A 115,343-nucleotide genomic window follows, 5' to 3' on the forward strand; every position below is an offset into this window, starting at 1 on the left:
CGGTTCCGGTGGTGAGCAATGTAACGGCCAGCACGGTGTGCAGCAATGGGGTAGCCACGATTCAGCTGACGGCCTCCGGGGGTGGCAGCTACGGGTGGACGGGTCCCAATGGCTACAGCAGCAGCAGTCAGAATCCGATCATTGCCAATGCGACTTCGGCCAACAACGGTAGTTATACGGTGGTGGTGAGCACGGCTTCCGGCTGCAGTGCGGTGCAGGCCACGAGTGTGGTGGTGGGCACCTGTGCCCCGAGCTGTAACCTGAACGCCAGTGTGGTGTCATCGCAGACGGCCGTGTGTGCGGGGGGTAGTGTGGTGTTGACCGCCAGTGCGACGGGTAACGTCGGCAGTGTGAGCTATCAATGGAGTGGACCTAACCTGTCGGGCACGAATGGCCCGAGTGTAACGGCTTCTAACCTAAGCAGTACGAGTACCTATACGGTGGTGGTCAGTGATGGGGGAGTCAGTGGCTGTAGTGTGACGAAGGTTCTTACGGTGGTGGTCAACCCGGTTCCGGTGGTTACCGTGGTGACTACTGTAAATCCAAGCTTGTGTACAGACAGTAATGACGGAAGTATTACTTTAGGCGGATTTGACGCTAATCAAAGCTATTCAATCAGCTACAGCCGAAATGGCGATGAAGTAGTAACACAATTATTAAATACCGGAGGCAGCGGACAAATTTCATTGAGTACGCTATCGGCTGGTTCATACAGTATTACAGCTACAAAAGGATCGTGCAGCAGCAATCCGGTAACTGCAACATTAGTGGCACCAAATGTTCCGTCAAAACCGCAAATATCGGTTTCGCCATCCGTAACCAGCTGTTTGGGTGAGACAGTCACTTTAACGGCAGCAGGTGCTTCAGGGGCTTCATTCCAATGGACAGGCTCAGGTTTATCCGCATTATCCGGTGCTGTTGTAACCGTTACTCCGACCGTCGCGGGTAGCCAGATCTATTCCGTCAAACAAACCGTTAATGGTTGCACAAGTTCCGAATCAGCTACTATCACGATTACCGGGGTTCAATGCACCACCTGTGCGACTGAGCCTCCCGTTATTACCTGTACGGTGACCGATATTTGTCCGGGCGATGCCGTTGAACTCCAAGCTTCAGGATGTACCGGAAATGTAATTTGGTCGACGGGCGAAAGAGGAGAAAGTATTGTTGTTTCACCGATTACGTCAACAACGTATACCGCTCAGTGCCAACAAACGGGCTGTACAAGTGTTCCGTCGAAACCGATTGTAATCAAAGTTTCTGACCCGAAACCGCCTACCATCAATGCTAATGCCAAGGAAGTATGTATCGGCGGCACGGTGAGCCTGACAGCCACTGGATGCGAAGGCAAAGTGATCTGGTCAACGGGTGTTACCGGTTCTGTTATTTCCGTCATGCCGGAAGGCAATACCACCTATTACGCCAACTGTCGTATACATAATTGCATCAGCGGTCCGTCGGCGGGTATTACGATTCGTACCGGCCCGATACCAACTCCTCAAATCAGTAGCAATACGAATACCGTATGTCCTGGCGAGAACGCCACACTATCTGTAGCCAATTGTGCTGGAGTACCGATGTGGTCGACCGGTGAAACGACGGCAAGCATTGTTGTTTCACCGAATGAAACAACTTCCTACACGGTTATATGTAAACAAGGTTCCTGCATTAGCCAGGCATCTAATCCATATGCAATTTCGGTCGTAAAACCGCAGTCACCGCAGGTTGATCTCAATGCCGATATAATATGTCTGGGCGGTTCTGTTCAATTGACTGCTATGGGTTGTGCGGGAACCGTCATCTGGTCAAACGGTGCCACCGGAGTGAACATCACTGCAAGTCCCACCAGCAACATGACATACAGGGCTTCCTGCAAGGTAGGAAACTGTACAAGCGACCCATCTCAGCCACTTTCCGTAACGGTTGTTAACCCTGCGGCACCAATTATCAAATCGAACAAAACATTGATTTGCGCCGGTGAGCAGGTAATTCTGACTGCAGAAGGTTGTTCGGGTGGACAGATCATCTGGTCGAATGGAGCGACGGGTAATAGCCTGACCGTGATGCCGGGCTCAACCACCAGCTATACCGCACAATGTAAAGAACACGCTTGTACGAGCGGACCTTCCAATGCCATCACCATTAATGTCACCAACGGTACGGCACCAACTCCAACGGTCACCGCATCGTCTACGGTGATTTGTAAAGGCCAACCGGTAACATTGACGGCTACGGGTTGCGGGACTGGCACGGTGGTTTGGTCGACAGGAGCCACAGGTGGCAGCCTGGAGGTGAATCCAAACCAAACAACGGAATATTACGCAGCCTGTAAAACCACTGAGTTATGTAATGGTAGCCCGGCCAAAGTGACGGTTCAGGTCAATACGCCACTAACGCCAACGATCAGGGTGTGTAAGTGCACCGATGGCCACATCTGTTTGGGCGACGAGATCCGACTGACGGTTGAAGGGTGTTCGGGCACGCCATTGTGGTCGAACGGTGCTAACTCGACAAGCATTTTAGTTTCGCCCACGCAGACAACGGCTTACACGGTGGTTTGTCAAAACAGCACCTGTACCAGTTTGCCTTCGGAAGCTTATACTGTCGTTGTGAGCACACCGACTCCGCCGGTGGTCTGGGCATCGAAAACCGAAATAGAACCGGGAGAAACCGTGGTGCTATCAGCGACCGGTTGTGCGGGCGGACAGATTATCTGGTCGAATGGAGCTACGGGAAGCAGTATCGAAGTTAGCCCGACTACCACAACGAGTTACTACGCAAATTGTAAAATCAAAGGCTGTCTGAGCGACCCAACGCCGATCACCATTAGAATCAAAGGTGATTGCGACGCACCGGTGCCGCAGGTCTCGGCTTCCACGATGGTGGTGTGTTTTGGCGGAACGGCTACTTTGCAGGCGACCGGCTGTACAAGTGGAACGGTGGTTTGGTCAAATGGCGATACCGGAAATAGCCTGGTACTTACTAACATAACCGCAAATCATCCTTACACAGCCATTTGCAAAGTCGGCGAAGCGTGCGAAAGCGCGGCATCCGCACCAATTAGTGTGTCAGTTATTATGCTGAATCCTCCGACTGTTGCTGCGGATAAGCCGGTTCTATGTCCGGGTGAAAGCGCAAAACTGACCGCCGTTGGTTGTCCGGGTCTGGTAACCTGGTCAACGGGAGTAACCGGAAACAGTATTGATATTCAACCGACACAAACCACCGATTATTGGGCGACTTGCTCGCTTGGCAATTGCGTAAGTGAAAAATCACCATTGAGCACGGTGAAAATTGGTACTCCGGTTTCACCAACAATTTCGGCCAGCATGACAACCGTCTGTTTCGGAGGAGCCGTAACACTGAAAGCCGCTGGCTGTCAGGATGGTAATGTAATCTGGTCAAATAATCAGGTAGGCTCTGAAATTATTATTAACCCGGCGCTGACGGCTACGTATTCTGCGGTTTGTTGTACGTCCAGTGCTTGCAAGAGCGGTAAATCGAACGATCTCGTAATAACCGTATATCCAAAAGTTAGAAAGCCAACGGTCGTCAACCTCAACAATGAATGCCCGTTTGCAACCGCAGACCTGACCAAAGCCGTCAGCAGTTCTGTATCCATGGCAGGTAGCGTATTTGAGTTCTATACCAGCTCAATACCCAATCCAGCTAATAAAGTAGCCAATCCAAAATCGGTTGAGGCCGGAACGTTCTACGTGGTAGAGAAAACCGCTGCGGGTTGTTATAGTCTGTCCAGCCAGATTTTAGTTACGATTATTAACTGCAACGACGTCGCTCTGTGTACGACCAACCCGGCAGTGGCGACGGCTGGACCTGATGCTACAATCTGCGCGGCAAAAGATTACAAGCTGAACGGAACGATGGGCGGGGCCGCCACCAGTGCGCTCTGGACTAGCAGTGGTACTGGTACGTTCGATAACGCATCTTTGCTGGACGCAACCTATAAACCGTCTTTAGCCGACGTTCAGGCGGGTTTTGTGATCCTGACATTTACAACGAATGACCCGGACGGCAACGGCCCCTGTGTGGCGGCCAAGTCGAGTTTGAAATTGACGATCGAAGGGCTTAAAGTGCAGCCGACCATCGCCCAGGTTAACCCGGTGTTGTGCCACGGCGATTCGGTAACGCTGAGTGCGTTGCCCGACGGATACAAATACCGCTGGAATACGATGGCTACGACCCAAAGTATTCTCGTCAAAACCAGTGGTACCTATTCGGTGCAACTGGTGGATGCAAAAGGTTGTACGTCAGTCGCTTCCGAAAGCGTGACGATAACCGTTAAAAATCCGATCGAGTCGCCTATCTCGTCGATGATGGCGCGGAATACCTGCCCGGAACATACGGTTAATCTGGTCAAACTCATTGAAAACAAACCGTTCACACCGAATGGAACCTTTGAATTCCACATTGGGGAAAATCCGGGTTCTCCAATCGTAATGCGCCCGGATTCGGTGGGCCACGGTATGTTCTACGCATTTGAACGGAGCACTTCCGGCTGTTACAGTCCGGCAACCATGATTGAAGTGTCGATCTTCGATTGTAATACGGATACGTGCCGGACGGATTTATACATCAAATACTCGGTTGATAAACCGCATCCGAAAGTAGGCGAAGTTGTGACGTTCAATGTGAAAATGGGGAACAAAGGCGATTGTCCGGCTACGCACAGCGACATCCGGATTATTCTCCCGTCGGGTTTTGAATTGGTGTCGCCGGGCAATATGATTGTCGATGCCCATGGGCACCTTGGGGTCTGGATTCCGGTTCTTTCAAAAGGTGATGAGCTTTCCTATTACTACAGCGCGCGGGTTCTGACCAAAGGCTCAATTGTCAATCTGGCAGAAATTACTTACCTCGATCAGGTCGATCCAAATCCGGCCAATAATAAAGCTACGATTACGATCGAGGATAGTACCATGACCCGATCGATGATGGTGGGTGTGGCAAAAGCGCTGAAGGGTGTTCAACACAAGGAAGAAACGCTGTTTGAATTTACCTATGACATTGCGTTGACGAATTACAGCGATCAGGACGCCACCCAGGTTCAGGTCTCGGACGACGTACAATCGGTATTTGATCCCCACGTCATTGAGTCGGTTTCCGCTACACTCGATAAAGCATCGACGCTAAAACTTAATCTGGGCTATTCGGGTTGGGTCGGCAATACACAGTTGTTGAACAGCCAAAGCGTTCTGAAAGCGGGTGATACCCAGCATATTCTGTTGAAGGTAAATGTTCGCTTGCATCCGGACGGTAGCCTCAGTAAGACGTTCCTGAATCAGGCGTATTTACTGGCCAAGCTGAATGGATTGACGGTCGACGACGCTTCCACCAACGGCAGCAAAGCGGACCCGGACAACGACGGAAATCCGAATAACAACAGCGAACCGACACCGGCTAAGTTTGACTCGGCACCTCCCTCTCAGATTGGAGTTGCGCTGGCAGTTACTAAAGTAGACCTGCAGCCCGACAGCAGCTACAATGTCACGTATAAAGTGACGGTTAAAAACTACGGTACTGCCGATCTGAAGCAGGTACAATTGTCAGATAGCCTGATTTCCGGTTTTGACACACCGGTTTCGTATCGTATCGTTTCCCCACCGGTAGTTGGTGTTGGCAGTACATTGACTCCAAATACTAATTTCACCGGAAGCGGTTTGTCCTCACTGTTGATCGGCGATAAAAGTACGCTGGCCGTAGGTGTGGCCGATACAGTGCTCGTTACGGTCAATATTAAACCCAACAACGCATTAGGACCCTTCTACACGCAGGTCGTCGGCACGGGTATGCACGCGGATTCGATTGTCGTCGATCTTTCGAACAACGGTTTTAATCCGGCACCTTTGGGAGCCGTGCCAACCGGCGTACGATTTGATCTGCCGCCATCATTACTCGGAGTCGCCAAGTCGGTCAGTAAACTGGAGGATCTGGGATCGGGCGTTTACAATGTCACCTACTCGATTAAGGTGAGCAATCTGGGGTCGGACGACTTGAAAAAGGTTCAGGTGATTGATAATCTGACCGAAACGTTTGGCAACGATGTGCTGATTGGACCGAATAAGCCTGTTCTAAAGGCTGATGCCGGTTTAACAGTCGATACGACCTACACCGGACAGGGTATGCTGACGAATCTGTTGATTGATTCGCTGAGCACATTACCCAAGGGAACCGCCCGGACCATTGAACTGACCGTACGCGTCGATGTGCGCAACAGCCACAAGAATGTCTACTACAATAGTGCGTTTGCCAGTGCGAGTTTACTGGATGGCAGTGCGATGTTGACGGATACTTCGACGGCGGGTCCCAATGTCGATCCGGATAATGACCTGGATCCGCGGAATAATAACACGCCCACCGCCTTAACCCTGATGGGTTTACCGGTAACGCCGAACATTGGCGTGGCAATGGCCGTCAAAGATACGGTTCGCCAGAACGATGGCAGTTACAACGTAACCTACCAGGTCATTGTCAAAAACTACGGATCGACCGATTTCACGGATGTTCAGTTGACCGACAAACTGGCCGATGTATTCAACACAACCACGGGAGCCAGCTATAGTGTGATTGCCGCACCGGTTCTTTCGGCAGGCAGTCATCTATTGAGCAACACGAGCTATGATGGCGATTCGACCATTGAATTGCTGGCAGCCGGTAGCAAGCTGGCGGCTGGTCAGAGCGATACGCTGCTGCTCTTACTGAATGTGAAAACGGATGGGCGCACGATGCCGTACCTGAATACTGTCTATGCAAAAGCCATCGCTGGTTCCGATACTGTCAGGGATGTTTCGACCGACGGTTTTGAGCCGGACCTGAACGGAAATAATGATCCGACCGAAACCGAAGAAAGTGTGGCTACACCTTTGACGCTCAATGCGAACGGCGATGAAGTGATCATACCGGAAGGCTTCTCACCAAACGGCGATAACATCAATGATTTGTTTGTCATTCGAAATACGGGCGGTGCGACTGTGATTCTGGAGGTGTTCAACCGCTGGGGAAACACGGTTTATCGAAACCATGATTACAAAAATGATTGGGATGGCACCACAAATACCGGTGTGCGAATTGGCTCGAGCTCGAAAGGGCTGCCGGATGGCACGTACTTCTACATCGTTCAATTAAGCGATGGCCGCAAGTTTATTCGATATATGACGATTAATCGCTAAAAAAATGATACGCACATTTACCAGAAAGTTTGGAAAAATAGCGCTATTACTGGCCGGAATAGCCGGTAGTAGCCAGGTTCACGCCCAGCAGGACCACATGTTTTCGCAGTATATGTTTAACATGATGGCCATGAACCCGGCCTACGCGGGTAGTCGTGATGTGCTGAGTATGACGGCCTTATACCGGAATCAGTGGGGTGGGGTGGAAGGCGCACCGCAGACAACAACCTTTACGATCGACATGCCGGTCAACCGGGAGCGCATCGGTCTCGGTTTGCAATTATTCAACGACCGGATTGGGGAGTACAACACGACGGGTGCGTATGCCTCTTACGCATTTCGGATCAAGGTGGGCAGCCGGTCTACGCTGGGATTGGGGCTTCAGGCGGGCGCAAGCAGTTTTCAGGCGGATTTAACGAAGGTTAGAACCGATCAGGGCAACGATCCGGCTTTTTCGCAGAACATCTCCAAAATTCTGCCCAACTTCGGAACTGGCATCTACCTGAGCAACGACAAATCCTACATCGGCATTTCGGTGCCGCAGTTGATCAAGAATAAACTTACCGACTACGATTCCGGGGTCCAACGAGCTACCCAACGGCGACATGCCTACGCGATGGCGGGTTTTGTCGTTCGGCTGAGTCCGGTTTTAAAACTGAAACCGTCGACGCTCGTGAAATACGTAGAAGGGGCTCCACTGGGCATTGATGGGAATCTTAACCTGTGGATTGCCGACCGGGTTGCCGTTGGCGTTTCCTATCGCCGAAACCAGTTTAACAGTTACGAAAGTGCCCTGCTAAACGGCAAAGTGTACAACCAGGACGCTATTGTCGGAATCGTTGAAGTCCAGTTGTCTGATCAGCTACGGCTGGGATATGCGTATGATAGAATGTTAAATAATCTTCAAAACTTCGGGGCGCTGTCGCACGAAATCATGCTCCGGTATGAACTGGGCTTCGGGAAAAACAAAATTCTGACTCCCCGGTATTTCTGATCCTGATCACCCTCAAGCCCAGTGGGACATTCTTTCCGAAGCGGTTTCGGTAGGCTGTATTTCTTTTGGCTCCTGAAAATCAAAAAGCCATTAAATATGCGCTGCTTTTATTTGTTGTGCTGTCTGGTTGTCTTTTTGACCGGATCAGCAATGGCGCAAACGTTGTTAAAGCAAGCGGATCGCCAGTTTGACGTTTTGGCATTCGGCAACGCCATCGGGCTGTATGAACAGGCGCTCAACCACGTCAACTTATCCGAGGAGGAGCGGTTGGCGACACTGTCGAAACTGGGATATAGTTACCGACAGATTCGGGATACGCAAAATGCCGAACGGGTTTACCGAACCCTGCTCGGTTCTCTGAAACAGCCCAAAAACGACTACATCCCCTGTTATCTCTATTTTGCTCAGGCGTTGGCCAGCAACGGCAAGTACAAAGAATCGCAGGAAGTTTACGGTATCTACAGCAAATACCAGAGCGACGATCCACGGGGTAAGCAGTTTTCCAAACTCTACAATGACGTCAGTATCCTGTCGCGCAATGCCGGAAACTATAAGATAGAATTTCTGGAAATTAATACGAAGAAGGCCGAATTCAGTCCGATGTATTACAAGGAAGGACTGGTTTTTGTCGCCAATAAGAGACCGGGAAAGGCCTTGAAAAGGGTCTTCAGCTGGGATAATTCGACTTTTCTGGATTTATACTACATGCCCGATGCGACCGTAATGGGCGAAACCGTGGCCAGTTTGGGCGGGGCGCCGGAAAACCGGAAGAAAAAGCGGACCAGACACCTGCGAACCCTGGGCGAGGATGAATACACCGAACCGACGGCCAATGATTCCCGAACCCTGGGATTTAATAACGGAACTACCGGCCAGAACCAGCGTAATTTGGAGGAAGGGGCATCCCTTAACACCCGAAGCTTCGGGCAGACCCTAAACACCAAATACCACGAAGGACCGGTCGCGTTTACGAAAGATGGCGCAAAGGTTTTCTTCACCCGAAATAATTACAACAACGGAAAATACCGCCAAAGCTCAGATGGGATCAATAAATTAAAGCTGTATGTGGCTGAGGGCCAGAAAGGTGTCTGGGGAGATGCGAAGGAACTGCCCTTCAACAGCGATGAGTATTCGACCGGGCACCCGGCGCTGAGCCCGAATGATAAACTTCTGTTTTTTGCCTCAGACCGGCCGGGCGGTTTTGGCGGAACCGACCTGTACGTGTCCGGTTTTGCGGATGGGAAATGGTCGGAACCGGTTAATTTGGGGAAAGATATCAATACCAGAGGAAACGAACTGTTTCCGTTTGTCGACGACCGGGGCAATCTCTATTTCTCGTCGGACGGCCACCCCGGTTTGGGCGATCTGGATATTTTTTACGCCCAGCTAATGGACGGAACGCGGGTGAAATCGGTGCAGAATATTGGTGAACCGCTCAATTCCTCCAAAGACGATTTTGGGATTGTTACCGACGGAGCGCGGATGCTGGGGTTTATCAGCAGCAACCGACTGAACGGTGGGACCGATGATGACATTTACCGGTTTCGGCGGGAAGGGGCGTTGTATGCCTGTCGCGAACTGACCATCAATGTGTTCGACTCGCAGACGAAACAACCCATCGGAAATGCGCTGCTTGATATTGATCAGAAAGATTTTCTGGATGGCAAGCGGCAGACCCAAACCGATGGGGAAGGTAACATCCGGATTTGTTTGGACCCGGAAAGTGATTTTCGGATTTCGGCTTCCATGAATGGTTACCAAACCAACCGGCTGGGTTTTTCGACCAAAGGCCTGTCGGACGATCAGCCGCTTCGGCTCGAAATACCGCTCAATGGGGTTGAATTGCTCACGACGAAACCGCTGAAATCAAAAATTCGGGGACGTGTTTTGACCCACTCGGAGCGGCAACCCATTGATGGCGTGGAAGTTGTTCTGCGCAATCTGTGTGATAGCACGGTTTTGGAAATGATAACCGGTCCGGATGGTAGCTACGAGTTTTCGGTCGATCCAGGTTGTGAATACATTGTCGAAGCCTTGAAAGATTGCATGGGAACGACCGGCGCGCGCGTTTCGCCTGCCGCCGATGCTTCCACCGAACTGACCATGTTTCGCGAAGGCGACATAATTGAAATTGACAACATTTACTACGACCTCGATAAATGGAATATTCGCCCCGATGCGGCCATTGAAATGGATAAACTGGTGGTTTTGATGAAAAAATACCCGACAATGCGGATTGAAATGCGATCGCATACCGATAGTCGGGGATCGGCGCTTTATAACAAAATCCTATCGACGAAAAGGGCCGAAGCCGCCGTGGCTTACCTCAGAAAAAATGGTATTTCGGCCCGGCGAATGAAAGCGGGCGGTTATGGCGAAAGCATTCTGCTGAACGCGTGCCGGGATGGCGTGAGGTGTACCGAAGCCGAACACCAACGCAATCGCCGGACGGAAATTAAGATACTTCAGATTGAATAACTTTAATTTGTACCTTCGTACACCCAATTCTGCATGTGAATGATTCGACGACTTGTCTGGAAAACCGCCCTTGGTATTGTCTTGCTGTTTGCCGGAAGCCAAACCGTATGGGCGCAACGTGAGGTACTCTATTCACAATATTTAATTAATCCCCTGACGATCAACCCCGCCTATACCGGTGCGCGCGAAAGCCTGACCATGACCGCCATTTTTCGCCGAAAATGGTTTGGACTTCAGGGAGCGGGTTTTCCAATTACACAAAGTTTTGGCGCCGACGGGGCGCTTGCCGGTGGAAAAGTGGGTATTGGACTTCAGGCCCTGAACGACCGGATGGGGCTGTATTCGGCAACCGGTTTTTACGGCAGTCTGGCCTATCTGATTACGCTGCCGTCGATGGCAAAGCTATCTTTTGGAGGTTCGGGCGGTATCAACGTATTACCGATTTACGATCCCACGAGTTCAACGAGTATCAATCGGGCCATTCCCAGTGTTGGCGTGGGCGTTTATTACGAAGCCGACCGATTCTGGGCCGGTATTTCCATGCCCGAACTGGTAACCCGTCCGATTTCGCTGGCGGCCGGGCAGGCGGCTCCACTTCGTTACCAGCGTCCGCTGTATATTAATTTCGGTGGACGTTTCTCAGCGGGTGAAAGCATTGATTTTATGCCCTCCATTTTACTGACCCACCAGACCGGTTTACCGCTCGGCATTGACCTGAATGCCAAACTTTGGATCGAACAAAAACTGGGTCTGACGCTTTCCTACCGGGCCAACAATGCCACGCTCATCAGTACACAGAACTATTTCGTTGCCATGGCGGAATACGAGCTGTCGAAGAGCATTCGGGTGGGTTATTCGCTCAGCAGTCGGCAGGTCGAGAATCCGTTTTATCCCCAGAAAAGCGTTCACGAGATCATATTCCGATTCACGCCCAATCCCATTAAATTTCGCTATCAGTAACGGGTTTATGATTTCTGGTTAGCAATTCCGCACGATTGAGACCCACTGCCAGGCTTGCTCAGGCTTTAAACCAGAAACTTTAAACGGTCCAGCTACTTATGAAAGTTTCCGGTTTTAGCTTCATCCGAAATGCCGTCAAATACGATTATCCGATCATTGAAGCCATCCAATCGGTCCTGCCGCTTTGTGATGAGTTTGTAATCGCAGTCGGGAATTCGGAAGACGATACGCTGAAACTCATTCAATCGATCGGGTCGGACAAAATCCGGATTATTGAAACCGTCTGGGATGATTCGTTGCGGGAAGGGGGGCGGGTGCTGGCAATTGAAACCGATAAGGCGCTGGCGGCTGTGGCTCCGGATTCTGACTGGGCCTTTTACATTCAGGGTGACGAGGTTTTGCATGAAAAATACCTGCCCGCAATCCGCGAGGCCATGCTCAGGTATAAGGACGATCCGGCGGTCGAGGGATTATTGCTCAACTACCTGCATTTTTACGGGTCCTATCGGTACGTCGGAGATTCCCGGCGCTGGTACCGCCGGGAAATCCGGATTATCCGCAACAATGGCAACATCCTGGCGTACCGGGATGCGCAGGGCTTCCGGACTCGTGACAATCAGAAGCTTGGCGTGAAGCTCATCAACGCAACCATGTACCATTATGGCTGGGTAAAACCGCCTGAAAAACAGGTCGATAAACTCAGTAATTTCGGGCGATACTGGCACGATGACGCGCACATGGCCAGATCACGCGAAGAACTGAAAGAGTTCGATTACCGGGAAGTAGATTCGCTGGCGTTCTTCGAGGGGACGCATCCGGCGGTTATGCAACCCCGCATCGATCGCATGAACTGGCAGTTCGACTTCGATATTCGGCAGAAGAAATTGTCCTTCAAAAACCGGTTTCTGAAAGCCATCGAAAACCTGACGGGCTGGCGAGTGGGCGAATACCGGAATTATAAATTACTCTGAATCAGCTTATTTGTTTTTTTTGTGGTTCTTGCCTTTTCCCTGCGCTTCCATTTTTTCGGCATGAAGTTCTTCCGCTTCTTCCACCGAATGCGATTCGGTTACTCTGTTTTCCTTTTTCGCTTTTTCAACCAGCACACCGTAAAACCGGTGCAGGGTGATCAGTTCTTCTTCCGACAAGTCTTCAATATTGAGCAGCCGGTTGCTGGCTTTGCTGTGGGAGGCAATCAACTCATTTAATTTGAGCTGAATGGCCATTGAATCCTTGTTCTGCGATTTCTGAATCAGAAAAACCATCAGAAAAGTGATGATGGTCGTTCCGGTGTTGATAATCAATTGCCAGGTATCGGAATAGTGAAAAATCGGGCCGGTAATGAGCCAGACGATAATTGTCAATAAGGCAAGCAGAAAAGCAGTTGAACTGCCGGTGGCTTTCGTAACCACACCGGCAAAATGTTCGAAAATGGCAACAAATCCCTTCTTTTCCATTACTTGGGGCTATTTTTAAGGTGGTTTTTGAGTGAATTCTGGACCGCTTACCAGAAAGTGGCAAGATACGAACTCAGTACGTTGCCAGAACCAATTTCGTTCTGACAACGTATGGTTTATATGGCAAAAACTCCAGTCCCAGACTTTCCGGGTCGCGTGATCGCAAGTGCGGAAGACAAGTCCGAATTATCCTGGAAAGACCGGTTTGCGGCTCTTCGAAACATACCGGCATTTTTCCGGATGATCTGGCAGGCATCGCCCGGTTTATTCCTGGGCAATGCGGCCGTGCGGCTTATTCGGGCGGCCATGCCTGCCTTAACGCTGTACATTGGGAAGCTCATCATTGATGAGGTCATTCTGTTGTCGAAACAAGCCGGGAGCAATACAGATTGGCTCTGGACATTGGTAGCGGCTGAGTTCGGGCTGGCGGTTTTGTCAACTGCACTCGGGCGGCTCACCAGTCTGATCGACGGTTTGCTGGGCGATCTGGTCACCAACCGTACGTCGGTCCGGCTGATGGAACACGCGGCTACGCTGGATCTCGAGCAGTTTGAAGATGCCACGTTCTATGACAAACTCGAGCGCGCCCGGCGGCAGACCACGGGCCGGTCTTTTCTGCTTTCCGGCGTTTTTGGCCAGCTTCAGGAACTCATCTCGGTAGGTTTTCTGGCCGCTGGTCTGGCCGTTTACAATCCCTGGCTGCTGCTTTTACTGCTTCTGGCCGTCATTCCGGCCTTTATTGGCGACAATTATTTTAACCAGAAAAGCTATTCCCTATCGCGGAGCTGGACGCCCGAACGGCGCGAGCTCGATTACCTGCGGTTTGTGGGCGCGAGCGATGAAACCGCTAAAGAAGTCAAGATCTTCGGTTTATCGAACTTCCTGATCGACCGGTTTCGGGATTTGTCGGGGCAATATTACCTGAAAAACCGGAATCTGTCCATCCGGCGGGCAGGCTGGGGAACTGCCCTGACCATCATCGGAACCGTGGGGTATTACAGTGCCTACATCTGGATCGTGGCGCGGGCGGTCAATGGCAGCATTTCCATCGGTGACCTGACGTTTCTGGCGGGATCGTTTCGGCAACTGCGCGGGTCGATGGAAGGTATTCTGCTGCAATTCAGTAGTTTAACGCAGGAAGCGGTTTATCTACAGGATTTATTCGATTTTTTTGAAATAAAACCGCTGATTCACTCGTCGGAAAAACCGCTGCCGTTTCCCGGAAAAATCCAGCAGGGGTTTGTGTTTGAGAATGTTGGGTTTAAATACACCAACTCCGACCGATGGGCCCTTCGCAACCTGAGTTTCCAGCTCACACCCGGCGAAAAACTGGCGCTGGTGGGCGAAAACGGGGCAGGAAAAACGACCCTGGTCAAGCTGCTGGCTCGCTTGTATGACCCGACGGAGGGCCGGATTCTGCTCGACGGACATGACCTCCGCGACTACGATTTGCTCGATCTGCGTCGGAACATCAGCGTAATTTTTCAGGATTACGTCCGTTTCAAAATGTCGGCCGGCGTCAATATTGCCGTCGGCGACATTGACGCCCGAACGAACCAGCCGCGTATCGAAAACTCCGCGCAACGCAGCCTGGCTGATACCGTCATAGCGAAATTGCCCGGCGGTTATGAACAGCAATTGGGCCGCAGCTTCGGCAAAGGCGTTGAATTATCGGGCGGAGAATGGCAGAAAGTGGCGCTGGGCCGGGCCTACATGCGGGATGCGGAAGTCCTGATTCTCGACGAACCGACAGCCGCGCTGGATGCCCGCGCCGAATACGAAGTTTTCCAGCGGTTTTCCCGACTGACCGAAGGCAAAACCGCGGTTATTATCTCCCACCGGTTTTCGACCGTCCGCATGGCCGACCGGATTCTGGTCTTGGAAAGTGGGAAATTGCTGGAAATCGGCAGTCATAACGAGTTACTGGAAAAGAACGGCCGGTATGCGGAACTGTTTCAGTTGCAGGCTCGGGGATATCTGTAAACTGAATAGTTTGTTCGGTTTTATGTAGTTAACTATTTAAAAATCAGCGCACTGCTTTTTGATCTTCAGGAAGGGCGACGGGTTGCATATAAGCATGTTTGATGGCCGGAAATTTCTGCTGAATCGATTGGTGGATGCGCACAATGGCCTGATTGATGGCGTCCGTCGTTAAATCAGCCTGAAAAACCACTCCCTGCACCAGTGTAATTTCTTCCGGTCCCAGGTAAATAGTGGCAATTTTGAGGGCTTTCAGCACCGCCGGATCGGATTCCGTCAGCGCCATCAGTTGCTGACTCGTCTCGTGATCGACGCCTTCGCCCATCAGTAAACTCTTGCTTTCGCGGGCCAGTACCACCGAAACCGATACCAGCAACAGGCCAATCAGAATAGACGCCAGCCCATCGAAATACGGATTATTCAGTTCATGTCCGAGAATAACGCCTAAAAAGGCGATAATCAGTCCCAGCACGTCAGAAGCATCTTCAAACAAAACCGTAAACGTGGCCGAATCCTTACTGTCTTTGATGGCCGCCCAGAAAGACTGGTTTCCGCGCTGAACGTTAAAAGCCCGCCAGGCAGTGATCAATGAATAACCGTCGAGCACAAAAGCTACGCCCAAAACAATGTAATTCCAGAACGGATCCTTGATCAATTCCGGGTGCTGGATGTGCGTCACGCCCTCGTAAAACGACACGCCCCCGCCAATGGCAAAAATCAACAGGGCCACCACGTACGACCAGAAATACTGCTCCCGACCGTAACCGAAAGGCCGTTTTTCGTCGGGCGGTCGCTGGCTTCGGCTCACGCCCAGCAGCAGAAGCAACTCGTTCAGGGTGTCGACCAGCGAGTGAATTCCCTCGGAAATCATGGCCGAGCTGCCTGTCACGCTGGCCGCTACAAACTTGGTGGCGGCAATGCCCAGATTGGCCGCCAATGCCGTATAAAGCGGAGTTTTCGATGATGCCATACCACTGAAACGGTTCTGCAGTTGCAGATGTTTCGAGGTAATTTTCCGCAATCGGCGTGCTGGTGGATCATGATAATCGGTTGAGAATTAATTGCATTATATTTCCCTGTTCCGGCGCTTTTGGGTATGAACTACTTTCCGGATTCCCGTTCGTAGTTCGGTGAATGTAAAACCGTTATTTAAAATCCCGGAGTGAGCTGGCTCGCCCGAATAGATTATGGAACGAAGAGATTTCATTAAAGCGGCCAGCCTGATGGGTGGGGCATATGCGCTTTCCGGACCTGCCGCGCTGGCGAAACCGGTTGACGCGATGGAACTGGCGCCGGACGCAACCCTGTGGCTCGACGGTCCGATGCGGTGGGCGCAACTGGCGTTTGTCGAACGCGATCCCGGCCATTACGATCCCGATTTCTGGCTCAGTTATTTCAGGCGAATCCACGCCGATGGGGCGCTGCTCAGTGCCGGTGGGGTTGTAGCTTTTTATCCGACTCAGATTCCGCTCCAACACCGCAGCGATTTTCTGGGTAATTCCGACACGCTGGGCTATCTGGTGGAAGGCTGCAGGAAACAGGGGATGAAGATTATGCTGCGAACGGACCCGCATGCCGCCCGGCAAAATGTGTACGACGCTCATCCTGACTGGATTGCGGTTTTGGCTGATGGGCAGAAACGTCGGCACTGGGCCAACCCCGATCTGTGGGTTACCTGCGCCCTGGGACCGTATAATTTCGAATTTATGACGCAGGTAACCGGCGAAATCATGCAGCGGTTTCAACCGGAGGGGATTTTCTCGAACCGCTGGGCGGGCCACGATATTTGTTACTGTGAACATTGCCAGCGTAACTTTAAAGCGGCCGCCGGTCTGGCGTTGCCCGCTAAAATTGACAAACTCGATCTGACGTACCGGAAATGGACGGAATGGCGGATGAAGCGACTGCGGGAATTGTGGTCGGTCTGGGACGCTGAGATTCGCAAACACCGGGCAGCGTCCCGTTTTATTCCCAACGGTTTTCCGGATAAGGTAGTAACCGGGAAAGAAGCCGATCTTTTCTTCGCGGATCAGCAGGCCCGGCGGGGGCTAACGGCTCCCTGGTCGAATGGCAAAGGCGCGAAAGAACTCCGGTCAACGCTGGGTTTAAAACCGCTGATTGGCATATTCAGCGTGGGAATCGAAGAGGAATTCCGCTGGAAAGATTCGGTTCAGAGCGACGCCGAAATCCGGATTTGGGTGGCCGAGGGAACCGCCAACGGCATGCGGCCGTGTTTTGTGAAATTCGGGGGCGACATCTACGACAAGCGGTGGATGGAAGCGGTGGCGAAGGTTTATGAAGGCTATCACAAAAACGAAAAATACCTGCGAAATACCGCTCCAATGGCAAGGGTAGGCGTGGTTTATTCTGAGCAAACCGATCGAAATTACGGCGGAAAACCGTGGCAGCAAAAAAGCGGAGATCACCTCGACGGGATGTACCATGCGCTCGTGGAAAGCCGTATTCCATTCGATATGGTCAACGACCGTTTACTGACTCCTGACGACCTGAAGCGCTTTAAACTGCTGATATTGCCCAATGTTGCGGCCCTTTCTACCGCGCAATGCCAGCAGATTCAGGCCTTTGTCGATTCCGGCGGAAGCGTCGTGGCTACGTTTGAAACCTCGCTCTACGACGAAGAAGGCCAGCAGCGGCCGGATTTCGGACTGGCCGGTTTGTTCGGCGTTTCTTACGATCAGAAAGTGGAAGGTCCGCTGCGGAATAGCTACCTGCACTTGCGCAACAATATTAAAAATAGCCAGACACAATTGATTCTGAAAGGGTTGGACGATACGCCCCGCATCATCAACGCGATTTACAAGGTCAATGTAAAACCCACCACTTCGTTTCCCAGTCCGATTACGCTCATTCCCACGTATCCGGATCTGCCAATGGAGGATGTTTACCCGCGCGTAGCCGAAACCGACACGCGGGAGTTGTATCTGCGCCAGGTCGGCAAAGGGCGGGTTGCCTACATTCCCGGCGACCTGGACCGGTCGTTCTGGCAACTATTGAACACGGATCACGGACAATTACTGAGCAACGTCATTCACTGGGCGCTCGATGAAGAACCCGTTGCGGCCGTTACGGGGCCGGGGGTGATCGATGTGTCGGTTTGGCGGCAGGAAAAATCCATGACCGTCCATTTGGTGAACCTGACGAATCCGATGATGATGAAAGGACCCTTTCGGGAGTTGATTCCCGTCGAAGCCCAGGTGCGGATTCAGGTTCCGGCCGGTGCAAAAGTGACGGGTGTCAAATTGTTGATGAGCGATCAGAAGCCGAAATACGAATCGAAAGACGGCAGGGTAACGATGAACGTTCCCCGGATTCTTGACCACGAAATTGTTGCATTGGATTTTGCGTGAGCTAACGGCAGCCACTATTAAAAATCCTTCCGTTCTGAGTTAAAAACCGCCTGACGGTTTGTGACAGAATGGAAGGATTTTTGCATTAAAAACCGTGTTCCGGTGATTCTGGATTGGCTGAAAGGTATACTGGTGAACGAAGTTTATCACTAATTTTTGAATCGGTATTTGCCGGTTATCTAAAAAAAATACAAATTTGGGAACAATCGAAGATTGATGCGCGTCTTTATGAAAGAACCTCCACCACAGTTTATGACTCGGCGCCAGCATTTTATCGTCATCCTGATTTTGGGAATATTGACGACGATCAGTCCATTTTCCATCGACATGTATTTGCCGGGTTTTCCGGCCATTGCAAAAAGCCTGCACACCACCATCGATCAGGTTCAGCTTTCCTTAACCGCTTACCTGATCGGAATTTCCTTTGGTCAACTCCTGTACGGTCCTTTGCTGGATCGTTACGGCCGCAAGGTGCCCCTTTACGCGGGCCTGGTGCTGTATCTGTTTGCTTCGCTGGGTTGCGCCGTGACTTCGTCGATTGAAACCCTGATCGTGATGCGGCTTTTGCAGGCGCTTGGCGGATGCGTTGGTTTGGTGGCGGCTCAGGCGCTGGTGCGGGATTTGTTTCCGGTTACGCAAACGGCGCAGGTCCTGTCGCTGCTGGTGCTGGTCATGGCGGTTTCGCCCATGATTGCCCCGACGGTGGGCGGTTACACCACAGTGGCCCTGGGCTGGCATTCCATTTTCCTGATTCTAGCCGGTATCACGGCGGTCATATTACTCGGTATTTATTTCGCCTTACCCGACGGTAAAAAGCCCGATCCGTCGCTTTCATTACGTCCCAAAGCCGTTCTGGGAAGTTTTCTGACGGTTTTAAAGCAGCCCCAGTTCCTGACTTACGCACTGGTGGGCGGTATTGCCACCTCAGCGCCCTTCGCCTATATTGCTGGATCGCCCGACGTTTTTATGAATCTGTACCACGTCAGTGAGCAGGAATACGGCTGGATTTTTGCCTTTTTAGCCATTGCCATCATTGCCCCAACGCAACTGAACCACATTCTGTTGAAGCGGTTTCGGAGCGAACAGATCATTCAGGTCACGTTGACCTATCAGTCGATAATCGGCCTGCTGATGTTGTGGGGAACCTGGGCGGGTTGGTTCGGCCCCTACGGTTTGATTGCGATGTTATTTTTATTCCTGGCTGGACAGGGATTGACAGGCCCCAACGCGTCGGCCCTTTCGCTGGCGCCCTTTTCCCGGCACGCGGGCAGCGCTGCGGCATTGATGGGCAGTTTCCGGATGGGCGTTGGCGCGCTGGTTTCCGCTGCGGTCAGCGTCTTTCATAACCACACCGCCATTCCGATGGTCGGAACCATGACGGTTTGCGTAGTCAGCGGTTTGGCTATTTTCCTGACCGGAAACCGGGTTATTCAATACCGCAACAAGAAATTTGGTCTGGAAGAATCGCTGTCAGAGGTGGCATTATAAGCGTTTCTTCTGCACGAAAAAAGCCGTAGTGGAAATCCGCTACGGCTTTTGTTATTACTGGAATAAATCAAATGCTCGTTTAGTTACTGACTTCCGCCGTCGGCTGCGGCTGATTAATGGCTGTGGGGTCCATCCACATGACTTCCCACAAGTGGCCATCCAGGTCCTCAAAGCCGTGTCCGTACATAAAACCCTGATCCTGTTTTTCGTTGGGCGTTTTACCTCCGGCGGCCAGGGCTTTGCTGACCAGTTCATCGACGGCTTCGCGGCTGTCGGCCGAGAGGCAAATGATCGATTCCGTGGTTTTGGTAGCGTCGGCAATGTCCTTTTTGGTAAACGATTTGAAAAACGGTTCCACCAGCAGCATGACGAAAATGTCCTCGCTGATGATCATGCAGGTAGCATTTTCGTCCGTAAACTGCGGATTGAATGTGTAACCGAGGCTGGTGAAAAACGCGACGGATTTGCCCAAGTCTTTAACGGGGAGGTTTACAAAAATTTTAGTTGCCATTGTATTTGAGGTTTAAAGTTTACCTGACAAAGGTACGCCCGTTCCCCAAAAACCGGGGTGTATGAATGCGACAAGAAGCGGGTCAATTGCGACTTTTTGACGCCATTTTCGGCTTTCCAATTGCAAAAAGTCAGCATCAGATTAGGGCCGAAAAGGACCGGATTTCTTCATCCCACCCCTCACTTTGAAGTTCCATTTGATGTGTTAATGTTACCAAGTTTTAAACTATTGGTAATTATATATATCTATAAGTCATCAATCAATTAACAACGAAGGCTATGAAAACGACACATAATAAGATAATCCTGATTGCGCTGGTGGTCTTGCTGGCGGGTCATTCGATGCAGGCTCAGATTCTGAAAAGCTGGAGCCCGCAGGCCAAAGGGACGGCCATTGGGGTTGGTACCGGAGCCGCTGCCGGGGCAATTATCAACAAGCGAAACCGGGTGGTTGGTGGCGTTATCGGGGGTGTCCTGGGCGGAGCTGCCGGTTATGCCATTGGTAAACACATCGACAACAAACGGAAAAAAGCAGACTGGGAAATGGCCGGCCGCCGGGCCGCTGAACGACCCCTTGCCGCCAGCACCCAGAAAGCACCATCCATTACGAAATCGGCTTCCGTGTATGCGAAGCCTGCCAAATCAGCGATAAAACCAGCCTTCAGCGCTGTTGAAACGCCGGAAACGGAAAGCAACCCGGCCTTGTATATTCTTAACCAAGGCTATCTGCCAAACCCATTTTACGGCAACCATTCGACACCCTACGGGATGACTGAATTTCGGCAGAAGAGCTGGTAAGTTCCCGGTGTTCAATCCATCAACCTTTAAATCACAAACAATATGAAAGCATTAGCCTATAGTTTGGTGTTGGGCCTGCTGAGTGTAGCCTGCACCACCTCAACCACTTCAACAGAACCGGTCAATGTTCAGGAAATGAATCAGCAGTTCATTCGTGCCTGGAATAGTAAAGAGTCCGATAAAATCATTGCGTACCTGGCCGATGATGTGCAGTTTGTGCAGGGCAGCAGCCACTGGCAGGGAAAATCAGAGGTATCCAATAAATGGGTACGGGAAACCTTGCCTACGCTGGACGATTTAAAAACCTACGCCGTGAGTTCAGGAACGGATGAGAAAACCGCTTACGAAGCCGGGACTTTTTCCGTGGATGTTTTGCCCGCCAATCAGGGCGAACCGCACGGAACCGGTGAAGGAAATTACATGCTTCTCTGGAAGAAAGGAACCGACAATAACTGGAAACTCAGTTACGCCCAACTGGAAGATTTGCCGGTTCACGTAAAGTAAGTACAGAACCGTATTAGTAAGTTGTAAACAGCAGCCGCCTGTCCAATCATCCTTCGGGAAAAGGGGCAGGCGGTTTTTGCTATTCATCCACCTGATCAGCCATTCATCCCGGAATTTTTACCGCCAAAGTACTATGTATAGCAAGGTACCTTATGTTTTGAATACCTTTGAGTCATCAAAACGGCCCAATGAAGTAACCGGGTCGAAAAACAGTAAACAACAAAAACTGAAACACACACTAACAACAGATACTATGAAAACGCTAGTTGCTTCCGCCCTGATTACACTGACTTTCGCCCTGTCGTCGGCAACTTTTGCCGCTGACAACAAGGAAAACGCTGAAGTGAAATCCACCTTCCAGTCGGCGGTTTATCCGGTGATTAACACCATGAAACTGAGTGTGAACGTCAGCAAGGCGAAAGACAGCAAAGTCAACATCCGGTTGATCAACGAAGCCGGTCAGACGCTGACGGTTTTGCGATTAGGCAAAGACAACGAGTCGTCGAACATCCGGTTTGACCTGAACGACCTGGAAGATGGCGTCTACACGGTGGAAGTTTCGGACGGGGTTAAAACCGAAACCAAAACGGTAAAAGTGCAAACCAGTGCGCCCGTTGCCGAAACTCACCGGGAAGTTAGCTTGAAGTGATCGCCCGGAATCCTTCACGATTTGATAACCTGGTAACACCTGAATTCGTGGTACATTTGTACTCTTTCGTATTCTCATGTTCATTGGGTATTCAAACAGTCTGATGGCTTCCGGCAGGTCTGTTTAACGATTTTGATCAGAACGAACAAATCCCGACACCTTGCCGGGATTTGTTTTTTTTATACGGTTTTTGGTTGAAAATGAGTTGATTAGTTTCCGGAAACCCGGTAGTGAAGATGTCGGATTTGCGACTGGAACCCGGCGATGTGTTGGGAGAGCAGCCGAACGGACGTTTTCCGAAGCAGCATTTTTTTGAACACCAGACACTGATCGGGTAAAATCGGTTGGTTGCCGGACGGTTTTACTGAACGCATTCCCGGGCGGGACGACGACAGCAGCGACACTTCCTGCGCCTGTTGCCGGATCTGTTCGTTCAGGTTCAGCAATACGGTCTCGGATTCCCCGTTCAGCATAGCCATCCTTAGGACAGTAACGGACGAGTCGAGGGAGGAAATGGACTGGAGGTGAATCTGTTGAAATGCCTGATCGGCGGAATGGCCCGGGGCGGTTGCCGCGGAAGCCGGTGCGGTCAGGTTGGCAAAACGCCAGGCTCCCCAACCTGCCAGCATCATGAGCAAACCCAGCCAGAAGGCCTGATTGAGTCGTCGGAGGAGAAGTTCACGCAGGGAGTGAGTCACGCAAAGGCTTGGATGTTTGCGTAAAGTTCCACTTCGGAAATGACCTCAGCGTGAAGGCAATGTGAACGGTTTGCGAAGTTTTCGAAAAAACAACGGCTCCGAAGTTTTGTCTTCGGAGCCGTTGCGTTCCTTATTGAATCGCTGCTTCAGGCTTCTTTTTCGTTTCTTTTTTGGCCTGTTTCTGCTTTTCTTTTTCTTCCTTTTTGGTCACCTTGATCAACTTTGCCGCCAGTTTTTTGGCCGATTGCTTGATCACTTTCTTGATCTTCTTGGACTGTACACCCATTCCGGCCAATTTTGATTCGACAGAATTTGAAATATCGGTAGCCAGGGCCTTCTTTTGGGCTTTCATACTGTTTGTTGGTTTGTTGCTTTAGCTGGTAGACAAAAAAACTACAAACAAATACAAAAAAAAGAGCACAAACAAAAGCCCAATGTTAAGTTTCTGTTAAGCTTTTATCCAAAAATTCTGGAAATCAGGCTCGTTTTAGCCACTATTTTTAGAAAATCAACGACGGCGGCACCACCCGCAAAACCGCGTTGCCGGTAAACGTCCCGCCGTACGATTCCCTGGCGCGAAACTCAACCCTGTGATCAACAACGGGAAGATTGCCGCTTAGTCCGGCCTTCCGGTTTCTGGAGTTCTGACGGAACGAATCAGGACTGGCTTCCGGCTGTGGACAGGGCACCGGGCCGCTGTCTGGACTTTGATGTTTTGGACTGAACCGCGCGGTTCAGGGCTGCCAGGAACAGGTAATACCCTCGCCCATACCACGCCCTGAATTGTTCGCTGGTTTCGGTCGTATACTGAGGCATAAACGTCAGCAAGGGATTCAGGTCGAAGGTGTTAGCTGAAACCCCCACCCCGGCGCGTTGACCATCCAGGGCGTTACAGGCCTGTTCGAAATGGTTCGGCTGCGGAATCATCAGCACGGGTTTGCCCAGGTAAAAAGCTTCGCAGACCGACTCAAAACCCGCCGTTGTGACCACCGCCCGGCACTGCTGCATGGCATCCAGAAACCGCTGTCCGTTGATCGCGTGATAGGTCAACGTTTCGTCGATCCGCTCTTCCGCAAGCTGCGCGCCCGAATGAAAAATCCGCATCGGAATTTCCGGATGTTGCTGATGCGTTTTGATTAGTTCCGTGACCAGACCCGGCTGCGTGGTGTACGCCAGAAAGAAGTCGCCCGTCGTTGGGTTTAGCTCCGCAACTTCGCGACGCAGGAGTGGGGGCACTACCCGCAGACGGCGGCCCGGAACGTCCGGCTGCTGGTCGAACGACAGAGCCAGCATTTCTTCGGCTCCCCAGGCCGTGAGTCGCGAAGTGAGTTTGAAAAGTGCCCGGTCGATGAGCTGACCCGCCGGAAAGGGAAACCGGGGATGAAAAGCCAGGTATTGATGGGCGATGCAGATCATGGGCACCGACGGCCGGTAAAAACCGTAAGTTAAACCGCCCAGAAGTTCGTAAAAATTAATGACCACATCCGGTTTCCGGGATTCAATGACGTCCCGAATCTGCCGGATGCTGCGTCGGTACGCTCGGGCGTTCAGCAGGGCTTTCCAGGCGGTTTTGGAAGGCTGAAGCGCATTGGTCTGGGTGTGATAAACCAGACCGGGGCTGGGTAGGGGCGTGAGCGGAGCCGGGAACTGTTCGCTGAAAAAAGCAGGCGTCGGGCGGTCTTGGGTGACGCCGACCAGAGCGCCAATTACCTCATGACCAGCCGATTCGGCCAACTGAGCAAATGAAAGGGCCTGCGTCAAATGACCGCGACCTTCTCCCTGGACCAGAAACAATATGCGCATGAACGGTTGATATACAGTTTTCTGATTCGAAGCTACTGAGGGAGAATTACATAAATTTTACGGCCAGATTATCAATTGACGGGCAATTGGCCGCTTTTGGATTTTTTCTTAACACTTTCTTAATAAACCGGGCGGTCCGTTGCCGGGCGAAACCCGCTACCTTTCCGCGTTTAATCTTGTTTTTGGATCACGCTTGTCTACTTCATCACTTTCATTTTCCCGTCACGATTTTGGAACCGACTTTGTCTGGGGGGCGGCTACGGCGGCTTACCAGATTGAGGGAGCGCACCAGACCGACGGACGCGGGGCTTCCATTTGGGACACCTTTACGCACAGCAAACGCTGGGGGCAATTTCGTGATCATGGCGACGTAGCCTGTGATTTTTACCACCGCTACGAAGAAGATCTGGCGTTACTGAAGAGCATGGGTTTCCGGGCTTTCCGGTTTTCACTTTCATGGTCCAGGATCTTGCCCGACGGAACCGGCCGGGTCAATGAACAGGGGCTGGCGTTTTACGACCGGCTGATCGACACCTGTCTGGCAATGGGCATCGAACCCTGGGTGACGCTCTACCACTGGGATCTGCCGCAGGCGCTCGAAGCCAAAGGCGGCTGGACCAACCGGGCGGTTATTCGCTGGTTTTCAGAATACGTCGAGTGCTGCACCAAAGCGTTTGGGCATAAAGTGAAAAACTGGATGGTACTGAACGAACCGCTGGTTTTTACGGCAGGCGGTTATTTTGCCGGTATTCACGCGCCCGGTCGGCGGGGGTTATGGAATTTTCTGCCTGCCGTCCACCATGCGGTTATTTGTCAGGGCGAAGGCGGTCGGATTATTCGCCGGAATGTGCCCAACGCCCGGATCGGTACCACGCTTTTTTGTGCACCCGTTGCACCGCATACGCATTCCGTTCGGGATTTTCAGGCCGTGGCCCGGATCGATGCGCTGGGCAACCGGCTTTTTATCGAACCCAGCCTGGGATTGGGCTACCCGGTTCGGGAAGCGCCCCTGTTGAAGCAACTGCTGGCGAAATACACCAGTCTGGGCGATTTGCAGCGGGCGGTTTTTGATTTCGATTTTATCGGGTTGCAGAATTATTTCCGGCTGGTGGTTCGGCATGACTGGTTTACGCCCTACGTCTGGGCGCGGGAAGTGAAGCCCAAACAGCGGAACGTGGCGGAAACCACGGCGATGGACTGGGAGGTGTTTCCGGAAGGAATCTATCAGGTAATTCGTCAGTTTTCGGCTTACGAAAAAGTGAAAGAAATCATTATTACGGAAAACGGAGCGGCTTTTCCGGATCACCTTCACAACGGCCAAGTCAATGATCCCCAGCGGGTTGCATTTTACCAGAATTACCTCCGTCAGGTCTTGCGGGCCAAGCAGGAAGGCTTTCGGGTGGGCGGTTATTTTGCCTGGTCGCTGATGGATAACTTTGAGTGGGCAGAGGGCTATCGGCCCCGTTTCGGACTGATTTATATCGACTATCCAACGCAGCAACGGATTGTGAAAGAGTCGGGTAACTGGTTTCGGGAGTTCCTGACCCGCTAATCTAAAGGCATCCATTCGGGATCAGAAACCGGTTTCTTTATATTATTTCCCGGTTTCTGAAAAATAGTTTGGAAATAATGGTGATAATGGCCCGTTGTGCTACTCTATAATGTTGAAAGACACGTGTTTTTCATCATAGGTTGGTAGAGCACAGGCTCCGGCGGTTTGTCGGAGTTTTGTGTTTTGGTACAAGTCATTGTCTTCCTGTTGTTTAAGTAAGAAAGCTTTGGACCGTTTGTGTAAATTAATCCGTTCGGATGTTGCAAATAGAAAATTGGGTGGTAAATTTCCATGTTGTAAAAGTTCAAAAACAGTTTGGTCTGGCAGTATGCCCTTCATTCAAACCCTGATTTTAATCTAATTAATGACTAATTAAGGACGTTCGCTGGTGTTCCGGATAAACCCCGCCTGAGTGATTTCGTTTCGTTATCATCTTCTTTGGTCCCGGGAATTTGCTACCCGATCCGAAGAGAATTTCAGGAAACCGGTCGGCACGTCAACTGATTTTTTTGATGCAAACACCCGTAAAATTTAGCAATACCAGTCGGTCGCAATTTTTCGCCACCGCCCGCAAACGAGTTGATGCCTATTTCAAGGAAAACGGTATTTCGCCCAACGCCAACTTCGCCATGTGGTTTAAAACCATTTTCTTTCTGGGTGGCTACGGGCTTCTCTATGGCCTGATCATTTCCGACCTGTTCAATACCTGGACAATGCTGGGATTGGCCGTTTTGCTGGGCATATTTGCGGCTTTTATTGGCTTCAACGTATCGCACGATGCCATTCACGGCGCGTTTTCGTCCCGAAGCTGGCTCAATAAACTGCTCGGGAGTAGCTTCTACTTCATTGGGGCCAACCCGTACGTCTGGAAAATTTCGCACAATATCGTCCATCACACCTACACGAATATTTTCGGGCACGACGAGGATATCGACGTAGCACCGGGGCTGATCCGGCTGGAGGATGGCGAAGATTACCGGCCCTGGCAGCGCTATCAGCACCTGTACGCCCTGCCGCTGTATTCGCTGACCTCGCTCTCCTGGGTTTTTCGGAAAGATTTTGTGAAATTTTTCCAGAAAAAAATCGGTCAGCACGCCAACCCGCGCCATCCCCGGCACGAATACGTTACCTTATTTGCAACTAAAGCAGCATACTATTTCTGCTTTCTGGTGCTGCCGTACCTGGTGCTGAATCTGGCCTGGTGGCAGGTTTTGCTGGGTTTTGTGGTCATGCATCTGGTGGAAGGGGCGCTCATCGCCATCGTTTTTCAACTGGCACACCTGGTGGAAGGGACCTCATTTCCGGTTCCGGTCAACGGCATGAGTATTCAGGAAGCCTGGGCGGTTCATCAACTGCGCACCACCGCTAATTTTGCTCCCCGCAGTAAAACGGCAGCTTTTTTCTGTGGTGGCTTAAACCGCCAGATCGAACACCACCTGTTTCCGAAGGTTTGCCACATTCATTATCCGGCGATCACGGCCATTGTGCGGCAAACCGCTCAGGAATTTGAATTGCCGTACCTGGAAAACCGGTCGTTTCTTTCCGCCCTGCATTCGCATTACCGTATCCTGAAACGGCAGGGCCGCGCTGAACTGGCTGAAGCAGCTTGAACATGTAGACACGTACCCACAGACTAAAGTCTGTGGGTACGTGTAATAAAAACCGGGTTTATTCGTCTTTGCAGGTAGATAACCTAATCGCCCTGCCAATGAAATCCTGTCAGCTGCTTCCGATTTTTTTTCTCCTGTTTTTCCCGGCAATCTGTTTTGCGCAGCAGCCCGGTGGTTACCGCGTCATGGGCCACATTCAGGGCCTGCCCGATCAAACCAAGCTGTACCTGATCGACGGAGGAAAACGGAAAATCATTGACTCGGCGGTGGTTCGGCAGGAGCGGTTTGTCATGAACGGGCACATGGCCGAAACGGCGCATACCTACCTGTATGCCGGGAAGGGTAGCCTCAGCATGAAACTGGCGGATATTTTGCTGGACAACCGCTCCGTCAAGGTCGAAGGAACCAGACCGGTTTACGATAGCGTAACCATTCATGGCTCGGACATCGACCGGATTTGGAAGGAGTGGTGGAAAGAGGATCAACAGATTGGCTATCAGCGGTTTCGGATTAAGCAGGTCTTCGAGGCCCTGACGACAAAGAACGACACGGCCAACGCGAATCCCTTGAAAAAAATAATGGATGAAATGACTGCCGAACGGATCGATTTACTAAAATCCTACGTTCAGCAAAACCGCACTACCGCCGTTGGCGCTGCTCTGCCAACGCTTTGTACCTTAGGTAATTACCTGACAAAGGCGGATTATCTCGAAATGTATCAGACCTTAGCGCCAGCCTGGCAAAACTCCGGTTTCGGCCGGGAAATTCTGGATCAGGCCGGGAAGAAAGGAAACCCGCTTCCATCAGCTAAATAGCAACGTCAGCGCAATCATTACGAAGGTGAAAACCACCAGCCAGTCGGGACGGTCGGGCTGCGGTTTTTTTTGCGACGGTTTTCCGAACTGGTTGTAATAACTGGCAAACCGGTTCGGCCTCGTCTGAATGTGGTTTTGGAATGGCAAAATCATGGTAATTTCAGGTTGTTTAACGACCCAAAATTGCCCGCCGATTCTTAAATCGGCCTGAATATCTGCTTAGAATTTACTTAGAGGGTCAATATTCGTACGTTACCGTTTGCTGGAGGACAGGACCGCCATCCGGTTTAAACGAAACCAGCATAAGCCCTTTTTTGCTGGTTTTCTGGTAGTCCTGCTGTTGAGTCGAGGTCTTGTACGGAATGGGAGTTGTTTCAAAACCCAGCATCTTTTTTTTCAGCGAGCCTTGTCCAAACGTAAGCGGACGGAAACTGGCTTCTGTCAATGCCGTATCCAGTTCGGAAACCGTAAAAACTGAGTCCTTACTGGATATACCCTGAATTTCAATCAGTAGCAGCCCCGTAGCGCTGGTCGGTTTGTCGTCCTCATCCACCAGCGCAACTGAAACCACCAGGCCATCGACTCCTTCTTTTCGTACTTCGACTTCCTTCAATAATTTGGGCGGATGGTCATTTTTGCAGCCCGCCATGAGCAGCACGGCCAATACAAAACCAAGGGTTTTCATAGATCGGTAGGAAATAGTCCAATCTCATAACCCGCCGGACTGAAAATGGTTATTGGTTTACGATTTATCGTTTTCGGTTTACGGTGGTTGATGCATTCCTATTTCGTTATTCGATATTTTAAGAATGAACGCGTCCGCCAACCGTAAACCAAAAACCGTAAACCTATTTCCCCCAAGCGCTCAGCGGTTTCACTTTTTCCCTGGCGGTTTTGGCGGCTTTTTCGGGGATGAGCAAAACCGTCAGGGCGGTTTTGGAATTGGCGGGGACTTTTATTTCGAAGCCCACCCGAATCGTGCCGGGGTTGGGCGCATCGTAAGTATGGGGGGGGGCGGTGGACCAGGTTTTTAGCTCAACGTTGGCCGGTTCCCGTACTTCCAGAATCAACTTTTTACCGTCTTTGGTCAGTTCCGCCCGGTTCTTGCCTACCAGTTTGACGTCGGCCGGAGTCAGCATCGTCCAGCGAACGGCGGTTTCGGCGGGGGCGGTTTCCAGCTCATCCCGAACCACGACGTAGGCTTTGTTGACCAGCGCCACACCCCGCACGGCTTTCAATACCGATTGATTGTAAATGGACGTCAGATCTGTAACGGCATTCATGAACGCGGGATTTTTCGATGAAGAGATAATCAGGGCATCTCCGGCGACTTGCTGCATTTTGTCGTTGATTGTCAATGTATTGTGGGTGTAATTGTTGTAGCGAAACACCTGCCACCGTTGCGAATCCTGCTTCTTGTTCCACAAATCGACGCCCTTGGATTCCAGCGATTCGTAGTCCTGCATCCCAAAATCCATCGCCCACCGAACGCCATCCGCATCCATCACGAACGATCCGGCGTCCATGTGGGCGTGGTTCATCGAGGGACTTCCGCCCTTGACGCCCAGAAAAATAGCCGCCGGATCGGTCCAGGAAGAGCGCATCAGGGCCACCGGCGTTTTTCCGGCCCCCACCCACATCAATTCCTTCGGTTCTTTCATGGACGAGATACCAACGCCGGCACTCCACAGCATCACCGATGGCAGCAGCCGGTCTTTGACAAACCGGTTGGCACCGTCGTTCAGCAAATGGTTGCGTTCAACCCACAGCAACGACGGATCTTTCAGTTTGTTGGAAAACCAGAACATGGCCGATTCCAATCCTCCAGCCAGACCTGAATCCGAATAATTGAACGCATTGCCCGTTGGACCGGTCATGTTTTCCAGATACGCTGCGGTTTTCAGAAAACCGGATTGAGCCGCCAAGCCGTAATCGCTGCCGAATGCTTTTTCCAACGCACTGATCAGCATCACGTTGAAGCTCGTGCCGTAGCCCCAGTAGCTGTAGCCTTCGGGATAAGCACCGTCCGGTTTGTAATCGTTCATCGGTAAAACGACCGAGCTGATGGCCCGATTAATGATATTTCTGGCCAGTTGGGGTTGATCTTCGAAAATGGCGAGCGCCCCGTAGGCCATCCCGGCGTTACAAACCTGATTCCAGTTATTGCTGACATTCAGCCAGTTATTGTACTTGGAATCAAGGGATGGTTCAATGCCATTTTTGAGAATAGCGGTTTTAATGATTTGCCGCGATTGCTCGGATAAACCGTAATACAGCCAGTCGTAACCGATCGCTACGGCCATGGTCATTTCGCCGACGTCCAGAAAGTGCGACGGATTCCAGTCGCTGAAACCGGAAATGGCAATCAGTTCCTTTTCGGCCCGGCGGAGGTAATTTTCCTGCTGGGTCATCCGCCAGGCGTAGGACAGAAAGAAAATCCGGCGCAACCCTTCCCGGGATTTACCGAGCAATCGTCGCCCGATCTGAATCCGCTCGATGGGCGGCTCACCCAGCAGTGCGTCGCATTCGGCCAGGATGATTCCGTGCATTTTCTCCCACGTTTTATCCGACTCAACGGTCCGTTTGATGGCGGCTTCTTCGCCTTTGAGCAGCAGAATGCGCGGGTGATTGGGCAGGGAAACCTGGGTGCCGAGGTGATCCGTCTGCGCCGTTGCCGAAGCAGAAGTGAGCAACAGGACGGCCAGTAACTTCAGGACGGATTTCATAATAAGTAGAATTGGGAGGGAGTTTCGTTTTTAGTAGCATAAACCGGTTTCAGCGGCTGGTCTACCCGTTTCGCCGGACCGGTTTTTAAAAGAAATTTTTGCGAAGTTGGTAGTTTTTTAACGTTTATACCTTTATGTAAAAGGTACATAATAACAAATCTAAAACCCCGGCGTCTACCGTCCGAAACCTTCAATTAAATGGATCTTCTTAACATCAATCGACGTCGATTTCTGCAAGGCGCCACGGCGTCGCTCGCTCTTTCCACGCTGGGAGCTTACGGAATGGATATGCCCTACCAGGGAAAAACCTGGCGGGTGGCGCTGATCGGTACCGGCTGGTACGGAAAAAGCGATTTATTCCGTCTGATTCAGGTAGCTCCCGTCGAAGTGATAGCCCTCTGCGACGTGGATAAAAACCAGCTGGACGCGGCCGCCAAGCTCGTTAGTCAGCGGCAAAAATCCGGCAAAACGCCCAAGCTTTACGGCGATTACCGGAAGTTGCTGGCTGAAAATCAGTTAGATATCGTGCTGATCGGGACGCCCGACCACTGGCACGCACTTCAGGCGATTGACGCCGTTAAAGCGGGAGCGAACGTTTATGTGCAGAAACCGATCAGCGTCGATGTCATGGAAGGCGAAGCCATGGTGGCTGCAGCCCGGAAATACAATAAAGTGGTGCAGGTCGGGACGCAGCGCAAAAGTACGCCCCACCTGATCGAAGCCAAGAAAAACATTGTGGACGCCGGTTTGCTGGGGAAAGTGTCGCACGTCGAAATGTGCTGCTACATTCACATGCGGGCCAATGGTAATCCGCCGACGCAGCCCGTTCCGGCTTTTCTGGATTATGAAATGTGGACCGGACCGGCACCGCTGCGACCGTACGATGGCTTGCCCCACATCCGCTGGTGGCGGACCTTTAAAGAATATGGCAACGGGATTATGGGCGACATGTGTATCCACATGTTCGACACCGTTCGCTGGATGCTGAAGCTCGGCTGGCCGACCAAAATCAGCTCGGAAGGCGGTATTTACGTCCAGAAGGAAGGCAAATCCAATATTTCCGATACGCAATCGGCGGTTTTTGAATACCCTGAACTGAACTGCGTGTGGCAGCATCGCACCTGGGGCTCGCCCAACAACCCGGCTTATCCGTGGTCATTTACGCTGTACGGAGACAAAGGAACGCTGTGGGCCAGCACCATGCAATACGACTTTATTCCGCAGGCCAAAGACGGCGAGAAAATCCATAAGGATGTCGTTTACGAAAAAGAAAAATACCCGGAAGACAACACCGAGGAACGTATTGAGCTGAATGCGGCCCCGGCAACCCGGCTGCACATGCTCGACTTCCTGGCCGCCATCGAGAAGAAGAGCCGCCCGGTGGCCGATATTGAGGAAGGTCATATTTCAACCGCGAGTTGCTTGCTGGCTAACCTTTCGATGGACCTCAAGCGCCCCATGGTTTATGATCCGCAGAAACGGGAGGTCGTTGGCGACAAGGAAGCAACTGCCATGCTGGCCCGGAAATACCGGAGTCCCTGGGTTCACCCTGATCCGAAGAAAGTATAGATGGATCGACGTACATTTGTCCGCTTCGGAACGGTCTCGCTATGCAGTTTACCCACGTTGACAACGGCATCGCTCGCCCGTTCCTTTGCGATTGCACCCCCAGTCAAACCCGCCTGGCTGCTTGAAATTATCAAAGTCAACGATCAGCATATCGATCAAATCAGGGCTTACCGCATCAAAGAAGCCGCCAGCCCGGCTTTCGGGGGCGTGAAAGACGGAGAGGACATTCCGAATGCCCAGTCGACCGCCGATTATGTCCGGCGGTGCTGTTGCGCTATTTCCTGCCCGGAATCAACGTTTTACCGCTCAAAGGAATTGCTGGCCGAAACCGGTCAGGCGATTCAATACCTGCTGAAAATTCAGCATTCGGACGGTACGATCGATTTGCCCTCTACCAATTTTCATTCAACGCCCGATACCGGTTTCATTGTCAAGCGATTAACGACCGGTTATTCGTTGCTGAACCGTTCCGGTGCACCCGGTATGGAGACGGTTTTGCCGTCTTTGAAGACGTTTCTGCAACGAGCGGGCGAAGCCCTGACGGTTGGCGGAATCCACACTCCGAACCACCGCTGGGTGGTGTCGGCGGCCCTGACCAAGCTGAACGTGCTCTGGCCCGACGATCGCTATGTCAAACGGATCGAACAGTGGCTGGGCGAACACATCGACATGGATGAGGACGGCCAGTACAACGAGCGCAGCACGCTGATTTACTCGCCCCTGACCGACCGCCTGCTGATCACGATTGCGAAGGGGATGAACAAGCCGGAGTTGTTCGACTATGTGCGGAGAAATCTGGCGATGACGCTCTACTACATTCATCCGAACGGCGAGGTGGTTTCGGACGCTTCGGGACGGCAGGACAAAGCGCTGGTCGGCACGCTGGAAGGCTATTACTACCCGGCCCGGTTTATGGCTTTGCGGGATAAAAACGGCGAACTGGCCGCGTTAGCCCGTCAAATCGAGAAAACCGTGCTGATGAAAGGCGTTCATTTTCTGGACTATTTTCTGGATGATCCGGCGTTCTGGAGCGAATTGCCCCCGGACAAACCACTACCGACTCATTACGTAAAACCGTTCCCGTTTTCGGGGCTGGTCCGGATTCGGCGGGGAAATTGGGACAGCACGATATTGAAAACCAATCCGGTTTTTCTCACGTTTTCGAAAGGCGAAGCGGTTTTACAAGGAGTGCGGGTGTCGGCTTCCTTTTTCGGGAAAGGCCAGTTTCAGACTGAAAATATTGAAAAACAGGGGGATAGCTGGGTGCTGACCCAATCCCTGAAAGGGCCTTATTACCAGCCCGTTGCCAAAAACGAGATTGATCCGGCGGGCAACTGGGAGAAAATGCCCCACGCCAAACGGAAACAAACGAACGTGCAGGATTACGAAGCGAAAGTGACGATCCGCGAAACCAGCAATGGGATGGAGGCTCAGATTCAGATTACCGGTACCGAAAATGTTCCGGTTTCCGTGGAACTGATTTTTCGGCAGGGCGGTACGCTGGCGGGCGTTACCAAACATCCGACCCGTGCCAATGCCCATTTGTTGAGTGGCCAATCCGGGACGTATACAGTTGGAAAAGACACTATTACGTTTGGGCCGGGCAAGGCTCTGCACAAAGGTGTCGTGTTGCGGGGAGCTTTGCCGCCGATGGATGCGCTAACCGTTTACCTGACCGGTTTTACCCCTTTTGAACACACGATCCGGCTTTCGTAGTAGCTGACACTCTATTGTCAGTGATCCTGCGCGCGGCAAGTTGAAACCTATAAACCTTGACGAATAAACCTGTAAGGTCATTTGAAAACCTTACAGGTTTATTTATTTGAAAGGAGTTTTGGTAGAATCCTGCCTGACAATATTACGGCAATTCCTCCAGCGTAATGTCTTTGTAGTGAACTTCCGCCTTTCCACCGCCGTGGATCTGCAATCCAATCAGCCCTTCCTGCGGGATCGTTTGATCCGGTTCCGTATAATCCACGGTTTGTTTTCCGTTCAGATAAAGGCGGATGCGCCGGTTTTCGGCCCGGATTTCGTAGTCATTCCAGTCGTTTGGTTTAAGTATTTTCTTGACCAGAGCCGAGTCCGGCGCGATCAGGGTTTTGTTCCGGCGCGATTCGTCGTACAGGCTGGCCCAATATCCTTTGCCCAGATCAGCCTGATAACCAGTCATTTCGTAAGCCGGATTGGTAAGTCGTTTGCTGCGAAACTGAACACCCGTGTTAATGAAACCTTCGGTGCCCAGCAGTTTGAATTTCACGCGCATGATGAAGTTGGCGTAGGAGCGGGTGGTACACAGAAAGTCATTGTGCGGCACGGTTTCGGTCAGCGAACCACCCACCAGCGCCCCATCGCGGATTCGCCAGGTTTTGATCGTGTCGCCCTCCCAGCCCCGGAACGTTTTTCCGTCGAAAAGCCGGGCGGTTTTTTGGGGCGAATGGGTGATAAAACCCGCCAGAATGGCTCCGCCTATAAGTGTGGAAAGAAGTGAAAATTTCATGGGATCTGGGATGGTTTGTAAAATAGCGTTTAGGATCTGCTCAGTGCGGGCATTGGTTCTCGCCCATTTCCTCTTTGGATGGGGTTGACGATGGAACACCACCGGCGGGAATATCGGCCCTGGCAACCCAGGCGATGGCATTCAGGACCAGTTTTCGCAAATTGTCGTCGGCCCAGACCCGGTGGAAGTGGCCACCGGTAATACCGAAACCGCGCCCTCCGTCGGCTCGTTCGCGGCACCAGGCGGTGTGCTGCGGTTTTCCCGCTGCCAATTCAGCCCGAACATCCTTGTTACCCTCGTGTGGACCGTCGGCCCGATCCAGCGTCGATGCGGGCGGAACCGTGGTCAGCAGGGGCGTCACCCCGTCCATATGGTTTCGAAACCGCATGTGGTAATACCACTCATCGTTGATCGTAAACGGTTTTACCCCGGTGGTAATGGCGTGATCCGGCAGCGTTTTATACTCCGCCGTCCAAACCGGATTCACCGACCAGAACGTTTCGAAGTAACCGCCCAGCCAATTCAGAAAATAGTTGCCCGCCGGGCCTTTCGGAACTTCGACGGCGTAATGAATACAGACCAGGCCCACGCCTTTTTTCATGAGTGCATCGACCGGTTTCAGGTGCTGGTTGATCAGGTGTCCTTCGCCACCATCGCCGTAGATGACGACGGCATCGGCCTTGTCAAAAGCGGCCGGACTAGCGGGCCAGCCGTCGGTAAACACCTCCGTTTCGATGGATGGAATGCTTTCGTGCAACCGTTTCGCCAGTAAAATACAACCGGCTTTGTGCTCGTGCTGTCCGGCGCCATGACTGCAACTTCCGGCAATAAAAACCACCCGTTTGGGGGCATTAACCAGGGAGTTTTTCTGAGTAACGGGACGTTTCGGTGCCGACAATGGTTCGTCATCCGGACGAAAAGCCGGTAAAAAACTGCTCAGACTTAGCAGCAAACCAACCAGGGACAGGGAAAGCAGGGTGCGCATCGCAAATTTCTTTTCGGGTCAGTGGGAAAAGTATTTTGCGGGGTATAACTACTGAAAGGTCGTCCGGATTGGCACAGATTTAGTGGGATAGCGGGTATGCGTTAAAATACCGAATACAAACTTTCTGCGGAACTGGTCTGGTATTTGCACCGTGATCGGTACTCTGTCTACTACCGATATTCTTCTGATAATATACATCTCTACCAATTTTGCATTTCACGAATGAAAAAGTCGGTATTGGTTGTTGAAGATCATTCTTCACAACGTAAAATGATGGTTGACGCTTTGCAGCGTGCGGGCTACATCATTTATCAGGCCGCTGATGTTCAACAAGCAATTAGCCTGCTCAACCAACACAAACCGGATGTGGTGGTAGCCGACATGCATTTGCCCAGTGGAGATGGTACGGAAGTAATCCGGGAAGCGCGGAAAGTGGCCGGTGCACCGATTGCCATTGTCGCCGTTTCAATCGATCTGGCGATCCTGAATCAGAATACGATTTCAGTTAACCAGGCCGATGCGTATTTGTCTAAACCTTTCCACCCCCGCGAGCTTTTAAAGCTGGTTGAGGAACTGGTGGGAGTGTCGCTGTGATTTTCGTAAAACCCATATGAATCAGCTGGTTACCTACTTCGGGAGCGACCACCCAGTACTTAAGATCGTCGTTGGTAACAATCCACAATTTGTCTTCTTCAAAACCATTCAGCAGAATCCAGGCTTCGGCCTGAACCGGGTTATCGAAAATAACCAGCGGAATATCAATAGCAGTTGGTAAGGCTTGCAATACTGCAAACCAGGTATGTTCGTTCATAAAGGGCGGGACAGAAATGACGATTCAATAAGGGATGCGAATGCACCTTAATCAGTGCATTGGCACACTTTTAATAAGACCTCCCAGGGATGCCCATCCCAGCAAAAAAGCAACAACTACAACAACCAGCGCAGTGACCAGTCGACGTATTTTGTGAAGCGGTTTTTGCGAATTCTGGAAAGCAGAATAGACATAATAGCCTGCGATCAATCCATAAAGGAATATTGAAACCCCGATAAAGTAGACTGCATGCATGTGACTTTCGATCCTGTTGAGTGAGCTTTTTAAGTTAATTAATTAGTATAGGCGGTGATTTACCATGTATGCATCAAAATACATGCCATTTTGGCCAATTTGACCGAAATTAGTTAAAGTATGCGTAATTTTACTTAGCGAAAAATTCTCTGTTTGTCTACTTAATACCACTTAAATTTTTACCATTTTTGGAATTAAAAACCCTGAATCCATGAATGTTCGTCGCCTTTTTGTTCTGCTTGCTTTCAGTGCACAGACGGTTTTTGCTCAGTGGCAGCCAGGACCGTGGCCGACCCTGAAGCACTATGATAAAAACCACCTGTACCACATCGCTCTGCCGCTGGGCGGCATCGGCACCGGGACGGTTTCGCTGGGCGGTCGGGGTGAGTTGCGCGACTGGGAAATCATGAACAAACCGGCCAAAGGTTTCAGCACGGTGACGGTCGGCAACAACGCCCCGTTCTTTGCCATCCACGTTCAGCCCGCCAGCGGCAAGTCTCAGACCAAAGCCCTGATCGGTCCGCTCGATCCCGCCGAATATCTGCATTACGAAGGTCGGCCCGTGAATCAGCACGGTTTTCCGCGCTTTTCGGAAGCGTCTTTCGATGCGGCTTATCCCTTTGGTCAGGTGAATTTGTCGGACAATAAAATGCCGGTCAGTGTAAAGATTAAAGGCTTCAATCCGTTCCTTCCGGGCAACGCCGACGCGAGCGGTATCCCGATTGCCGTACTGGCCTATGAAGTGACCAATACGGGAAAAGAGCCTCTGACGGTTTCAGTTTGTGGTTCGATGCGCAATTTTATTGGCAAAGACGGTAGTCAGTACCGAAAAGACTGGAAAGGTGACATTGTTCCAACCGGCGCTAAAAAGAATACGAATGTGTACAAAACCGCTGCTGGCGTTCAGGGAATTTACATGTTTTCAGACAGTGTAAACCGGCGGGACCCCGCCTGGGGAACCATCGCACTGACGACCAACAGCCCGTCGGGCGTCAGTTACCGCACTTCGTCGCGATCGAACGACTGGGAAAATGCGATGCTCGATTTCTGGGACGATTTCAGCGAAGACGGCAGCCTGACGGAAAAAGCGAAACTGGTGGACGATGACCCGCTGGCGTCGCTGGCCGTTCAGAAAGCCATCGCACCGGGACAAACCCAGACGTATACCTTTTTTATTACCTGGAACTTCCCAAACCGGCTGGCCTGGTCGTCGTTCTCGGCCCAACCGGAACAGAACACGATCGGCAATTATTATTCGACTCAGTACGCCGACGCCTGGGACGTTATTACGAAAACCTTACCGCAACTGCCGGTTCTGGAGCAGAAAACCGCGCAGTTTGTGAATGCGTTCGTGACCAGCTCGTACCCGGAAGTGATCAGGGAAGCAGCTCTTTTTAATCTGGCAACTCTGCGTTCGCAAACGGTTTTTCGGATTCCGAGTGGGCAAATGATGGGCTGGGAAGGCGTTTTCGATGAGTTTGGTTCGTGCTTTGGATCGTGTACGCACGTCTGGAATTACGAGCAGGCGACGGCCTTTCTATTCTCGGATCTGTCGCAGTCGATGCGGGACATCGAATTTAATTACGCCACCAATGACATTGGAAAAATGAGTTTCCGGGTGATGTTACCGTTGTCGAAAGCGCAGGACTGGAAAAATGCGGCTGCCGACGGGCAAATGGGTACGGTTTTGAAATTTTACCGCGACTGGCAGCTGTCCGGTAATTCGGAGTTTTTACGGAAAAACTGGGAGCAGGTGAAGAAAGTGATGAGTTACGCCTGGATTCAGGGCGGCTGGGACGGCAATCAGGACGGCGTAATGGAAGGTCGTCAGCACAATACGATGGACGTCGATTATTTTGGTCCGAATCCGCAAATGGGGTTCTGGTATCTGGGCGCACTGAAAGCCACCGCCGAAATGGCCACAGCGATGAAAGACAAAGTACTGGCTAAAAAATGCGACGATTTATTCCGGAAAGGCAGGGCCTGGATGGATCAGAATCTGTTCAACGGCGAATATTACGAACACAAAATTACCGACCCGAAAACGTTTGCCTTTCTGGATTGGGAAGGAAAACCGGAGGTGAACATTCCGGATTACCAGTTGGGAAAAGGCTGTCTGGTGGACCAACTGGTTGGGCAGATGATGGCCCATATGGTCGGATTGGGTTATCTGGCAAAACCGGAGAATATTCAAACGGCGCTGCAAAGTGTGATGAAATACAATTACTTAGAAAATTTTTCCGATCATTTTACCAACATGCGGTCGTATGTCATGGGTGACGAATCCGGTCTGCTGATGGCGAGCTGGCCCAAAGGCCGGTTGAAAGTACCGTTTCCGTATTTCGCCGAATCCATGACCGGTTTTGAATACACGGCTGCCGTGGGCATGATCTACGAAGGACAAACGGAAAACGCATTGAAATGCATGAAAAGCATCCGCGACCGTTTTGATGGGCGGAAGCGCAACCCGTTTAATGAGCCGGAATGCGGCCATCATTACGCCCGTTCGATGACGAGCTGGAATGCGGTTTTGGCCTGGAGCGGTTTTCAGTATTCCGGCGTCACCGAGTCGATGACCATGACGGCGAGGCCCGGTACGTATTTCTGGTCGAACGGGTCGGCCTGGGGAACCTGTACGATATCGGCGGACGGAGCGGCAAACCGGGTGTCCTTACAAGTGCTGGATGGAAAAATTCGTGTCCGGCAATTCCAACTGGCGAACGCCGGAAAACATTCGTTTAAGCAAAGTCAGGAATTGACGGCGGGCAAAACGCTCGACTTTCTGGTGAAACGGTTGTGATTTTATTCAAAACTGGCTTCGATTGGCCGCTGTCAGGGTCGCTGACCGCTGACAGGACCTCCGAAACCGCTGTCAGCGGTCAACGACCCTGACAGCGGTTTGCGAGATTCCCAACCGCAATCGTTTATTTTTCATTGTTCATTATTCATTTAACCCCTAACTTGCCGCCCAACGTTACCGTAATTCGAAGAACTCTTGATTATTGAAACTCGCGCCTATGCCCGCGCCGGGCTTTTAGGCAATCCATCTGACGGTTTTTTTGGTAAAACGATCTCCATTTCGGTTCGGAACTTCGGCGCTACCGTGTCGTTGTATGAGTCGCCGGAGCTGAACATCGAACCTCAGGAACAGGACACCAACTCATTTCGGAGCATTTACCACCTGCGTGATGCCGTGGCTTCGCTGGGCTACCACGGCGGGGTGCCGCTCATTAAAGCGGCTCTCAAGCGGTTTTGTGAATATTGCGACCAGCGGGATATCCGGCTTCCGAACAAGAATTTCACTATTCGGTACAGCACCTCCATCCCGCGTCAGGTGGGGTTGTCCGGTTCCAGCGCCATCATTGTGGCCACTTTTCGGGCGCTGATGCGATTCTATCAGGTCGAAATTCCGCTGCCTGAGCTGCCAACGCTGGTTTTGAAAACCGAATCGGAGGAACTGGGCATCACGGCCGGCCTTCAGGATCGGGTGATTCAATGCTACGAAGGTTGCGTTTACATGAATTTCGATCGGGAATTTCTGGAAAAAAACGGTCACGGACAGTACAAACCCATCGAGCCGCATCTGCTGCCCAAATTGTATATCGCCTACAAAACTTCGCTCGGGAAACAGTCGGGCCGAATTCACAACGACGTTCGCTCGCGTTGGGACAAAGGCGAGGAACTGGTTGTCAAGACCTTGCAGGACATTGCCGACGTAGCCCGCCGGGGTCACGAAGCGATTTTGAACAGCGACACCGAGCAGCTTCACGAGCTAGTCAACGAAAATTTCGACCTGCGCCGACGCATTTACAACATCAGTGAAAGTAACCTGGAAATGATTTCGGCGGCCCGTCGCATCGGCGCGTCGGCTTCGTTCGCCGGTTCGGGCGGGGCCATCGTCGGAATTTACAAAGACGACGACATGCTCAACCGCCTGTTCGTCCAGATGAAACACCTGAATGCCCGAGTTATCAAGCCATACGTAGTTTAAATTTATTGCGTGAATGAGTGATTGTGCGATTGAGTGAAAACCGGTTCCTGGTCAATAACTTCGTTCGTCGTTTCGCTCAATCACTCAATCGCAACTCACTCAATATGATTAAGAAAGCTGTTATTCCTGCTGCCGGTTTGGGAACCCGGTTTTTACCGGCGACCAAAGCGCAACCGAAAGAAATGCTGCCCATTATCGATACGCCCACGATTCAGTATGTGGTGCAGGAAGCTGTCGATTCGGGCATTGAAGATATTCTGATCATTACCGGGAAGGGCAAACGCTCCATCGAGGACCATTTCGACCGGAATTACGAACTGGAAACCCGGCTGGAAGAAAAAGAAGACGAAGCACTGCTGCTCGAAATGCGTCGGTTGTCGGACATGGCCGACATTCATTTTGTTCGCCAGAAGGAACTGAACGGCTTGGGGGATGCGATTTATTACGCCCGTCACCACGTTGGAAACGAGCCGTTTGCGGTTTTGCTGGGCGATACGATCATGGATTCGGTAATTCCGGTCACGCAGCAATTGATCGATACCTACGACCAGTACCGCGGAACGGTCATTGCCGTGGAGGAAGTACCCGCCGACAAAGTGAACCGCTACGGCATTGTGGGTGGTACGCCCCTGAGCGACAGCATTATGGAGTTGAACACCCTGATCGAAAAACCATCCATCAAAGCTGCCCCGTCGAATCTGGCCATTGCCGGTCGCTACGTTCTGACGCCCGATATTTTTGCCGCCATTGAGCAGACGCCGAAAGGGAAAAACAACGAAATTCAGCTCACGGACGCGATGCTGCTGCTACTCAAGCGGGAAAATTTGTATTCGCACCGCATCGAAGGAAAGCGTCACGATATCGGCAATAAGCTGGATTTTTTGAAAACGACGGTTGAGTTTGCCTTGAAACGCAAGGAGTTTTCAGCTCCTTTTCTGGCGTTTTTGAAAGAAATCGTAGCCGCTCATTCCTAACCGTTGGTACCTTAATTAAAGACCAGCGCGAGTTGCTTTTCGAGTTCGGCACCGTGGAGTCCTTTGCGGATGATAAAGCCTTCTTTGTCGATCAGCAGATTCATCGGAATCGAGTTGTTCCCGTATTGGGTGCCGACCACATTCTTGCTGCCCACCCGATCGGAAAGTTGGGTCCAGGGCAAATTGGCTTTCTGAAGCGCTTTCTTCCAGGCCTTGCGATCTTCGTCAACCGACACACTGATGATCGTGAGGCCTTTGTCTTTGTATCGTTTGTAGAGCGATTTAAGCTGGGTATGCTCCCGCACGCAATGATCGCACCAACTGGCCCAGAAATCGATGAGGACCACGCTGCCTTTTTTGGCGAGCAAATCGACCGGTTTTGCCTGTCTGTCGGTTAAAACCAGATTGGGAGCGTATTGGCGCAGTGAAGCCATCTGGTCAAAAACCTGTTCGCGGATATGTTTGCCGACCGAGTGGTTCTGAAGCGAATAGTCAAGTCGGTTGTAGAGACTTTTGGCCCGTTCCTTCGGAATGTCAGGGAGGATTTCCAGTAGCGTAAAAAGACTGACGAGTGATTTGGGGTTGAAACTGATAAAGGTTGATTTAATATCCAGGATGCCGTTGTGCAAATCCTGGTACTTCTTGTGCAGAACGAACGACTTGTCTTTATCTCCATATTGCACCGCATGCATCATCAAAGGTTCGAGATTTTTCTGCGATTTCAGGTACATTTCAATGGATTTATGCAGAACCAGTTCATCGCGAAAGGAAGAACTGCCCAGAATGGAGGCCCGCTCCAGCGAGTCGGCGTCACCAACGATGCTGACGGGCGTATCGTCGAGAATAAAGAATTTAAACTGAGTACGGGTTTGCCCTTTGATGCCGATGGCGAAATAATTCGGTTCCCCGATGATCCCTTCCATCGCGAAGCGACCCTCCCGGGCTACGCAGGAGTCGATTCGTCTTACCTGTAAATTCGGCGAATTCAGCTCCGAGTGAGGGATCAGATAAACCGTCTGGTTGTTCAGATTTTTTAGGTAACCCGTGATCGAATAGCGGGCTACCGGTTTCTGACTCAATACCTTACCGGCCAGCAGAAGCGCGAAAACGAGCACGATCCGGTTCATAGCTTTTCCGTTTAAAACCAGTTGATAATTTCAACAAAATCTTCCGAAAGTACAAACTATTTTCCTAGTTAATTTTCTGAATCGGTATTTTCCGGTTTCAGCTAGTTTCGGATAATGAGCGCTTGATACGACTGATCCACTCAGGAATCGCGAACTACCGATTGAACGGGTATTCGTTGATCCAATGAAAGCCCCGGTTGACCAGCAGAAACCGCTCGGGATTTTGCCTTTTCAGCCGGGCATAAATCGAATCTTTCCGAAACAATCCCTTCATAATGAGGGTATTCGTGTCGGGCCGTTGGTACGCCAGGCGGTATTTGTGTGCCGTATCGAACCGGGCGTACACTACGGCGTTCAATTTTACCGTGTCCGGTTCGAAGACGTAACGACGCAGCGAATCGGTCATCAGGCGGACTGTTAAGCTGGGGTAATTCCGATACCCCGCAACAATCACCTGCCGCCAGCGGGTCGTGTCGGTGAGGATGGGCGCCAGCGTATCGCCGTTAAGGGCAAAGGATTCGACTTCATAAAGTCCATACAGGGGCGGTTTTGGGGCCAGATCGCCATATTGTTTCATTGTTGAAAATCCATCGAAAATATGGGAATACAGCGCCAGTCCAATAATAACGGTTTTGATAGCCAGTCGACCAATCCGCCAGCGACGTGTAGTCCGGAAAGGAGTGAGGTCAAGGGCGGGTGCCGGGCGATTTAGCAAAAGGACGTTGATCAGTCGTTTGCCTTCGGCGGTCAGGACGAAAAGGGTCATTAACAGCAGATTCGACGAATAAAGTTTCACCGGTACATCAAAACAGAAGTTGATGGCAACGATGTTTCCAATGGTGGCAATCAGAATGATGGCTCCCAAAGCCGTTGTCCGGCGGAACAGCAGGAGTCCACCGCCGATGATTTCGCCCAAACCGGTGAACCAGTTGTACGCTGTTGAGTAGCCCATAAAGGTCCAGGCCAGTCCCATTGGCGACGATTGGCCGTACGGCTGCATGAGTCGGGTCAGATTGGGAAACGGGAATTGGGTCTTGAAGATTTTCGCAAAACCGTAGGTAAACATGGTGAAAGCCAGGTAATACCGCAGGAACACAACCAGCCAGTAAAGCAGCGTATTGTAATTCGCCCGATTGCGATCCAGCACCGACCAGATGACCGACGCCACCAATGCCAATACGACGAAGCAAAGCAACTGAACGTAATTGAAAGTGGTATCGCCACTGCCATTCGGAAAAACCGTTATTTCGTAAGGTAACTGCAAAACCGCCCGACCTACCCACGGTACCAGCGTGTTCCAGGCATCGGAATAATATTCAAAAAGAGTGTTTGAGCCCGGAAGATGCCCAAATGGGAAGGGGAAAACATAAAGGATAAAATAAACAAAGAAAAACCGGAAGCCTGCTTTTTGCGCAGCGTTCCACTGAAGGGGATAGATAAGCGGTTGGTTCATAACGTGATGTAACGGTGGTAAGGCGGTTACAAAATACGACCAACGACTCAGGAAGCAAACCGGTTGCCGATAATTATGACGTAAACCGTTCCGAACCGCTGATTACCTGACCAACCCGCCAGACTTCCTCGAAGGTGTTGTATAAGGGCGTGGGGGCCAGCCGGATGCAGTCTGGCTCGCGCCAGTCGCCGATGATGCCTTTTTCGGTTAAATCAGAGAACACGGTTTTTCCGTTTCGTTCGATCAGAATGGACAACTGACATCCCCGCTCCGCCGGATTCGCGGGCGTGATGATCGTGAGTGGAAGACCCGATTGCTGCAGTGTCCATTCCAGAAAACCGGTCAGCAATTCACTTTTCCGGCGCAGCGCATCCATTCCGGCTTCTGCCGTAATGGCTAAAGCCGCTTCGTGAACCGCCATCGCCAAAACCGACGGGGTGCTCAATTGCCAGCCGTCGGCACCCGGCATGGGCACAAAGCCTTTGGTCATTTCAAATCGCCGGGCTTCGTCGTAGCCCCACCAGCCCGCCAACCGGGGACGGTTTTCGGCGTGGTGTTTTTCATGAATGAACAGCCCGGAAACGCCACCCGGACCAGAATTAAGGTATTTGTAGGAACACCAGAACGCAAAATCGACCTCCCAGTCGTGGAGTTTCAGCGGAATATTACCAACCGCGTGCGCCAGATCAAAGCCAACGGGAATGCCCACTTCGCGGGCTTTACGGGCAATGGCGGCCATATCGAAAACCTGACCGGTGTAATAATGCAAACCACTCATCAGCACCAGCGCCAGCGAATCACGGTGCTGCTCGATGGCGGCCAGAATATCGTCCGTGCGCCAGGTAGGCTCATGGGGCCGGGGAAAAACTTCCAGCAGGGTTTCGTCGGGGTTCAGGCCCCGGGTGCGGATGTGACTTTCGAGCGCGTATTGATCCGACGGAAAATCCCCGCCGATGGTCAGAATCCGGCTGCGGTTTTGAGTGGGCTGATAAAAGGAAGTAAGCAACAGGTGCAGATTGACCGTCAGATTGTTCATCGGGCACACTTCCGACGGATGGGCGCCCACAATTTGCGCGAGCGGTTTTTTGCAGCGTTGGTGAATCGAAAGCCAGGGCTTTTCGCCTTCAAACCAACCTTCTACACCTTGTTGCTGCCAGACCTCCAGTTCCTGATCCAGCGCCTGACGCGCGGTTTTGGGCTGCAAACCAAGCGAGTTTCCACAGAAATAAATGAGCGGTTTTCCGCCACGTTCAGGAATATAAAACCGCTCGCGAAAGGAGCGAAGCGGGTCCGCGCGGTCAAGCTGTTGGGCAAATTCCAGCGAATTTTCCATGAACGAGTTAAGAGTTATGAGTTAAGAATTGACTTCTGCCTGTCACCTTCTTCACAATGGTGTTCTTGTTTGAACTCATAACTCATAATTCATAACTCATTTATGCCCCAGTCCGCTTTTTTTGCAACAGGAGGGGAGCTTGGCGTACCCTTTCTCGTCAGCCATAACTTCGTCGGCGTCGTAACCGGTTTTTGAAATATTGGCTTTGATTTTGTTAACGTCGGTTTTTTTAGGATTGTAGCGGACCGTAATGACTTTGTCTTTCAGATCCAGATTCGATTCCTTGATGCCTTTCTCAAAAGCCAGGTTGCGCTCAATGCGCTCCTTGCACATTTCGCAGATGGCCGAGGTTTTGATTTTTACCTCTTTTTCTTTGTCATCACCGGCTTTTGCGGTTGCGCCCCAGGCCAGAAACAACAAAGTGATCAGTCCAAACAGGTGCTTTTTCATGGATATAATGAGTTTGGTCGAAAGAATGGTCAGGTTAATGGTGATTCATGGGCTTCTGCGGCATCATCATCGGGATCAGCGAAGGCGTAATCCGCAGGTAAATCTGCCCTGATAACGGTATTTTTCCGTAAATCGGTTCCAATGCCCTGTCGGGAAAAGAACCGGTCAACTGCGCACCCAGCACCAAATCCGTACGGGCCAGTTGCAGAAGTCGGTAATTCATGCCCAGTGTCAGGCTGTTAATCGTAACCAGTTTCGTTTCTTTGGTCGGATAATCAAAAAAGTATTCCCGCAACCCCAATTCGTCAACTGATTTGGTGATATTCTCATAACGCCCGTACAAGGCCGTTCGTGCCAATTGCAGACTGCTTTCGGCCAGATACGCATTTTCGTTGACGCCCTCGTGCGAATTCATTCCCCAGACCAGAGCCGACGAAACGTATCGATCAGGGCGGCCCAGCGGTTTGCTGTGCAGGAGCGACGCCGTTGTGCGGGTTACATTATGCTCCGGTTCGGCCGCTTCCGGGCTTTTGATAAATCCCTGCGAAAACTGCAACGCCAGGGCTGGCGAGGGATTCACCGAAAACCGGTACGAATAACTGTCAAACCGTGGCCGGTCGAACCCATAGCGGTTTTCGTTCGGTTCGCGTCCCGTAAAACTGGACACTTCCAATTTAGCAATTTTATACCGAAAACCCGCCGTCGCCACTCCAAATGTAATGTGCGTCGCGTCGGTCCAGTGATGACCCAGGGGCGAATCGGGGTTGTTAAACGACGAAAGCCGGTGCATAAAAGCCGGAGGGCCCAGCGCCGGTTCGCCCGGATAGCCGACGTACCCAAACACGTCCGAATTGGGAGAAAGAGCGTACGAATAACCAACCGACAATTCCGAAAATAAATCATGCTGGTGCTGGCGGTCGATGAGCCGCTGGCCTTTGTAGGTTTCGCCCGACTGAAAAAGCAACGGATAACCGTTGTTACCGACCGTCAGCGGATCGAGCGACAACATGGCTTTAAAGGCCAGCAAACCCCGTTGCCCGACCTGCCGCTGCGCCATTCCCATGACGTAATTAGGCGCGTCGAATTGCGTATTGCTACCTCGTTTGCCGGAATTGTTGAAATTCTGATTGGTATGCCGGATAAAAATACTGTAGTGCAGCATCGTCATCCACTTGTTACCACTCCCGTTGGGGTGGAACATGTACATATACATCGGCGACTGGTCGGGGTGCCAGGCCGTTCCGGAGGCATTCCGATTCATCGGCAGGTTGCGCGAATACAGGTGCGACATCATCGACATGCCCTGTTGCATCTGCATCATATTGTGCATAGCGTGACCCATCGCGGCATGATCCATGCTGTCCTGCCGCATCATCCGCCGGGCTGGCGGCATTCGGGCTTTCCGGCTGGTGTCAACCGGAAAACCTTCGGCCCAGGCCGAGCCCTCGGTAATGCATAACAGAACAATTAAAATTTTTACGGTTGTATTCATTTCTTTACGGTTCAAACCGGTCTTACGCGCTTGCCGAAAGGTGGCGACAATCGTCGGCACAACGGCGGCAGGCTTCGGCGCAGGCCCGGCAATGTTCATGATCGTGTTTACTGCATTCGTTTGCACAGGCATCGCATACATCGGCGCAAAGCACCATAAATTGACGCATAAATTCAGAATCGCGGGCGGTGAGGCTACCGCACATTTTACAGAAATCGGCGCAATCGCGGCAAAGCCGGATGCAATCGCGCATCATCATCACGTGGTCTTCCCGTAGACAGGCCGTAGCGCAGTGTTCACAGGCCGCAGCGCAATCAAAACAAATTTGTACATGCTGCTGGTGGTTTTGCATCGTTTCCATACCGTATCGACTTAAAAGGTGAAAAATTGATTTACATTCGCTTGCGTTACGGTGGATAGTGCAAAAGTACGCGCTATGAATAGAACGGGCCGTACAGAACTATGGTGTGGTTGTATATCATTTTGAGCCGCCCACTTTGTCGATTTCGGTTCGATAAACGAGCCCCGTTCGTTTAAAATCACCCGGCGTCAGACCTACAACCTGTTTAAACTGGTTCGACAAATGCTGGGCACTGCTGTACCCCAGCCGCCAGGCAATCTCACTCAGGGTTAACTCGCCATACAGCAAATACTCTTTTACTTTCTCGATTTTTTGAGCAATGACGAATTTCTCGATCGTGAGTCCTTCAATCGCCGAAAATAAATGGCTCAGGTAGGAGTAGTCGTAACCCATTTTCTGCGTTAAAAAATCCGACAGGTTCTGGTGGTCGGGTCGTTCGCGCCGGTCGTGGTGGATTTCGTTGACGATCAGGGTCTTGATCTGCTCGATCAGCACCGCTTTGCGGTCTTCCAGCAGTTCGAAATCGTTTTCAGCCAGCAATTGCCGGATGGTTTCGATGGATACGGTTTCGGGCCAGTCGCCGGTTTCAACTTCCCCCAACTCTACCTTCTGGACTTCAATCCCCAATTCCTCCAGAATATCCCGAACGACGCGCTTGCACCGACCGCAGACCATATGTTTGATGTATAGTTTCATGGACTATGATGTCTATGATTTTCTTTGATGACTTTGATTGCAGTGATTTAGGTAGAGGTTATGATTTGATGATGCATTCATTTAAATCATAGGTATCACAGAAAATCACCGTAATCATAGCTTAGATTTTAAGTTTATATCGAAAACCGCCGTAAATCATTCGGCCAGTGATGGGCCCCCAGACGCGGGCGGCAGCGTCGAAGTCTCGTCCGAAGGGGTCACTGGCGCCAACAATTGGATTCGTTTGCCGGAAATTGCCGAGGTTCTCGCCCCCCAGGTACACATCCCAGGTCCGGAACGACTTGGTAATCTGGGCGTTGATGTTGTAAAAACCGGGGGCATTTTCGCGGGGCATATTCTGGTAACTGGTGTGCTCGTAGCCTTCGCGCAGGTACGGAATCCGTTTCGGGCCGTTCCATTGCACCGTCAAATCGAACTTCCATTTGTCGAACGGCAGCGCGTAGCCCGCATTGAACAGCACCCGGTCGCGACTCACCATCATACGGGGCAGCAGGAGACTTTCGCCAAAGGTCATCCCCATCGACTGCCGGACGTCGAAAAGCCGGTAGGCCAGCTTAACCTCCATCCGGCGGATCGGCTGGTAATTCAACTCGGCCTGGAAGCTGTTGGAAAACGAACGCGCTTTCAAACCGGGTGCCGACCGACTCGACAGGTAGTAAAAATGGAGTTCACGCGGGTGTTCCAGATCAGCAATCAACTGGTTCTGGAAATTCGTGCGGTAATAATCCAGCACCAGCGACGCTTTTTGGCCGAACAGGTTAAACTCCTGCGTCAGGCTCGTTCCGTAATTCCAGGAGATCTCCGGTTGCAGTCTGGCGTCGAAATAAACCGCTCGCGAACTGACCAGATACCCATAATTTTCGGCCAGCGCATTGGGTGTCCGGAAACCGCGCCCTGCCGAGGCCCGCAACGTCAGGTTGTCATTCAGGTCATATTTCGCGTGGAATCGGGGCGTGAACTGCGTCCCGAACAGGTTGTGAAAATCCAGCCGGGCACCGGCCACCAGCGTTACTTTCTCCAGATACTTGTATGTATATTCCCCAAAAATGCCCGGCACGGACTCGGTGCGCGTCATCAGTGTATCGCGGTATTTTTCGCGGTAATCGTCGAGCAGGTAACTGACACCCGCCTTGAACGAATGATTCGTATTGTCGATGATGGACTGGTAAATCAGGTTTCCGTAGAGCGTTTGCTGCCGACCGTTGTACGGAATGAAACCAAAAAACGAGTTCTGTTCGTGGTTGACGGCATTCAGAATCAGCCCGAGACCTTTGTACGGTTTTTCGGGATAAAGCCTGGCGGTTTTGGAAAAAAGCTCGACGCGTTTGGTCGTGTTCGTAAAGCGGTAGGTTGGGCTACCGTTGGGGTTGCTGCTCACCTGTCCGCCGGTACGGTCGTCGTACAGCGCTTTTGCCCCAAACTGTGTCATAAACCGCTCGGATGCGTATTTGGCCCGAACAATACCGTTATACTGGCTGAATAACGGCAAGTCAAGAATCCGGTCGCCGTTCTGGTCCAGGCGGTTTTGCAAGGTGCTGGCGTGGCCCAGAAAACCAACGCTCCATTTTTCGGTGAGCGGTTTTGAAAGATTCAGGTTGCCTTCTACCCGTCCGAAACTGTTGACGTAGGCATTGGCGTAAACCCGTTCCCGGGCATCCGGTTTTTGCAATTCGACGTTCATGGCACCCGACATGCCCTCGTATCCATTCACAACCGAGCCGGAACCTTTGCCAATGTCGATGGATGAAATCCAGGTACCCGGTATGAAATTGAGCCCGAAAGTCGTAGCGAGTCCGCGGATGGTCGGGATATTCTCGACGTTCGTCTGGACGTAATTGCCGCTCAAACCCAGCATCTGGATCTGCTTGGCGCCGGTAATGGCATCGGTGTACGACACATTGACCGATGCGTTAGTTTCAAACGATTCGGAAAGGTTGCAGCAGGCAGCTTTGGCCAACGTTCGGGTGGTCAGTATTTCGTTTTGGATAGGCGAAAACCGGTCGATCTGGGTCGAATTCCCCTGTACAGTTACTTCCTGCAAGGTATTCTGATTAACCAGATTGACGTCCAGGCTGGTTTGAGTCGTAATCAAAACCGTATCGGATCTGAAGCCTACAAAACTAAATACGAGCTGGTGGCTACTTTCAGACCGGGTGATTTCGAACTGGCCGGTGCTGGTTGACGTGGTCGAAACGGAAGTTCCGGCCCAATATACGGTAACACCTGCCAGGGGAATAGCTTTGGCATTGACGCGTTCCGAAACCGTACCGGTGATGGTTTGCGCGTGGGAATAATAGAAACTGAGAATCGACAGCCAAACGACTACGAACCCTTTTCGATGGATTGATTGTGGACACATTGGAGTGTGGAAATGTGATGAAAATACAAACAGTAGCCCATGCGTTTACCCGCACGGCTTCATTCAGCACATTTGAACTCCTATAGCAGGAAACTTTGGACGAACGATAGCAGACTACGCCCGTAGGGAAGGGGAGGAGAATCGATCACGGCCGCCGACGACTCACGATCGGCCGGGAGCAGATCATACAGCAGCCAGGTAATGAGGGTTGCCATGCCCGCCAAAGCCGTATCGGCAACGGACTTGATAAACTTGGCTACCAACTGCGTAATGGACGAAGAAAAATCAACATTTTCGTAGCGTTGTTCTTCCTTGCAGCAGTTCGTTTTTTTGATGGTCGTACCCGGATAACCCTGGTGGGAAACCGAGAACGTTTTCTTGCTGTGAACCGCGCAAGCCGGTTTTTTATCGTCATGGTTAATGGCCATCGATACTCGCTTCCCGCGCATCAGGCAGGTGTGCTCGATCAGGCCGAAACCGGTACTGCTCAGCAGCACGAGGCAGGCCATCAGGAGGTTGAAGTATTTAAAGGCAGCGCGTTTCATGACGGGTCAAAAGTAGACCAGGATAACTATAAATGCAAGTGCATCATTTTCGGATAATGTACAGGATTTTGCGGTTTCGGCTCAAAACTGGTAAAAAAGTAGGTAAATCCGGATAAAACAAGAGAGGTGGAACGTCGTCCCACCTCTCCGGATAATTTGAATCAAAATCGGCTATTGAATTAATAACCGGGGTTTTGTTTCAGCAAGGTCGTTCCCTGCAAGTCGATTTCGCGTTGTGGCAGCGGCATAATTTCATTTTTGCCTGCGGTGAATTTAGCGCCACCCAATGCGTTTGCCAGTTTGGCACCTTCGTAAGTTAAGTAAGCGTTCAGGACGGTAGAAGCGGTTCCCCAGCGAACAAGGTCAAAGAAGCGATGGCCTTCGCCCGACAATTCCAGTTTCCGTTCGAATTGGACGGCCGTACGAGCTGCGGCTTTATCGGTCCAGGGCGAATCGTAGGTTCCAATGACGTAGTTAGCCGCTGGAGCCGTTCCGTTCATGACAAAACCGGCCGGATTGGCAGCGCGTTTCCGAATCTGGTTGACATAGTCGCGGGCTTTTTCCAGGCTTCCTACTTCAATTTCGCACTCAGCAGCCATCAACAGCACATCAGCGTAACGAATCAGGATCACGTTGATACCGGTCCAGCCTTTGGTCCAGTTCGAAACGTCAGCAATCCGGGCTTCCTGTGCTTTGGTATAAATGTATTTCTTGGGCGCATACGGTCCACCGAAAGCCTGGTCACGAATCCAGTCCTGACCGGGGAATACCTGCCAGTCCAGATACTGAATACCACGACGACCTACTGAGTGGTCAAGGCGGGGATCTACCGGGCCAGCGTCAGGCGTAAAGGCTGCTGAAGAGGCAATACCCTGATCGGTTTTCAGTGCGTTCGCGGCTGAGTTGTACGAGCCATCCAGCAGCGGCAATCCTTTGGCATCCGTCCGGAACGAGTTCGCTAACTCGAAGCTGGGCTGGAAGAAACCGCAGCAACCCACCGGACCCGCAGGACCCGTGTTGTAAGGCCAGTTCAGGTTAAGGTCACCCGAAGCAGCATCCGAGCTTCCCGCGTTGGCGACGTTTTGCGTGGCGAATACGATTTCGTCGTTTTTCTCATTGTCGGCGCTGAACACCATCCAGTACGATGGAAACAGAGCGTATTTGTTACCCGAAGAGGTTTTACCGCTGGCAATAACCGCATCGAACAGGGTTTTTGCTTCCGCGTATTTCTTCTGATACAGATATACTTTTCCCAGATAGGCACCGGCCGCCCATTTGTTGGCTCTTCCGGCTGCGGTCTGTACTTCGGGCAGTGCATCGTAAGCGGCTTTCAAGTCAGCTTCGATTTTTGGCCAAAGGTCAGCATTGTTACCGATTTCAGTAATCCCGGCAGCGTAGTCGACGCTTTCGTCAATGTAAGGCGTATTGTTGAAGGTACGCTTCAATTCGAAGTAGTAGTGGGCGCGCAGGAATTTGGCTTCTGCCCCGATCCGGGCCAGATCTGCCGCACTGACACCAGCATCCGGCGTTTTCAGCTGGCGCAGCACGGAATTGGCGCGGCTTATCCCTTCGTACATACACTGCCAGCGGGCCGTCAGCTCGCCACTGGAAGCCAGCATTTCGTAGCGTTGGAAGGGGGTGATGGAGTTAAAGTCACCAGCGTTAGAGCCTTTATTGGCTTCTCCACCCATGATACTCCCGTACATCCAGTTCGTTGAGCTGGCAGTCTGGCTGAAACCCCGACCGTTCAACTCCGTATACGCACTGATCAACAAACCCTCCAATCCATTTTTGGTACTTAACTGGGAACTGGTCAGCGTACCGGTTGGTGCGACCACCAGGAAGCTATCCTTACAGGCCAGCGTGCCAAACGTTAAAGCCAGCGCCAGCAGGGTTCCTTTTGTGACTATATCTTTCATCATCTAAAATTTTTCGACTAGGTTGATTCAAATTAGAATGTTACGCCAAGGCCAAAGTTGAAGCTCCGGGTCAATGGGTAGTTACCGACATCAATACCGAAGTTGGAGTCAGCCGCTCCACCAACGCCGGGGTCTAAGCCCTGGTATTTCGTGATGGTGAAGATGTTGTTAACCGATGCCGAAACCCGTACGCGGGTCAGTTTCACTTTGTTCAGCAGGGCTGAAGGCAGGGTATAACCGACCGTGAGGTTTTGCATCCGCAGGTAAGAACCATCCTCAACGTAGAATGAGTTAGGCTGGGTATTGGTGCTGAAGTTTGAAACGTCTTCGAAAATGGGTTGGGTACCACCCGTATTCGAAGCCGTCCAGGAGTCTTTAACCCGCGCGCTAACAGCAGCACCAGGAAACGAAGGATAGAAATCGGTGTACCATTTCGACAGGTTGAAAATTTTGTTGCCGAGAGAAGTATACAGGTACGTTGCGAGGTCAAATCCTCGGTAGTTCAACTGGATGTTCAAACCACCCGTAAATTTCGGTACTGGGCTACCGATGAACGTCCGGTCGTTGTTGTCGATAACGCCGTTGCCATCGATATCAGCAAAGCGGAAACGACCTACACCCGCGCCGGTTTGGGTGGGAGCGGCTTTAACTTCTTCCTGGCTCTTGAACAAACCAACAACCTGGAAGCCGTAGAAAGAAGCAATTCCCTGACCCGGCTGGTTCCGTGTTGCCGGCAAACTCAGACGGTTGGAGGCAGGTGACACGTCGAAATAAGGTACGCCTGGTGCCAGAGACTGAATGCGGTTTTGGAGAACGCTTCCCGTCAGGCTCACTTCGTAACCGATATCATTGGCCAGTTTGCCGCGAGTCGTAAGCATCAGGTCAATCCCTTTGTTGGTCATCGAAGCTACGTTAACCGACGGAGCCGTTGCCCGAATTCCGATTACCCCCGGAATGGGTACCTGATACAGCAGGTCTTTGGTGTCTTTCTTCCAGATGTCGAAAACCAAATCCAGTTTGCCGTTGAAGAACGTTGCGTCGATACCTAAGTTAGAGGTCGTACTGGTTTCCCATTTCGCATTCGGGTTACCGATCCGGCTCCGGAAGAACCCGGGGTTAACCGTGCTGTTGGTGGCGGCAATGTCGTAGGAGTTGGCTACGTTGGTGGCAAACAAGCTGTACTGGTTGTTGGGGTCAACGTTGTTGGAGTTACCCATTTGTCCCCAGCCACCGCGGATTTTCAGGTCGGTGATGAACGAAACGCTCTTCATGAAGTTCTCACCCGTCAGACGCCAGGCCGCCGAGAATGCCGGGAATACCCCGTACCGGTTGGTAGAACCGAACCGCGACGAACCATCGCGACGAATAACCCCCGTTACAATGTATTTATCGTTGAAGATGTAGTTAACCCGACCAAAAGTAGAGTAGAAGTTCACCCCGCTCTGGATGTTACTGTTCACAACCCGGCCAACCGAGGAAGTCGTGCTCAGGGTTACGTAATTGACATCGGTAGTGAACGGGTTTGAGCCGGTTCCGCTGATGTTCCGTCCGCGACCGTCGTTCAGGGCTTCAACACCGGCGAGAACGTCGATGTTATGCAGACCGAATTTTTTCCGGTATTGAGCGGTGTTCGTGAACGTCCAGGCCAGGAAATAACCGCCCCCTTCGCTAATTGACAAACCGCGACCGTTACCTTCGGCATTCCAGTAAGTGTTTTGCGAGGTCGTTTTGTTGTAGAAGTTGAAGAACTGACCCCCAATACTGCTCCGCAGGGTCAGGTCCGCAATCGGATCAAATTCCAGATAGGCATTTCCAAAAACACCCACACCAAAGTTCTGGTTGTTTTTGGATCCGTCGCGGCTGGCAACCGGGTTCGCCGGGTTGTTAAACCCTTTAGCCGCCGTACCGGCCCATCCGCCAAATTCATCATAAATCGGAATGATCGGAGCCATCCGGAAGGCGCTCAGGATTTCGCTTTCTTCCTGCGACAGGTTCTGACCGGTGTTACCGCCCACCTGACCGGAGGTATTTGCGTAAGTCAACTGAATGTTCTCACCAAACCGCAATCCTTTAACAATGTCGAATTCCGTGTTGGCCCGGAGATCGTAGCGCTGGAATTTGTTGAAATTCAGAATACCATTCTGGTTCTGCTGACCCAGGCTGAAGAAATAACGACTGCTTTCGGTGCCGCCCGAGAAGCCGAGCGTCTGGCGCAGAATCGGGGCTCTCCGCGTAATGGCGTCATACCAGTCGGTTCCGGCTTTGTTGGCTTTTACCACCTGATAAACCGCACCCGCATCCGTATTAATATTGTATTTTGCTTTTTCGGCAGCTAAATCAACGCTTCCAATTACCCCAACCCGGGTTCCAACCTGCAGGTAATCCGGCAGGACCGGTTTTGAGCCCGTTCCGTACTGACCGTTGGCAATCCCCGAAAAATCATCGGGTAAACCGAGCGATGCCTGACGGTTGTGAACGGCAGCCCAGGTCCAGTCGGCCTGCTCCTGCGGATTCAGAATCGCCTGTGATTTGCCGGGGTCCGTAAAACCGTACATTCCATCGTACGTTACGGTTAATTTTTGAGCTCTCCGGGCACCTTTCTTGGTCGTATAAACGATAACCCCGTTGGCAGCCCGTGCACCGTAAATAGAAGCTGCAGCCGCATCTTTCAGGACGGTAGTGGTTTCAATATCATCCGGATTCAGGAAGTTGGAGGTCCCAATGGGCACCCCATCGACAACGATCAGCGGCTGGTTACCACCGAAGGCCCCAAAGCCCCGCACCCGAACGGTGTTGTTGGCACCCGGCTGGCCGCTGGTGATTACCGTAACCCCGGCAACCCGTCCCTGCAACTGCGTTTCGATGTTGGCCGAAGGTGTAACTTTCAGGTCGCGGGATTTGACGGTTGAAATAGCCGCTGCGTTGTCGCGTTTGCTATCCGTGGTATACCCCGTTACAACGACTTCATTCAGCGAAGTAACGTCATCTTCCACGGTGACGTCAACGGACGTGCGGTTTCCAACCGCAACTTCAGTGGATTTAAAACCGATTGCCGAAACGACAAGGACCGGATTAGCACCCCGAACATTCAAAGCATAATTACCCTCGGCATCTGTAGACGTACCGGTGGTTGTTCCTTTTAATACAATGTTTGCTCCCGGAACCGGTCCATCTTTGCCTGTCACCTTTCCCGTGATCCGACGATCCTGAGCCATCACGTTCATGCTCAAGAGCGACAAAAACGCACACAGGAATGCAGACTGAAACAATCTGTAGAATTGTGCTTTCATAATAGGTTTTGTAATAATTGGTTTTATTTTCGTACTAAATTAAGATTACTTTAAACATACTTCAAAATTTTCTAAAGAATATTATAAACTTTTGGATGAAAACCCTTTATTATAAGTTGATGAGATTTAAGGGTATAATATTGATTATTAATCATTTAACATTACGGTAACAATACCCTCATTTGGGTGATTTTTTTTCATTAAGATTTGATTAATAATTATATAGCGGTTTTATATAGGCGATTTTACTTATTTTGTCCGGCAATGCGGACGTGATTTCAAACCCCGCTAGCGCGGCAATTAACGGCATTTCAACACCAGCGCAAATTCGGTTGCAGCGAAGTGGATTTTTGTACTTTATTAATTTTGAATATTGTATTTGATTATGTTTCGACAATCGATACCTTCTTTTTTACTACTGCTTCTGATCGGTTTACTCAGTGCCTGCCAGTCTGCTAATAAACCTCTTTTCAGTCTGTTACCCGCCGAAGAAACCGGGATCACATTTGCCAACCAGATGGATGAAAAGGATACGCTGAGTATTCTGGATATCGATTATTTCTACAACGGAGGTGGGGTGGCAATCGGCGATTTTAATAACGACAGCCTGCAGGATGTCTTCTTCACTGGAAACCTGGTGGCGAATAAACTGTACCTCAACAAGGGCAATCTGAAATTTGCCGATGTCTCCGGGCAGGCGGGTGTCGGCGGAGGTGGAAAATGGTGTTCGGGAGTGGCCCTGATCGACATCAATAACGACGGACTCCTGGATATATACGTTACCGCGACCATCAGAAAATCGGCCCGCGACCGGCAAAATATGCTGTTTGTGAATCAGGGCTGGAAGGGGCAGAAAGACAGCGTTCCGGTTTTTAAGGAAATGGCCAGCGAATACGGCATCGCCGATGACAGCTTCACCACGAATGCGGCTTTCTTCGATTACGACAACGACGGCGACCTGGACCTCTTTCTCCTGACCAACATGGCGGAGAAATATCCCAACTCGTACCACCCGAAACTGGTCGACGGATCATCGCCCACCACCGACCGGCTGTACCGCAACGACTTTGACCCAAAACTCGGGCATCCGGTTTTTACGGATGTCTCCAAAGAGGCCGGTATACAACTGGAAGGCTACGGTCTGGGCCTGAACATCTGCGACATCAACCGCGATGGCTGGAAGGATATTTACATCACCAACGACTTCCTGAGCGAAGACCATTTCTTCATCAACAACCAGGCAGGCGGTTTTCAAAAACCGGCGTTCACGGACCGCGCCGGGCAGTTTTTCAAGCATACCAGCCAAACGGCAATGGGCAACGACGTCACCGATCTGAACAATGACGGGCTGATGGACATCGTGGTGCTGGACATGCTGCCGAACGACAATTTCCGCAAGAAAATGTTCATTCCGCCGAACAACTACCAGACCTACCTGAACAACGAGGAATATAAGTTCACCTATCAATACATGCGGAATACCCTGCAACTGAATCAGGGTTTCCGGCCCGGCACGCGTGAACCGGTTTTCAGCGAAATCAGCCTGATGTCGGGCATCGCAGCTACCGACTGGAGCTGGACGCCATTGGCCGTCGATTTCGACCACGACGGTTTTCGGGATATTGTGGTGACGAACGGTTTTCCAAAGGACGTTACGGACCGCGACTTCATGCAGTATTACGCCGATAACTCGTCGGTGGCCACCAATCAATTCATGCTGGGCCAGATTCCGGTCATCAAAATCAACAATTACGCGTTCAAAAATAACGGCGGCAACCTGACTTTTTCGGACGTTTCCAAAGAATGGGGCCTGATGACTCCGGCATTTTCGGGCGGAGCTGCCTACGGCGATCTGGACAACGACGGCGATCTGGACATGGTGATCAACAACATCAACGATCCGGCTTTTGTCTACCGCAACAACCTGGTCGAGCAAAAATCGCAGCAGGCCAATTACCTCCGGATTCAGTTTAAAGGCAGCGAACAAAACCGCTCGGGACTGGGCGCTTTTGTAGAACTGGCATATGGGAAAGGTCAGAAACAGATTTACGAACATACGATTTACCGGGGGTATCTGTCGACGGTTGAAAATGCCGCCCATTTTGGTCTGGGAGAAACCACCACCGTTAACGAGGTGCGGATCACCTGGCCCGCGCAAAATGGAAAACCGGGCAAAACCCAGACGCTGCGGAATGTGAAAGCCAATCAGACGCTGACGGTTGACGTCAATAACGCGACCGAAACCGCCACGATCCCACCAACTGCCCCCGCCGGAACGCTTTTCCGGGACGTGACCGATTCGCTGAACGTCAAATTTGTGCATCAGGAACCGGAATACATCGACTTCAATCAGCAGAAACTGTTGCCGCATAAACTGTCGCAATACGGCCCGGCGGTGTCCGTAGGCGACATCAACGGCGACGGTCTGGACGATTTGTTCATTGGCGGTTCGCGCACCCAGAAAGGCTCTTTTCTGATTCAGACGGCGGCCGGAAAGCTGGTTCAGCAGGATTTGCTGCCAGGAGCGGCCGGTGAGGGAAAACCGGAGGAAGATATGGGTACGCTGCTTTTCGATGCCGATGGCGACGGCGATCTGGATCTGTACGTGGCCAGCGGTGGCGACGAAGGCGACGCCAACACGGCGGCTTACCAGGATCGTTTTTATGTCAACGACGGCAAGGGGCGGTTTACATTTTCGACCCAAACCCTGCCGCCGAACCAGATCAGCAAGTCCTGCGTCAAAGCCGCGGATTACGACCGCGATGGCGACCTGGATTTGTTCGTGGGCGGGCGGGTTGTACCCAATCAGTATCCGCGACCAGTTTCGAGTTTTATTCTCCGGAACGATTCCAAACCTGGTTTGCCGAAATTTACCGACGTGACGAAAACCGTTGCGCCCGAACTGCAAAACATTGGTCTGGTGTGCGACGGTCTCTGGACCGACACCGATAACGACGGCTGGCCTGACCTGATGCTGGCGGGCGAATGGATGCCGTTGACCATTCTGAAAAACGAGCGGGGGAAAAAGCTTAACGCCATGTCTGGCACTCAACCGCTCAATCACTCCATCGCTCAATGGAAAGGCTGGTGGAATTCCCTCGTTGCGGCCGATTTCGATCACGATGGCGACATGGACTACATCGCCGGTAATCTGGGATTGAACACGCTGGCGCACTCCAGTGAGCAGGAACCGTTGCGGGTTTATGCCAAGGATTTCGACAACAACGGTTTCTACGACGCCATTCCAACGGTGTTTTTTCCGGATGCCAAAGGGGAGCGCCACGAGTTTCCGTTCAATGGCCGGGAAGACCTGATCAAGCAGATTATTTCGATGCGGGCGCGGTTTCCGCTGCACAAGGATTTTGCGGTGGCAACGATCGATAAACTTTTCAAGGAAGAGGAACTTAAAGATGCGATTGTGCTGGAAGCCAATTACATGAAGTCAGCGTACGTGGAAAACAAAGGCGACGGCACCTTTGAACTGCACGACCTGCCGATTCAGGCGCAAACCGCCCCGGTTTTCGGGATGATTGCCGACGATTTCGATCAGGACGGCAACCCGGATGTGCTGCTGGTCGGTAATGATTTCAGCAACGAACTGCTGGTCGGACGGTTGGATGCCCTGAATGGGCTGTTGTTGAAAGGCGACGGGAAAGGCGGTTTTACGGCCCTGAATCCGGCTGCCAGCGGTTTTTACGTTCCCGGAAATGCCAAAGGAATGGTGCGCTTGTCGGGCGCTGGAAGTAATGGAAAACCGGGCCAGTCGCTGATTGTGGCGACCCAAAACCGGGGAGCGTTGAAAGTATTCCGCAGTTCAAGACCAACGCAAACTGTTCGGCTGAACCCGACGGATGTTGCGGCCAATCTGGTGTTCACCAACGGCAAGAAACAGAAGCTGGAGTTTTTCTACGGCCAGTCGTTTCTCTCCCAATCCGCCCGCGAAATTGCCATAGGTAACAATGTTAAATCCTTGGAAATCACCGACTCGAAAGGAGCGAAGCGGGTAATGGCGATGAAGTAAATTACCGGTTTTCAGTTTACGGTTTTGAGTGGGCTGACGCATTCATTGTTCGATATTCGCTATTCATTATTCGCTATTTAAGAACGAACGCGTCAGCCAACCCTAAACTGAAAACCGTAAACCGATAAACCGTTACTCTTCCTGGCCGATCACTTCGCTCAGGGGTTTGAGGTTTCCGGGAATGCGTTCTTCTTCCACGTACGGATAAATATCCAGGATTTTGGTGGTGTTGACGTCCGTCGTCTCGAACGGAATCAGCATGGTTCGCAGACTCAGTTCGATGCGCTCATACGCCTGTTTGACGTTCTCGGCATTTACAAGCATCTGATTGACAATGCGTTTCTCCCGACCTTTGTCGTCTTCCGTAATGTAAACCACCTTGCATTTGAACCAGGTTTCTCCGCCTTCCTCGAAATGAAACAGATCGGCCAGCCGCATGCGGGAGATAGCGGTCACCGTGAAGTCGGGCGTGTTGGCGGCAACTTCCTTGTACAGCCGGGCTTCGGCGTCGGTATACGAAACGGCGTCGATCAGGTAAGCTTCGTTGATGGTTTTGAATTTCCCGGTTGGGTCCTGTTGTTGGTAGCGAATTTTTCCCTGGTACCAGCTTGGCATAACTCGTTGATCTAAAAAGTAATAGAGTTTTTTAAGAGTTATTTCGCGGAGTTGAGCGGAGGAGAGCGAAGTTCAGAGGAGAGATAATTAGAAAAACCTTCACTGAACTTCGCTTTCCTCCGCTCAACTCCGCGAAATAATCACACGTTCAAAAGTACAGAAAAAGCCTATCTTTCGGTAGGTTCGACGGCTCATCCGATTTTTTGGTGAGTTCGTCGGTGGGAAATTGCGGGTGCGTAGTTGCAACACCATCTTTGTCAAAGAAATAAGCACCGTTGAAAATGAATGACTTAACGAACTTCCTGTTGATTGCCGATGCGTTGCCCGTTGAACCGGTAAAAAATTATTTACACCTCACTTTATTATCGGTCGGCCTGCTGGCGCTGGTGACGACCATCTGGTGGCAAACCGACAAGGAGTCGTACGAAGAAGTGACTGAAGACCTGCCGATTACGGCGTTCGAAAAACTGGAAATCTGGGGAATGCTCAACGTACTCGTAACCGACGGCCCGACGTATTCGCTGACGGCCCGGGGGTCGCGTCGCGCGATTTCCAACGTGAAAGTGCGGCTGCGGGGAAAATGGCTGAAAATCGGGTCGAGCTTTTTCTTCTGGCACCGCCAGTACGATTTGTTTCTGACCATTACCACGCCAAACCTGAGTAAGCTGGACGTATCGGGCGCCTGTACGGTTCAGTTGACCGGTTTTAAGGAATTATCAGGTCTGGATATCGATATCACCGGCGCTTCCAATGTCTCACTGGAGGGAGAAGTGCAGACGCTCAATATCGACATTACCGGCGCATCCCGCCTGACGCTGGTCGGCCACGGAAACCAACTGACGGCCGACATCACCGGCGCGTCGGCCCTGCACGCTCTGAAGTATCCGGTCGATGTCGCCACGGTGGAGGTAACGGGTGCCTGTACGGCACAGGTCCACGCCATCCGAACTCTGCGGGCCGAAGCAACCGGGGCCAGCAAGGTCGAATACCACGGCGATCCGAGCGTGGATTTTGAAAGCGCCGGAGCCAGTTACATAAAAAAAGTATAAAACCGTACTGTACAGATCATTAGCGATTGCACCAATGAGAAATAAAATCAGGCTTTGTATTTTACTGACGCTGCTGGCCCTGTTGATTTATGGCCTGATGGACACCGAATCCGCCATTCCCATTGAAATCAAATTAACCATTATTAGTATCGTTATCGGTAGCGGACTCTTTATTTACATGGCACTTTCCTGGTTTATTCCGTACTTATTGAACCGTTCGGCGGAGCAGTTGTCCCCCCAGAAGCTGGTGTCGCTGACGGTAACTTCCAGCGGGATTCTGGCGGCCATGACCGGTTTTCTGGCTACCTGGGGCATCAGCTTTTCGTGGCACATCGCTTTCCGGCCGGTCGATTATTGTTCGATCTGCGGTTTGTTCGCCATCATTACGGCGGGGATCACGGCGGTTTATTCCCTGAAATCGTTCGTGCAGCGCTGGAAAGCCCTGTTGCTGATGGAAGAAGGACTGAAACAGGCGGTTTTGAAGGCCGAGTTCGAATCGTTGAAAAACCAGGTCAATCCGCACTTTCTGTTCAACTCACTCAACATTCTGAGTGCCCTGATTCCGGAAGATACCGGCAAGTCGGTTCAGTTTGTCGAACGGCTTTCGAAGGTCTTCCGCTACAGTTTGCAGCATTCCGAGCAGAACACGATTGAACTGGCGACCGAACTCAAAATTGCGGAATCGTACCTGTTCATCAATCAAATGCGGTTTGGCGAAAGTTTTAGGTACAACGTCGACCTGTCGGAAGACGACCGGAGCCGCCAGATTGTCACGCAGGGCCTGCTGACCATGCTTGAAAATGTGGTGAAACACAACGAATGTTCGCTGGAAAAACCGCTGTGCATCCGGATTTATTCCGAGAAAGACTGCCTCGTCGTTGCCAATGGATTTCAGCCAAAAAGCCGGTTGCGGACCGATTCGACGGGGATTGGACTGAAGAATTTGAAAAACCGGTACGTTCAGCTTGCCGCCGACCGCCCGGTCGTGATCGAACAGACTGACAAGGAGTTTATTGTTAAATTACCATTATTGTAAGTCGTTTGTTGGTTTAAAGTTTAGAGTTTATCGTATACTATTGGGCAAATATTCAAATGATAAGGTCACAACAAGTAACTATAAACTTTAAACCATAAACCCACAAACTGTTTTTCTAAAGGTTGGAAATCGAATACGGGAATGAAAATACTGATTGTGGAAGACGAGCCACTGGCCGTTAAACGAATGGAAGGCTTGATTCGGGAAGTGGCCCCCGATGCAGAAATAATGGGAAAAATCGACACCGTGCGGGCATTTATTCGCTGGTGGCAGACAAATTCGGCACCGGATTTGATTTTGATGGACATTCAACTGGCCGATGGATTGAGCTTTGAGATTTTCCAGCAGGTGGAGGTGAAAACCCCGGTTATTTTTACGACGGCTTACGATGAATACGCCCTGCGGGCCTTCAAAGTCAACAGTGTCGATTACCTGCTGAAACCCATCGAGCAGGAGGAGCTGGCGAAAGCCATTCAGAAATTCCGGCACCAGCGCCAAACCGCCGAGACGCAGCCCCCGGCTTCGGAGAATCTGGCGAAAATGCTGGAAGAATTTGGTATTAAGCCGGTCGCGTATAAAAACCGGTTCCTGATCAAACAGGGTGGTCGGTTCGATGTCGTCGAAACCACCGACATTATGTACCTCTACGCCGACGACAAGGTGGTCTTTCTGATCACGAACCAAAACCGCAAATACATCGTCGACGAGACGCTGGACGAACTGGAAGCGAAACTCGATCCGAAGTTATTTTTTCGGATTAACCGGAAATACATCACCCATTTGTCAGCCATCGAGCGCATCGAGCCCTACTTCAACGGACGGCTTCGCATCTGGCTGCGGCATCGGCCGACGGAGGAAGAGGTTTCGGTGAGCCGGGAACGGGCCGAGTCGTTCAAAACCTGGTTAAATACCTGAGATACAGTCCGATAAGCTAAAGAAGGGTGTCATGACGAAAAGTTGTGACACTTTTTTTTTGATCGTCTGTGATTTTCTCGTCCTTTCTGCGAATAATGAGGTAGAAGGTAGACGGGAGACAAGGGACGAAAGACAAACTCCTAAACGCAAGTCTCTTGTCTCACTTCTCAGCTCTTTAATCTAAAAAAGATGAAATTACAACCGGAAAAAGATCAGTTTCTGGCGCTGATTGAAGACCATAAAAAGATCATTTTTAAGGTCTGTAATGCCTATTGTAAAGATTCGGAAGACCGGAAAGATCTGGTGCAGGAGGTAATTATTCAGCTTTGGCAATCGTTTGGACGCTACAATGATCAGTATAAGTTATCGACCTGGATATACCGCATTGCCCTGAACGTTGCGATCTCTTTTTATCGCACGGAACGGACCCGGAAAAACCGTACTCAATCCATCCATGATGCCATCATTGAAATTGGCGATGAAACGCAGGATACGGAATCGAATAGCGGTTTACTCCACCGGTTTATCAATCAATTGGACGAGCTCAATCGGGCACTGATGATTCTGTATCTGGATGAAAAAAGTTATCGGGAGATTTCTGAAATTCTCGGGATTTCGGAGACCAACGTAGCTACCAAGATCAATCGAATCAAGCAGAAATTAAAACTACAATTTTCCAAATTTTAACAGTAAACGTCATGGAACTGCACGAACTTCAGACAATGTGGAACGAGTACGATAAAAAGCTGGATGACAGCCTGAAACTAAACCGGCAGTTATTCCGGGAGTTGAAGCTGGATAAAGCCAAATCGAAACTTCGAACCTTGATGAACGTAAAAATTGCGGAGTTGATTGTTCAATTCATCATGGGTGGTTTTCTGATCTGGTACATGGTAAAAAGCGCCGGGAAATTACCTTTTATCGCAACCGCGCTGGTTCTGCTTGGATTCGTTTTGGTCGGAATGGTACTTAGTTTGAAACAGGTTTTTATTATCAAACAGATTAAAAGGGGTTATTCCGGCGCGATTGCACCTTTACAAAAGAAGCTGGAGAAACTTAAAATTCTGCTCGTTCAATACGTAAAATGGTCTTATCTTCCCATCCCGTTATCGCCTTTGTTTACGGTTTTAGGGGCAGAGATTTGGTTTAAATACGATTTTTTTGCCAATAAAAGTGGTGACTTCTGGTGGTGGTGTTTCGGGATTGGGGTGCTGCTTTTCGCTTTTGTTGCCTGGCTGAATCACCAGTTAAATCAGGAAACTATTAAGCCGTTCTGGGTGAGAAACTTTCTGAATGGGTCCGGCTGGAGTCAGATTAATGCCGCCAACGCTTTTTTGAAGGAAATCGAAAATTTTGAAAAGGAAGATTAGGCGGTTTTACGGGTAATGAATTTTGATAAATTTCGTATCATATCATTTTAACTGAAGAAAAAATCGTTGCTGCATTGTGTTTAATTGCCCTGGGTACAACACCTATTCCGGTACCCGATTCGGTAACGCTTGCCGCCGGAAAACAGGTTTACATGTCGACCTGCCACGTTTGCCATCGGGAAGACGCCAATCTGAAAGCACCCAGCCAGATTGCGCTCAGTCTGATGACGCCCCGGGCCATTGTGGCCGCGCTCGAAACCGGGAAGATGCGGACGCAGGGGAGCAGTCTGACCGGCGAACAGCGTAAGGCAGTAGCGGAATTTCTGACCGGTAAAGTGCTGAAAGAGAGCTTGATTTCGAAAAATGCGTTCACGACTTTTTCGTTACCGGCAACTCAGAAAGACCTTATCAAACACTCCGGTTGGGGTGGTGATCTGGCAGGAACCGGTTTTCGTTCGACACAACAGGCGGGTATTACGTCAGCCAATGTCGGTTCGCTGAAACTCAAATGGGCTTTTGCGTTTCCGGAAGCCACGCAGGTGCGCAGCAAACCGGCGATTGTTGGCGATTGGCTGGTGATTGGCAGCCAGTTCGGTGACGTATTCACGCTTCACCGAAGTTCGGGGAAAATCGGCTGGCAATTTCACGCCGATGCCCCGATTCGGGGCGCCATCAGTGTCGTTCAGGATCGGCAGGGAATTAAAGCGTTTTTTGCCGACAACAGCACCAACGTGTACGCCGTGGACGTAAAAACCGGGAAACTGCTTTGGAAGGAGCGGGCGGGCGAGCATCCGCAGGCAGCCAACACGGGCTCGGTGGCGGTTTTCCAAAACCGGGTTTTTGTGCCAATCACCTCCATCGAAGTGGCGCTGGCCCTGGATCCGAATTACAAATGCTGCACTTCTTCAGGTGAATTGGTTGCGCTGGATGCCGGTTCCGGCAAAATGCTCTGGCGGCATCGCGTCATTTCGGAGCAGCCCAAAGAAGCCGGGACCAAGAAAAACGGCCAACCGTTTTACGGGCCATCGGGCGCTCCGGTCTGGTGCAGCCCGACCGTCGACGTGAAAAGAGGCCTGGTCTATATCGGAACCGGTGAAAATTACACGGCGCCATCGTCCAATTCCAGCGACGCAATTCAGGCGGTGGATATGAAAACCGGCAAGCTGGTCTGGTCGTTTCAGGCAACTACCTCCGATACCTGGAATCTGGCGTGTCCCGGAAATCCGAATTGCCCCGAAAAAGTAGGTCCCGATTTTGATTTTGGCATGGCTCCGCTACTGGTGAAAGACGCCAGCGGAACGGAGCGTCTCGTGGTCGGTCAGAAATCCGGCGAAGTGCACGCGTTAAACCCGGATAACGGAAAAGTTCTCTGGCAAAACCGCATCGGGAAAGGTGGCATGCTGGGCGGAATTCACTGGGGAATGGCAACAGACGGTCATTTCGTCTATGCCGCCAACGCGGACAACATCTGGGCCATCGATCCACGGGATTCGACGCGAAAAGCGACTCCCGGCCTGTATGCACTTCAATTGAGCGCCGGAAAAGTGGCCTGGCACACCCCGACGCCCTCGTGCGGAGAAAACAAAAATTGCGTTGCGGCTAATTCAGCGGCTCCGACGGTCATTCCCGGTTTGGTTTTTGGCGGCACGCTCGACGGCCACATTCGGGCCTACGATGCCGCAATCGGCAAAATTGTCTGGGATTTTAATACCGTCCGCGATTACCAAACCGTCAATGAAGTTCCCGGAAAAGGCGGCTCCATCGATGGGCCATCGCCGGTAGTTTCGGACGGAATGCTGTTTGTCAACTCCGGCTACGGCCAGTTCGGTGAACTCCCCGGCAATGTGTTGCTGGCGTTTGAAATAGACCATTGACCGCTGACGATTGACAATTGACCATCGACCATTGACCATTGTTGGAATGCTATGGACAATCGTCGGTAGTCAATCGTCAGCGGTCAATCGTCACGCTTTATAAAACACCCACTTCGCCAATTCTTTATAGGACGGTTTTTTGCCGTACATCAGGATACCGACGCGGTAGATGCGGGCGGCCAGCCAGGCAGTTCCGAGAAAACCGCCGATCAGCAGGGTGAGGGAAAGGATAATTTCCCAGGCCGGAACGCCGAATGGAATGCGAACCATCATGATGATGGGCGACGTAAGCGGAATCATCGACATCCAGAACGCCACCGCTCCGTCGGGTTCACGGATGACGAATTGCGCCATGATGAACGACAAAACGAGCGGAATGGTGATGGGGAACATGAACTGCTGAACGTCGGTGTCGCTGTCGACAGCCGACCCAACGGCGGCAAATAACGCGCTGTAGATCAGGTAACCGCCGATAAAATAAAGCAGAAAACAGCCAATGATCAGGGGAATGTTCAGGGTGCTGATGGCTTTGAAAACGCTCGCCATCGGGCTGTTTTTCTGTTCGGTTTTGGCTTTTTCGGTTGGCGGGGTTTTGGCCGCGCCGGGCTGATTCGCCATCATTTCGATGCGGTTTTGTGGTCCGACACTTTGGCCCAGAATACTTGATGCCGCGGTTGAAATCCCGAACGTCAGCAGAATCCAGAGCAGGAACTGCGTTAAACCGACCAGGGCGACACCCAGAATTTTGCCCGCCATGAGCTGGAACGGTTTTACCGACGAAATGATCACTTCGACGATGCGGTTCGTCTTTTCTTCCATCACGCCCCGCATCACCTGCACGCCGTACAGAAAAATGGCGAAATAAATGATGAACGCGCAGAAATACCCGATGCCGGTTGCGGCCCCGGAACTGCTGTCTTTTTCCCCTTCTTCGCTCAGACTGAAGGTGTCCGAAGAAACGTCAACTTTCGTGCTTTCCAGCACTTTTCGATCGATTCCGGCCTCGACCAGCCGAATGTTTTCGATTTCCTGTTCAACAGCTTTTTCAATCCCTCTTTTTACTTCCAGACTGACATTTTTTTCGGAGTAGATCTTTAGATCCTTCGGATTTTCGAGAATGTCTTTCGGGATGTGCACCAGCACGTCGTAGCCGCTTTTGCCAAACTCTTTTTTGGCCGACTCGACGGGCATATTGACCGGTTTGAAAACCAGCTCTTTGGTGTCTTTGAATGTGTTACCAAACTTGCCGTTTTCGTCGATTACTTCGACCTTCTTCTGGTCGATGCCGCGCATGGCGAAAAAAACCGGGACCAGCCAGATGCAGGAAACCAGTAGTGGCGTCACGAAAGTCATTACCAGGAATGATTTTTTCTTGACCCGGACCAGGTATTCGCGTTTGAGGATAAGAAAGATGGTTTTCATGTTCAAGGAGTGATTGAGTCATTGAGTGAAGGAGCGAAAGCGTGATCTTTGATCTAACCACTCCATTGCTCAATCACTCAATCGCAATTATTAATTGGGAACTTCGCCGACGGCTTTGATGAAGATGTCGTTCATGGATGGGATATTTTCGCCGAATGCCCGGACGCTCACGTGGTCGATAAGGTTGCGGACCAGTTCGTTCACTTCCGCATCGCGGGGAATCCGGATATTGGCGCGCAGAAAACCGTCTTCCAGCGGTTTTTTGTCCAAAACCGTATAAGCCGGATTGAGATCATTCAAAACCCCTTGGTATTCAACGTGGTAGGTGTGGGTTTTGAACTGCTCCTTGATCGCTTTCTTAGGACCGTCCAGTACTTTTTTCGACCGGTGAATCAGGGCAATGTGATCGCAGAGTTCCTCGACGGATTCCATCCGGTGGGTCGAGAAAATAATCGTGCTGCCTTTCTGGCGCAGTTCGAGAATTTCGTCTTTGATGAGGTTGGCATTGATCGGGTCGAAACCGGAAAAAGGCTCATCGAGAATAATCAGATCAGGTTCGTGCAGAACGGTGGCCACAAACTGAATCTTCTGCTGCATCCCCTTCGACAGATCTTCGACGTTTTTGGTCCACCACGTTTTGATGTCGAATTTAATGAACCATTCTTTCAGTTTTTCCATCGCCTGCCGTTCGGTAAGTCCCTTGAGTTGAGCCAGATACAGCAGTTGTTCGCCCACTTTCATCTTTTTGTACAGACCGCGTTCTTCGGGCAGGTAGCCGATGCGGCCGATGTGTTCCTGGCTGAGCGGTTTGCCATCGAAAAAGACTTCGCCTTCGTCGGGGCCGGTAATCTGATTGATGATGCGGATGAGGGAGGTTTTACCAGCGCCGTTGGGTCCGAGAAGACCGAAAATCTGACCGCGCGGAATGTCGATGCTGACGTCGTCTAATGCCCGGTGCTGGGCGTATTGTTTAACAATGTGACGCGTTTCCAGGATATTCATAGATAGGTTATAAAAAGCAGGGGGCTAGATCAACTGTGGTGTGAAGATAAGGCGATCCCGGTGGCTACCTGCCAGTTTTTGGACAAATGGCTGCGAAACCGGTTTGTCGGAGTAAATTAATGAACAATTACGATAGAAGGGAATGAACAATGAATAATTAACATAGAGGGGAATGAACAATTAATAATTAACAATGAATACCCAATCAGACTTCATTGTTAATTATTCATTGTTCATTAAAAAAGCCCGGGCTTTCGGTTATCCAACCCCAGCCCGGGCTTTTCGCAAATCTATTTTCTACAATCAGGCTTTTACAACGATCGTTTTGGCCCATTTATCACCAAACCGCTTGCGTTCGTCACCCAACACCATCAGGGCGTCGATCAATCCAAAAACCGGGATCATCAGCGACACCTGCCGGACAATGGCGGTGCCGTAGTCGCCCAGAATTCCCTGGCCGGTATCTTCTTTAATGACCTTAATCTTCATCAACTTTTTACCGATGCTCTGGCCGCCCAAAAAACCGCCAACTTCCGGCAGGGCATCTTTGGTAAGCTGGTAACCCAGCGCAATCAGGTAAGCCAGAACCACCAGGCGGTAGTTAATACTTGCAAACAGAAAGATAGGTACATAAATAACAATTCCGTCGATGAGGGCGGCCAGGAAGCGGGTTCCCGGATCGGCTTTAACGTAGGTAGACGGCGGGTTGTACAGGGGCTGCATAAAAAAGTGGTGATAAGGGTTAAGAAAAAGGAAAACAGTCCTAACCTACACAATGTCAGGCAACAAATCCAATGATCGGGCTAAAATATTGTGCAGCAGCATATTTGGTGAATTAATGAAAGAAAGTGGTAACGTTTGTTTTGATATTAAACAGGATGTAAGATACTTGCAGCAAATTAGTTTTTACCGCATCAACCGGCTATGCAGAACAATCGATCTCTACTATTAATAACCTTGATTCCCTTTACCCTGGCGGCCATATTGACCGTTCTGGCCGACCTGAACTGGATTGCATTGCCCGCAACTTTGCTGCTGGTGGTGCGCTGGCTGGCCATCATCGGGCTGGTTTATTACGCCATTCGGAAAAAATCACTGACCACCTGGATTCTGATTTCGATGGTAGTTGGGGCCGAAATCGGCAATGATTTTCCGGAAGCAGCCGTCAATCTGCGGGTGTTGAGCCAGATTTTCCTTCGGTTGATCAAAACGATCATTGCGCCCCTGCTCTTCGGTACGCTGGTGGTCGGCATTGCGGGTCATTCCGATCTGAAGCAGGTGGGCCGGATGGGCTGGAAATCGTTGCTTTATTTTGAAGTCGTTACCACCATTGCCCTCTTCATCGGGCTGGCTGCCATCAACATCAGCCAGGCGGGCGTGGGCATTACGCTGCCGGAAGCGAGTCATGAAAAACTGCCGGATGTTGCCAAACAATCGATTTCGGACGTTATTCTGCATATTTTTCCCGAAAACATCGCCAAATCCATCGCCGATGGGCAGGTGCTCCAGATCGTCGTTTTCAGTGTGTTGTTTGCCATTGCGCTGGCCATTACGAAAGAACAGTACCGCAAACCGGTTTTGCGGTTTGCCGAGAGTCTGTCAGAAGTGATGTTTAAATTTACGTCCATCATCATGTATTTTGCTCCGGTTGGGGTCGGGGCCGCCATTGCCTATACGGTCGGGCACATGGGCCTTGGCATTCTGGTCAACCTGTTTCAGTTGCTGGCGACCTTGTATCTGGCGCTGCTGGCGTTTCTGCTGCTGGTGTTGTTTCCGGTGGCGTTGATTGCGAAAGTGCCCGTCAAAAAGTTTATTCAGGCGCTGATCGAACCGGTTTCGATTGCTTTTGCCACCACCAGTTCGGAAGCGGCTTTGCCGAAAGCGATGGAAGCCATGACCCGGCTGGGCGTTCCCCGAAAAATTGTGGCCTTTGTCATGCCGACGGGTTACAGCTTTAACCTCGATGGCTCCACGCTTTACCTATCGCTGGCATCGGTTTTTGTGGCTCAGGCGGCCGGGGTTGAAATGACGTTCGGGCAACAGTTGCTCATGGTTTTCACCTTGATGCTGACCAGCAAAGGTGTAGCCGGAGTTCCGCGCGCCACGCTGGTGATTTTATTGGGAACACTGGCTTCTTTCGGTCTGCCGGTCGAGCCGGTTTTTATTATTCTGGGAATCGACGAATTAATGGACATGGCGCGTACATCCGTAAACGTTATTGGCAATTGCCTGGCAACGGTTGTCATTGCACGCTGGGAGGGAGAATTCAACGAAAACGGCAATTCCATCGAAGCGGAAGACGAGGCACTGCAAGTGGAAGGCAAAGTATAGGGTCTGAAAATGACCAAATTAACCGGTTTTGGAATCCAACCGGGCTATACGATAAAATGTTGCTATAATTAATGAATTGGTAACGTTGGATATTGGCATGGCGGATAGATTTGTGCTAAACAAATCCTGTGTTATGCACCATCCAACTTTACCTCACTTCATCAAAGGTTTATTCCTGCTGGGGCTTCTGGTAGGCGCCCTGGTAACCAGAGTTCTGGCCCAGGTTTCCTTCACGGCTGGCAACCTGACCCGCACCGAAAATCTGGACGCTCTTCCCGCCAGCGGTTCACCGGTTTTTGTTCAGAACAGCACCATTCCGGGCCTTTACGCGGAGCGCACCGGAACCGGCAACACTATTGTGGCGGGTACCGGAAGCTCAAACGCCGGGGCATTGAACAGTTTCGGAATCGGCAGCGACCGGGCACTGGGCTCAGTCGGCTCAGGAAATGCCGCAGCCGGTAACTTCACGTATGGGTACCGGTTGAAAAACGAAACGGGTTCCGTCATTACCTCATTAGCTATAAGTTACAACGGTGAGCAGTGGCGAAACAGTGCCGTCGCTGAACCCCAGGTCGTTCCGTTTTCGTACCTGATTTCGACTTCGGCTATTGAAACCACCAACCCCGCCGGTGGGGCCGTGCCTACGGGCTATGTGGCGGTTTCAGCACTGGATTTTTCGAATACAGTTTCGGGCGGAACCACCGGAGCCATCGACGGAAATGCAAACCGGCAAGCCAAAAGTTTTACCATTGCCGGTTTGTCGATTGTGCCGGGAAGTGAGATCATGCTCCGGTGGTACGACCCCGACCATACCGGTGCGGACCACGGTCTGGCCATCGATGATCTGAGCATCACGGCAACCATTGAAGGAGGAATGCCCAATCCGGTTTTATCCGTCAATCCAACCGTTTTAAACGGTTTTACTACTTCGGAAGGGACGCCTTCCGTGCCAAAGTCCTACACCATCTCGGGTTCAAATTTGTCCGCCGACGTCCTCATCACCGCAGCGAGTGGTTTTGAAATCGGTACCGGAAATACGTATACCACCTCGTTGACCTTACCATTGTCGAACAGCAGCCTTGCCGCAACTTCCATCAATGTGCGTTTAATCGGCGCTCCGCAGGGAACGCCCAGCGGAGTGATTACGAATGCGAGCGGTTCGACTTCGGCGGATGTTACCGTCAGCGGAACGGTTTTCGATCCGAATACCATTGCCTCCATTGCCGTGGCCCGGAGTCAGCCGGTCAATACGCAGATTGCTTCACTGCCGGGTGGCAAAATTGCGGGGCGCGTGACGGTCAGCAACCAGTTTAACGATGTAGCCTATATTCAGGACGCAACGGGCGGAATTGCGGTTTTCAGTTCGGCTTTTCGAAGCAGCGTTCAAATTGGCGACTCCGTTCAAATCACCGGCGGAACACTGGGTGTTTTTAACAACAACAAACAGGTTACCGGAACCGTAACATTTACGAACTTTGGTAACAAGGGCCCTCTGGCTCCAAAGGTGGTTACAACGACTCAACTGCCGGATTATGAAGGCCAACTCGTAACGGTCAATTCTGCCGTTATCCGCCCGAATACGGTGGTTGCGTCGCCGAACCCGGTTTTTGTGTTAACACCGGATGCTAACTTTTTGCTGAACGACGGAAGTGGCACGCAGGAAATCCGGGTCAATCGCGGTACGAACATTCCCGGAAACACAAATCCAGCTGGTCCGGCGGGCATCACCGGGGTGGTGGCCCGTTTCAATACGATCACGCAATTGCTGCCGCGCTTCACGCAGGATATTCCAGGGTCCAGCCCATACGCTCCGGCCGGTGGGAACATCGACCGGAATAAAACGCTCGACGTGGCTGCCTGGAATATCGAATGGCTGGGAAGCACCAGCAACGGCCCGACCAACGAGGCCCTGCAGGTTACGAATGCTATTTCGGTGCTGAACAGTCTGCAATCGGACATCATCGTTCTGGAAGAAATCTCATCGGACAATGCGCTGCCGAGTTTGTTGGCGGGTATGCCGGGTTATCAGGGCAACTGTTCGCCGTTTGTGTCCAACAATCCGGGCCACGAAATTCCGGCCAATCCCGCTACGCCCGGCCCCACCTTGCCGGCCAATACGCAACGGGTCTGTATTCTGTATAAATCGGACGTGGCTACGCTGGTTTCCCAAAAACCGCTGATGGAACGAGTGGAAAATCTGGCGGGTTATCCGACGGCCACCGATAATTTCTGGGCGTCAGGGCGTTATCCGTATTTGTGGAAGTTCAATGTAACGGTTGCCGGGGTCACCAAACCGATCAATGTCATCGGTTTGCACACCAAAGCCAACGAAGGCGCGCCGAATTCACAACTGGCGTACAACCGCCGGAAGTACGATGTTCAGGTCTTGTACGACACATTGAAGGCACAGTATCCCAACGATTTATTACTGCTGGCGGGTGATTTTAACGACGACCTCGACCGCACCGTGGCCGATGTGGCAACGACTGAAACCACCTACAAACCGTTCACGGACGATGCCGCCAGCTTTACGGGCATTACCAAAACGCTCAGCGACAACGGTTTCCGGACGTACCTGACGGAAGACAACGTGATTGACCATATTATGGTATCCAACGAACTCGCACCAGCTTACATCAATGGTTCGGCGGGAGTCGGAACGCCGTACTTAACCATCAATGATTACGGCAACACGACCTCCGACCACGTTCCGGTGCTGGCCCGTTTTGACCTGTCCCAATTGGCGTTGCTGAAAGTTCAATACCAGAATGGCGATAACGGGCAGCCCACCAACAACCAGATTAAACCGTATCTGAAACTTGTCAACGAAGGAACCATGGCGGTGCCGTACAGCGAATTGACGGTTCGGTACTGGTTTACGGCGGAGAATTATGCCGGTATCAACACGTTTATCGATTATGCACAGTTGGGTAACAATAAAGTTAAGATGAACTATGTACGTCAGGACTCGCCCGCTCTGGTGGGTGCCAACGGTTATGTTGAATACGGTTTTGATGCTTCGGCGGGAAATCTGGCGGCTGGCGGCAATTCCGGCCCGATTCAAACGCGGTTTGCCAATAAAGACTGGGCGGATTTGAGCGAAACCAATGACCATTCGTACCAGGCAAATGGAAATTTTGCGCTCACGGACCGGATCACGATTTACCGGAATGGCAAGCTGATCTGGGGTGTAGAACCGCAAACAACGGCTTCGGTTGTGAAGCTGAAAGTGTTTTCGGAAAACAAGAACGGCAATCCCAATTCAAACTCGATCAGCACGTATCTGAAAGTCAATAACGAAGGAAATGTGCCGCTGGCATACGGCGATCTGGCTGTCCGTTACTGGTTTACGCCCGAAGGAACGGCATCGCTCAATTACTGGATCGATTACGCCAAACTCGGGAATTCCAATCTGACGGGGCAATTCGTCCCGGTGAATCCCGTCCGTACGGGAGCGGAAACTTATCTGGAACTGAAGGTAAAACCGGCTGCCGGAACCTTGTATCCGCTGAGTAACACGGGAAATGTTCAATACCGGATTGCGAAATCCAACTGGTCGAACTTCAATGAAACCAATGATTATTCCTACAAAGGAGCTGCACAATTCTCTGAAAATGAGCATATTACGGTTTATTACCAGGGCAATCTGATTTACGGAACAGAACCAACGGTTGCATCCGGTGCCCGACTGTCGACGGCGGAAAATGGCGAAAACTTCCGGATTCAGGTGTTACCGAATCCGGTTTCGGATGTATTCGAAGTTGAATTTCTAGCTCCGGCTGGCGAAGCCGTTCACCTGCAACTAACGGACCTCCACGGGCGGGCGGTTTTGCAACACAGCATTCCGGCAACCGGCCAGCTTCAGCGCCAGTCGATGAACATCCGGACGCAGGCTGCGGGCGTCTATTTCCTCCGAGCGGCTGCCGGACCGGAAACACGTTTGATTAAAGTCCTCAAACCCTGACAGCGGCTGAAAGCCCTGTCAGCGGTTATATCAGATTGAATGATTGAAAATGGATAAGGGTTGCGTTTTTCAAACCGCTGACAGGGCCTTCCGGCCGCTGTCAGGGTTTGAAAAACCGTTTATAGATGGGTTTTCGATAGGCAAAGAGGCCGTACATAATGGGGTAGATCAGGAAATCCGTCAGCAGGGTTGGCGTCCGAAAGTTGATTTCATCGGCAATACAGGTATAGTTGCCTTGTTTGATAATCCGGTGTTTGTGGTGCCAGTAGGAAAGAAAAAAGGGCAGTTGAATGCCCTCATCAATGAAGTAAATTTCCTGCTCGGTTTCCTGCTGGTCGATGATGCAACTGATCCAATCCTGCCGAAATAATAGAAAGTTCAGGCGCAAATGGACTATATCACCTTTCCGGCAACCATCGAACCGAACTACTTTGACGGGCGGAAACGGCGGACTCAGTTGGTCAAATAACTCCTGCGTGAATCCCGCCCACACTCGTCGGTAATCTTGCTTAACCGTCGTCTCAATCGAAATTTTCATCCGGATCAATTTCGCTGATTACCAAACCTGTACGATCTGAATGACCCCGTCTTTTAGATCGTACAGGTTTGTAGGTTTTATTGGCAGCTTACTAAAGTTGCTCGAGAATCCGTTCAATAGAAACTTCCTGACCGATGCGACTTTTGAGGTCGCTGATGGGCACACGAACCTGCTCGGTCGTATCGCGGTAGCGGATCGTGACGGTGTTGTCTTCCAGTGTCTGATAATCCACGGCGATGCAGAACGGCGTACCAATCAAATCCTGGCGGGTATAGCGTTTACCGATGGCATCGCGTTCTTCGTAAATCACGCGGAATTCGCTGCGCAGTTGTTTCACGACTTCCTGAGCTTTTTCCGGCAAACCGTCTTTCCGAACGAGCGGGAAAATTGCGGCTTTCACCGGGGCCAGCGCCGGGTGCAGTTTCAGGTACGTCCGGGTTTTCTGGTTTTCGCCTTCACCAACCACTTCTTCCGTGTAGGCATTGCAGAAAACCGCCAGAAACAATCGGTCGGCACCCACCGACGTTTCGACCACGTACGGAATGTAATTCCCGACCGGTTTTCCGTTTTCGTCGAGGTCGTTGTCAAAATATTGCTGCTTCTTCCGGCTCAGTTCCTGGTGGCTTTTCAGGTCAAAATCGGTGCGGGAGTGAATGCCCTCGATCTCGCGGAAACCAAACGGAAACTGGAATTCGATGTCAACGGCGGCATTGGCGTAATGGGCCAGCTTTTCGTGAATGTGGTATTTCAGCTTTTCGGCGGGCAGACCGACGGCTTTGTGAAAATTCAGCCGGGTTTCTTTCCATTTTTCGTACCACTCCATTTCGGTGCCGGGCCGGACGAAAAACTGCATTTCCATCTGCTCGAATTCCCGCATCCGGAACGTAAACTGCCGGGCCACGATTTCGTTCCGGAACGCCTTGCCAATCTGGGCAATTCCGAAGGGAATCTTCATCCGACCGGTTTTCTGGACGTTCAGGAAGTTAACGAAAATGCCCTGGGCGGTTTCGGGGCGGAGGTAAATCAGGCTGGCATCCTCGGCGACGGAACCCACCTGCGTCGAAAACATCAGATTAAATTGCCGCACTTCGGTCCAGTTGGCGGTTTTGGAAATCGGATCGACGATGCCTTCGCTGATGATTAACTCCCGAACCCCGTTCAAGTCGTTTTCTCCCAGCAGGCGACCCATTTCGAGCAGCAATTCATGGCCTTTTTCGGGTTGGCCGTTGGCCGCATATTCTTCGGCTTTCAGCTCGAGCAACTGATCGGCGCGGTACCGTTTTTTGGAATCTTTGTTGTCGATCATCGGATCGTTGAACGAGTCGACGTGGCCCGATGCTTTCCAGGTCAGGGGGTGCATGAAAATGGCCGCGTCGATGCCCACAACGTTTTCGTGGAGCTGCGTCATGGCTTTCCACCAGACCTGTTTAAGGTTATTTTTGAGTTCCACGCCGTTCTGACCGTAGTCGTAAACCGCCTGTAATCCGTCGTAAATTTCACTGGACGGGAACACGAAGCCGTATTCTTTAGCGTGGGAGATAATGTCTTGCAGAGAGGTGGCCGGGGCCTGTTTCGGTTTTGCGTCTTCCATGATGCCGCAAAAATACGGATTTAGACCAGTCGCCTAACAAAAATTTCATACTTATTGGCGAGGAGGCTCAATCTCTGGCGATTACGCCTGAACATCATACACACTCAGCTTTGTTTTCAGCCCCCGAATCTCTTCCTGCATGGTTTCGATTTTCCGGAGCAAATGGCTGATCGCATCGATTCCGTCAACGTTGATATTCAGCTCATAATACAGGTTGCTGAATTTCTCGATGGCCGGTAGCTGTTGGACTGGAATGCATTTCTGTTCTTCCACGACGGTCAGCTCAATCAGTCCGTATTCTTCCAGGGAGAATAGAAACGTATGCTCAATTTCGTACTTCAGGCAGTAGTCCTCGACTCGAATGATATCTTCCGGCAACATAACGCAATCGTTTATAATTCAGCTAATTTCTTGAATAACTCCTTCTGTTCCTCCGTCAAACCGGTCGGGATTTTGACCGAATAGGTAACGTATAAATCCCCAAACTTTCCGTCCTGTTTGTACACCGGAAACCCTTTTCCTTTCAGCCGGACTTTGGTTCCGTTCTGCGTTTCGGGGCTTACTTTCAGTTTGACTTTTCCGCTCAGGGTTTCGATGGTAACATCGCCACCCAAAACCGCCGTGTACAAATCCACTTCGACGGTTTTGTAAAGATCGTCGTTAAGGCGTTTAAAATCAGCGTCTTCGGCAATCACAAACGTAATGTAGATATCGCCCGCCGGGCCGCCGTTTGCTCCCGGCCCGCCTTGCCCGGTCACTTTGATCACCTGCCCGTTGGCAATACCGGCGGGCACCGTAATTCGGATATTTTTGCCGTTAACGGTCAGCGTGTGCTGGTGCGTCTGGTAGGCTTCCCGGAGGCTGATGTGCAGTTCGGCGCTGTAATCCTGACCCCGAAACTGGGCCTGCCGACCACTGCCGCCCCGCGGTTTTTCACCGAAGAACGATTCAAAAAAATCGGAGAAATCACTGCCGGAAAACGCATCGCCCGAAAACCGCTGCTCACCCCGACCGGCATTTTGCTGCGATTGCCGGGCCTGCTCAAATTGCTCGGCGTGTTTCCAGTCTTCGCCATACTGGTCGTATTTTTTGCGCTTTTCGGGGTCGCTCAGCACCTCGTTGGCTTCGTTGATCTGCTGAAATCGGGTGTTGGCTTCTTTGTCGTTGGGGTTCAAATCCGGATGGTATTTCCGGGCCAGTTTTCGGTAAGCCTTTTTTATATCGTCGGTGGAGGCATCTTTCTTGATGCCGAGCGTATTGTAATAATCGATAAATGCCATAGCGGTGTAAAACGTAAAATTCAGAAGTAAGGCGGCATTTGCTTCAACCTACAGAAACCGCCTTTCAGTTGATTTGTTCAATCGCGCGGGCGGCTTTTCAGTCGGCTGCCAATTTACGAATTGTGGGAATAATTCAAGTACAAACATCTTTCTGAAAACGGACGTGTGACTTTCCCCCCGCGCTTCCGTCTAATAAAAGGGTTCCGGAAAACCGCCGTGACACCAACCTATTTTTTGAATTCCGGCACCATGTATGAAGAAGGCAGTGGCTTTGCTCCGGGATTATTTCGGGGTTTCACAACAGGAGGCAAGGGGGCTGTTGGCATTGCTGACGCTTACCGGCTTTCTGTTGCTGCTGCCAGCCGCTTATCGACTATTTGTCCCCGACCAGGTTCCGGATACTTCCATAGCCGACAAACGGCAGCTCGACAGTTTGGTTGCTCTGCTCGAAACGGGTAAAGCCGTTGAGGATGAGCGCGCTGAAAACAGGTCGGATCGCTACGAACCCGTTGTTGAATCCAAAAAAATTGAACGGTTTGCGTTTGATCCCAACTCCATCGACGCCGAGGGTTGGCAACGGCTGGGAGCACCCCGCTGGCTGGCCGAGCGTATCGTTCGGTACCGATCCAAAGGCGGGCAATTTCGCAGAAAAGAAGATTTGCTGAGAATCTACGATTTCTCACCGGAACTGTACGCCGAACTGGAACCGTACATTCGATTGCGTGAGGAAAAAGTCGCTGGAAAGTCGCCGGATTCGTACCGCGACCGCTATTATAAAAATGAAACGAATGGTGATAAACCGTTGACTGCCAGTAAGTATACTTCTCCAATGGAGCGATTTAGCAAACCGGTATTGCAACCGTTCGACATTAATACGGCGGACACGACGGCTCTGATCAAGTTGCGGGGAATTGGATCGAAACTGGCGGGTCGGATTGTGAAATTTCGGGATGCGCTGGGCGGTTTTTCGTCAACCAATCAATACGCTGAAATTTTCGGACTGGATTCGCTGGCACTCGCCGAATTGACGAAATACGGGCAGTTTCAAACACCGGTTAAAAAGGTTCTTATAAATTCTGCCACCGCCGAGGAACTGGACCGCCACGTTTATCTTTCCAAACGGCAGGCCGAAATCGTCGTCAATTACCGCACCCAGCACGGGCCGTTTTCATCGCCCGAATCCCTCCGGGCTATTCGCGTTCTGGACGCCAGAACGATTGAAAAACTGACGCCTTATCTGGAGTTTTAATTTTTCAGCCAGACCTGTCAGGTTTTCAAAACCTGACAGGTCTAGCGGAAAAATGTTTTAACCGTTGATTTACCTCCTAAAAATTCGGTTTCAACAAATATTTGCTATAGAAATCATCGATGGCTTTGACGGCTTCGTCCGGCGTATCCACCAGCGAAATCAGCTTCATATCGCCGGGATTGATGTTATTTTCTTTCCCCAGCATGGTCTGCTCAATCCAGTCGACCAGACCCTGCCAGAAAACCTTGCCGACCAGAACAATCGGGAAGCGCGCAATTTTCTTTGTCTGAATTAGCGTCAACGATTCGAATAATTCGTCCAGCGTACCAAAACCGCCCGGCAACGCAATGAAGCCCTGAGCATATTTGACGAACATCACTTTCCGAACGAAGAAGAAATCAAAATTAATGTTCTTGTCGGGGTCGATATAAATGTTGCTTTCCTGCTCAAACGGGAGTTCAATATTCAACCCAACCGATTTTCCGCCCTGTTCAAAAGCGCCTTTGTTACCGGCTTCCATGATACCGGGTCCACCGCCGGTAATAACGCCGTAGCCGTGTTTGACGAGCTTGGCCGCAATTTCTTCGGCCATCTGGTAGTAGGGATTGTCCGGTTTGGTGCGGGCCGAACCAAAGATCGACACGCAGGGTCCAATTTTGGCGAGCTTGTCGAATCCTTCGACGAATTCGGCCATTACTTTGAAAATAACCCAGGAGTCGGCAATTTTTATTTCACTCCAATTTCGGTCCTGAAAAGCCTCTTTGATGCGTTGCTCATCAGGGGTGAGCAGTAATTCGTCGCGTTTGGGAAGGTCTTTTTTGATCTGGGAAACGTTCTGAGTTTCAGACCGATGTACTGTTTTTTCTGATTCCATCTGCATTTCTAGGAGTTAGGAGCCGGAAGGGTGGAGAATTCGGGCGTTCGTGATTAGACGGTTTAACCCCAAAGGATATTCACTTTCTGACTCGCGGTTGGTGGGTATCTTTTCAGATAACGGTTCGGCAAAACCGGGGCGGTTTTCGGCCGTGTCTGTAAAGTTTCCGATATGAATTGTGTTGATGATGCTTATTTGATCGCTTACTTTGTGAAAAATATGGACAGGCAGCGGTAAAAATGCTGCTCATTTTGTCAGTCCGGCTACTACTCAGGGCAGAACCGGAACATAATAACGTAATATCGAAGTTTTAGTTTCAATAGTTAATTAAAATCCCATGAAACCCTCAATTGCCGTTGGTGCCGATCATGCCGGTTTTGCGTATAAGCAGGAAATTGTAGCCTGGCTGGAAAAGGAAGGCTATCCGACCAAAGACTTTGGAACGTACACAGAAGCCTCCGCCGATTACCCGGATTTTGCGCACCCTGTGGCGTCTGCCGTCGAAGCCAGCCAGTTTGACTGGGGAATCCTGGTTTGCGGCAGCGGCAATGGCGTCGCCATTACAGCCAATAAACACCAGGGCATTCGGGCGGCCTTGTGCTGGCTTCCGGAGCTGGCTGCGCTGGCCCGCCAGCACAACAACGCCAATATTCTCTGTTTGCCGGAACGGTATATTTCGGCCGAAGACGCCCTGGAATGCGTAAAGGTGTTTCTGGCAACAGAGTTTGAGGGTGGCCGCCATCAGACGCGCGTCGGCAAGATCAGTTGTTAGCGGTTTCCGGTTTTCGGCGATACACTCCTTCCAGTTCGGTTTTTTCGTAGAGGTCGGCCAAAGAAGGCGCGCGCTGAAAGAGTTTTTTGACAACGCTCTCTTTGTCAATGATGTAGCTGGGGGGGTCTTTCCGGAAATGGTCGTAAACGCTGATGACACTTTCGTAATTGTCCAGATTTCGAAGGTCGTATTTGGCTAAGTCCCAGTTCAGGTACGGAGTGGCCGACTGGTTATTCTGGTAGGCACTGAGATCCTCGCCGATCACCAGAATTCGCTGCTGTTGGATGTAATTGTTGATCGGAGATTTTTTGACCTGCAAAACACTGAGCCGCCCGAGTTCCCAATTCGGCACCAGCGCCAGCGCGCCTTGGTACAGAATGAGTAACGTAAAGCCAAATACGCCCAGAAAAATCAGTTCAGCCACCCATTCCCGCCGAATGCCCTGAAAGTAATAGGACGCAAAGAAAGCCAGAGCCGGAACAAAGCTGATGAACAGCATCGGGGCCAGGAACGGCATCAGCGCTACCGAAATGACCGCCGTCAGCGCCCAGATCATCATGATTTGCTGGCAGCGTTGCTGAAAGTTGACGTACCGGGTTGTCTGCCGGAAAAGACTCAGCAAACCGAGCGTCCCCATCGCAAAAGGCAGGAACATCGAAGCAAGCAGGGTTTGAAAATCGGTCAGGTCGTATTGCCGAACCCGAAAAACCGACGACAGCAAATTGCGGTTTAAGTCAGCCAGACTGTCGGCCAGGTAGTAGTACAGGAGCGTTAAAACGATCGGAAACGCAAAACCGAAGATCAGGAGGGAATGTTGCCGGAAACTCGCGCCGGTAAACAACAACAACGCCATCAGCGCCCAGAGAATGAACAGCGCCGACGGTAAATAAAACAGGGCCGCCAGACTGATATAAAAACCGACTTCAAAAACCTCGTCGGTGGCTCCGCGCCGATCCATTTGCTTGACCAGCGTACCAAACGCCAGCAGCAGGAAAGTGGTCGACAGCAAAACCGGCGACAACGTGCTGCAATCGAACGACATATTCAGAAACAGCGCGTAGATCAGGCCGGGAATCCAGTTGCGGTCGGGGTAAATATCCCGAACGTTCATCACCCAGTTGAAATACAGCACCTGAAAAGCCGCAACGGCAGTGCCGGCTACGTGATAGGCCAGATGCGATCGTCCGAATGTAATGTCGAGTAGCCAGTAGACCAGCGCCGACAGCGGGCTGATGCTGTCCCAGATGTCGCGGTACAGCAGATTTCCGTTGTTCATCTGTTCACCGACCAGCATCCAGTTCAGTTCCGGAACGAGGAGAGGGGGGGGGGACAGCAGAAACGGCAGTCGGATCAGGAGCAACAAAAGCATCAGACCGACAATCTGCAGAGTGGCATTTACCCGAAAAAAACTTAACAAGGGATTGGTTGGTTTACCGTATATTCCATTGAATGGAACGACGAAATTACAGCTTTAAGGTGAAAGAAGTCGAATAAAAGCCGGATATTTGCACGCGTTTAAATGAACAATTAACAATGAATAATGAATTTCTGCCTGAGGTTTACCATCTATTTTATGTTCATTGTTCATTATTCATTGTTAATTTTTAGAATAAAATGGAATCGAAACGACAACAGAAAGTATCGCGGTTGTTGCAGAAAGATTTGAGTGAAATCTTTCAACGCGACAGCCGACACCTGTTCAATGGTGCCTTTATCACCGTTACGAACGTGCGGGTGTCGCCCGATCTGAGCATTGCGCGGGTCTATCTGAGCTTTCTGGTAACTCCGAATAAGGAATTGCTGCTGGAATCGATCAAGGAGAAAGGCAAAGCCATTCGGCAGCAACTCGCCGAACGCGTGCGTCACCAGCTCCGGATCATGCCGGAACTGCATTTTTACCTGGACGATACGGCCGAATATGCCGCCAAAATGGACGCCATATTCGCTAATCTCGATATTCCCCCCGCGCCGGACGAAGACGATGAGGAATAAACTATGAACCTGCCCCTTTGGATCGCCCGACGGTATTTTTTCTCGAAACGCAAACGAAGTTTCATCAATCTGATCTCGCTGGTGTCGATGCTGGGCGTGGGTGTCGGAACGATGGCGCTGGTGGTTGTCCTGTCGGTTTTTAACGGCATGGAGGAACTGAACCGGATGATTTTCAAGACATTCGAAGCCGACCTCACCGTGGCGCCAGCCCAGGGCAAACGCCTGACGGTTTCGCCGGGTTTGCTGCAAACGATTCGGAAAACCGGTGAGGTGAGCCTGATTACGCAGGTGATTGAAGACAATGCGCTGGCCCGATACCGCGATGGGCAGACGGTGGTCAAACTGAAAGGGATCGACAATTCGTACCTGCAACGCCGACAACTGGACACAGCTCTGGTGGAAGGCAGGCTGCGGTTGCAGGAAGATGGTGTAAACTACGCGCTGGTGGCCGAAGGCGTCCGGAATTCACTGCTGATTTCGCCGGAAGACATGCTGACGCCCCTGGAACTCTGGTACCCGCAAAACCGCAAGACCTACACCGTTTTGTCGGCCGACGCCTTTAATCAGGCTAATTTTTTGGTTTCGGGCGTTTTTTTTATTGAAGATAATTTCAACGATTTCGTGTTGGCTCCGCTGAGTGTTGTACGCGAGTTGGTTGGCTATCAACAAAATCAGTTATCTTCGTTGGAATTGCAGGTGAAACCGGAAGTCAATATCGCGAAACTGAAGAAATCCCTGCAGCAGCAATTGGGTGGCAAAGTGGTGATCAAAGACCGCGATGATCTGAATCCGGATCTGTTTCGGGCCATCCGAATTGAAAAACTGTTCGTGACCGTAACCCTGGCCTTTCTGGTGTTGATTGCGTCGATCAACATTTTTTTCTCGCTTTCGATGCTGGCCATCGAAAAGAAAGATGATGTAGCGATCCTGTACGCGATGGGTGCGTCGCCGTCGCTCGTTCGGCGGATTTTTCTGTTTGAAGGCAGTATCGTCGCTTTTATCGGCGGAATTGTCGGACTGGTGCTGGGGATTGTTCTGTGTTTGTTGCAGCAGCGATTCGGATTCGTGTCAATGGGAATTGAAAGCTCCCTAATTGACGCCTATCCGGTGAAATTACAGGCCAGAGACCTGATTATCACCACGCTGATTGTCATTATTGTGACCTCTGTGGTATCCTGGTTTCCGGCTAAAAAAGCAGCTGCTGTGTCCAAAGCCGTGGATAGTGTGCAGTAGACGAATTGAAATAACTTACTAAAAAACGTTTTTTTGCGTTTTGAAGAAGGCTAAGTGAAACACGCCATATGTGTAAGATTTTCCGAAATTTCGGTATACTCCTGCTGTTAGTTGTCAGTAGCCACTGGGTGCTGGGACAGGGCTCCCGTGCTGCGGATACCGATAAAAAATCAACTTCTGTTCCGGTGTCCGCCAACGGACCTTATAATCCATCCCGGACGCTTCAACACGATCTCCTTCACACCCGGCTTGACCTGAGTTTCGACTGGGTGCGGCAGTGGGTACACGGCATGGCCCGGTTGCGGTTTAAACCGCATTTTTACCCGCAGAATACGCTGGATGTCGACGCCAAAGGGTTTGAAATCAAAGGCGTGTTTCTGCTCGATACCCTGAAAACCGGAGAGTCGGTTTTCGACACGCTGAATTACACCTACAACGACCGGCAGAAAATTCACATTCTGCTGCCCCGGACGTATACCCGCGCTGATACCTTTGATATTCAGGTGGTTTACACGGCCAAGCCGAACGAACGGCCGATGGGCGGAAGTGCGGCCATTACGCAGGACAAAGGGCTGTACTTCATCAACCACGACGGCGCCGAACCCAATAAACCGCGTCAGATCTGGACGCAGGGCGAAACCGAAGCCAATTCGTGCTGGTTTCCGACCATCGACGCACCGAACCAGAAAATGACGCAGGAAATCTACCTGACTGTCGATAACAAATACCGGACGCTTTCCAATGGAAAACTGATTTCATCCACTGTAAATCAGGAAGGAACCCGTACGGATTACTGGCGGCAGACGCAGCCTCACGCGCCTTACCTGGCGATGATTGCCGTGGGCGAATTTGCGTATGTGAAGGATTCGCTGGCCGCTACGCCCGAGCGTGGTCCCCTGGAAATCAGTTATTTCGTGGAACCGGCCTACGAAAAATCAGCGCGCGCGATCTTTGGTCGGACGCCCGCAATGGTGGAATTTTTCGAAAAGAAATTCGGTGTGCCGTACGTCTGGGACAAGTACAGCCAGATTGCCGTGCGCGATTTCGTGACTGGGGCGATGGAAAACACCACGGCAACCGTTCACGGCGAAACCGTGCAGATGGACGAGCGGCAACTGGTCGATGGCAACTCCGACGATGTGATTTCGCACGAACTGTCGCACCATTGGTTCGGTAATCTGACCACCGCCGAATCCTGGGCTAATTTGCCCCTCAACGAAGCCTTTGCTACTTACGCCGAATACCTCTGGCGGGAACACCGCGAGGGCGTTTACTCCGCCGACATGCACGGTTTGGACGACTTGAACCAGTACATCGCCGAATCGGAAACGAAGCAGGAACCGCTGATCCGGTACCGGTATACCGACCGCGAGCAGATGTTCGACAGCCATTCGTACGCTAAAGGGGGGCGCGTGTTGCACCTGCTCCGCCGGACGGTGGGTGACGAAGCCTTCTTCGAATCACTGACGCTGTACCTGAAACGCCACCGCTTCAAAACCGCCGAGCTGAGTGATTTGCGCGAAGCCTTCGAGGAGGTAACGGGCGAGGACCTGAACTGGTTTTTCAATCAGTGGTTTCTGAAACCGGGTCATGCCGTGATCAAGATTGAGAAAGAATTCAAACCGGGGACGGTTCAACTGACGGTTATTCAGCAGCAGGATTCCACTCACGCGCCGATTTATCGGCTACCGGTAAAAGTCGATATCTGGGTGAAAGGACAGAAAAAGACCTACGATGTGGTGGTTGACAAGGCCAAACAGACGCTGAGCTTTCCGATCGAACAACGCCCGGAACTGATTGTATTTGACTCCGACCATCGGATTGTGGGAACCGTTGAGCAGGAAAAAAACAAACCGGAACTTGTTTTTCAGTTCTACCACGCGGATAACTACCAGGACAAATACGAATCAATTACCCGGCTGGAAGACAAAAGCAACCTGATCGATTCGACGGTGCGGCACATGATGATGGACGCCATGAAGGATAAATTCTGGAAAATCCGTCAGGTAGCCGTGGGGAATTTTGCCGAATACGACGGGCAGGAATTTGCCGAGGTCGAACGGATTGTGCAGAGCAAGGCGCGCAACGATGAAAAGTCGCTAGTTCGTCAGGAAGGCATCAACACGCTGGCTTCGTACGGCGATAACGTCAACGATCCGCTGTTTCGGGAAGCGCTGAACGATACGTCGTACGCGGTAGTGTCGTCGGCGCTGGATTCGTACCTGCTGTCAAAACCGGGGGATGCTTCCGAAGTGGCCGCGCGGTTTGAGAACGTGCCCAACGGCGATATCGTGACGGCGGTGGCCAATTTCTACGCCAATTCGACCGATACCAGCCGCTACACCTGGTTCATCAACAAGATGAACACCATGAAATCTCAGGATTTATACAACTTTTTGCAGGTCTTCGGAAAATACCTGATCCGGTCCGGTTCGGACACCCAGCGGCAGGCCATTCCGATGCTGGAAGTAATGGCGCGAACGAGTCCGGCGTATTTTGTGCGGTTTGGAGCCTATCAGGTGCTCGGTTTGCTACAGGATATTGAAGGCGTTAAATCCATGCGAAAAGACATCCGGTTAAGCGAACGCGACCCGAAACTGAAGGAGATGTACGAACAGTTTAAAGATTTTTAAAACCGCTTACCTCGAAACAACCCCAACAAAACCCCTATGAAGAAATACCTCTTAAGTACGGTTATTTTTGCCTTTTTGGGCCTTGCCACGGCCCTGGCTGCTGGTCCGATTGACGGAAAGTGGGTCGGAAAAATTGGCGATGACTACGCGCTCACTCTGGAATTGAAAACAGACGGCGACAAGCTGACCGGTACCATCGGAAACACGGAAGGCTCCCTGCCCATTACGGATGGACAGGTTTCGGGAAACAATTTTTCATTTAAAACGGAACGCCAGGGAACAGTTATTCCGATCAAAGGAACCGTTGAGGGCGATAAAATGATCATTTCCGTGAATTACAACGGCAACGAAATTCCCGGAACGCTGACTCGTCAGGGCGGTTCGGCCAGCACGGCAACGGCCAGCGCGCCCCGGATGAAACCCGAAGAAACGGAAGTCTGGAACCCGGTTCCGAAGGTGATTACGCCCGGAAAAACCCCGCTCGACGCACCCTCCGACGCCATTGTGCTATTCGACGGCAAGAATCTGGATCAGTGGGTTTCTGTGAAAGACAAATCACCGGCCAACTGGACGGTTGAAAAGGGTGTTCTGACGGTTAACAAAGCCGCCGGTAACATTGAAACCAAGCAGTCTTTCAAGAATTACCAGCTGCACATCGAGTGGAAAATCCCGGAAAAAATCTCGCTGACGGGCCAAAGCCGGGGCAATAGCGGCATTTTCCTGGCCTCAACCGGCCCGGGCGATGCCGGGTATGAGCTGCAGGTGCTGGATTCCTACGAGAATAAAACCTACTCGAACGGTCAGGCAGGAAGCATTTACAAGCAAGCGATTCCGTTGGCCAATGCCAGCAAAAAACCGGGTGAGTGGCAGGTGTATGACGTGATCTGGACGGCCCCAACCTTCACGGCGGACGGCGCGGTGCAGACTCCCGCGCACGTGACGGTCATTCACAATGGCGCGGTGGTTCAAAACAACTACGAACTGAAAGGCGAAACGGTTTACATCGGCCAGCCGAAATACAAGAAATACGAGTCGGCACCGATCAAGTTGCAGGCTCACGGCGACAAAAGCGAACCGATCAGTTTCCGCAACATCTGGGTTCGGGAATTGTAAAGGGTATCGAATTGAAATCAAAAAGGGCAGCCAACGGCTGCCCTTTTTGATTTCTGGAATATCCGGTTTACCGTCAGTTTATTCGGAACGCAAACTTTTAACCGGATTGATCAAAGCCGCTTTGATACTTTGAAAACTAACCGTGAGCAAGGTAATCAATAACGCTCCCGCGCCCGACGCGGCAAAGATCCACCACGAGATTTCGGTGCGGTACGTATACTTTTCCAGCCATCCCGTTAGGAAGTATCGGGATGTCGGGATCGCAATCCCCAGCGCAATAATAACCAGCAGCACGAAATCTTTCGAGAGTAAGCCCCAGAGATTCAGGACGGAAGCGCCCAGCACTTTGCGAACACCAATCTCTTTGGTCCGTTGCTCGGCAACGAACGAAGCCAACCCGAACAGGCCCAGACAACTGATGAAAATGGCCAGTGTGGCAAAAAAGGAGGCCAACTTGCTGATCCGGTCTTCGTCACTGAATTTTTTGGCGTATTCTTCATCCACAAATTTGTAATTGAAGGCTGCCGACGGGACAATTTTCTTGAAAACCGCTTCAATTTCCGGCAGGGCTGCGTTCGCGCTGACGGTTGGTTTGATTTTTATATCGATTTGGCTGGCGGACTTATAATTTGCATCCAGAAAGAAAAAGGCGCGTTTTTCGGGCTCATAGGGCGAGGTCATGACCAGATCCTTGACCACGCCAATAATCTGCCGGGTTTGTTTCCCGTCGTAAAAGGTGACAAACTCTCCGACGGGATTCTTTAACCCAAGGTATTTGGCGGCCGTTTCATTGATAATCATTTTTGTGCTGTCCGTGGCAAAAGCTCTGGAAAAATCCCGACCTGCAATCAACTGCCAATTCACCAGTTGACCGAATCCGTAGGAAACTTCGGTAATGGAAAAATCGCTGGCGAGTTCGGGATTTTTGCCTTTCCACTTAAAACCGCCCACATTGTTCCAAACGGCCGTCAGCGGACTCGACGACAGCTCCACACCCGCCACCACGCCGGTATTTAGCAACTCGCTGCGCAGCACATCCAGTTTGCCGACGTAATTGGGATCATTTTTCGGAACCGAAATCAATCCTTCCCGATTGTAACCCACGGGCCGATCCTGTGCATATTTAATTTGTTTATACACGACGATGGTGCCGACGATTAAAATAATTGAAACGGTAAACTGGACAACCACCAGAATTTTTCGCGGCAAAGCCGCAAACCGCCCCAACCGGATCGTACCTTTCAGCACTTTCACCGGCTGAAAAGCCGACAGGTAAAAGGCCGGGTAAGCGCCCGCCAAAAAGGTCGTGATGGCAATAAACGCCAGACTGATTGCCCAGAAAAGCAAACTTTCAACGGGTAACGATAACGCTTTGTCGGCCACCTGATTAAACCAGGGAAGAGCAATAGAAATCAGTAGCAGTGACAACGCAAATGACAGGATCACCACCAGAAACGATTCGCTCAAAAACTGCTGAACCAACTGATTTTTTAGCGAGCCAATCGCTTTCCGAATCCCGATTTCCTTGGCTCGTTTTTCACTTCGGGCCGTACTCAGATTCATGAAATTAATGCACGCCAGAACCAGCACAAAAAAGCCGACGAGACCAAAAATCCAGACAAACGTGATCCGCCCGCCGGATGGCCGGCCATCCTTCAGTTCCGAATACAAATGCCAGTCTTTCATCGGATATAAAAAGACCCCGAACTTGTATTTTGCCGATTGCTCGGCAGTTTCTTTTGGTGTGCTTTTCAGATAAAAATCCTTGATACCGGCGTTGGCGGTTTCGATCGAAACATGGGGCAGTAACTGCACATATATACCGAACGAACTATTGCCCCACTCGTTTTCAACCTCCTTAATCCAGCCATTGGAGGCAACCCACAAATCCCAGGGCGAGAAAAACTCTACGTCGCCAAACCGGTTATTTCGGGGAATGTCTTCGTATACACCCGTTACGACCACGTCGATCCGGTTGTCAATTTTCAGATTTTTATTGATCGGGTCTTCTTCGCCAAAAATGGCTTGCGCTGCGGATTTTGACAGCACAATCGAGTGTAGTTGATCCAGTGAGGCATAATTTCCCTTGAGCATTTTCAGCGAAAGCATGTCCAGAACGCCCGGATCAATGAATTCTCCCCGTTTTTGTATTTTTTTATCCGCCATCGAAACCGTATAATCGCTCACCCACCAGGCCATCAGGATGTGCTTGAAATAGTGGTGGTATTGACTTTTCAGCGCAGCCCGCATGGGAAACTGCATGGCCTCCGTGCCAAATGTTTTCTGGATATTGGGGTCCGTATACACCCTTCGCACTTGGGCAATGTCTTTGTAATTTTTATGGTACTGGTTGAACGAAATTTCATCGTATATCCAGAGGCCAATCAGCATCGTTACGGCCATACCCATCGCGAGGCCCGAAATATTGATAAACGAGTAGCCCTTGTTTTTGGCCAGATTGCGAAAGGCGATTTTGAGATAGTTGCGTAGCATTACCGTTTGAGCGGGTTGAGGGTAGTCAGAAAAGGGTTGGGCGATTTCGCGCCGGAGCGGTTTTTGAAAAAAGGGCGTCAGGCAATGAATCACCCCCCAGACGTATTCGCGACGGGCACGGGCCGGGCCGACTTGCTCAACCCGCTTGTAGAACAATTCCTGCAAATCGCCCTGCACGTACTCCAGCAGGTGCGGAGCCACGAACCATTCCAGCAGACGGTCGGCCCAGCGCGGGGGGTGAGCGCCGGAAAAGTTGTCCGGTTTGGGTTGCTTCCTCATAATCCCAGAAGTTCGAGTTTTCCAATGGGAATCGACTGCCAGAGTTGTTGGCGCATTTGCTGAATGTCGAGCAAGACCCGCCCACCGGCGGCCGTTAACGCAAACAGCCGCTTGCGCCGTCCGCCCCGCTCGGCCGTTGCGCCACCCACCGAGGAAGACAGAAACCCTTTCTCCTCGAGTCGATACAACGTTGTGTGAACCGCGCTGACGGTGAAACTCCGACCGGTCAGAACCTGAAGCTGTTCCATTACCGGCACGCCGTAGACATCTTCGGAGCTTGCGGCCACTACCAGCAACACCAGTTCTTCCAATTCGCCCAGAATAGTCTTTTTCATGAAGATTTCGATTTACCTGATTAGATACAATATTTTAAATCAAATCTGGTGCCAGACTTGAAAAAGTGCCTTTGCTGGAAATAGAGCCTATAATCTGGAAAACCGCTGTCCAGAAACGGACGAACTGCTGTCCAGTCGTGGACAGCGGTTTTTGAAATTGAAATACGGCTAAAACGGGAACCGTGCTCCGGAGTCGACCGGTTTTTTAGCCTGATCGATCCGGAATCAATACCCCTTTACGAACGTTATTATTTTGATACGGAGACGATATTTCGTTATTTGCACAGGCCGTTTCCTGCCTGTTGCGCAGACCGTTTTCCGGCAACTTTCCAATGATTAAACCAGAAAAGAAACTGTTTTTGCTGGATGCGCTGGCGTTGATCTACCGCGCCCATTTCGCCTTCAGCAAAGCGCCCCGCATCACCTCGCGCGGCCTGAATACCAGTTGTGTCTTCGGATTTACGAACGCGCTGCTGGAAATCCTCCAGAAAGAAAAACCGACCCACATTGGCGTTGCGTTCGATAGCAGCAAGAAGACGTTCCGGCACGAGACTTTTGTGGAATACAAAGCCAATCGCCAGGCGATGCCCGAGGACATTGCCATCGCGATTCCGTACGTGAAAAAGCTGGTGGAAGCCATGAATATTCCCATCCTGATTCTGGACGGCTACGAAGCCGACGACATTATCGGAACGATGGCCAAACGGGCGGCCAAAGCTGGTTTTGAAGTCTTTATGATGACGCCGGACAAGGATTACGGTCAGCTCGTGGAAGAACATATTTATGTTTACCGGCCTGCCTTCATGGGAAAACCGGCCGAGAAACTGGGCGTGAAGGAAGTGCTGGACCGCTGGCAGATTCAGGACATTAGTCAGGTGACTGATATGCTGGGGCTGATGGGCGATTCGGTCGATAACATTCCGGGAATTCCGGGCGTGGGCGAAAAAACCGCTCAGAAACTGATTGCCGAATTTGGAACCGTCGAAAACCTGATTGCGAGCGCCGATAAGTTGAAAGGCAAGCTCAAGGAAAACGTCGTGCAGTTTGCCCAGCAGGGCATGTTATCGAAACAACTGGCCACGATTCACCTCGACGTACCGCTTGATTTCGACGAAGAGGCCCTGATCCATTCCGAACCGGATAAACCCCGCTTGTCGGCCTTGCTGGACGAGCTGGAATTCCGCCAGTTACGGAAACGGCTCCTGGGTGAAGACGATGCGGAAACGAATCCGTTCCCGGCCGCCAAACCGGCTGCGAAAGGGCAGATGGGCTTGTTTGACGAAACCGTGCTGGCACCGGCCGCCCCGCCTTCGACCAAAAAACCGGGTGTCAGCGACATGGTGACGGCTTTTGAAAAAGGGGCCAGACCGGCGGTTTTACCGAATACGGACGATATGCAGTCCGACTGGACGGAAACCGAAACCGTTGAAAAAGAGCTGGAACCGCGACGCACGATTTACTCGGTGGTTCACGATTATCGGCTGGTCGACACGCCCGCGCTGCGAAAGAGTCTGGTCCATTACCTCAGCCAGCAGCAAACGCTCTGTTTCGATTCGGAAACGACTTCGACCGATCCGGTGGAGGCTGATCTGGTGGGGTTGTCGTTCGCGTACCGCAAAGGCGAAGCGTTCTACGTTCCGGTGCCGCCCGATCGGGAAGGCGCTCAGGCGATTGTGGAGGAATTTCGGTCTGTCTTTGAGAATCCGGAAATTACCAAAATCGGCCAGAATCTGAAATACGACATGCTGATGCTGAAAAAATACGGCATTGAAGTGCAGGGTAAACTGTTCGACACGATGGTGGCGCATTACCTCATCGAACCCGAACAGCGCCACAACATGGACATCATGGCGATGACACACCTGAATTACGAACCGGTTTCCATCGAAACGCTAATCGGAAAAAAAGGCCCGAAACAGTTGACGATGCGCGATGTCGAGATTCAGAAAGTGGTCGAATACGCGGGTGAAGATGCCGACATTACCCTGCAATTGAAAGATACGTTTTTGCCGTTGCTGGAGAAAAACCAGTTGACCAAGCTGTTCTACGAAGTCGAAATGCCGCTGGTGCGGGTGCTGGGCGACATGGAACTGGGCGGTGTTAAAGTGGATATGAATGCCCTGGCGGAACTTTCGGCGACGCTGGAAACCGACATTCGGCAGGTGCAGAGCGAAATTTACGAACTGGCGGGTGGCCCTTTTAACGTGGGTTCGCCGAAGCAGTTGGGGGAAGTTCTGTTTGAAAAACTGAAACTCGACAGCAAAGCCAAAAAGACCAAAACCGGTCAGTACGCAACGGGTGAGGAGATTCTGACCGATCTGGAAGCGGATCACGAAATTGCCCGGAAAATTCTGGATTACCGCGAACTGGTCAAACTGAAAAATACATACGTCGATGCGCTTCCGCTCATGATGAGCAAGCAGGACGGGCGGATTCACACTTCGTTCAATCAGGCGGTGGCAGCTACCGGGCGACTGAGTTCGACGAATCCGAACCTGCAAAACATTCCGATCCGGACCCCGCGCGGTCGCGAAATTCGCAAGGCGTTTGTGCCGCACAGCGACGATTTTCTGATCATGTCGGCGGATTATTCGCAGATCGAACTGCGGATCATGGCGGCTTTCAGCGGGGATCAGACGATGCTGGATGCGTTCAACAACGGCATCGATATTCATACCCAAACGGCCAGCAAGGTCTTTAAAGTGCCGTTAACCGAGGTCGATTCGGATATGCGCCGGAAAGCAAAAATGGTCAATTTCGGGATCATTTACGGTATTTCGGCCTTCGGATTGTCGCGCCGGCTGCGGATTCCGCGCCGGGAAGCGGCCGAAATCATTCAGGAATATTTCGCGGGATTTCCGGCCATCAAGGAGTACATGGACGGCGCCATCAACAAGGCCCGCGAATGTGAATACGCCGAAACCATTCTGGGCCGACGCCGGTATTTGCGCGACATTAACTCCCGGAACATGACCGACCGCAGTTTTGCCGAGCGCAACGCCATCAACGCGCCGATTCAGGGTTCGGCGGCCGATATGATCAAAATTGCCATGATCAACATCGACGAATTCATCCGGAAAAACCGCCTGAAATCGCGAATGATCCTGACGGTTCATGACGAATTGGTGTTCGATGCGCACAAGGATGAGCTGGATCTGTTGAAGGAAAACGTTGCCGAATTGATGCGCAACGCCATCCCGCTGCCGGTGAAAATGGAAACCGGTATCGGGATCGGCGAAAACTGGCTGGTGGCGCATTAATACCGAATAACTCCAGAAGAGTAATTGATGAAGAAAAAACAAGGTTTCTGTGAACGTGACCTTGTTTTTTTGTTAGTATAGAATCACTAATCCCTCAAACGATGAAAAATATCCTTGTCCCCACTGATTTTACCGGCACATCCGACCTGGCGCTTGCCTGGGCGAAATTTCTGGCCAAACAATATATCCAGGACGGATTGGAAACGACGCTGGTGCTGACCCACGTTACCCAACCGTTTATCCCCGACACGACCCTGCCAACGGGCGAGGTAGGCGCAGGCATCATGGCGGCTCAGGAACTGGAAGATGTCGGCGATCTGAATTTGCAGGAACTGGCCGAACAGCTTCAGAAAGAGGGATTTCAGACCCGGATTGAAACCCGTTTCGGCGCCATCGACGATGAAATTGTGGAAGTGGCTGACGAGGTAAAACCGGATCTAATTGTAATGGGACGCAGCCACGTTGACACGTTTTTTGATTGGCTGGCAGGAAGCTCGGCCGCCGATGTGGCGATGACCGCCCACTGCCCGGTTTTGGTGGTTCCGACGCTCGATCACGGGAGAAGCCACCCGGTTCGGCTCGCGACAGTCGCTTATGCCACTCAACTGGAATTTGACGAAAACCACATTCTGCGACCGGTTATACAACTGGCCCGGGCGTTTCAGTCGACGCTGCGGCTGGTTAAAATCAAGGCAGTAAATCAGCCGAATGTGTACGACGATCGCCAGTATCTCGATCAGATCGAAACGGAATTTGGTCGCGACCGGTTTGTGGAGGATACCGTCAACGCCGATAACGTAACGGAAGGACTCTCGAAATACATTGCCGCTCATCAAGTCGACTTGCTGGTGATGGCGACCCGGAAGCGCGACTTCCTGAGCCGACTACTCAATCCCAGCCTTACCAAACGCATGGTCTTGAATTCGGACGTGCCGGTTTTGGTGTATCACGCCGAAGAGAATTACTGACGGACTCGCAGCTACGTTGATGGGCAGACGTCGGTATAAACATTCTGAAAAAAAGGTAGGCGCTTCACCGGGCACCCTGATTTACGTTGGGCAGGAGATTGACCACAAAACCAATATCCGCCGGATTGAATACAGCGAAGCCAGTTATACCGTGGAAACTGTAAAACGGCTGGCAACCTGCGCCAAACCGCCCGAAACCGCACCGACGGTTTCGTGGCTGGATGTCGATGGCATTCACGAGCCCTCCGTTGTCGAACGCATCGGGCAGCAGTTCCACCTCCATCCGCTGCTGCTCGAAGACGTCATGAATTCCCAGCAAAAACCGAAAGTGGAAGAATACGACGGTGCGTATTTATTCGCTACGATGAAAATGCTGCATTTCAACGTGAAAACGCAGGAATTGGAAAGTGAGCACCTGAGTTTTGTGATGGGGAAAAATTACCTGGTTTCATTTCAGGAAGAACGCAAATCGGATATTTTCCAGCCGGTACTCGACCGCATTCAGGCGTCGGCCGGTAAAACGCGTCGCAACGGTTCCGATTACCTGCTTTATGCCCTGATGGACCTGGTTGTCGACCATTATTTTGTCGTGCTGGACAACATCGGCGAGAAGCTCGAAATTCTGGAGAATAGTATCATCGAGCAGGTGGCCGGTCAGCAAACGCTCACCCGGATGTATACGCTGAAAAGGGAGTTGACCCTGATGCGGAAGCTGGTCTGGCCGGTTCGTGAAATGATCAATCGCATGGTGCTGGAAGAGAGTGATTTAATTAAGCCGACCACCATGCCATTCCTCCGTGACCTCTACGATCACGTGGTTCAGGTGCTGGACAGCATCGATTCGTACCGGGAACTGGCCACCAGTTTGCTTGACGTGTACCTGTCGACGCTCAGCAACCGCATGAACTCGGTGATGAAAACACTGACAATTTTTTCCGCTATTTTTATGCCGTTAACGTTCATCGTGGGCGTCTACGGAATGAATTTTGACAACATGCCGGAGCTGCACACCCATAACGGTTATTACGTTGTTTGGGGCATTATGGCGGTTTCGACGGTTTTAATGATCCTTTACTTCCGCCGAAGACGGTGGTTTTAAGTCCGTTTACGGTTTATGACAATCCAGGAATTTGATATCAATACGTCTGACGTTTATCCGGTAACCGATAGCCGTCAGATTCTGTCACCGACCCGGAATGGGGCGGCAGATGCGGTTTTTTTTGCCATTCAGGGGGAACACCACGATGGTCACCGGTTTATTTCGGAATTATACGCCAAAAACGTTCGTCAGTTTGTGGTCGAAACTGCAGCGCTGACGCCCGACTTGCGGCATGAACTGGCTCAATTGACCGATGCGCACATCTGGGAGGTGGGCAGCAGTTTGAAAACCTTGCAGGAATTAGCCGCCCGGCACCGCGGCCAGTTCGACATTCCGGTGGTGGGAATTACTGGCAGCAACGGTAAAACCATCGTAAAAGAATGGCTGGCGCAGGTGCTTTCGCCCGACTTTCTGATTCAAAAAAGTCCGAAAAGTTACAATTCCCAACTGGGCGTTCCGCTGTCGGTCTGGCCGCTCAACGAAGAACACACGCTTGGAATTTTTGAAGCCGGAATTTCAAAACCGGATGAAATGCAGGCGCTACAGTCGATCATTCAACCGACGATCGGCATTTTTACCAATATTGGTTCGGCGCACGACGAAGGGTTTCGGAGCTGCAAACAGAAAGTGGCCGAGAAGCTCCGGTTGTTCCGAAAGTCTGACACGCTGATTTACCGGAAATCCTACGCGGAAATTGACGAGGAAATTTACCTGTTGCTGAAAGCTGTCAATCCGACGATTCGCCTGATTGGCTGGTCGACTGAGCCGACGGCGGAGATGCCGATTTTATTCACGAATCAAACCAGCGGCACAAAAATCAGCTTGCGGTGGGAGGGAAGTGCCTATTCGGTTTGGGTGCCGTTTTCCGATCCGGCGTCGCTCGAAAATGCCACGCATGTGTTGCTGGCTTCGCTGGTGTTGGGCGTCACGCGTCCGGCGGTTTTGCAGGAGCGGTTTGCGCGTTTGCGGCCCGTTTCGATGCGGCTGGAACTGAAAGAGGGCATTCATCGCAACCTGCTCATCGACGATACGTACAACAATGACCTCGCGGGCCTGTCGATTGCGTTGAATTTCCTGAATCAGCAGGATTCAAGACGGCAGAAAGTACTGGTTTTGTCGGATTTGCTGGAAACCGGGATGAAGCCGGCTGAGCTTTATCCGGCGATTGCGAGCATGCTGGCGGAGAAAGAAGTCGGTCAACTGGTGGGCGTTGGCCCGGAAATCAGTCAGTATCAGGCGGTTTTTACGGTTCCCACCCGATTTTATTCGGCCACGGAAGAGCTGTTGCAGTCGGGGTACCTGAACGACCTGAGCGATTCAGTAATTCTGGTGAAAGGCGCCCGGCGGTTTTCGTTCGAAACGGTGGTGAACCGGTTTGTTCAGAAATCAAACCGGACGGTTCTGGAAATCAACCTCGATGCGCTGACTCACAACCTGAATTTTTACCGGAATAAGATCGGCCCCAAAACCAGAATTATGGTGATGGTGAAGGCGTTTGCGTACGGCAGCGGCAGCGCGGAAGTGGCCAGTTTATTGCAATTCCACCGGGTCGATTACCTGGCCGTGGCCTATGCCGACGAGGGCGTGGCCTTGCGCCAGAACGGAATCAAACTGCCCATCATGGTCATGAATCCGGCACTTCAATCGTTCCGGCAATTGATTGACTACCAGCTCGAACCGGAAATCTACAGTTTCGGGATTCTGGATGAATGGATGCGGTTTCTGAAAACGGAGCCAGATCAGAACGCGAACCGTGAAGCGGTTTTTTCCATACCGCCCATTCACATCAAACTCGACACCGGCATGCATCGCCTGGGTTTTTTGCCCGACGAAATTACCCGGCTGGGCGAATTGCTGACATCAAATCCGAATCTGCGGGTCGCGACGGTTTTCAGCCATCTGGCTGGTTCCGACGAAGCAGAACACACGCCTTTCTCGCACGAGCAATACCGCCAATTTGTCGACGGTGCCGCCCAACTGGAAGCAACTCTGGGCTACGCCCCGCTGCGGCATCTGCTGAATTCGGCCGGTATCGTTCGGTTGCCCGAATTTAAACTGGATATGGTTCGGCTCGGAATCGGCCTGTACGGCGTGGAGGTCAGTCGGCTGGAACCGCAACAGGTGCAGACTGTTGGAACCTTAAAAACCGTAATTAGTCAGATTAAGGCACTCAAAGCGGGCGAAACCGTCGGCTACAGCCGCCGGGGAGTGCTGACCCAGGACGCGCGCATCGCGACCCTGGCCATCGGTTACGCCGACGGGTACGACCGCCGGTTGGGGAATGGCGTCGGGCAGGTTTGGGTTAACGGTGTTTTATGCCCCACCGTGGGCAGCATCTGCATGGACATGACCATGATCGACATCACGAACGCGCAGGCTGAGGAAGGCGATGAAGCAATCCTGTTCGGTCAGCCCGTTTCGCTGACCGATCTGGCCGACCGGATTGGCACCATTCCGTACGAAATTCTGACGGGCGTCAGCGAGCGGGTAAAGCGGGTTTTTTACCGGGAATAAATAAAAAAGCCCGCCAGCCGGAATCCGACTGACGGGCCTCATCTGTCCCCACAAACCGCTCTCACAGGGTTCTTTACAGTTGGCAAACTAACGATGGCTTGACAACTTTTCTTTTAGATTAGGGAAGTGAGACAAGAGAATAGAGACTAACATAAAAACCGTTATTGATTGTCTTTACTCTCTTGTCTAGCTTCTTTTCTCTCTAAAAACTATTTCGGTAACTTGGCTCTGGCAGCTTCCAGGGCCTGTTTTTTCGTTTCTAACTCTTTTGCCGAACTGGCCAGGTCATTCTTATTGGTTTCCGTGTCGCGGGTCAACTGCTCCAGTTCCCGGCTATTTTCGTCCATTTTTTTGACCAGATTGTCTTTCTCCTTTTTATTCCGCTCGAGATCGCGGACCAGCTTTTCGCTCTGTTTTGTTAGCTTATCCTGCTTTTTCTGTGCTTCGTTGAAGGTATCATCCGCCAGTTTGATGTCGTAATTGAGTCGGGTGCGTTCCGCAAAATCCTTCAGCAACGTTTCAACCTGGGAATACATCGCGTCGCCGGGTTTGGCGTAATCAGCGTTTCCCTTGTCAACGGCAACAAAAATGGTTGCTTTGCTTTTGTCCGTGCTAACCTTGCTGGCCACATTCAGCGGTTCGTTCGAAAGCGCGGGAATGTTGGCAGCCGGAACCTTATAAACTCCGTTGCGGCCTGTGGTTACCTTGCCGTACGACTTCATCTGCATTTCCCATTCTTTTTCGACAAACTTCCCGTCAATCGGTAGATTGAGGGAAAGTCCCATCAGCGAAATCTGATCCACTTTTTCAGTTGCCGAGCTGACGGTTTGCGCCAGAACGGGCTGGGTAGCGAACGGGATGCCCAGCAGCGCCGAGCAAAACAATACGTGTAAGAACGATTTAAACAACTGTGTTTTCATTGTAGTAACGATGGATGAATTGGTTTTCGTGTAATTAATATTCGTTTCTTGCCATCAACGAGAGTGGTTGCAAACAGATACAAGTCGCCACCGGCGGCTAAACTAAGCTTTTTCCGCAGAGTGTCAGCGGTTTCCGGAAAATTCCGGACGCTCAGGTTCGCTTTCTTTTCCGGACAAAAAATATGAACTTCTTTTCGGTCCGGTTTGCAATCTTCCAGCATTTCGAACGATCTTCCCGGAAAATCCGGCAACCATTCTTCGCTGGTGTACAAATGGCTGTTGGGCGCTATTTTGTGTAAACCAAACCGCTCGGCCACACTCCGAAAGGCACCTGCTTTCAATATAGACGCGTTGGGTTCGTATAAGTAACGCATCGGATTGCTGAATTGGACATGAGCGGTTTTTTCTTCGTTTCGGCGGAAATTAAACGTTTCGTCCGGTCCGGTGGAGCGAAGGTTGACGGCGGTTACTTCAATCAACGGCTCGCGCTGCGCCCACAGAACAAACAGAACTTCCTTGCATTCATTATCGACCGACACCACGTGAATGGCGGCCACGTCCGGCACCTGCTGCATCACCGTTTCAACGTCGATCATGGGGGACGTCTTGACCAGCACCGAAACCGCTTTGTTCCGAAAACCGGTCGAATTGCCCGGCTTGTACCAATCCAGAATATTGGGTTCGCAATCTTCCAGCCGGACCACCTTGCCGCCCCGCTGATCGCGTCGGGCCGGATCGAGGTAAATCCAGTCGGCTTTCTCCGAAAAACCGCTCAGAAACTGCCGTGCATCGGTGGACGGATAAAAATCAATGTTTGTTCCGCCCAGTTTGGGCAGATTATAAGCCGTCAGTTCGGCCAGTTCGGTTTGCTGTTCAACATAGATCACCCGTTTCGCCTGTTTCGAAAACGCCAGCGAATCGACTCCCATTCCACCGGTCAGATCGATCAGTAACGAAACCGCATCCCGGTTTTGAGCAATCAGGGATGCCTTGTAAGCGGCTGTTCGCTCCGAAGACGCCTGCTCGACCGAAAGGGCGGGTGGAAACACCAGCTCCGGGTTCGCGTACCAGTCGGGAAGTTTCGTTCGGGCCTTCTGACGCGCCACCAGTTGAGCAGCTACAACTTTCAACCGCAGGTTATCGAGCTCCGATTGGCGTAATAATAGCGTATGTGGATCATCGTTCAGGTGATTCTGAATAAAATCTTGTTCAATTTTGCTTAAAAATGTCATTAAAACGAGAAAAGATTGTATTTTTGGAAAGATTAAAGAACGATTAAAGAATGATTAAAAAGCGATTAAAATTTTTTATCAATTTTGTAGTTATCAAACAGTTTGTATTGACTTTTGAACACAAAACCGACACGTAACCTTTCATTATAATTGAAAATAGTCATGAAAATCTTTAGCCCCCTAAAGACCTTATCGAATTATTCGTCTTCGACCTTTCGATCCGACTTACCGGCGGGATTGTCGGTTTTTCTGGTCGCCTTACCTTTGTGTCTGGGCATTGCGCTGGCGTCGGGGGCTCCCTTGTTTTCGGGTTTGGTGGCTGGCATGATCGGCGGTCTGATCATTGGATTGTTGTCTGGTTCTGACGTCAGCGTCAGTGGCCCCGCAGCGGGCCTGGCGGTTATCGTGGCCGACAGCATCTCCAATCTGGGTGAATTTAATGTTTTCCTGACCGCCGTAGTCATTGCCGGGATTATTCAACTGGGTCTGGGTTTTCTGAAAGCCGGGAAATTCAGCGGTTATTTTCCGGACAGCGTCATTCGCGGGCTGCTGGTCGCCATTGGTCTGGTGATTATTCTGAAACAGATTCCCCACGCGCTGGGCCGGGATAATGATTACGAAGGCGAATTTGAATTTAGCCAGTTGGCAGACGGCGAAAATACTATTTCTGAAATTTATCGCGCCATTGTGACCGCCAGCACCGGGGCCGTTATCATCAGTATTGCTTCGTTCCTATTGCTGTATTTCTGGGATAAAGCGGCCAAAAAAGGCGTCGGTTTTTTCAAAAACTTTCCCGGCGCGCTGGCGGTGGTGATTTTAGGTATTGGTTTGAACGAGCTTTTTAAAAATTCCATGCCTGAGTGGTATATGGGTACGTCGGCGCACCAGCACATGGTGCAAATTCCCAAAATAGAGGCCGGAAAAAGTATCTTTTCGATTTTCTATTTTCCGGATTTTACGGCCCTGTCCAATCCCAAAGTCTACATCACGGCATTTACGATTGCGGTTGTCGCGAGTCTGGAAACCCTTCTGAATCTGGAAGCCGCCGACAAACTGGACCCGCAAAAACGGGTTTCATCGCCGGATCAGGAACTGGTCGCGCAGGGTATTGGCAACCTGATTTCGGGCATGATCGGCGGATTGCCCCTCACGTCCGTTATTGTCCGCACCTCGGCGAATGTGTACGGCGGCAGCAAAACCCGGGTTTCGAGCATCGTTCACGGCTTGTTTTTGACGATAGCGGTTTTTCTGGGCGCGCCATTGCTTAACCTCATTCCGCTGGCTTGTCTGGCCGCACTGCTGATTACTGTCGGCTACAAACTGGCTAATCCGCAAACGTTCAAAAAAACCTATCGGGAAGGCTTCAATCAGTTTATTCCGTTCATTGTCACTGTCATCGGAATTGTCTTCACGGATTTGCTGATCGGCATCGGCATTGGTTTGGTGGTGGGTATTCTGTTTGTGCTCTACACGAATTTTCAGTCAACGTTTCGGGTGGTTCGGGACGGCAATAAAGTCCTGATCAAATTGCAGAAAGACCTTTATTTCCTGATTAAACCGCAGTTGAAACAAACCCTGCGCGAATTGCAACCGGGCGATCAGGTGCTGGTGGACGGGACGCATGCGGGTTTCATCGACCACGATATTTTCAATATTCTGCGGGATTTTGAAGAAACGGCCAAAACCCAGAATATTAAATACGAATTGAAAAATATTTCCTCCAACAAACGCAGTTTACGGACACATGCACGCACACGAGAAGTTACTATTAGCGAATAAGGCGTGGGCTTTGGACAAACTGGAACTCGATGAGTTCTACTTTGAAAACCTGGCTGCTGACCAAAAACCGCAGTTTTTGTGGATTGGCTGCTCCGACAGTCGGGTTTCGGCCGAGGAAATTACGGGGACGCTGCCCGGCGAAATGTTTGTTCACCGGAACATTGCCAATCAGGTCATTTCGTCGGATTTGAACCTGCTCAGCGTTCTGCAATACGCCGTTGAAGTATTGAAAGTCCGGCATGTCATTGTGTGCGGACATTATGAATGCGGAGGGGTTAAAGCCGCCCTGCTAAGCAAAAGGTACGGTCTGATTGACAACTGGTTGCAGAATATTCAGCTCGTCAAAGAAAAATATTTCGCTGAGCTGAACGGCATTACGGATGAGAACGCCCGGTTTAACCGGCTGGTCGAATTGAGTACGCAGGAGCAGATTTATAATCTGGCGCACACGGCGATCATTCAGGATGCCTGGAACCGGAAACAGGATGTCTGGCTCCACGGCTGGGTGTTCGATCTGCACACCGGCCAGTTGAAAGAAATCGTCAATCTGTCGCCCTCCGATGCCGCCGACGTCCAGTTTGTCCGCCAGCTCAGTTCTGAAGAAAGCCTGACCAATGCGCTGACAACGGATATTCGGCTGTTGAAGTAAAGTTATTTATAGGTTAGCTGCTCAAAAGGAGGAATATAGAAGGAGTGGGTTGCTGAGCCATCACTTTTATATTCCTCTTTTGCATTTGATTCATTTAGCCCAGGAACGGTTTTTTTCCTCCATTCCCGTTCAATTCTTCTCCGTGTTCTGCTTTTAGCTCCAATTCCTGCTGAAGCGGGCAATCGTAACTTGCCAATTGCGCTGTACCTTTGTCAAATAAGTGCCGAACCATCAAAACCGGAGGCTGCGTTTGGCGGTACGTTTACTAAGGAATAAAAATGGAAGAACCAATAAAACCGCATCAGGCCGAACGGGGACAGAAATCAACGCTGGTTGGCATTGTGGTCAACGTTGGGCTGGTGCTGGTAAAGGGAACTGCGGGCTGGCTGGGCAATTCCTACGCCCTGATTGCCGACGCGATGGAATCCGCCACCGACATTGTAACCTCAATTTTTGTCTGGGTGGGACTTCGAACGGCGGCCAGGGCGCCCGACCAAAATCACCCGTTTGGGCATGGAAAGGCCGAACCGCTGGCCGCTATTGTGGTGGCGATGGCGCTCGTTGGAGCGGCCATTTTGATTGCGGTGCAAAGCATCCAGAATATTCAGCAACCCCATAAAACCCCGGCAGCCTATACGCTGGTGGTGCTGGCGGGCGTCGTGATCGTGAAGGAAATCCTGTTCCGGCGCATTGCACAGGTGGGAACCGAGACGGAAAGCAGCGCCGTGAAAGCCGATGCCTGGCACCACCGCAGCGACGCCATTACCTCGCTGACGGCTTTTGTGGGCATCAGCATTGCCCTGATTGGCGGGCCGGGCTACGAAAGTGCCGACGATTGGGCGGCTTTGCTGGCGTCGGCGTTCATCATCTACAACGCCTACCACATTTTCCGGCCGTCATTCGGCGAAATCATGGACGAAACGCCCCCCGGCGACTGGCAAAAAGAGCTGGAGACGATTGCCATGGGCGTGGACGGCGTCAGGGGAATCGACAAATTCCGGGTACGCAAAACCGGTTTTGAATATTTCATCGATCTACATGTAACTGTGTCGGGCGATATTCCGGTTCGGAAAGGACATGACATTGCCCATAAGGTAAAAGAAGCCATTCTGGCCGAAAAACCGGCGGTTTATGATGTGCTGATTCACATTGAGCCGGAGTGAAAGGCCACAATTAAATCATAAATGTTAAACGCTGAATGTTGAATGTAAAAGTGGCTTGGCGCATTTAAGACCTGTTTGAGTTAATAAAACCGTCCCGATGGGACGGCGTCCTTGTAGTCAGGTAGGAATGTCAATGAGTATATAGTTTCGTAGAAATGGCTCTTTAGAGATGGCTTAATGAACCAAATGCCGTTCCTACGGAACTTGAATGCACGCATGGATCGCATTCTCATCCAGATCATTCAGAGGGGAGTGACCGACAAAGGAATGCCTGCGTGGGAAGGTGCGCTAAGCCCATCCGACATTGGAAAAATGGCGGATTTTATCCTCTCAAAAACCGAAAAGAATTAAATTCTCTCCGTTAAACTCGTTTAATCTCAGCGAAACAACCCGCTATTTTTCACTTTAAATACCCTATCTCTTCACCCGAAAATCACTCCTTTTTCGCCTAATAGTAGGAAAAAAGCGGTTTAAGTTGCTTTTTTATGCCGCATTCCAAAACCCTATAACGTACATGCGCATAAAGCAATCCGCATCCTCCGAAGCAACCGGAGTCTGGCGGGTCATTACGGCCTCATCGGTCGGCACCCTCATCGAGTGGTACGACTTCTACATTTTTGGTAGTTTGGCTACCATTCTCTCCGTTCAGTTCTTCCCGAAAGATAACCCGACTGCCGGTTTTTTATCGACTCTGGCCACTTTTGCCGCCGGTTTTATCGTACGACCTTTCGGCGCTTTGGTGTTCGGTCGGCTGGGCGATCTGGTGGGCCGGAAATATACCTTTTTGTTGACGCTCGTGCTGATGGGCGGTTCCACGTTTCTGATTGGCTGCATTCCGGGTTACGAAAGCATCGGGATGCTGGCGCCGGGCCTCGTCCTGCTGCTCCGGCTCGTTCAGGGACTGGCGTTGGGTGGGGAGTACGGCGGGGCGGCTACCTACGTGGCCGAACACTCGCCCGACGGTAAACGCGGTTATTTCACCAGTTTCATTCAGACGACGGCCACGCTGGGGCTTTTCGTTTCGTTGGGCGTGATTCTGCTTACCCGGCAAGCACTGGGAACCGATATTTTCAACAACTGGGGCTGGCGGGTTCCGTTTCTGCTGTCGTCGATTCTGGTCGGAATTTCAATTTATATCCGCCTGAAAATGTCGGAATCTCCACTTTTTCAGAAATTAAAAACCGAAGGAAAAGTCTCGAAAAATCCGCTGAAGGAGAGCTTTGGTCAGAAGGCCAATCTGAAAATGGTGCTGCTGGCGCTGTTTGGGGCCACGGCAGGGCAGGGGGTGATCTGGTACACGGGGCAGTTTTACGCGCTGTCGTTTATCCAGAAAGTTTGTAACGTCGAGTTTGTGCAGTCCAACTACATCATCGCCATTGCGCTGATGATCGCGACGCCGTTTTTTGTTATTTTCGGCGGCTTGTCCGACCGCATCGGTCGCCGGAACATTATGCTGGCCGGAATGTTTCTGGGCGTGCTGACCTATCGGCCCATCTACCGAGCCATGTACCACCTGGCCGATCTGAAACAAAAAAACGAACAAACCTTCCGGCGCGCGATTGAAACCAAGCAGGAGCGGATCGGCGACAGCAAAGAGTTTAAAACCACGACAGCCTCCGTTTCGTATTTCGACGATGGCACGGTTTACCGCGAAACGCAGCCCAAAACCGGTGGTACTCCGGCTGCGGTGGTGAAGGAAGTTACCCTGGGTGACGAAGCCTTCTGGCTGATGACGGTGCTGGTTTTTATTCAGGTTTTGTACGTCACGATGGTCTACGGCCCGATTGCGGCCTTCCTGGTTGAACTGTTCCCGACCCGGATTCGGTATACTTCCATGTCGTTGCCGTACCACATCGGAAACGGCGTTTTTGGCGGTCTGACACCCTTTATTGCGACCAGCCTGGTGGAAACTGCCAAGAAAACCCAGACGCTGGAAGCGTATCTGCAGGGGCTGTGGTACCCGATTGGTGTGGCCGCCGTCTGCCTCGTGATCGGGGCGTTGTACATCGATAAAAAACAGTATAAAACCGCTGACGACTAATCATTTATCGCGATGAACGCACTTAAAAAAATATTGGGTTTGGTCTGGATGCTCGCCGGACTCGCCCTGATGGTTGGCTTACCGTACGAAACGATCAAAAAACTGACTTCCGACACGGCCAGCGCCGAAGATTATGTTTTCTGGCTTGTGATTGTGGTCATTTTCCTGCCCATTACCGCCGGTTTGATTTTGTTTGGCCGGTACGCCTGGGCGGGGGAGTATGATAAGAATTGAGGTTTGTTTTCGAACGTTTTTACCGCTGAAAGACAGATTTGAAGAACGCCGGCGACCAACGTGTCAGATTAAAAGTAAATAATTGTAGTTTAGCAACCCGAACGATAGTATCTAACGAATATGAATTTTCAAATCCGAACCTTTGACGAGTATCAGGAGGCTTATCGGTACAGCGTTGAAGATCCCGAAGGCTTCTGGGCCGAAATTGCGCAGAATTTTCAATGGCGGAAACCGTGGAAAAAGACGCTCCAGTGGAATTTTGAAGAACCGAATGTGCAGTGGTTTGTAGGCGGAAAACTCAACATTACCGAAAACTGCCTGGATCGCCATCTGGCCGAGCGCGCCGACCAGCCCGCCATTATCTGGGAACCCAACGACCCGAACGAAGCTGGCGTAACCTTAACGTACCGCATGCTGCACGATCAGGTGTGCCGGATGGCTAACGTCCTGAAACGCAACGGCGTTGTTAAGGGCGATCGCGTCTGCATTTACATGCCGATGGTGCCCGAACTGGCCATTGCCGTACTGGCCTGCGCCCGGATCGGGGCCATTCACTCGGTGGTTTTTGGCGGTTTTTCAGCTCAGTCGATAGCCGACCGGATCAACGACGCGCAGTGTAAACTGGTCATCACGTCCGACGGCGCGTACCGGGGCAACAAGGAAATTCCGATGAAAGAAACCGTCGATGACGCGCTGGTTCAGTGTCCAAGCGTGCAGCGCGTGGTGGTTCTGACGCGGACGCGCACCCCGGTTTCGATGATCAAAGGGCGCGACGTCTGGATGGAGCAGGAGCTGAAACAGGTGACGGCCGACTGCCCCGCCGAGGAAATGGATGCCGAAGATATGCTCTTCATTCTTTACACCTCCGGTTCGACAGGCAAGCCGAAAGGCGTTGTTCACACCTGCGGAGGGTACATGGTGTACACGGCCTACACATTCCAGAATGTTTTTCAATACAATCCCGGCCAAGTTCATTTTTGTACGGCGGACATCGGCTGGATTACCGGCCATAGCTACATCGTGTACGGCCCCCTGGCCTGCGGAGCGACGTCTGTGCTTTTCGAGGGCGTTCCCACCTGGCCGGATAACGGACGGTTTTGGGATATTGTTGATAAACACCAGGTTAATATTCTGTATACGGCCCCCACGGCTATTCGCTCCCTGATGGGTTTTGGGCTGGAAAAAGTGGAAAGCCACGACCTCAGTTCCCTTCAGGTGCTGGGTTCCGTTGGGGAACCGATCAACGAAGAAGCGTGGCATTGGTACGATGATCATATCGGTAAAAACCGCTGCCCGATTGTCGATACGTGGTGGCAAACCGAAACCGCCGGAACGCTGATTTCCCCACTGGCCGGTATTACGAAAACCAAGCCTACCTACGCAACGCTGCCGCTGCCGGGCGTTCAACCGGTTTTGGTCGACGAAAACGGGCAGGAAATCGTAGGGAACGGCGTGAGCGGAAACCTCTGTATGAAATTTCCGTGGCCGGGCATCATCCGCACCACCTACGGCGATCACGAACGGTGTCGTCAGGCCTATTTCAGTACCTATAAAGGTCTGTATTTCACCGGCGACGGCTGTCTGCGCGACGAAGATGGCTACTACCGGATCACGGGTCGGGTCGATGACGTTTTGAACGTTTCCGGTCACCGCATCGGAACGGCCGAAGTGGAAAATGCGATCAACATGCACACCGGCGTGGTGGAAAGCGCCGTGGTCGGTTACCCGCACGACATCAAAGGCCAGGGAATTTATGCCTACGTCATTGCCGAAAATCAGGCAGCGCACAACGACAATGAATTGATGAAGCGGGACATTCTGGCGACGGTCAGCCGGGTTATTGGACCGATTGCCAAACCCGATAAGATTCAGTTTGTCACAGGTTTACCGAAAACGCGTTCCGGAAAAATCATGCGCCGGATTCTCCGGAAAATTGCCGAGGGCGAAACCGGTAATCTGGGCGACACCTCGACGCTGCTCGATCCGGGCGTGGTGGAAGAGATCAAAAACGGCGCGCTGATCGGGGTGAAATAAGAGTAGTTTGGGGTTTTCGGTTTTCAGTTGACGGTATTCGGTGGCTGACGCGTTCTTGTTGAAGCTTGCGTCGACCACCGAATACTGTAACCTGAAAACCGTAAACTTATTTCCCTTCCCTCCATTTAAACGGCGTGGCTACGACGTCGAAATGCTTCCAGTCCGTCATGTTTTCCCGTTTTAGGAGAACCTTGGGCGTGTCGGCTTCGAACTTCTCGATGTAATACAGATTGTACCCTTTTTTCTGAATGGAATCGTACAAATCGTACCGTTCCCTGGCCGGTAATCGTTTAAAACACTCAAATATGACCGTGGGCTTGTAGGTTGCCAGGAGCGTTTCGATGGATTTAATAATCTCAATATCAAGTCCTTCCGTATCGATTTTGATCAGCGATAATTTCGGAACCCGATCTTTATACTTATCCGCTAAAAACCGCTCCAGATTGACAGCTTTGATCTTCTCTTTCAAACCGTATTTGCCGTGCGGGCTGTCTTCAACGGCCGAAATTCCCCCATTGCTAAACGTAGCTTCCGACGAATTATAAAAGTAATCGCCCTCATTGGTGGCAATCGCCAGTCGGTATGGTTCAATGTTGGTTTTGTCTTTATTGAGCGACGCGTTCTTATCCAATATTTTAAAAACCAGCGGGTTGGGGTCAAACGCCAAAACCAGACCGGTTTTACCGACGGCAAACGCCATTGGCATCGTGGTGTCGCCCATGTGAGCGCCGATGTCGATGACAAAATCACCTTTTTTCGTAAATTCCTTGTAAAAATTGATGTCGGATAACTTGACGACATACGGAGTTTCCAGCAGCGGATTCAGCCATTGCGCTACCTCAATTTGACCGTATTCCGGCAAGGTGACGCTAACAACCTGATAATCATATTCCCGACGCGTGCGCTTGATTTTCCGTCTCTCAATTTTTCGTTTAATGTAGTTAACCAGGTTGTCGAACATAGGCATGGAATGGGATAGGTTAGGCAATAAAACGATAAAAATTTAGATATCGAAACGCCCCTTGACTTCCAACGAATTGGCTCTCAAAAGGGTCTGATTTCAAAAAAAGCAATTATGATACGACTACTACTGATTCTGGTCCTGTGCGGAGCATTGACGGGACTGACAACCGAGTCGCCCGCGTGTAGCTGCATCGATGGGGGCGGCTTTTTTGCAATTGCTGAAAATGCGGCCTGGCAGCCCGGCGTATTGATTGTGCGGGCGGAAGTCAAAAGCCAGGAAATGCACGGAATCGATGTGAAAATCCTGGAGATTATAAATGGAAGTGAAAAACGATCGACCATTCGGGTGTGGGGCGACCCCGGTTTTATGTGCCGAACCTATACTACCGGTTTTAAAACCGGCGAACGATTGGTGCTGATCCTGAGCCGGATCAAAGACGCCAGCTACCAGGCGGAAGAAAATGGGGATTATTCGCTGGGCGGTTGCGGGACGTTTGTGCTTCGGGATGATGGAAAAAGCGTTATTGGGCGGATTACGGGAACTGACAAAGAAATGTCCAGCGACAAATTTTACCGTGAACTGAACGAACTGATTGACAAATACAGCCCGGATAAGGCCCGAATTTTTCCGGTTCCAACCGACAATACCCTGACGGTCAGCGTGCCCGATCTGAATCAGCCGACTCTTTCGATGCGAATCTTCACGCTGTCGGGACAACCGCTGCTCACCAGGCAATTGGAGGTCGGGCGACAACACCCCATCGATGTTTCAACCTGGCCGGTTGGGATGTATATCATTCTCTTCCGATCGGAATTTCAATCGTATACCCGGCGGTTTCTGAAACAATAACCCGGTTTTCAAGTCCGCAAGAATCGGGTTTCGGGGACGGGATGAAGGCGGTATTTTTGTTACATGCAAACGACAACAAACATGTACGAAACAGAAGCCAATCCCACGTATCAGCAAATTGCCCGGTCGATTGAGTTTTTGACCGACAACTTTCAGCAGCAACCCTCGCTGGCCGATGTTGCCGACCAGGCCAACCTGAGCGAATACCATTTTCAGCGGTTATTTTCGGATTGGGCGGGCGTGAGTCCCAAAAAATTTCTGCAATACCTCACCCTCGATTTTGCCAAAGAACGACTGCGCAACGGTCTGACGCTGGCCGAAGCCGCCGACGAAGCCGGATTGTCGGGCACGGGCCGCCTGCACGATTTATTCGTGGTGCTGGAAGGGGTGACGCCGGGGCAATTCAAACAGGCGGGCGAGGGCTTAACGATCCGTTATGCGGTTTTTGAAAGCCCGTTTGGTCCGTATCTGCTGGGAACGATCGGCGATAAAATCGTCAAACTGGAATTTTTGGATGAAGCCGAGCCCACCGATCAGATCAGCATTGCAAACCGGTTTGCCGCCGAATGGCCCGAAGCGGTCCTGGTTCCGGATGCGCAAGCGCTCCGGCCCCTTGCCGACTCCATTTTTACGGATGCCGACCGCCAGCCGTTGCGGGTTCTGGTGAAGGCATCACCCTTTCAGCTCAAAGTTTGGGAAGCCCTGCTTCGAATTCCGGAAGGCCAAGTGGTTAGTTATGACCAGATTGCCGCAGCTATTGGCATGCCATTGGCCTCGCGGGCGGTCGGAACGGCCATCGGCTCCAATCCGGTTGGTTACCTCATTCCCTGTCACCGCGTGATCCGGAAAACCGGCCTGTTTGGGAATTACCGCTGGGGCGCTACCCGAAAAACCGCTTTACTGGGCTGGGAAGCGGCACATTCTTTGAAATAGACTTTAGAAGTGAGACAAGAGAATAAAGATGAAGGCGGTTTTGCTGAATTTGGATGGCAAAACCGCTATTGTTCCATCATGTTTATACATTTCTTTTAAATGAAAACCGATCAGATTAATTGGGAAGAAGTTCATAAGTCGCTGAATGAGAATGGTTTCTTTGTCCTATCTCAGGTTTTAAACCCGGAAGAATGCCAGCAATTGATTGCGACGTATGATGAACCCGGTGCGTTCCGAAAAACGGTGGTGATGGAGCGGTTTGGGTACGGCGTCGGCGAATATAAGTATTTCAACTACCCGCTTCCCGATCTCATCCAAACTTTGCGGACGACCTTATATGAATCCATTTATCAGGTGGCCAATCAGTGGTCGGAGGCATTGAAATTGGGGGTGGACTATCCGTCCAACCACGCTGATTTCATTGAAATTTGTAATTATAATGGGCAAAACCGGGCGACTCCACTGCTGTTGAAGTACGGCGAAGGCGGACTGAACATGCTGCATCAGGATTTGTACGGCGATGTTTATTTTCCACTGCAGGCTGTTGCGTTTCTGAGCGAACCGGGCGAGGACTATACCGGTGGCGAGTTCGTCCTGACTGAACAGATTCCCCGGTCGCAGTCAAAAGCCACGGTGCTGACGCCGAAACGGGGTGACATTCTGCTCTTTACGACCCAGTTTCGACCCGAAAAGAGCAAAAGAGGGTATTACCGCGTGACGATGCGACACGGCGTGAGCAAGGTGCATTCCGGAAACCGGTACACGATGGGCATTATTTTTCACGACGCGAAATGATCCGGCATACCGATTTTGATGATTCGTTTTCCGGGAAAGTAAAGCTCCGTCAGTTAATTCAAACCAAAGAAATTACACTCGGCGGGAATCTGACGCTAAAAATCTATGGCACCCTGGCGTGCAAATCCGGAAAGCGAATGTTGCGGAAAAACCGGGCGTTTTTTCAATCCGAAAACGATGCCATACAAAGCGGTTTTCGCCCCTGTGGCCATTGCCTGCCCGA

The 115,343-nt window shown here is 51.3% G+C and carries 89 protein-coding genes (1 of these 89 running past the window's edge); 51 read left to right on the forward strand and 38 right to left on the reverse strand.

Annotation, left to right across the window (positions count from 1 at the left end; all coding sequences use genetic code 11):
- Positions 1-11 precede the first annotated feature (11 nt).
- From GJJ30_RS32625 to GJJ30_RS27145, 5 genes are all read left to right on the forward strand, one after another.
- Positions 12-7,187, forward strand: coding sequence for a T9SS type B sorting domain-containing protein (locus tag GJJ30_RS32625; protein WP_154178284.1), 7,176 nt, complete (start codon positions 12-14; stop codon positions 7,185-7,187).
- Between the two features lie 4 nt (positions 7,188-7,191).
- Entirely contained in the window at positions 7,192-8,181 is a 990-nt protein-coding gene (locus tag GJJ30_RS27130) for a PorP/SprF family type IX secretion system membrane protein (protein WP_154178285.1), read from the forward strand.
- A gap of 96 nt (positions 8,182-8,277) precedes the next feature.
- Positions 8,278-10,659, forward strand: a complete 2,382-nt coding sequence (locus GJJ30_RS27135) for an OmpA family protein (RefSeq protein ID WP_154178286.1) — start codon at positions 8,278-8,280, stop codon at positions 10,657-10,659.
- A gap of 39 nt (positions 10,660-10,698) precedes the next feature.
- The gene (locus GJJ30_RS27140) at positions 10,699-11,619 is read left to right on the forward strand and encodes a PorP/SprF family type IX secretion system membrane protein (protein WP_154178287.1); all 921 of its coding nucleotides are present in this window, start codon (positions 10,699-10,701) and stop codon (positions 11,617-11,619) included.
- A gap of 98 nt (positions 11,620-11,717) precedes the next feature.
- Complete coding sequence (locus tag GJJ30_RS27145) at positions 11,718-12,590, forward strand: glycosyltransferase family protein (protein ID WP_154178288.1); 873 nt, start codon at positions 11,718-11,720, stop codon at positions 12,588-12,590.
- A gap of 6 nt (positions 12,591-12,596) precedes the next feature.
- Here GJJ30_RS27145 and GJJ30_RS27150 read toward each other — a convergent pair whose 3' ends face one another.
- Positions 12,597-13,076, reverse strand: a complete 480-nt coding sequence (locus GJJ30_RS27150) for a low affinity iron permease family protein (RefSeq protein WP_154178289.1) — start codon at positions 13,074-13,076, stop codon at positions 12,597-12,599.
- A 120-nt stretch (positions 13,077-13,196) separates the two neighbouring features.
- On the opposite strand from GJJ30_RS27150, the gene GJJ30_RS27155 reads away from it, so the two are divergent.
- Positions 13,197-15,059, forward strand: a complete 1,863-nt coding sequence (locus GJJ30_RS27155; RefSeq protein WP_154178290.1) for an ABC transporter ATP-binding protein — start codon at positions 13,197-13,199, stop codon at positions 15,057-15,059.
- 43 nt (positions 15,060-15,102) lie between these two features.
- Here GJJ30_RS27155 and GJJ30_RS27160 read toward each other — a convergent pair whose 3' ends face one another.
- A complete protein-coding gene (locus GJJ30_RS27160) occupies positions 15,103-16,026 on the reverse strand; it encodes a cation diffusion facilitator family transporter (protein WP_154178291.1) in 924 nt (307 codons plus the stop codon).
- Positions 16,027-16,243: 217 nt separating this feature from the next.
- Here GJJ30_RS27160 and GJJ30_RS27165 point away from each other — a divergent pair, with 217 nt between their 5' ends.
- Complete coding sequence (locus tag GJJ30_RS27165) at positions 16,244-18,424, forward strand: alpha-amylase family protein (RefSeq protein ID WP_154178292.1); 2,181 nt, start codon at positions 16,244-16,246, stop codon at positions 18,422-18,424.
- Positions 18,425-18,676: 252 nt separating this feature from the next.
- Positions 18,677-19,912, forward strand: coding sequence for a multidrug effflux MFS transporter (locus tag GJJ30_RS27170; protein WP_154178293.1), 1,236 nt, complete (start codon positions 18,677-18,679; stop codon positions 19,910-19,912).
- Positions 19,913-19,991: 79 nt separating this feature from the next.
- Here the strand turns inward: GJJ30_RS27170 and GJJ30_RS27175 are convergent, their stop codons facing one another.
- Positions 19,992-20,423, reverse strand: a complete 432-nt coding sequence (locus GJJ30_RS27175; RefSeq protein ID WP_154178294.1) for a VOC family protein — start codon at positions 20,421-20,423, stop codon at positions 19,992-19,994.
- A 278-nt stretch (positions 20,424-20,701) separates the two neighbouring features.
- Between GJJ30_RS27175 and GJJ30_RS27180 the strand changes: the two genes are divergently transcribed.
- From GJJ30_RS27180 to GJJ30_RS27190, 3 genes are all read left to right on the forward strand, one after another.
- The gene (locus tag GJJ30_RS27180; protein WP_154178295.1) at positions 20,702-21,220 is read left to right on the forward strand and encodes a YMGG-like glycine zipper-containing protein; all 519 of its coding nucleotides are present in this window, start codon (positions 20,702-20,704) and stop codon (positions 21,218-21,220) included.
- Between the two features lie 42 nt (positions 21,221-21,262).
- Positions 21,263-21,724 (forward strand): YybH family protein, encoded by a 462-nt coding sequence (locus GJJ30_RS27185; RefSeq protein ID WP_154178296.1) that lies wholly within the window; start codon positions 21,263-21,265, stop codon positions 21,722-21,724.
- A 253-nt stretch (positions 21,725-21,977) separates the two neighbouring features.
- Entirely contained in the window at positions 21,978-22,373 is a 396-nt protein-coding gene (locus GJJ30_RS27190) for a T9SS type A sorting domain-containing protein (protein ID WP_170299287.1), read from the forward strand.
- A 209-nt stretch (positions 22,374-22,582) separates the two neighbouring features.
- Here GJJ30_RS27190 and GJJ30_RS27195 read toward each other — a convergent pair whose 3' ends face one another.
- The 4 genes from GJJ30_RS27195 to GJJ30_RS27210 form a co-directional block, all read right to left on the reverse strand.
- On the reverse strand, positions 22,583-23,071 hold the full coding sequence (locus GJJ30_RS27195; protein WP_154178298.1) for a hypothetical protein: 489 nt from the start codon (positions 23,069-23,071) through the stop codon (positions 22,583-22,585).
- A gap of 130 nt (positions 23,072-23,201) precedes the next feature.
- The gene (locus GJJ30_RS27200) at positions 23,202-23,423 is read right to left on the reverse strand and encodes a hypothetical protein (protein WP_154178299.1); all 222 of its coding nucleotides are present in this window, start codon (positions 23,421-23,423) and stop codon (positions 23,202-23,204) included.
- A 148-nt stretch (positions 23,424-23,571) separates the two neighbouring features.
- Positions 23,572-23,760 carry a hypothetical protein gene (locus GJJ30_RS27205; protein WP_154178300.1) on the reverse strand — a complete coding sequence of 63 codons (189 nt, stop codon included), beginning with the start codon at positions 23,758-23,760 and terminating at the stop codon, positions 23,572-23,574.
- Positions 23,729-24,874 (reverse strand): glycosyltransferase family protein, encoded by a 1,146-nt coding sequence (locus GJJ30_RS27210; RefSeq protein WP_154178301.1) that lies wholly within the window; start codon positions 24,872-24,874, stop codon positions 23,729-23,731. Before GJJ30_RS27210 ends, GJJ30_RS27205 begins: the two co-directional genes overlap by 32 nt.
- A gap of 193 nt (positions 24,875-25,067) precedes the next feature.
- Between GJJ30_RS27210 and GJJ30_RS27215 the strand changes: the two genes are divergently transcribed.
- The 3 genes from GJJ30_RS27215 (at position 25,068) to GJJ30_RS27225 (ending at position 28,851) form a co-directional block, all read left to right on the forward strand.
- Positions 25,068-26,426, forward strand: coding sequence for a GH1 family beta-glucosidase (locus GJJ30_RS27215; protein WP_154178302.1), 1,359 nt, complete (start codon positions 25,068-25,070; stop codon positions 26,424-26,426).
- Positions 26,427-26,938: 512 nt separating this feature from the next.
- Complete coding sequence (locus GJJ30_RS27220) at positions 26,939-28,036, forward strand: fatty acid desaturase family protein (RefSeq protein ID WP_154178303.1); 1,098 nt, start codon at positions 26,939-26,941, stop codon at positions 28,034-28,036.
- Between the two features lie 98 nt (positions 28,037-28,134).
- Positions 28,135-28,851, forward strand: coding sequence for a DUF4369 domain-containing protein (locus tag GJJ30_RS27225; RefSeq protein WP_154178304.1), 717 nt, complete (start codon positions 28,135-28,137; stop codon positions 28,849-28,851).
- Here GJJ30_RS27225 and GJJ30_RS27230 read toward each other — a convergent pair.
- The 3 genes from GJJ30_RS27230 to GJJ30_RS27240 form a co-directional block, all read right to left on the reverse strand.
- Positions 28,840-29,004, reverse strand: coding sequence for a hypothetical protein (locus GJJ30_RS27230; protein WP_154178305.1), 165 nt, complete (start codon positions 29,002-29,004; stop codon positions 28,840-28,842). The two genes, GJJ30_RS27225 and GJJ30_RS27230, sit on opposite strands and share 12 nt — an antisense overlap.
- Positions 29,005-29,089: 85 nt before the next feature.
- Entirely contained in the window at positions 29,090-29,536 is a 447-nt protein-coding gene (locus GJJ30_RS27235; RefSeq protein WP_154178306.1) for a hypothetical protein, read from the reverse strand.
- 163 nt (positions 29,537-29,699) lie between these two features.
- Positions 29,700-31,577 carry a heparinase II/III domain-containing protein gene (locus GJJ30_RS27240; RefSeq protein ID WP_154178307.1) on the reverse strand — a complete coding sequence of 626 codons (1,878 nt, stop codon included), beginning with the start codon at positions 31,575-31,577 and terminating at the stop codon, positions 29,700-29,702.
- A 198-nt stretch (positions 31,578-31,775) separates the two neighbouring features.
- On the opposite strand from GJJ30_RS27240, the gene GJJ30_RS27245 reads away from it, so the two are divergent.
- Complete coding sequence (locus GJJ30_RS27245; RefSeq protein ID WP_154178308.1) at positions 31,776-33,146, forward strand: Gfo/Idh/MocA family protein; 1,371 nt, start codon at positions 31,776-31,778, stop codon at positions 33,144-33,146.
- Positions 33,147-34,862, forward strand: coding sequence for a hypothetical protein (locus GJJ30_RS27250; RefSeq protein ID WP_154178309.1), 1,716 nt, complete (start codon positions 33,147-33,149; stop codon positions 34,860-34,862). It begins immediately after the preceding gene.
- A 142-nt stretch (positions 34,863-35,004) separates the two neighbouring features.
- On the opposite strand, the gene GJJ30_RS27255 is transcribed toward GJJ30_RS27250, so the two are convergent.
- Both GJJ30_RS27255 and GJJ30_RS27260 read right to left on the reverse strand, forming a co-directional pair.
- The gene (locus tag GJJ30_RS27255) at positions 35,005-35,643 is read right to left on the reverse strand and encodes a 3-keto-disaccharide hydrolase (protein WP_154178310.1); all 639 of its coding nucleotides are present in this window, start codon (positions 35,641-35,643) and stop codon (positions 35,005-35,007) included.
- A 40-nt stretch (positions 35,644-35,683) separates the two neighbouring features.
- The gene (locus tag GJJ30_RS27260; RefSeq protein ID WP_154178311.1) at positions 35,684-36,628 is read right to left on the reverse strand and encodes a ThuA domain-containing protein; all 945 of its coding nucleotides are present in this window, start codon (positions 36,626-36,628) and stop codon (positions 35,684-35,686) included.
- 222 nt (positions 36,629-36,850) lie between these two features.
- Between GJJ30_RS27260 and GJJ30_RS27265 the strand changes: the two genes are divergently transcribed.
- From GJJ30_RS27265 to galU, 5 genes are all read left to right on the forward strand, one after another.
- Positions 36,851-37,222, forward strand: a complete 372-nt coding sequence (locus tag GJJ30_RS27265; protein ID WP_154178312.1) for a response regulator — start codon at positions 36,851-36,853, stop codon at positions 37,220-37,222.
- A 16-nt stretch (positions 37,223-37,238) separates the two neighbouring features.
- Complete coding sequence (locus GJJ30_RS27270) at positions 37,239-37,403, forward strand: hypothetical protein (RefSeq protein WP_154178313.1); 165 nt, start codon at positions 37,239-37,241, stop codon at positions 37,401-37,403.
- A 502-nt stretch (positions 37,404-37,905) separates the two neighbouring features.
- Positions 37,906-40,494, forward strand: a complete 2,589-nt coding sequence (locus GJJ30_RS27275; RefSeq protein WP_154178314.1) for a GH116 family glycosyl-hydrolase — start codon at positions 37,906-37,908, stop codon at positions 40,492-40,494.
- Positions 40,495-40,689: 195 nt separating this feature from the next.
- A complete protein-coding gene (locus tag GJJ30_RS27280; protein WP_154178315.1) occupies positions 40,690-41,685 on the forward strand; it encodes a mevalonate kinase family protein in 996 nt (331 codons plus the stop codon).
- 104 nt (positions 41,686-41,789) lie between these two features.
- Positions 41,790-42,659 carry a UTP--glucose-1-phosphate uridylyltransferase GalU gene (gene galU, locus GJJ30_RS27285; RefSeq protein ID WP_154178316.1) on the forward strand — a complete coding sequence of 290 codons (870 nt, stop codon included), beginning with the start codon at positions 41,790-41,792 and terminating at the stop codon, positions 42,657-42,659.
- 11 nt (positions 42,660-42,670) lie between these two features.
- Here galU and GJJ30_RS27290 read toward each other — a convergent pair whose 3' ends face one another.
- The 11 genes from GJJ30_RS27290 to GJJ30_RS27340 all read right to left on the reverse strand — a co-directional run bounded on the left by GJJ30_RS27290 (position 42,671) and on the right by GJJ30_RS27340 (position 57,705).
- Complete coding sequence (locus GJJ30_RS27290) at positions 42,671-43,786, reverse strand: TlpA disulfide reductase family protein (protein ID WP_154178317.1); 1,116 nt, start codon at positions 43,784-43,786, stop codon at positions 42,671-42,673.
- Positions 43,787-43,940: 154 nt separating this feature from the next.
- The gene (locus tag GJJ30_RS27295) at positions 43,941-45,239 is read right to left on the reverse strand and encodes a hypothetical protein (RefSeq protein WP_154178318.1); all 1,299 of its coding nucleotides are present in this window, start codon (positions 45,237-45,239) and stop codon (positions 43,941-43,943) included.
- A gap of 73 nt (positions 45,240-45,312) precedes the next feature.
- The gene (gene kynU / locus GJJ30_RS27300; RefSeq protein WP_154178319.1) at positions 45,313-46,572 is read right to left on the reverse strand and encodes a kynureninase; all 1,260 of its coding nucleotides are present in this window, start codon (positions 46,570-46,572) and stop codon (positions 45,313-45,315) included.
- A gap of 96 nt (positions 46,573-46,668) precedes the next feature.
- On the reverse strand, positions 46,669-47,022 hold the full coding sequence (locus tag GJJ30_RS27305; RefSeq protein WP_154178320.1) for a heavy-metal-associated domain-containing protein: 354 nt from the start codon (positions 47,020-47,022) through the stop codon (positions 46,669-46,671).
- Positions 47,023-47,056: 34 nt separating this feature from the next.
- On the reverse strand, positions 47,057-48,514 hold the full coding sequence (locus GJJ30_RS27310) for a hypothetical protein (protein WP_154178321.1): 1,458 nt from the start codon (positions 48,512-48,514) through the stop codon (positions 47,057-47,059).
- Between the two features lie 22 nt (positions 48,515-48,536).
- The gene (locus tag GJJ30_RS27315) at positions 48,537-48,875 is read right to left on the reverse strand and encodes a four-helix bundle copper-binding protein (RefSeq protein ID WP_205880622.1); all 339 of its coding nucleotides are present in this window, start codon (positions 48,873-48,875) and stop codon (positions 48,537-48,539) included.
- Positions 48,876-48,992: 117 nt separating this feature from the next.
- Entirely contained in the window at positions 48,993-49,571 is a 579-nt protein-coding gene (locus GJJ30_RS27320; protein WP_154178322.1) for a helix-turn-helix domain-containing protein, read from the reverse strand.
- A gap of 121 nt (positions 49,572-49,692) precedes the next feature.
- Positions 49,693-51,951, reverse strand: coding sequence for a TonB-dependent receptor (locus GJJ30_RS27325; protein ID WP_154178323.1), 2,259 nt, complete (start codon positions 51,949-51,951; stop codon positions 49,693-49,695).
- An 80-nt stretch (positions 51,952-52,031) separates the two neighbouring features.
- Positions 52,032-52,496, reverse strand: coding sequence for an HYC_CC_PP family protein (locus GJJ30_RS27330; RefSeq protein ID WP_154178324.1), 465 nt, complete (start codon positions 52,494-52,496; stop codon positions 52,032-52,034).
- 179 nt (positions 52,497-52,675) lie between these two features.
- Positions 52,676-54,415 carry a RagB/SusD family nutrient uptake outer membrane protein gene (locus GJJ30_RS27335; protein WP_154178325.1) on the reverse strand — a complete coding sequence of 580 codons (1,740 nt, stop codon included), beginning with the start codon at positions 54,413-54,415 and terminating at the stop codon, positions 52,676-52,678.
- Between the two features lie 32 nt (positions 54,416-54,447).
- Complete coding sequence (locus tag GJJ30_RS27340) at positions 54,448-57,705, reverse strand: SusC/RagA family TonB-linked outer membrane protein (protein WP_154178326.1); 3,258 nt, start codon at positions 57,703-57,705, stop codon at positions 54,448-54,450.
- A gap of 385 nt (positions 57,706-58,090) precedes the next feature.
- Between GJJ30_RS27340 and GJJ30_RS27345 the strand changes: the two genes are divergently transcribed.
- Positions 58,091-61,726: a CRTAC1 family protein gene (locus tag GJJ30_RS27345; RefSeq protein ID WP_154178327.1), complete on the forward strand. Its 3,636-nt coding sequence runs from the start codon at positions 58,091-58,093 to the stop codon at positions 61,724-61,726.
- 132 nt (positions 61,727-61,858) lie between these two features.
- Here the strand turns inward: GJJ30_RS27345 and GJJ30_RS27350 are convergent, their stop codons facing one another.
- The gene (locus tag GJJ30_RS27350) at positions 61,859-62,341 is read right to left on the reverse strand and encodes a DUF4494 domain-containing protein (protein ID WP_154178328.1); all 483 of its coding nucleotides are present in this window, start codon (positions 62,339-62,341) and stop codon (positions 61,859-61,861) included.
- Between the two features lie 281 nt (positions 62,342-62,622).
- Here GJJ30_RS27350 and GJJ30_RS27355 point away from each other — a divergent pair, with 281 nt between their 5' ends.
- From GJJ30_RS27355 to GJJ30_RS27380, 6 genes are all read left to right on the forward strand, one after another.
- Positions 62,623-63,390: a head GIN domain-containing protein gene (locus GJJ30_RS27355; protein ID WP_154178329.1), complete on the forward strand. Its 768-nt coding sequence runs from the start codon at positions 62,623-62,625 to the stop codon at positions 63,388-63,390.
- A gap of 34 nt (positions 63,391-63,424) precedes the next feature.
- Positions 63,425-64,426 (forward strand): sensor histidine kinase, encoded by a 1,002-nt coding sequence (locus GJJ30_RS27360; protein WP_154178330.1) that lies wholly within the window; start codon positions 63,425-63,427, stop codon positions 64,424-64,426.
- 141 nt (positions 64,427-64,567) lie between these two features.
- The gene (locus tag GJJ30_RS27365) at positions 64,568-65,341 is read left to right on the forward strand and encodes a LytR/AlgR family response regulator transcription factor (protein WP_154178331.1); all 774 of its coding nucleotides are present in this window, start codon (positions 64,568-64,570) and stop codon (positions 65,339-65,341) included.
- A 189-nt stretch (positions 65,342-65,530) separates the two neighbouring features.
- Positions 65,531-66,028, forward strand: a complete 498-nt coding sequence (locus GJJ30_RS27370; RefSeq protein WP_154178332.1) for an RNA polymerase sigma factor — start codon at positions 65,531-65,533, stop codon at positions 66,026-66,028.
- An 11-nt stretch (positions 66,029-66,039) separates the two neighbouring features.
- Complete coding sequence (locus GJJ30_RS27375; protein ID WP_154178333.1) at positions 66,040-66,711, forward strand: hypothetical protein; 672 nt, start codon at positions 66,040-66,042, stop codon at positions 66,709-66,711.
- A gap of 74 nt (positions 66,712-66,785) precedes the next feature.
- Entirely contained in the window at positions 66,786-68,585 is a 1,800-nt protein-coding gene (locus tag GJJ30_RS27380) for an outer membrane protein assembly factor BamB family protein (RefSeq protein WP_262885394.1), read from the forward strand.
- A gap of 90 nt (positions 68,586-68,675) precedes the next feature.
- On the opposite strand, the gene GJJ30_RS27385 is transcribed toward GJJ30_RS27380, so the two are convergent.
- The 3 genes from GJJ30_RS27385 to GJJ30_RS27395 form a co-directional block, all read right to left on the reverse strand.
- Positions 68,676-70,007 (reverse strand): ABC transporter permease, encoded by a 1,332-nt coding sequence (locus GJJ30_RS27385; RefSeq protein WP_154178334.1) that lies wholly within the window; start codon positions 70,005-70,007, stop codon positions 68,676-68,678.
- A 90-nt stretch (positions 70,008-70,097) separates the two neighbouring features.
- Positions 70,098-71,009 carry an ABC transporter ATP-binding protein gene (locus tag GJJ30_RS27390; RefSeq protein ID WP_154178335.1) on the reverse strand — a complete coding sequence of 304 codons (912 nt, stop codon included), beginning with the start codon at positions 71,007-71,009 and terminating at the stop codon, positions 70,098-70,100.
- A 303-nt stretch (positions 71,010-71,312) separates the two neighbouring features.
- Positions 71,313-71,732, reverse strand: a complete 420-nt coding sequence (locus tag GJJ30_RS27395) for an RDD family protein (protein ID WP_154178336.1) — start codon at positions 71,730-71,732, stop codon at positions 71,313-71,315.
- Between the two features lie 234 nt (positions 71,733-71,966).
- Here GJJ30_RS27395 and GJJ30_RS27400 point away from each other — a divergent pair, with 234 nt between their 5' ends.
- Together GJJ30_RS27400 and GJJ30_RS27405 are read left to right on the forward strand one after the other, a co-directional pair.
- The gene (locus tag GJJ30_RS27400; RefSeq protein ID WP_229313451.1) at positions 71,967-73,340 is read left to right on the forward strand and encodes a dicarboxylate/amino acid:cation symporter; all 1,374 of its coding nucleotides are present in this window, start codon (positions 71,967-71,969) and stop codon (positions 73,338-73,340) included.
- A 133-nt stretch (positions 73,341-73,473) separates the two neighbouring features.
- The gene (locus tag GJJ30_RS27405; protein WP_170299289.1) at positions 73,474-77,304 is read left to right on the forward strand and encodes a cellulose binding domain-containing protein; all 3,831 of its coding nucleotides are present in this window, start codon (positions 73,474-73,476) and stop codon (positions 77,302-77,304) included.
- Between the two features lie 100 nt (positions 77,305-77,404).
- Here the strand turns inward: GJJ30_RS27405 and GJJ30_RS27410 are convergent, their stop codons facing one another.
- The 4 genes from GJJ30_RS27410 to GJJ30_RS27425 all read right to left on the reverse strand — a co-directional run bounded on the left by GJJ30_RS27410 (position 77,405) and on the right by GJJ30_RS27425 (position 80,713).
- Positions 77,405-77,842, reverse strand: a complete 438-nt coding sequence (locus GJJ30_RS27410) for an SRPBCC family protein (RefSeq protein WP_154178339.1) — start codon at positions 77,840-77,842, stop codon at positions 77,405-77,407.
- Between the two features lie 91 nt (positions 77,843-77,933).
- Positions 77,934-79,433 (reverse strand): glycine--tRNA ligase, encoded by a 1,500-nt coding sequence (locus tag GJJ30_RS27415; RefSeq protein ID WP_154178340.1) that lies wholly within the window; start codon positions 79,431-79,433, stop codon positions 77,934-77,936.
- Between the two features lie 81 nt (positions 79,434-79,514).
- A complete protein-coding gene (locus GJJ30_RS27420; RefSeq protein WP_154178341.1) occupies positions 79,515-79,814 on the reverse strand; it encodes a chaperone modulator CbpM in 300 nt (99 codons plus the stop codon).
- A gap of 11 nt (positions 79,815-79,825) precedes the next feature.
- Positions 79,826-80,713, reverse strand: a complete 888-nt coding sequence (locus tag GJJ30_RS27425; protein ID WP_154178342.1) for a DnaJ C-terminal domain-containing protein — start codon at positions 80,711-80,713, stop codon at positions 79,826-79,828.
- Positions 80,714-80,966: 253 nt separating this feature from the next.
- On the opposite strand from GJJ30_RS27425, the gene GJJ30_RS27430 reads away from it, so the two are divergent.
- Entirely contained in the window at positions 80,967-81,962 is a 996-nt protein-coding gene (locus tag GJJ30_RS27430) for a ComEA family DNA-binding protein (RefSeq protein WP_154178343.1), read from the forward strand.
- 76 nt (positions 81,963-82,038) lie between these two features.
- On the opposite strand, the gene GJJ30_RS27435 is transcribed toward GJJ30_RS27430, so the two are convergent.
- On the reverse strand, positions 82,039-82,836 hold the full coding sequence (locus GJJ30_RS27435; RefSeq protein ID WP_438821609.1) for an LOG family protein: 798 nt from the start codon (positions 82,834-82,836) through the stop codon (positions 82,039-82,041).
- Between the two features lie 337 nt (positions 82,837-83,173).
- Here GJJ30_RS27435 and rpiB point away from each other — a divergent pair, with 337 nt between their 5' ends.
- Entirely contained in the window at positions 83,174-83,608 is a 435-nt protein-coding gene (rpiB, locus tag GJJ30_RS27440; protein ID WP_154178345.1) for a ribose 5-phosphate isomerase B, read from the forward strand.
- Here the strand turns inward: rpiB and GJJ30_RS27445 are convergent.
- Positions 83,598-85,025, reverse strand: coding sequence for a hypothetical protein (locus GJJ30_RS27445; protein WP_229313453.1), 1,428 nt, complete (start codon positions 85,023-85,025; stop codon positions 83,598-83,600). The genes rpiB and GJJ30_RS27445 overlap by 11 nt on opposite strands.
- Positions 85,026-85,222: 197 nt before the next feature.
- Here GJJ30_RS27445 and rbfA point away from each other — a divergent pair, with 197 nt between their 5' ends.
- From rbfA to GJJ30_RS32465, 4 genes are all read left to right on the forward strand, one after another.
- On the forward strand, positions 85,223-85,600 hold the full coding sequence (rbfA, locus tag GJJ30_RS27450; RefSeq protein ID WP_154178346.1) for a 30S ribosome-binding factor RbfA: 378 nt from the start codon (positions 85,223-85,225) through the stop codon (positions 85,598-85,600).
- A 3-nt stretch (positions 85,601-85,603) separates the two neighbouring features.
- Complete coding sequence (locus GJJ30_RS27455; RefSeq protein ID WP_154178347.1) at positions 85,604-86,833, forward strand: ABC transporter permease; 1,230 nt, start codon at positions 85,604-85,606, stop codon at positions 86,831-86,833.
- Between the two features lie 68 nt (positions 86,834-86,901).
- On the forward strand, positions 86,902-89,466 hold the full coding sequence (locus tag GJJ30_RS27460) for a M1 family metallopeptidase (RefSeq protein ID WP_154178348.1): 2,565 nt from the start codon (positions 86,902-86,904) through the stop codon (positions 89,464-89,466).
- Positions 89,467-89,502: 36 nt separating this feature from the next.
- Positions 89,503-90,579, forward strand: a complete 1,077-nt coding sequence (locus tag GJJ30_RS32465; RefSeq protein WP_229313455.1) for a 3-keto-disaccharide hydrolase — start codon at positions 89,503-89,505, stop codon at positions 90,577-90,579.
- A 78-nt stretch (positions 90,580-90,657) separates the two neighbouring features.
- Here GJJ30_RS32465 and GJJ30_RS27470 read toward each other — a convergent pair whose 3' ends face one another.
- Positions 90,658-93,351 (reverse strand): ABC transporter permease, encoded by a 2,694-nt coding sequence (locus GJJ30_RS27470; protein ID WP_154178349.1) that lies wholly within the window; start codon positions 93,349-93,351, stop codon positions 90,658-90,660.
- Positions 93,348-93,686 (reverse strand): PadR family transcriptional regulator, encoded by a 339-nt coding sequence (locus GJJ30_RS27475; RefSeq protein ID WP_154178350.1) that lies wholly within the window; start codon positions 93,684-93,686, stop codon positions 93,348-93,350. Before GJJ30_RS27475 ends, GJJ30_RS27470 begins: the two co-directional genes overlap by 4 nt.
- A 332-nt stretch (positions 93,687-94,018) precedes the next feature.
- Between GJJ30_RS27475 and polA the strand changes: the two genes are divergently transcribed.
- From polA to GJJ30_RS27495, 4 genes are all read left to right on the forward strand, one after another.
- Positions 94,019-96,946: a DNA polymerase I gene (gene polA, locus GJJ30_RS27480; protein ID WP_154178351.1), complete on the forward strand. Its 2,928-nt coding sequence runs from the start codon at positions 94,019-94,021 to the stop codon at positions 96,944-96,946.
- Positions 96,947-97,047: 101 nt separating this feature from the next.
- Complete coding sequence (locus GJJ30_RS27485; protein ID WP_154178352.1) at positions 97,048-97,914, forward strand: universal stress protein; 867 nt, start codon at positions 97,048-97,050, stop codon at positions 97,912-97,914.
- A gap of 19 nt (positions 97,915-97,933) precedes the next feature.
- Positions 97,934-99,013: a magnesium/cobalt transporter CorA gene (gene corA, locus GJJ30_RS27490; protein ID WP_205880623.1), complete on the forward strand. Its 1,080-nt coding sequence runs from the start codon at positions 97,934-97,936 to the stop codon at positions 99,011-99,013.
- A 15-nt stretch (positions 99,014-99,028) separates the two neighbouring features.
- Complete coding sequence (locus tag GJJ30_RS27495) at positions 99,029-101,527, forward strand: bifunctional UDP-N-acetylmuramoyl-tripeptide:D-alanyl-D-alanine ligase/alanine racemase (protein WP_154178354.1); 2,499 nt, start codon at positions 99,029-99,031, stop codon at positions 101,525-101,527.
- Positions 101,528-101,736: 209 nt separating this feature from the next.
- Here GJJ30_RS27495 and GJJ30_RS27500 read toward each other — a convergent pair whose 3' ends face one another.
- Together GJJ30_RS27500 and GJJ30_RS27505 are read right to left on the reverse strand one after the other, a co-directional pair.
- Positions 101,737-102,447 (reverse strand): hypothetical protein, encoded by a 711-nt coding sequence (locus GJJ30_RS27500; RefSeq protein WP_154178355.1) that lies wholly within the window; start codon positions 102,445-102,447, stop codon positions 101,737-101,739.
- Complete coding sequence (locus tag GJJ30_RS27505) at positions 102,444-103,679, reverse strand: THUMP-like domain-containing protein (protein WP_154178356.1); 1,236 nt, start codon at positions 103,677-103,679, stop codon at positions 102,444-102,446. The genes GJJ30_RS27500 and GJJ30_RS27505 overlap by 4 nt, the downstream gene beginning before the upstream one ends.
- A 162-nt stretch (positions 103,680-103,841) precedes the next feature.
- Here GJJ30_RS27505 and GJJ30_RS27510 point away from each other — a divergent pair, with 162 nt between their 5' ends.
- From GJJ30_RS27510 to acs, 7 genes are all read left to right on the forward strand, one after another.
- Positions 103,842-105,458 (forward strand): SulP family inorganic anion transporter, encoded by a 1,617-nt coding sequence (locus GJJ30_RS27510; RefSeq protein WP_154178357.1) that lies wholly within the window; start codon positions 103,842-103,844, stop codon positions 105,456-105,458.
- Positions 105,424-106,107 carry a carbonic anhydrase gene (locus tag GJJ30_RS27515; protein ID WP_154178358.1) on the forward strand — a complete coding sequence of 228 codons (684 nt, stop codon included), beginning with the start codon at positions 105,424-105,426 and terminating at the stop codon, positions 106,105-106,107. Before GJJ30_RS27510 ends, GJJ30_RS27515 begins: the two co-directional genes overlap by 35 nt.
- A 278-nt stretch (positions 106,108-106,385) precedes the next feature.
- Positions 106,386-107,270, forward strand: coding sequence for a cation diffusion facilitator family transporter (locus GJJ30_RS27520; RefSeq protein ID WP_154178359.1), 885 nt, complete (start codon positions 106,386-106,388; stop codon positions 107,268-107,270).
- Between the two features lie 216 nt (positions 107,271-107,486).
- Positions 107,487-107,621, forward strand: coding sequence for a c-type cytochrome (locus tag GJJ30_RS32105; protein WP_170299290.1), 135 nt, complete (start codon positions 107,487-107,489; stop codon positions 107,619-107,621).
- Between the two features lie 163 nt (positions 107,622-107,784).
- Complete coding sequence (locus GJJ30_RS27525) at positions 107,785-109,311, forward strand: MFS transporter (RefSeq protein WP_154178360.1); 1,527 nt, start codon at positions 107,785-107,787, stop codon at positions 109,309-109,311.
- 12 nt (positions 109,312-109,323) lie between these two features.
- On the forward strand, positions 109,324-109,545 hold the full coding sequence (locus GJJ30_RS27530; RefSeq protein WP_154178361.1) for a DUF6814 family protein: 222 nt from the start codon (positions 109,324-109,326) through the stop codon (positions 109,543-109,545).
- 120 nt (positions 109,546-109,665) lie between these two features.
- On the forward strand, positions 109,666-111,579 hold the full coding sequence (acs, locus tag GJJ30_RS27535; RefSeq protein ID WP_154178362.1) for an acetate--CoA ligase: 1,914 nt from the start codon (positions 109,666-109,668) through the stop codon (positions 111,577-111,579).
- Positions 111,580-111,685: 106 nt separating this feature from the next.
- Here the strand turns inward: acs and GJJ30_RS27540 are convergent, their stop codons facing one another.
- Positions 111,686-112,546 carry an FkbM family methyltransferase gene (locus tag GJJ30_RS27540; RefSeq protein ID WP_154178363.1) on the reverse strand — a complete coding sequence of 287 codons (861 nt, stop codon included), beginning with the start codon at positions 112,544-112,546 and terminating at the stop codon, positions 111,686-111,688.
- Positions 112,547-112,654: 108 nt separating this feature from the next.
- Between GJJ30_RS27540 and GJJ30_RS27545 the strand changes: the two genes are divergently transcribed.
- From GJJ30_RS27545 to GJJ30_RS27560, 4 genes are all read left to right on the forward strand, one after another.
- A complete protein-coding gene (locus GJJ30_RS27545; RefSeq protein WP_154178364.1) occupies positions 112,655-113,392 on the forward strand; it encodes a T9SS type A sorting domain-containing protein in 738 nt (245 codons plus the stop codon).
- Between the two features lie 81 nt (positions 113,393-113,473).
- Positions 113,474-114,325: a bifunctional helix-turn-helix domain-containing protein/methylated-DNA--[protein]-cysteine S-methyltransferase gene (locus tag GJJ30_RS27550; protein WP_154178365.1), complete on the forward strand. Its 852-nt coding sequence runs from the start codon at positions 113,474-113,476 to the stop codon at positions 114,323-114,325.
- Positions 114,326-114,424: 99 nt separating this feature from the next.
- Positions 114,425-115,120, forward strand: a complete 696-nt coding sequence (locus GJJ30_RS27555) for a 2OG-Fe(II) oxygenase (RefSeq protein WP_154178366.1) — start codon at positions 114,425-114,427, stop codon at positions 115,118-115,120.
- Positions 115,117-115,343, forward strand: partial view of an Ada metal-binding domain-containing protein gene (locus GJJ30_RS27560; protein ID WP_154178367.1) — the 5' portion only. 40 nt of this gene lie beyond the right edge of the window; only the first 227 of its 267 coding nucleotides appear in the window; the start codon lies at positions 115,117-115,119; its stop codon lies off the right edge, out of view. Before GJJ30_RS27555 ends, GJJ30_RS27560 begins: the two co-directional genes overlap by 4 nt.

Source organism: Larkinella terrae (assembly GCF_009668025.1).
Taxonomy (GTDB): Bacteria; Bacteroidota; Bacteroidia; order Cytophagales; family Spirosomataceae; genus Larkinella; species Larkinella terrae.

Excerpts from the sequence above, each read along its gene's own strand:
- GJJ30_RS27130 (WP_154178285.1), top strand. The coding sequence starts at position 7,192 with ATGATACGCACATTTACCAGAAAGTTTGGAAAAATAGCGCTATTACTG.
- GJJ30_RS27135 (WP_154178286.1), top strand. The coding sequence starts at position 8,278 with ATGCGCTGCTTTTATTTGTTGTGCTGTCTGGTTGTCTTTTTGACCGGA.
- GJJ30_RS27140 (WP_154178287.1), top strand. The coding sequence starts at position 10,699 with ATGATTCGACGACTTGTCTGGAAAACCGCCCTTGGTATTGTCTTGCTG.
- GJJ30_RS27145 (WP_154178288.1), top strand. The coding sequence starts at position 11,718 with ATGAAAGTTTCCGGTTTTAGCTTCATCCGAAATGCCGTCAAATACGAT.
- GJJ30_RS27150 (WP_154178289.1), bottom strand. The coding sequence starts at position 13,076 with ATGGAAAAGAAGGGATTTGTTGCCATTTTCGAACATTTTGCCGGTGTG.
- GJJ30_RS27155 (WP_154178290.1), top strand. The coding sequence starts at position 13,197 with ATGGCAAAAACTCCAGTCCCAGACTTTCCGGGTCGCGTGATCGCAAGT.
- GJJ30_RS27160 (WP_154178291.1), bottom strand. The coding sequence starts at position 16,026 with ATGGCATCATCGAAAACTCCGCTTTATACGGCATTGGCGGCCAATCTG.
- GJJ30_RS27165 (WP_154178292.1), top strand. The coding sequence starts at position 16,244 with ATGGAACGAAGAGATTTCATTAAAGCGGCCAGCCTGATGGGTGGGGCA.
- GJJ30_RS27170 (WP_154178293.1), top strand. The coding sequence starts at position 18,677 with ATGACTCGGCGCCAGCATTTTATCGTCATCCTGATTTTGGGAATATTG.
- GJJ30_RS27175 (WP_154178294.1), bottom strand. The coding sequence starts at position 20,423 with ATGGCAACTAAAATTTTTGTAAACCTCCCCGTTAAAGACTTGGGCAAA.
- GJJ30_RS27180 (WP_154178295.1), top strand. The coding sequence starts at position 20,702 with ATGAAAACGACACATAATAAGATAATCCTGATTGCGCTGGTGGTCTTG.
- GJJ30_RS27185 (WP_154178296.1), top strand. The coding sequence starts at position 21,263 with ATGAAAGCATTAGCCTATAGTTTGGTGTTGGGCCTGCTGAGTGTAGCC.
- GJJ30_RS27190 (WP_170299287.1), top strand. The coding sequence starts at position 21,978 with ATGAAAACGCTAGTTGCTTCCGCCCTGATTACACTGACTTTCGCCCTG.
- GJJ30_RS27200 (WP_154178299.1), bottom strand. The coding sequence starts at position 23,423 with ATGAAAGCCCAAAAGAAGGCCCTGGCTACCGATATTTCAAATTCTGTC.
- GJJ30_RS27210 (WP_154178301.1), bottom strand. The coding sequence starts at position 24,874 with ATGCGCATATTGTTTCTGGTCCAGGGAGAAGGTCGCGGTCATTTGACG.
- GJJ30_RS27220 (WP_154178303.1), top strand. The coding sequence starts at position 26,939 with ATGCAAACACCCGTAAAATTTAGCAATACCAGTCGGTCGCAATTTTTC.
- GJJ30_RS27225 (WP_154178304.1), top strand. The coding sequence starts at position 28,135 with ATGAAATCCTGTCAGCTGCTTCCGATTTTTTTTCTCCTGTTTTTCCCG.
- GJJ30_RS27230 (WP_154178305.1), bottom strand. The coding sequence starts at position 29,004 with ATGATTTTGCCATTCCAAAACCACATTCAGACGAGGCCGAACCGGTTT.
- GJJ30_RS27235 (WP_154178306.1), bottom strand. The coding sequence starts at position 29,536 with ATGAAAACCCTTGGTTTTGTATTGGCCGTGCTGCTCATGGCGGGCTGC.
- GJJ30_RS27240 (WP_154178307.1), bottom strand. The coding sequence starts at position 31,577 with ATGAAATCCGTCCTGAAGTTACTGGCCGTCCTGTTGCTCACTTCTGCT.
- GJJ30_RS27245 (WP_154178308.1), top strand. The coding sequence starts at position 31,776 with ATGGATCTTCTTAACATCAATCGACGTCGATTTCTGCAAGGCGCCACG.
- GJJ30_RS27250 (WP_154178309.1), top strand. The coding sequence starts at position 33,147 with ATGGATCGACGTACATTTGTCCGCTTCGGAACGGTCTCGCTATGCAGT.
- GJJ30_RS27255 (WP_154178310.1), bottom strand. The coding sequence starts at position 35,643 with ATGAAATTTTCACTTCTTTCCACACTTATAGGCGGAGCCATTCTGGCG.
- GJJ30_RS27260 (WP_154178311.1), bottom strand. The coding sequence starts at position 36,628 with ATGCGCACCCTGCTTTCCCTGTCCCTGGTTGGTTTGCTGCTAAGTCTG.
- GJJ30_RS27265 (WP_154178312.1), top strand. The coding sequence starts at position 36,851 with ATGAAAAAGTCGGTATTGGTTGTTGAAGATCATTCTTCACAACGTAAA.
- GJJ30_RS27270 (WP_154178313.1), top strand. The coding sequence starts at position 37,239 with ATGAATCAGCTGGTTACCTACTTCGGGAGCGACCACCCAGTACTTAAG.
- GJJ30_RS27275 (WP_154178314.1), top strand. The coding sequence starts at position 37,906 with ATGAATGTTCGTCGCCTTTTTGTTCTGCTTGCTTTCAGTGCACAGACG.
- galU (WP_154178316.1), top strand. The coding sequence starts at position 41,790 with ATGATTAAGAAAGCTGTTATTCCTGCTGCCGGTTTGGGAACCCGGTTT.
- GJJ30_RS27290 (WP_154178317.1), bottom strand. The coding sequence starts at position 43,786 with ATGAACCGGATCGTGCTCGTTTTCGCGCTTCTGCTGGCCGGTAAGGTA.
- GJJ30_RS27295 (WP_154178318.1), bottom strand. The coding sequence starts at position 45,239 with ATGAACCAACCGCTTATCTATCCCCTTCAGTGGAACGCTGCGCAAAAA.
- kynU (WP_154178319.1), bottom strand. The coding sequence starts at position 46,572 with ATGGAAAATTCGCTGGAATTTGCCCAACAGCTTGACCGCGCGGACCCG.
- GJJ30_RS27305 (WP_154178320.1), bottom strand. The coding sequence starts at position 47,022 with ATGAAAAAGCACCTGTTTGGACTGATCACTTTGTTGTTTCTGGCCTGG.
- GJJ30_RS27310 (WP_154178321.1), bottom strand. The coding sequence starts at position 48,514 with ATGAATACAACCGTAAAAATTTTAATTGTTCTGTTATGCATTACCGAG.
- GJJ30_RS27315 (WP_205880622.1), bottom strand. The coding sequence starts at position 48,875 with ATGGAAACGATGCAAAACCACCAGCAGCATGTACAAATTTGTTTTGAT.
- GJJ30_RS27320 (WP_154178322.1), bottom strand. The coding sequence starts at position 49,571 with ATGAAACTATACATCAAACATATGGTCTGCGGTCGGTGCAAGCGCGTC.
- GJJ30_RS27325 (WP_154178323.1), bottom strand. The coding sequence starts at position 51,951 with ATGTGTCCACAATCAATCCATCGAAAAGGGTTCGTAGTCGTTTGGCTG.
- GJJ30_RS27330 (WP_154178324.1), bottom strand. The coding sequence starts at position 52,496 with ATGAAACGCGCTGCCTTTAAATACTTCAACCTCCTGATGGCCTGCCTC.
- GJJ30_RS27335 (WP_154178325.1), bottom strand. The coding sequence starts at position 54,415 with ATGAAAGATATAGTCACAAAAGGAACCCTGCTGGCGCTGGCTTTAACG.
- GJJ30_RS27340 (WP_154178326.1), bottom strand. The coding sequence starts at position 57,705 with ATGAAAGCACAATTCTACAGATTGTTTCAGTCTGCATTCCTGTGTGCG.
- GJJ30_RS27345 (WP_154178327.1), top strand. The coding sequence starts at position 58,091 with ATGTTTCGACAATCGATACCTTCTTTTTTACTACTGCTTCTGATCGGT.
- GJJ30_RS27350 (WP_154178328.1), bottom strand. The coding sequence starts at position 62,341 with ATGCCAAGCTGGTACCAGGGAAAAATTCGCTACCAACAACAGGACCCA.
- GJJ30_RS27355 (WP_154178329.1), top strand. The coding sequence starts at position 62,623 with ATGAATGACTTAACGAACTTCCTGTTGATTGCCGATGCGTTGCCCGTT.
- GJJ30_RS27360 (WP_154178330.1), top strand. The coding sequence starts at position 63,425 with ATGAGAAATAAAATCAGGCTTTGTATTTTACTGACGCTGCTGGCCCTG.
- GJJ30_RS27365 (WP_154178331.1), top strand. The coding sequence starts at position 64,568 with ATGAAAATACTGATTGTGGAAGACGAGCCACTGGCCGTTAAACGAATG.
- GJJ30_RS27370 (WP_154178332.1), top strand. The coding sequence starts at position 65,531 with ATGAAATTACAACCGGAAAAAGATCAGTTTCTGGCGCTGATTGAAGAC.
- GJJ30_RS27375 (WP_154178333.1), top strand. The coding sequence starts at position 66,040 with ATGGAACTGCACGAACTTCAGACAATGTGGAACGAGTACGATAAAAAG.
- GJJ30_RS27385 (WP_154178334.1), bottom strand. The coding sequence starts at position 70,007 with ATGAAAACCATCTTTCTTATCCTCAAACGCGAATACCTGGTCCGGGTC.
- GJJ30_RS27390 (WP_154178335.1), bottom strand. The coding sequence starts at position 71,009 with ATGAATATCCTGGAAACGCGTCACATTGTTAAACAATACGCCCAGCAC.
- GJJ30_RS27395 (WP_154178336.1), bottom strand. The coding sequence starts at position 71,732 with ATGCAGCCCCTGTACAACCCGCCGTCTACCTACGTTAAAGCCGATCCG.
- GJJ30_RS27405 (WP_170299289.1), top strand. The coding sequence starts at position 73,474 with ATGCACCATCCAACTTTACCTCACTTCATCAAAGGTTTATTCCTGCTG.
- GJJ30_RS27410 (WP_154178339.1), bottom strand. The coding sequence starts at position 77,842 with ATGAAAATTTCGATTGAGACGACGGTTAAGCAAGATTACCGACGAGTG.
- GJJ30_RS27415 (WP_154178340.1), bottom strand. The coding sequence starts at position 79,433 with ATGGAAGACGCAAAACCGAAACAGGCCCCGGCCACCTCTCTGCAAGAC.
- GJJ30_RS27420 (WP_154178341.1), bottom strand. The coding sequence starts at position 79,814 with ATGTTGCCGGAAGATATCATTCGAGTCGAGGACTACTGCCTGAAGTAC.
- GJJ30_RS27425 (WP_154178342.1), bottom strand. The coding sequence starts at position 80,713 with ATGGCATTTATCGATTATTACAATACGCTCGGCATCAAGAAAGATGCC.
- GJJ30_RS27430 (WP_154178343.1), top strand. The coding sequence starts at position 80,967 with ATGAAGAAGGCAGTGGCTTTGCTCCGGGATTATTTCGGGGTTTCACAA.
- GJJ30_RS27435 (WP_438821609.1), bottom strand. The coding sequence starts at position 82,836 with ATGGAATCAGAAAAAACAGTACATCGGTCTGAAACTCAGAACGTTTCC.
- rpiB (WP_154178345.1), top strand. The coding sequence starts at position 83,174 with ATGAAACCCTCAATTGCCGTTGGTGCCGATCATGCCGGTTTTGCGTAT.
- rbfA (WP_154178346.1), top strand. The coding sequence starts at position 85,223 with ATGGAATCGAAACGACAACAGAAAGTATCGCGGTTGTTGCAGAAAGAT.
- GJJ30_RS27455 (WP_154178347.1), top strand. The coding sequence starts at position 85,604 with ATGAACCTGCCCCTTTGGATCGCCCGACGGTATTTTTTCTCGAAACGC.
- GJJ30_RS27460 (WP_154178348.1), top strand. The coding sequence starts at position 86,902 with ATGTGTAAGATTTTCCGAAATTTCGGTATACTCCTGCTGTTAGTTGTC.
- GJJ30_RS32465 (WP_229313455.1), top strand. The coding sequence starts at position 89,503 with ATGAAGAAATACCTCTTAAGTACGGTTATTTTTGCCTTTTTGGGCCTT.
- GJJ30_RS27470 (WP_154178349.1), bottom strand. The coding sequence starts at position 93,351 with ATGAGGAAGCAACCCAAACCGGACAACTTTTCCGGCGCTCACCCCCCG.
- GJJ30_RS27475 (WP_154178350.1), bottom strand. The coding sequence starts at position 93,686 with ATGAAAAAGACTATTCTGGGCGAATTGGAAGAACTGGTGTTGCTGGTA.
- polA (WP_154178351.1), top strand. The coding sequence starts at position 94,019 with ATGATTAAACCAGAAAAGAAACTGTTTTTGCTGGATGCGCTGGCGTTG.
- GJJ30_RS27485 (WP_154178352.1), top strand. The coding sequence starts at position 97,048 with ATGAAAAATATCCTTGTCCCCACTGATTTTACCGGCACATCCGACCTG.
- corA (WP_205880623.1), top strand. The coding sequence starts at position 97,934 with ATGGGCAGACGTCGGTATAAACATTCTGAAAAAAAGGTAGGCGCTTCA.
- GJJ30_RS27495 (WP_154178354.1), top strand. The coding sequence starts at position 99,029 with ATGACAATCCAGGAATTTGATATCAATACGTCTGACGTTTATCCGGTA.
- GJJ30_RS27500 (WP_154178355.1), bottom strand. The coding sequence starts at position 102,447 with ATGAAAACACAGTTGTTTAAATCGTTCTTACACGTATTGTTTTGCTCG.
- GJJ30_RS27505 (WP_154178356.1), bottom strand. The coding sequence starts at position 103,679 with ATGACATTTTTAAGCAAAATTGAACAAGATTTTATTCAGAATCACCTG.
- GJJ30_RS27510 (WP_154178357.1), top strand. The coding sequence starts at position 103,842 with ATGAAAATCTTTAGCCCCCTAAAGACCTTATCGAATTATTCGTCTTCG.
- GJJ30_RS27515 (WP_154178358.1), top strand. The coding sequence starts at position 105,424 with ATGCACGCACACGAGAAGTTACTATTAGCGAATAAGGCGTGGGCTTTG.
- GJJ30_RS27520 (WP_154178359.1), top strand. The coding sequence starts at position 106,386 with ATGGAAGAACCAATAAAACCGCATCAGGCCGAACGGGGACAGAAATCA.
- GJJ30_RS32105 (WP_170299290.1), top strand. The coding sequence starts at position 107,487 with ATGGATCGCATTCTCATCCAGATCATTCAGAGGGGAGTGACCGACAAA.
- GJJ30_RS27525 (WP_154178360.1), top strand. The coding sequence starts at position 107,785 with ATGCGCATAAAGCAATCCGCATCCTCCGAAGCAACCGGAGTCTGGCGG.
- GJJ30_RS27530 (WP_154178361.1), top strand. The coding sequence starts at position 109,324 with ATGAACGCACTTAAAAAAATATTGGGTTTGGTCTGGATGCTCGCCGGA.
- acs (WP_154178362.1), top strand. The coding sequence starts at position 109,666 with ATGAATTTTCAAATCCGAACCTTTGACGAGTATCAGGAGGCTTATCGG.
- GJJ30_RS27540 (WP_154178363.1), bottom strand. The coding sequence starts at position 112,546 with ATGCCTATGTTCGACAACCTGGTTAACTACATTAAACGAAAAATTGAG.
- GJJ30_RS27545 (WP_154178364.1), top strand. The coding sequence starts at position 112,655 with ATGATACGACTACTACTGATTCTGGTCCTGTGCGGAGCATTGACGGGA.
- GJJ30_RS27550 (WP_154178365.1), top strand. The coding sequence starts at position 113,474 with ATGTACGAAACAGAAGCCAATCCCACGTATCAGCAAATTGCCCGGTCG.
- GJJ30_RS27555 (WP_154178366.1), top strand. The coding sequence starts at position 114,425 with ATGAAAACCGATCAGATTAATTGGGAAGAAGTTCATAAGTCGCTGAAT.